Origin of the sequence: Gimesia chilikensis (assembly GCF_007744075.1) — a bacterium.
GTDB lineage: Bacteria > Planctomycetota > Planctomycetia > Planctomycetales > Planctomycetaceae > Gimesia > Gimesia chilikensis_A.
On sequence record NZ_CP036266.1, the window covers coordinates 6,601,043 to 6,716,385 of the forward strand.

The window sequence follows — 115,343 nt, forward strand, 5'->3', positions numbered from 1 at the left end:
ACACGTCCGTTTCCCGATCGCGACCGCTACAACCCGCAGGGTCTGTTCATCGGTGCGAACGATGGTGCAAGCGGCGTCGCCTTTCTGATGGAACTCGGCAACCTGATGTCCGAGCTCAAAATCAGCCATGGCTACGGAGTCGATTTCGTTTTCTTTGACGGCGAAGAGCTGGTCTACCGACAGAACGATCCCTATTTTCTGGGTTCCAAGTATTTCGCAAACCAATATAAATCGGAACCGCGCGACTACGAATACGTATACGGCGTGCTGTTCGACATGATTGCCGATAAAAATCTCGCGATCTACATGGAAAAGAACAGTATCAAGTATGCTCCACAGCTGACGCGCAGCATCTGGCTGGCAGCACAAAAAGTGGGGGTCAGGCAGTTCATCCCCCAGGCAAAATTTGAGATCCGCGACGATCATTTACCCTTGAATGAAATCGCGGGGATTCCGACCTGCGACATCATCGACTTCGATTACCCGGCCTGGCATACCACACGGGATGTTCCCCGTGCCTGCTCGGGTGCGAGCCTGGAAAAAGTAGGCAAAGTCATGATTTACTGGCTACAAAATATTCCCGAAGTTAAAAACTAAACTTGAACCAGGGCGCGTGGCGAAAGCCACCTCCTGATCACAGCGTCTGGATATCAGAGGAATGCTGGATTCACTCCTGTTACATCGCGTGCAGTTTGCTTTTACCGCCTCGTTTCATTATCTGTTCCCCCAACTGACAATGGGCCTGGCACTGCTGATTTTTATTCTCAAGACACTGGGACTGCGCGGCCATGCCTGGGCCGATGTCGCAGCTCGCTTCTGGCTGAAAATATTCGGACTGACCTTTGTCATGGGGGTGGTCACCGGGATTCCACTTGAATTCCAGTTCGGGACGAACTGGTCTCAACTGGTGAAGTCCACCGGATCGATTCTGGGCCAGACCCTGGCGATGGAGGGAATCTTCGCCTTCTTCCTGGAATCGGCGTTTCTGTACCTGTTGATCTTTGGGGAGAAGAAACTCAGTAAGAAACTGCACTGGGGTGTCTCGTTTCTCTTACTGCTAGGCACATGGCTGAGTGGCTACTTCATTATCTGTACCAACGCGTTTCTGCAGCATCCGGTAGGTTATCGCATCGATGAGAACGGCATCTACCACCTCACCAGCATCTGGGCACTGCTCAGCAATCCCTGGGCTCTCAAACAGTATCTGCACACGATGACCGGCTCCGTGATCACGGGCAGCTTCACCATGTCTTCGATCGCCGCCTACCATCTGCTGAAACGAGAGCATGTGGATATTTCGAGGAAGTATTTGAAGGTCTCCGTAATCGTCGGATTTACAGCCAGTCTGATCGCCGTCATGCCGACCGGAGACTGGGAGGCGAAACAGGTGTTGAAGCATCAGCCCGTCAAGTTCGCAGCCATGGAAGGCCACTTTCATACCGAAGATGGTGCCGGCATGGTTTTGATCGGCCAACCCAACCTGGATGAACTTAAGATCGATAACCCGATCATTATCCCCAACGTGCTTTCCTTTTTGACCTATGCCAGTTGGAATGCAGAAGTGAAGGGATTGACCGCCTACGATCGCGATCTCTGGCCGGACAATATTGAACTGCTTTACTTCTCGTATCACATCATGGCCGGTTTAGGTACGATCTTCATCGCGCTGATGGGGCTGAGTAGCCTGATGCTGTTTAAAGGAAAATTGCACACCACGCGCTGGTTGCTCTGGCTGCTGATGCTTTCGCTGCCCTTTCCGTTCATCGCCAATACGGCAGGCTGGTTTACCGCTGAGATCGGTCGGCAGCCCTGGTTGATTTATGGATTGATGAAAACCGCAGACGGCGCCTCCCGGAATATTTCGGAAGGGAACGTGATGTTTACCCTGCTGGGCTTTCTGGGACTTTACCTGCTGTTGTCCGTATTGTATTTCTTCCTGGCCACCCGCCTGATTGCCCACGGACCGGACAGACTGCCACAAGTTGACGCTGAAATCGCTACTGGAGAGGGTACATAAGCGAGATGGAAACACTCTGGTTAATATTACTGGTCTTTATGATTGCGACCTATGTCGTGCTGGATGGCTTCGATCTGGGAATCGGCGTTCTGCATCTGATCCTGGCCAAAAATCGTTCGGAACAGAAACAGATTATGCAGTCCATCGCCCCGCTCTGGGATGGAAACGAAGTCTGGCTGATCGCCGCGGGTGGCACCATGATGATGGCCTTTCCGGGCTTCATGAGTGCGATGTTCAGCGGCTTCTATCTTCCCCTGACGATGGTCGTCTGGCTGTTGATCTTCCGGGCCATCAGTATTGAGCTGCCACACTTTCTCGAAGATTCCCTGTGGGTCCATTTCTGGAATATGATGCTGTTTGTCTCCAGCGGACTGCTGGTCATCATTCTGGGAGCGGCAATGGCGAATGTTTTTCGCGGCGTCCCCCTCAATGCAGAAGGTGACTTCTTCGAACCGTTGTGGACCAATTTCCGAATCGGCAAGCAGACAGGCATTCTGGACTGGTTCACGATTCTGGGAGGCATCACCTCTGCAGTGATTCTGCTGCATCATGGTGCACTCTGGTTGATTGCCAAAACAGACGGCGCTATTCAACAACGGGCGCAAACCAGTGCCAACTGGCTATGGGGAGGCTCCGTGCTGCTCACGCTGATCATGCTCACCGCCTGTTACCTGGTCCAGCCACACGCCCAGGCCAGCTTCTCTGATCATCCGTGGATCTGGACTCTGCCCGCTCTGGCATTCGTGGCACTGGGAGGCACGCTGTTACTCCGCAGACTGGATCGCCCGATGTTCGCGTTCCTGTGTTCGGTCAGCTTTATTTATCTGTTCATCTTTGGTGGCACAGCTGCACTCTACCCGAACCTGCTACCCGGTTTGAATCCGGAGCATCATCTGACGATTTATAACACGTCGCCGTCTCCCGAAAAGCTGGCCGTCACCCTCTGGTGGTGGATTCCCGGAATCATATTGGTCGGCGTTTATTTCACGATCCTCTTTCGTTCACTACCGAAAGTCATTTCCGCTGCAGCAACCGACGACCATTAAACTCACTCGGAAGGATCGCTGTCCGCATCAGCTACGATTCCCAGAAGCGCAGGGAAATGTTGCTGAAAAACAACATATCCCTGCATCCCAGTCAGCCCGTTTGCAATCCGGACAAAATGTCTGCTTCGCCGTTTTCTCCATGTTTCCTCCCTCAGCCGGTCTACACAATAAATTTTCGCTGGACGCGTTTCATCTGAAACCGAATTTGTTAGACTTGAAACTGAGCAGACGGGAAGATTGGAATGGCGACATTTCAACAGATCAAGGGGGTTCCCCCATCAACACTCAAGGATGTACCCATTGTGGCAGATACAATTCCCGGCATTATTGTCGGCACACTCCTGGTTTTATTCGGAGCAGGATTGATTCAGTTACATCGCACTTCCTGGTTTCATCGTCAGCATGACGATGAACTGAGCGATGATGACTACCAGTTCTTCTCCAAACAATATCGCAGGCGGATGCAAACCTCGGGACTGCTGATCCTGATTGGTTTCCTGATCGTCATCGGCGACGCTCCGTACATGCCCTGGAAGACCTACCCGGGGCTGTTCGCGGTCTACTGGGGCGGTATCCTGCTGATCGCATTCTGGGTAATTCTGAGCGCGATTGCTGACATGAGTGCGTCGCGCGTACGCTCGACGACGTTGATCTCGCGGATTCAGGACCAGCAGCGGATCCTGGAAAAGCAGCTGACAGAACTCAGACAGAAACAGCACCGCAAATCAGAGTCGTCTGAGAAAGAGAACAACGATCAGTCAGACGCGTGATCAGGAAGCGACACGGGCTTTCTTAATGAGGGCATCGGAAGGCAGCCGTTCATAGCCGAACATCTCGAACGCTTTCTGCCAGCGTTCGTAGATTTTCTTTTCCTGGGCAGCATCCATTTCGTATTTGTTTTTCTTGTAGGATTTCTGATCCTTCAAATACGGCTGCATGTTCTTTTCCAAGTCTTCAAACCCGGTCAGGTTCAGATGCTCGTAGACTTTTTTCAGTTCACTCACTGGATCGGCAGTGAGATCCTCAAAGCTGACTTCGTGTAATTGTCCTTCCGGAACAATCTGGCGATCCCGCTCGTAAACGTGCAGGTGATTGACGTAAATGTTCGACATATCTTCTTCGACTTTTTCCATGTCGAGCGGAGCAAAGCCATTATCGCCGAACATGGTCTTTCGCAGATGCAATGTCGAATTGTAAACCTTATACGGATTACGGTGAATATAGACGAACCGGGCATCGGGGAACATATCCAGCAGGAAGCGGATACGAAACGTGTGTGTCGGTGATTTCAACAACACACGCTTGTTACCACCAGAGCGATAGGTCAGTTTCTGCATGAAGTAGCGGAAGGTATCCCGCCAGACTTTGTCTTCTTTGGGAGTCAGCTGATCGAGTTCATAAAACCGGTCATAGACTTCAGGCTGATCACTAAAGGCGATCGCCAGGTAGGGGGACATCAGGTGCAGTAACAGGATCGATGTTTCATCTTCCTGTGGCAGGTCCCAGGTGACAGGCATATTGTCCATCGGCCGCTGTTTGGGAATCAGGTGCTTGACGACATGTTTCAGCACGCGTTCGGTCAGCAGAAAGTGTGAGGGAAACAGCATGGCTCCCATATTGGGATAGATAAACTGCTGATCCATCGACATCAGGTTATGCAGCAGCGTGGTGCCACTCCGCCAGTGACCGATGATGAAGACCGGTGATTCGAGTTTTGTCTGCTTGACTTTGCGACTGTAGATCAGACTTTCGAGTCCGCTCAAACAGGAATTGGAAAGACTCAGAACGCCTGAAGAAATCAAACGGTAAATACCGGACCAGCGAATAGTAGGACGTAACCGCATCAGTTTGACGAAGTTGACAAAATCGATGCCGGACCAGACGCAAAACGGGCCCTGGGTCGATCCATTTTTATTTACCGATTGTTTGGTCATCTGCAGAGAGTGTCCTACACTTAATCAACGCAATTCAACGCCTGCCTGTCGTGGTGTTGCCCGCCTTCAGTAAGCTGATGCATTCAACCTGGCTGAAGCGTTAAGAATATAATCGATTTTTCTGTATTTGTCTTGGGGAAGGCATGTGGATTAGTGGAGGTCGCCTGACTTTTTCTACCACTCTATCCAATATTGATCCAGTCGGGTATGGGGACCTGTCATGGATTATTTCGGCATCCGTTAAGCCAGACTTGGAAGAACTCTATTCTGTAAGTGGGGATTGGCCAAATACAGACATCAAGACTCGTCACAAAGTACGCGTCCATTCACATCTTAAACTAACTGTTTCGCCTCAGTTACACAATTGAACTTACGTAAAATAGTTGCGAAACAGGTGTTTCCCAAGTCGGATGACCTGATTGGGTAAACTGTTCTCAGTTGCGGGAATCCGTAGACTTAGTGGACACCAGCCTACTTTAAGAGCTGATTAATGCGGGGAAAATCCTCCTTAAGCGAGGAGTAGAGCCCCTGAAAAACGGGATAGGCTTTGTTGTAGATGCTTTTCGCCTTTGAGTTTACGCTCGTACTCTGCACCACCCGAATGGTGGATGAACAGGCTTCGACTACATCTTTATAGGCCCCGGTTCCCGCGGCTGCCAGCAGCGCCACCCCATAAGCTGGTCCTTCTTCCGCGTTGATGGTCACCACCTTCTGACCGTAGATATCCGCCTGCAGCTGTCTCCAGAAGGGGCTGCGGGCACCACCACCCGAGAGTCGAATTTCCCTGACCGGAATATTCAGTTCCTTGATAATTTCCAGCGAGTCCCGCATCGCGTAGGTGGCGCCTTCCATGACTGCCCGCCCCAGATGGGAGCGACCATGTCTTAAGCTCAGCCCAATCCAGGCAGCCCGCGCATCGGGATCGGCATGGGGGGTCCGCTCGCCGGTCAGGTAAGGCAGAAAGAACAGGCCTTCACTTCCGGGAGGTGCCTGCTCTGCCTGGGCGGAAATCAGTTCGTATGGATCGACCTTCTTCCGTTTTGCCTCCGCCACCTGCTGTTCGCACAACTGATTGCGATACCACTGCAGACTTCCCCCGGCTGAGAGAACTACGCCCATGACGTGCCACTTATCGCGAACCGCATGGCAGAACGTATGCACGCGTCCGTCAGGATCGATCTGCACTTCATCGCTGTGTGCAAAGACCACGCCGCTGGTTCCCATCGTCGCCGAGATCACACCTTTTTTGACGATGCCGTTCCCCACGGCTCCCGCAGCCTGGTCTCCTCCACCGCCGACGACTGCGACTCCCTTGGAGAGTCCCAGCAGGCCGGCTGCATCAGCGGTCAGATGACCGCTGACATCTTCGGACTCATAAACGTCAGGCAGCAGACTGTCATCCAGTTCGAGCTTACTCAACAAAGGACGACTCCAGTTCCGCTGTTTGACATCCAGCAGCAGAGTACCGGATGCGTCGCTGACTTCGGTCGCGAATTCGCCGGTCAGGCGGAAACGGATATAGTCTTTGGGCAGCAGTACCTGAACGGTCTTGTCGAAATGTTTCGGTTCATGATTCCGCAACCAGAGAATCTTGGGCGCAGTGAAACCGGTCAGGGCCGGATTGGCGACCAGCTTGATCAGCTTTTTACGACCGCCGGCCCGCTGTTCAATTTCCGCACACTCAGCTGCGGTGCGCTGATCATTCCACAGTAGAGCAGGGCGGATGACTTCATGTTCCTTATTCAGAAACACACTGCCGTGCATCTGCCCGCTCAACCCGATGCCTTTGACGTCTGCGGCTTTGATTTTGCCCGTCTTGAGGACCTTGCGTATGCTCTTGATTGTTGCCTGCCACCAGTCTTCCGGGTCCTGCTCTGACCAGCCGGGGTGCGGACTATAGAGCGGGTACTCTTCCGTCGCAGACGCCAGAATGGTTCCATCTTCCTGCATCGCCAGTGTTTTGGTACCACTGGTTCCCACATCCACACCCAGAAAAACAGCCATGCTTTGGTTCCTTCTCTCTCGGTCAGTTCATCTTATGCAGTGAAACGGAAAACTGCTGACAGGCTCAGCATACAGCTTTACTCAGGACAGACACAGCCGACGGGATGAATCTCTGCCAGCTCGCGAATCCAGATATTACGGAATTTGACCGGATTCTTGTGAAACTGCAACTCAATGGGCAGCTTGTCTTCATGGGCCGTATAGAAGGGGGGCTGGTGGTAGTAAGTTGCCCCCTGCAGTTCCGTGTGGTTCTGTACGATAACGCCATTCTGAATGACGGTCAGGTATGCAGGCTTGACCAGCTGGCCGTACTCATTGAAGCGGGGTGCGTTGAAAATGATGTCGTAAGACTGCCATTCACCCGGCTTGCGGCAGGCATTCACCAGCGGTGGATACTGCTTGTAGATGGCAGCAGCCTGACCGTCGAAGTAGGTTTTGTTGTCATACGAATCGAGAATCTGAACTTCATAATTTCCCATCAGAAACACACCACTGTTGCCACGCCCCTGGCCGTTGCCTTCGACTTTGGCCGGAGTCGCGAATTCAATGTGCAGCTGGCAGTCGCCAAATGACTGTTTGGTCTCGATGCTCTGTTTGTCAGCGACGACATACCCGTCTTTGATCTTCCACTTGTCGCCCCCCTTCCATTGATCCATATTCTTCCCATCGAAGAGGACGATCGCATCGGATGGAGGCTGATGCGGGGCCGTTTCTACGACCTTGGGTTCTTCCCAGATCAGACCATTTTTATATTCTTCGACCAGGTTGGCGTAGGTTTGATAGGCGGTTCCCAGAAACATTAAAACAACGAGTACACGAAAAACGCGTTTCAGTCCGGTCATACTTCACTCCTGTAATCTATCTTGAATTGAGTTAAAATCGGTAATTGGAATCTGAGCCCGATGAGGCCCGGAAAGCAGTTTTCACAGAAAACGCGATCAGTAATCGAGGCTGGCGCCCCCTTCGGCTTCGATGGCCTGTCCGGTAATAAAACTGGAATCCTCGGTTGCCAGGAATAAAGCCAGTTTACCCATTTCTTCGATGGTTCCCATCCGCTTGAAGACCTGCAGATCAGCAACTCGTTTCAGGGCGGTCTGGGGATCGGGTAGTGTCGCTGCCCAGTCGTGCATCAGTGGAGTGTCGATATTACTGGGAAGAATCGCATTCACGCGGATGCCTGCTTCACCCAGCTCAATCGCCAGTGATTTGGTAAAGCTGACCTGCGCGCCTTTGGTGGAGCAGTAAGCCGTTGAGTGATGCTGCCCCAGAACTGCGGTAATCGACGACATATTGACGATCGTCCCTTTGGTTTTCCGCAAGTGAGGTAACGCGTATTTGGCCCCCGCGAAGGTGCTGAGAAAGTTGACACGCATCAGCTGTTCCATCTCTTCGATGCTGGTTTCTTCCAGGGACATCGCGGGCGGATGCACGCCTGCATTATTGATGATGCAGTCAAGTCGTCCATATTGCTCGACGACCACTTCGATTGCGGAGCGAAGCTGTTCGTGCTCACCGACATCGCATTGCACGAACATCGCTTTTCCGGGGCCGGCTTCGTTCAGTTCGCGAGCCAGTGCCTGACCTGCCTGAATGCCTCGGGCCAGAATCGCCACGTGGCCACCCTCTGCACAAAAGACACGGGAACAGCCTTCGCCGATCCCCTTGCTGCCACCGGTGACAATCACGACGCGATCTCGAAATCTCATTTTTTCCCTCGCAGGATCTGTTTTGCAGGATCAAATCCGGATAGTCCAGCGACACTCCGGGTTTGACATTTACGGTAACAATTACCGCGAGGGAATTCCAATCCAACGCTGAAGCGAATTCGCGGGCCTGGATTAAATAAATGAGCTTTAGTTTTATTGCGCGTTAAAGAATTCAATTCATGCCGATTGTTCGGAGCCGAGCCGCAAAATCTCCGGGAGTTCAGCAAGATTCAGATTACCACCACTGAAGACGGCCACCACCTTTTTACCCGCGAACCGATCTGGATATTTTAAGACAGCTGCCAGTGCAGCTGCACCGGCTCCTTCGGCAAGGTTGTGGGTCTTTTGGAGAATGTGGTAAGCCGCCAGCCGCATCTCATCTTCGCCGACCAGTAGAAAATCATCGACCACCGACTGCATGATCTGCTGTGTCAGCTCGGCGCCAGCGCGAGTGGCGACTCCTTCCGCCCAGGTCTGTGCGGTCTCGGTTGTCTGCGGGCTGCCCGCTTTCCAGGAGAGCTGATTTGCCGGTGCGTTCTCTGCCTGTACCGCGATAACTTCCGTTTGGGGACGCAGGTGTTTCGCAACGATGCCCGTACCACAGACACCGCTGCCCATCCCTACCGGTACGATGACCACATCCGGATCGGGCAGGGTTTCAAAAATTTCGATGCCCTGGGTCCCTACGCCTGCAATCAGCTTGGGTTCATTAGCCGAGTGCACATAACGTCGCTTCCCATCGACCAGTTCGGTTTCCAGATAGTGCTTGGCTTCATTGAAGTCTTCACCCGCTTCAATGATTTCAGCCCCCAGCATCTGGATAGCGCGGACTTTATCCGGATTATTATGCCGCGGGACCACGATCGTACACTTGATACCAAATCTGCGAGCCGCGAATGCCAGGGACTGACCATGATTGCCGGTCGAACAGCCCATGATACCCGCTTCACGCTCTGCGTCAGACAGGGTACTCACCAGGTTAATACCGCCACGTACTTTGAACGCACCGACCGGCTGGTGGTTTTCGTGTTTCAGGAATAGTCGAGTGCCTGTTAACTGACTCAAGCCGGGCCATTCGTAAAGGGGAGTGGGTGCCAGCACCTCTCTTACACGGGGGAGGGCCTCCTGGATATCCTGAAACGTTGGAGCTTGCATCTTCGGAACCTGAGTTGAACGAGATTAACGGGAGTGAGCGATACCGCTATGACACCGCTGCTCTTTTGAAGTTCGTGAGATCGCCGGCGATTGTCAAGTTTTGCCCCACTGGTTTTCGGCAGCAAAGCCGAGAACCCTTGTTGCAGGTGCCCGGAGCGACTGATATGATTAGGTCAGGACAAGAGAAATTCCTCTCTCTGTCCACCATGTTCCTACCTGCCGGATGTTGTTTGTCCGGCTACCGTTAACTCGATTCGTTACGGACCGGTAACACCAAACCAGTTTTCCTCGCGTTTGATGTGCCAGGTAATCCGGGCCCACTGCCTCCCGGCACTTCTCTCGTGTTTTCGACTGAGGGCGAATTACCATGTTGCGAGTCTTGCGCTGTTTTCCAGGCATCACTCTGCTGGCGTTATTCACGCTCCCCGTACAGGCAAACGCCGGACCTCCCCAGGTCAATTTCAACCGCGATATCCGACCGATTCTTTCCCGGAACTGTTTCCACTGTCACGGCCCCGATGCGGAGCATCGCGAAGCCGACTTGCGGCTCGATCAGGAAACCGGTCTGAAATCTACTTCCGATTCGGCCATCATCCATCCCGGGCAGCCGGACCAGAGTGAGCTCTTCGCACGGATTTCCAGTCACGATGCAGACACCGTGATGCCTCCTGCCGACTCAGGCAAGAAACTGACAAGTGAAGAGATCGAGCTGTTCAAACAGTGGATCGCTGAAGGCGCACAATGGTCGCAACACTGGGCGTATGTCAAACCCCATGCCAACCCGGTCCCTCAAGTCAAAGACCAGCAGTGGCCCGTGAACTGGATTGACAATTTCGTCCTCTCACGCCTGGAAGAGCAGGGGCTGAAACCATCGCCGGAGGCAGACAAAATTACTCTACTCCGTCGCCTGAGTTTCGACCTGACCGGCCTGCCGCCCACGCGGGCAGAAGTCGATGCATTTGTGAAGGATGACAGTCCCGCTGCATATGAAAAGCAGGTTGATCGCCTGCTGGCATCGCCGCATTACGGAGAACGGATGGCGATGTACTGGCTGGACCTGGTCCGCTTTGCAGATACGGTGGGATACCACGGCGACCAGGATCATCACATTTCCCCTTACCGGGATTACGTGATCGATGCTTTCAATCGCAATCTGCCCTTTGATCAGTTTACTCGTGAGCAACTGGCAGGTGACCTGCTGCCTGATCCCAGCTTACAACAGAAGATCGCGACCGGATACAACCGCGTTCTGCAGACATCCCACGAAGGGGGTGTCCAGCGAAAAGAGTACCTGGCGATCTACGCTGCCGACCGCATTCGCAACTTCTCGGGAGTCTGGATGGGAGCCACGATGGGTTGCTGCCAGTGCCACGATCACAAATATGATCCGTATACCGCGAAAGACTTTTATTCGATGGTCGCTTTCTTCGCGGATATTGATGAAGACCAGCATCTGAAACGGGGAGCTGACCGTATTCCGACGATCCGTGAACCGGAAATCTTTCTGTACTCTGAAGAGGAAAAACAGAAAATTGCCACACTCGACGCCAAAATCAAATCCATCCAGGATAAATTGAAAGCCATTTCCAGTCCGGAGATCCAGAAACAGTCGCCGGAAGAAAAAGAGCAGAAGCTCAAACAGATGGTTGAGCTAAACAAGCGATTGGGGCCTCTCAAAAAAGAACGGGAGGCCATCGATCGCGGTGCGGTCAAAACCATGATTACCGTTTCCATTAAACCTCGCGAAATTCGAGTTCTCCCCCGAGGTAACTGGCTGGATGAAAGCGGCCCTGTGGTCCAGCCTGCGATCCCGGAATTTATGGGGCAGATCAAAACAGACCACGAGCGTCCCACGCGTCTGGACCTGACCAACTGGCTCTCAGCCGAAGACGGATATGGCCCTCTGATGGCCCGTGTGATGGCAAACCGGTTCTGGTATCTGTTCTTCGGTCGTGGGATCGCCCCGGTACTCGATGACTTTGGAGGCCAGGGAGGCCCCCCGCATTATCCTGAACTGCTCGATCAACTGGCGATCAAGTTTTTCGAAGATGAGTGGGACATCAAACAGATGGTGAAATTCATCGTCATGAGCCGCGCTTACCGTCAGTCGTCGCTGGAAACTCCTGAACAGCGGAAAGCAGATCCCTTCAACAGACGCCTCGACCGCCAGGCTCGCTTCCGCCTGCCCGCTGAGATGATCCGCGATAACGCACTGGCGATCAGCGGACTTTTGGTGACCGAGATTGGTGGCCCGAGCGTGAAACCGTATCAACCTGCAGGCTACTATCGACATTTGAATTTTCCGAAGCGAAAATATGTGTCGCATCAGGACGAACGACAATGGCGACGCGGCGTCTACATGCACTGGCAGCGTCAGTTCCTGCATCCGATGCTCAAAGCTTTCGATGCTCCCAGTCGCGAAGAATGCACGGCGCAGCGGCCCCGTTCTAATACCCCAATCGCAGCGATGACCCTGCTTAACGATCCCACATTTATCGAAGCAGCCCGCGTTTTCGCGGCACACGTGATCCAGCAGGGCGGTAAATCCGATCAAAGCCGTATCAACTTTGCCTTCACCCAGGCGACGTCACGCGATCCGGAAGCGTATGAGGTTGAAGTACTGCAGGACCTGCTGAATTCCAACCGGCGTGCGTTTGGTGATCGGACAAAAGAGGCCCAGGCTCTGACCAGTACCGGCCTTACTAAAACCGAAGCTAACCTGGAAGCGGTTGAACTCGCGGCCTGGACGGAGGTCACACGGGCGCTGCTCAACCTGAATGAAGTGGTGACGAGGAATTAAGAATATGTTCGACTTCAATCAATTACAGACACATTTGAATCGGCGTACCTTTCTGTCCCGTTCCGGCGTTGGTCTGGGATCGGCGGCACTGGGATCGCTACTCACCCGCGATGGTCTGGCTGCAGCGCAATCAAAAACGGTGACAACGGCCAGTGATGGCCTACCCGGTCTGCCGCACTTCGCTCCCAAAGCGAAACGGGTGATTTTTCTCTGCATGGCGGGAGGACCGACTCATCTGGAGACCTTCGATTACAAACCGAAGCTGGCGGAAATGGATGGGAAGCCTTTTCCGGAAAGTTATACCAAAGGTCAACCCATAGCCCAGTTGCAGGGTCGCGATCTCAAGTGCCAGGGACCACTGACCAAGTTTCGCAAGTACGGCGAGAACGGCCAGGAGATCAGCGACTTTCTCCCCTGGACCGCCAAAATCGCTGATGACATCTGCATCGTGCGTTCGATGGTCACCGAACAGATCAATCACGATCCCGCGCACACCTTCATGAACACAGGCACGGCGATCAGCGGTCGACCGTCAATGGGTTCCTGGGTCACTTATGGACTGGGAAGTGAAACCGAAGAACTTCCCGGCTTCGTAGTATTGACCAGTGTCGGCGGACGTAACCCACAGCCGATCGCTTCGCGTCAGTGGGGAACCGGGTTTCTTCCCAGTCGCTATCAGGGAGTTCAGTTCAATTCGACCGGCGATCCGGTGAACTATCTCAAAAACCCCGCGGGGATTACTGATCCCCAGCAGAAAGAACTCATCGACGCCGTCCGAAAACTGGATCGTTTCCGGAATCAAAGTGTTTCCAATCCGGAAATCGATACCCGTATCGCCGCTTACGAGATGGCGTTTCGGATGCAGACGTCCGTTCCGGAATTGATGGATCTGTCTGACGAATCAAAAGAGACGCTGGAAATGTACGGAGCTGAAGCGGGTTCGGGCACCTATGCCACAAACTGTCTGCTGGCCCGACGACTGGCGGAGCGGGGTTCCCGTTTCATTCATCTCTACCACCGTGGCTGGGACCACCATGGAGGTCTGGTACGCTACATGAATACCTGTTGCGGTCTGACCGATAAACCAACGTGGTCTCTGATCAACGATCTCAAATCACGTGGGATGCTGGATGAAACCCTCGTGATCTGGGGAGGGGAATTTGGCAGAACACCTATGTTCCAGGGCAAGGGAGGCGCCGGCCGGGACCATCATATTAAAGGTTTTTCCATGTGGATGGCTGGTGGAGGGATAAAAGGTGGAATTTCTTATGGTAATACAGACGAACTAGGCTATAATTCCGTTGAAAACATAGTACACGTGCGTGATCTGCATGCAACCATGCTGCATCTCTTAGGAATTGATCACAAGCGCTTCAGCGTTGAATTCCAGGGCCTGGACACCAAACTCACTGGTGTCGAAGAAGCACGCGTCATTAAAGAAGTACTGACGTAGCAAGGCACTACTATAGTCCCTGAGGCGCCCCGACGGTCTTCCATCGGGGCGTCTTTATTTTCACAGGGAACAGAGCGGACTCAAGAGAGTTTCAGACCTTGAGATCCTCAACGGACTGATCGAGGTCGGCCTGATATCGCTGCCGCACCGGATCCACGATTTCCGCGATAAAGGCGTCAACCTGCTCCGGAGCCCGGCCGATGTATTTTCGGGCATCCAGGGCACTGGCCAGATCGCAGCCGGCAAAAGCCGGATCTTTCTGCAGACGTTCGATCAGATCATTTTGACCGCCACGTACTTTCACTTCCGCTCCGGCAGCCTGACTATGCACACGGATCCGTTCGTGAAGATCCTGGCGATCACCGCCCGCTTCGACGCCTGCCATCAGGAACTCTTCAGTCGCCATGAAGGGAAGTTCCTCATTGAGGTGCTTCTCAATCACCTTGGGATAGACGACCATACCATCGACAATGTTGCGATACAGAATCAACACTGCATCAATGGCCAGAAAAGATTGCGGCAGCGACAATCGACGGTTGGCACTGTCATCCAGTGTCCGCTCCATCCACTGGGTGGCTGCGGTATCTTCGGCATTCGCAGTCAGGCTGATCGCGAAACGAGCCAGCGAACACATGCGTTCGGAACGCATGGGGTTGCGTTTGTAAGCCATGGCAGATGAACCAATCTGATTCTTCTCGAACGGTTCTTCCAGTTCTTTGCGGTTCTGCAGAATACGCACATCATTTCCTGCCTTGTGCGCCGATTGTCCGATACCACTGAGGGCACTGAGTACCTGGGCATCGACTTTTCGTGAATAGGTCTGCCCGGTGACTGCATAGCGATCTTTGAAGCCCATCTTTTCCGTGACGCGGCGATCGAGTTCGTCGACTTTCTCATGATCACCTTTGAAGAGTTGTAGAAACGTTGCCTGGGTACCCGTTGTCCCCTTCACACCCCGGAAGCGGAGCTTTTCGATTCGGTATTCAATCTCTTCCAGATCCAGAATCAGATCGTAGCACCACAGCGTAGCCCGTTTACCAACGGTGGTTGGCTGGGCAGGCTGGAGGTGGGTAAATCCAAGGCAGGGCAGGTCCCGGTATTCGGCAGCAAACTTTGCCAGTTGATCAATGACAGCGACGAGCCGCTTGCGAACCTGCTCCAGACTTTCGCGAATCATAACCAGTTCGCTGTTATCGGTAACGAAACAACTGGTAGCTCCCAAGTGAATGATTGCTTTGGCATCCGGACAGCGTTCGCCGTAGGTATGCACGTGCGCCATCACGTCGTGTCGCAGATCTTTTTCTGCTTTCGCTGCCAGTTCGAAATCGATGTCATCGATGGCGGACCTCAGAGATTCGACCTGCTCCCGGGTGACGGGCAGTCCCATTTCGTGTTGTGATTCCGCCAGGGCCACCCACAGTCGCCGCCAGGTGGAGTGCTTTTTCTGAGCCGACCAGATTTGACTCATTTCCTTCGAAGCGTAACGACTGATTAAAGGGTTTTCGTAGGTAAGGTGACTCAATTTCTTCTCTTTCTTCAGCAGTGTGAACCGGCCTGTACTGTGTCAGCCAGTCGTTCACTCAGTTTCTGTTAGCACCAGCAGCCTGATTCCAATTAAGCTGCTTCCACAGGAACAACTTTGACGTTCTCAGCAACATGGACTCCCATGGAGAGCGTCTGTCCGTTCCATTCCGAGACAACAATTCCTGCCTCGCTGTTTTTCTCTTTGACGACTCCCTGCGATCCGAGCTGTAACCCGGAGCGGGAGAGAAAACGTAAAAACTCAGTTTCCTGATCGGTGACCTGAACGATCTTGACGTGTGTACCAGGTTGACACGCCGCCAGGGTGGTCAGGTTCGGATAGGCCCGCCGCATCCGCCCGTCGATCGACGGAATAGGATCGCCGTGCGGATCGGCTTCCGGGAAGCCCAGATATTCGTCGATATGGTCCACGAGAAAGTCGCTGACCGCGTGCTCCATGTTTTCGGCTTCCGCATGGATCTGATCCCAGGTCAGCTTCAATGTCTGAAACAGGAACAGTTCGATCAGACGGTGCCGTCTGAGGACGCGAATCGCGGAATGCTTACCGGCCTCAGTCAGGCTGGCTCCTTCGTAGGGTCGATATTCCACCAACTTAGACTGCTTGAGAGTTTTGAGCATGCTGGTGACGGTTCCGGGGGCGACGTCCATATAACGGGCCAGTTCCCCGGTGCTGATCCATTCCGAACCGGACTGGAGACTGATCTGCAGGATCGCTTTCAGATAATTCTCGACTGTTAAACTAGTTGCGTTCACCAACAGACTGGTCCCATCAAATCAGCAAGACCCTGGAAAAGAGCGTGGATGAGCACAAAGACCGAAACCAGGAACCAGGGATCTGAATTTCGTTTTCCTCATGGGTTCATCCTAGCAATATCAGATTTGACTTGGAATCTATAGCGATCACGAAATTGGTGTCATTTTCAGATCACAGGCCGTGATTCCCAATTCTCATAATTGACTCAAGTGACTGATAAATCATCACTTACTTGAACTACTCCGAGACCTCTGATCTGGCAGTTTTCCCCGGAAAACGGGATTTTGACTGATGGCGCATGTTAGTTTATGCCGATTTTAATGATTGTACGGCTCTCTCTACGCATTTCATTGCCGTATCGTCTGACTCTCCCACTGACAGTAAGGATCGCCGGATGTACCGCTGGCACAAGGTTTGGTTCGCAGCTTTGACGCTCGCTCTGCTATCAGGAGCCTGCAACGTCACTCGTGCGCAGACCGTCTTTCGTAATCTGGAATTGACCGAGTCCCCCACGCAGCAGAAGGTCGTGATCGGACTGTTGGGCGAATTCAACCAGTGTGCTGCCTATGAAGTCAACAGTGCTGAACTGAACATGAATGCGGTCATCTCCGGTGCAGGGGGAATGACACCCCAGGCTTCAGGATTGATTCGCATCGTTCGTGGCGGTCGCATCAGCCAGGAAATCTTCTATTCACCAGAGATGGATCTACCCCTGATGCATGGTGATGTATTGATCGCCGTGAAATCATCTGCAAATCTGATCGAAGACAACACGGTCTCAAGATCGGCACAATCATCGGCATCACGAGGCCTGGTTCAGATTGCCATTCTGAATTTACGCGACTACCCGATTGTGTTTGGGGTACCTGCCGAAATCGCTGATCTGGCCAGCATTTTACGTTGTCTGCGACAGCCGGTCGAACAGTATGCAGCGATGTCAGAAGCCATCAAAATTATTCCCCCCGAACGTCGTCGGGCCCAGGCTCAATTCAAAACCAGAAAGCTGACCACCCGTTTCGAATCGGGTACGGTACTGGTTCTGGGTGCACCACAAGCGATGAATCTTTCGCTGGTCCCCCGCTCTTTACCGACGCCGCGACCTTTACAAAATTCTGCTGCCGCCGGGGCTCGTCTCCATCGGCAGACATCTGCACCGAGTTCGATCTCTGCCAACGATTCACGTTTCCGTAACGCGACTCCCCTGGATCAGGAAGCCTCCATAACTCCTCGTCAGGTCACTCATCCGGAAGAGGAAACTCCTGCTCAAGAGCAGCAGACTGAAGAACCCGAACAGAAACCGCTGCAGCTCAATGGTCCACTACTGCAACAGACTTCAGCGACTTTAGCTGCGATACCGAATCCGCTGGGGGCGACTTCAGAGAAAGAAGAGTCTCATTCCGAACATCATCATGCAGATGAGGCTGAGCAGAAGTCTGCTGGCTCTTCCGTTCCCAATCTGGACCTGGGCCGGGCTCCTGAAGCCCCGAAAGATGACGTACAAACTCTGCTCGACGATGAGCTTCCGAAATCGGAAATCGAATATGATGAAGACGAAGCTGGCTTCTGGCCGCCGGGAACCGGGTTCCTGCTGCTGGCCGGAGTCGCATTCGCTCTCTGGAAATACCTGCGAAAGAAACCGGTCTTCCCCCAGGAACAGGCAGAGCAGCCTGAGCTCGAATTAGAAGTTTCCGAAGAAGCACAGGTATCTGTGAAACAGGAAGTAATGGAACAGACATCATCGGAACCGGCTGCGATCATCACCAGCTGGGAAGAGCTGCCTCCCCTGCCCGAAAAATCATTGCTGGAGCAGATCCTGGAGAAGCAGATTCCCGTGATTGATGAAACACCTCAGATTCCGACACAGACATTCATCTACGGACGTCATCAAAGCAAAAAAGGACGCATCGATCAGGCCGAAGCTCTCAAAGGTCCGCATTTCCTGAAACAGAAGACTCCGGATACGAAAGTGGCAGCAGGCCACGACGCAGCTCCACCACCGGTGCCTGATCCAGTGCGCAAACCAGATGAGAAAAAACTGAAAGCACCGACGTTCCGCTTTGATCGTTCTCATCCCGGGAATACCAAAGGCAACGAAGTTCCTGCGGCACCACCCCGACCTCATACAGGTGCCCCTGGGAAGACTCCAGCAGGTTCGGAGAAGAAAGCAGAGCAGAGCAGTATTCTTGATCGGGTGCTTCAGGCCGTACAGGGAGTCATGCCCAAATGAGTAGTGCCTTACTGACAGGCTCGATCTGCCTGCGAACCTTACAAAACAATGAACAGTTTAAGCTGACGCGGCGTTCCATCGACACGGCTTATGCCGTCATGGATGATACCAACGAGAACCGCCAGTTGCTGCAACGTCTGTCCGTACCGTTCCTGTTCTCAGAAGGGACTCTGATCATCCCCGGGGAGCAGGCGGGAAAGATTTCTCGTTTTTCCAATCTTGAGCTGCTGCCTCTGATCGAACAGGGAGAACTGGTGCTGAACGATCCCGTTCATCGTCAATTACTCTCTACGCTGATTCAGTCAATACTGCCGCGGTCTCGGACAACCGGGGAGCACTGTGCCTTCATTACGCCGGGATCGACATCTACATCAGCGTTATCGAAACTGGTGTCTCAGTTAATCGCTCTGCAGGGTTATAAACCATTCGCAACGACAATCACCCTGGCTGCAGGGTTGTCTTCGCTGCCAGCCGCCTCACGATTCTCGGGATATGTCGTTTACCTGGGACACTCACACTCCGAGATTGGGCTGATCCATCAAAGCCGTGTCGTGGCGCGTCAGTCGACCCCGTATGGCAGTGAATGGATGGACGAACAACTGGCACATGCCTACAAGCTGCTGACCAAGAATCCGGATGGAGAAATGGTTCCTGATCTGGCAGGTGCTCGAGATAAACGTCTCGGCCCGGAAGTCAGTCTGAGCCCCTACCTCTCCAGCCCGTCTGCCATCTCCAGCTGGTACGACAGCCTGCTCGACAGTCTGCTGGATCAATTCGTTTCCCAGATGGCATCCATTCAGGCCTACACGTCCACACTGGCCACACTGCCCGTGATCTATCTGGGCGAACTGGCTACAGTTAACGGACTGGGAGAATTACTGGCTCAGCATTTAAACAGCCGTGAGATTCAGTTCGACGCGCAACAGGTCGTCTGTATTCCGGATGCCGCTGATGCAATCATCCGCGGTGCGCTGGTCATAGCCGCGATGGAAGAAGAATCTTCCGCCCAGGCTGCCTGATTGAGACGAGCATCAGGGGCGACTCTGTTTGACCAGACTCTCTGCGAGTTGGTCCATAAATTTCAGGTAGTCGACTTCGAGTGACCGTAGATTCGTTTTAAACGCCTTTTGAAAATCCCGCTCCCGTGCATCTGCGGTATAAGGTTTAAGCGGATCGCGCTGGGCGACCTGTTTCAGGTAGCGTGCATAGCGGGCCGGTTGTGTTTCCACCAGGAAAAAGGTGAGCGCCCAGGATTCAGCGTACGCATCCAGTGTCGAAGTTTTAAATAAATTATCTTCCCGGATGAAGGAACGCAGGGAATCCTGTTTGCGTCTGGTGCGGGAATAATTCATGAACCAGATCAGCCGATCGCGGTTGATGCGGGAAGTGGAGTCCGATTTGCCTCCCGTATGGGAACGGAGTTCATCGGACTCGAAAGTAGTCGCCAGGCCTTCTACAACCCAGCGGGGATTATCACCAATTCGCGAGTGAAGACCGGTATTAAAGGCAAGCTGATGCGTCGCTTCATGGATCATGGTATCCCGTAGTGCCTCGGTCAGATTCTTGCCACTGTTTGAGATCCGGGAATACGTGAGTTGTGTGCCGCTCTGCGTCTGTTCCAGTTCTCCGACTGTGGGAGCAGCGTTCTGATCGAACAGCGCCGTCCGGTTTGTATAAGGGTGATAGTAACCCAGTAAACCCTGACCCGCGCGGACACCATCTTTGCGACAGTATTCGAAGAACTGCTGCTGATCCGGAAAGATCACCGCCACCATCATGAATTCAGGAGTTTTCACCTGGTAGCCACGCAAGGCGAAGTAATGACTGAACGACTGATATAGCTCTTCAAACACGTTGGCATAGGCGCGTGCTTTTCCGCGTGGGGCACATACCAGGTAATGCCGGGTCGTCGTGACTTCAAACAGGGGACCGAATTCGTCCTGCAGCTGTTTTTTCATCTCGGAAAGAGAAAGCGTTTGAAACTCGGATGCCACCCTGCGGAACGAGGTCACTTTTTTCAAAGGAACTTCTGACAACATACCCGTCTGATCGACCATCCAGCTTACATCGTGGTCATGAATCAGAGATTTTCCGGTGAATACCTGGTCTTCGGTCTTAAGTTCGATCAGAGAAGGAGGTTTGGCGCAGACAGGCACTGCCAGCAGGCAGAAGAGACTGATGCCTCTGAGACAGAACAGGAATGATTGCAGGCAGGTTGACATTAGCGGGCCTTAAGTCAGACGACAGGCTGGCGGGGGAGTGACGAGTAACGTCCTGTTAAAAGTATAATACCTGTCTGGCGGACAGGCCGCGAAAAATCAACATCAGCGACTCTGAGTACAAAGTTGCTGTCAAACTGCAAGGAAGGTACCGGTTTTAACTGATACTCGTTCTGGCGAATCTCGATTTCCGGCATTTTCACCATCCGACCAACAGTTACAATGAAGAGTAGCTAATGCGTTTATGATTATTACGATCTCTTCGACTCTTGCCCTTATATAGAAAGCAGCCCCGTGTACCGTTCCTGCATGACCAACGGCCTGATGAGTGGTTTATGCCTGCTTGCTGTATTGAGCCTGACGTCTGTTACACTGTCTGCCCCACCTGAGTCTCCTGCCAGCGAACAACCAGCCACAAACAGAAAACAGGTAGAAGAACTGATTCGACAGCTGGATGATAATCAGCGAATGGTGCGACAGCGGGCCGAACTGGCGCTGGTTGAATTGGGGAAGCCGGTATTGAACCTGCTTCCGGCCCCAGAACTCGTCTCCAGTCCATCCGTTCGCGAGGCGCTGCAGCGGATTCGCCTGCAGATCGAGAAACAGGCGGCCCGGGAATCAATCAATGCCTCCCAGGTTAATCTGCAGGGGCATTATTCTTTACAACAGATCCTGCAGACGATCATGAAACAGACGGATAATCAGCTGGACTGGACACGGTTATCCGAATCACAGCTGAATCAGCAAATTGATGTTCGTTTTATCGCGACACCATTCTGGCAAGCCGTTGATGAAGTAACTCATAAGGTGCCGGTAACCTATCAGATTAATGGTCCTCGTGATCAAATCCACTTCGAACCGCGTGCCGCATCAGAATCCAAGACCGCCTCTGATCCCGCAGTCTGTTATGACGGGCCCTTCCGAATTACAGCGGATCGCCTGCAGACGCGTCCTCTGGCAGGAAGCGAGAACCAGGATCTGCTCCGCATTACATTTCGTATTCAGGTCGAGCCCCGTTTACGGCCGCTGTTTTTGAGTTATGCCGCTCGCAGGCTGCAAGCAGCGGGAACGACGGGAACCAGGCTGCCTCCTTATAATCCCGGCGCGAAATATGAGCTCCCGCTGGGAGAGGGGGGCAAAAATCTGAACTTTACGATGCAGTGGATTCTGGAGCGGGGACAACATCCACAGGCGGTTCGCGTGCATGGTAACCTGGAGATGGAACTGGCTGCAGAAACTCTGCCAATTACGTTTCGCGATCTCTCCACTTCTCAGGGAGCAGTCCGTCGACGGGGCAATGTATCGGTCGAACTCGTCGACGTCGAGCGAAAGCAGTTGCCCGACAGCCAGGATCTCAATGTACGAATCGCCCTGAGCTACGATTATGGCGGGCCTGCATTTGAGTCGCATCGCACCTGGATTTACCACAACCGGGCCTATCTGGAGGATGCGCAGGGGAAAAAATTCTGGCTCGAAGGTTCTTCACAGACGACTCTTGAGAGCACAGGAAAAATTGGCGTGCTCTATCGTTTCACAGGCCTGCCGACAACTGCGCGCCCTGATCAGTTTACTTACCTGGCCCCCACCCTGATCACTGCAGCACCGATTGAGCTCCGCTTTGAAAACCTGGAACTCCCGCCGCAAAAGTAGACAGTTCGCTGACATCAGCGGCAGACCTGGTGGTAGCGTCTTAGTTCTGCTCTGCGAGCACACGGGCTTCCTGTTGAACCCGTTCGACCATGCCCATCAACCCGTTTTTGCGCTGTGTGCTGAGATATTTATCCAACTGCAGACGGGAGAAATAATCCTTAACGTCGATCTTAAGCACTTCCTCCGGCGTCCGGTTCTGATAGATCGCCAGCAGAACCGCAATCAGACCTTTGACGATCAGGGCATCGCTGTCAGCATTGATGCGTAACACCTTACGGCCTTCGGATTCCTGCAGGTCCGTCGTCAACCAGACCATACTCTGACAGCCGTGCACGCGGTTGGCTTCCGTTTTCTCAGTCTCGGGCATCGGCGGCAGTTCAAAACCAAGATCGATCAGAAAGTCGCAACGCTCTTCCCAGTCTCCGAGAAAATCAAACTCCTCGAGCAACTCATCAATGGTGATTATTTTCTCATTCATTTCGGTATTCTGTACGGCTGAATTCTGTCTGTCAGACATCGGATTCAATACTTTCTCTCATTCTATACTATATTATCACAGGGTGAATATGTAGTTCAGAACGCTGTGGCTGAAGAACACGGATTGCGATCACGCGGGATCAGAGAATCTCCATGGCAGGCTTGATTGGATTTTCCAGCAGTTCGCGGGCAATTTCGATGGCAGTCGCTTCGGCCACTTTGAGCAATGGCTCAGTCGAAGCCAATTCTTCGGTCACGAGATGTGAAATCTGGCCGGCATCCGATTTTTCCCGAATTTCGGCGTTCATCGGAATCTCGCCCAGGAAGGGAATCTGTAATTCTTCCCCACGGGCTTTGGCGCCGCCCCGCCCGAAGATTTCGCCCGACATATTCTCGACAATTCCCAGAACGGGGATTTTAACCTGCCGGAACATCTGCACTGCTTTAACAGCATCCAGCAGAGCGACCTGCTGCGGAGTACAGACGACGACAGCACCTGCCAGTTCCAGCAACTGAGACAATGTTAAGGAAACATCACCGGTTCCAGGCGGCATATCAATAATCAGATAATCGAGTTCTCCCCATTCCGTGTCCTGGAGAAACTGGGTGATCGCCTTGTGCAGCATCGGGCCCCGCCAGATCACAGCCTGATCCGGTTCGACGAAAAAGGCCATCGACATGACTTTCAGTCCGTCCGCTTCCACCGGAATGATTCGCGTGAGTGTCTGACCGTCTCTTCCCTGAAACTCCTGCGCCATCGGTTTTTCATTGGTTCCTACCAGATGGGGAATACTGGGACCGTAGACGTCTGCATCCACCAGACCGACTTTTGCACCAAACTGCTTCAACCCATAAGCCAGGCTGGCAGCAACCGTGCTCTTGCCGACGCCCCCTTTGCCCGCTCCGACGGCGATGACATTCTTCACCTTCAGCCCCAGGCGACCGCCCGACTGTTTGCCCCTGATGTTCGTGGAATATTCTACATTCACAGACTGACATTCGGGGAAGGCTTTCTGAATAGTGGCGCTGATCGACTCAGTCAGTTCTGATTGTAGTGGATAGGAAGGCACGGGCAGTTCAATCCGAACCGTTACCTCTCCGCTGTCACCTGGCTGGACTGACTTTAACAGACCACTTTCCGCCAGGGGCTTACCAAAAACGGGATCTTTCAGATCGGTCAGACTTTTCTGCAGGTTTGCTTCAGTGAATTCGGTATTCGACATCAGTTGAGATTACTTTCCTATTACTTATTACTTCTTCCGGAAACGGGACGGCAGCATTCTTTACACATCAGGGTAGCCGATCACAGTCAGTTCGTTTCTTCCGGATGAGACATTGTCACGCGGGTCTTCGACAGGTAAGTCTGACGTTTTTGAGGATCCGGTTCCAGATACCAGCAACAGATTTTGGCGAGGCGATCCGGCTCCAGTTCTCCACTCTGTATATGAAATACACCCAGCTCACGTAAAGCCCACTCCAGATTTTCCAGAGGATCCGGTGAAAAGATCATCACCGGAAACCGGGAACGTGCCGTCTGGTGCCTCTGCAGGTACTGTAAACAGATAGTTTTCCCTGTACTGAAATCGAGAATGACCAGCACGGAGCCAGGATCTTCCTGCAACGTCTGTTGAAACAAGTCGTGCTCCGAAGAGAAAACGGTTATGTTCCAGTCAGACCGGCCTTCAAACTGCCAGCGCAGTTCCGAAACCAGGTGTGCCCGCTCTTCAAGAACAAACACGTTTTTCATGAGATCAATATCCCAGTCAACAATCTGCACAAAACACCACACATCAGATCCGATTGTCTCTCTTCTTCAATCGTATACAGGCTCGGGATGAATACAACTCACAGCAGGGGAACAGAATCAGGTCGCGGATAGTTTTTTCTGGTTCTGACCGCTGTGGAGTGTGAGTTGGAGCAAAAGAACCATATGTACACATGGCGTGAATATCAGCCAAACACCGTATGTGACACCCTTTGCGGAATCGAATGCCGTCATAATCGTTACAAGTATCCCTTCAGGACCCACTTTGGGGGGTGGCCCCACAATTTTGTGTTTATTCAATAACTCTCCGCGGAATCTGGCCGAAAAAATAGGCAGGTTTACCTTTTTAATTACGTGAGGCTATGGACTCCACGGTTAGTTAGCAAACCTCATCTAACCAAACCGAGAAGAGTACCTCACGACCGTCCACGAAGCGAATCCTTGGAGATTGCCTAAATGAAATTGTTAAGTTACGTTGCCGCTGTAGCGGTTGTTTGTTGTGCTGGTGTATCCGCTGAAGCTGCTGGCTTCCTGGGTAAAGGATGCTGTGCTCCTGCCCCTACTTGCTGTGCACCTGCTCCTAAGAAATGCTGTGCCCCCAAGCCAACTTGCTGTGCTCCTGCTCCCAAGACCTGCTGTGCTCCCGCACCGAAGGCCTGCTGTGCTCCTGCACCAAAGACTTGCTGTGCACCTGCTCCTAAGACCTGCTGTGCCCCAGCTCCAAAATCTTGCTGCAACACCTGCGAAAGCAGCTGCTGCGGACACAAGAAATTGTTCAACGGTGGCTTCCTGCGGGGTTGCAAAGATCGTTGCGGCAAAATGTTCAACCGTTGCAAAGATCGTTGCTGCAAAGTCAAAGTTCGTTGCTGCAAAGTTAAGAAGTCTTGCTGTGCTCCAGCTCCAACCTGCTGTGCACCAGCTCCTAAGCCGACTTGCTGTGCTCCGTCACCCAAGTCTTGCTGCAACTAATCAGATTTGAGAATAACTGAAATCCCCGCACTAAGGGATTGGTTAATCAGGTCCGAAGGGCAGCTTCAATAATCGTGAACGTCAAGTCCGAGGGAATCAGTTCCCTCGGACGGACTTCACCAGAAAGAACGTCCTTCACCAAACGAATCTGAACTGAACTGCGATAAAAAATTGAAAAAAATGGTGTCTCTCTTTCATAGGGAAACATCATTTTTTTTATGCGCGCTGCGTGAGAATCACACGCCAGCCAGCATCCTTCCAATTTGCGACAACAGCCATTAGACTCAGGTTTTGATGTATCTTTTAGTAAGTTTTCGTTTGTTATTCCCGATTCAGATTTATAGTGTGCACGTATGAAAGTCTCCGATTTACTCGAACGATATCAATGGGAAAAAATTCCAGACAGCCAGGGGCGGTTCACGCTGAATCAAAGTAAATCCCTGCTCTCAGTGGAAGAACTGATTGGGTCAGAGGATGTGGAAATCAAACAGCACCCCTCTGCTCATCCTCAGGAAATCATTCATATTGTCGAACTTGAGGATGGTGGCCTGATTTCCTATCAGCGCCAGGATGCAACATTCATCCACACTCTCAACTCGGAAAACATGTTTAAACGCAAACAGTGGGAACTGGGAATCATCTCCTTCAGCCCACGACAGATGCCCCCCGAAGCCTCAGACAGTCTCTGATCATCCTGTCCCATTTTCTGAATCACTGCCTGTTCAGGTTCGCTTTTTTTACTTCCACCTGACCGGTGAATAATTTTTTCATTTTTTTGTTAGTATTCCGGGCCGACTTGACTACGATAGATGTGGGCAACCTCACTGAATAGACCATTCTCATTTCGTTAGTCAAACCATTGTTATCACTTAACGATGAGGAGTTCGGTGTGCCTAAAGCAATCTGGAATGAGGCTGTCCTGGTCGAGTCCGATGACACCGTGATGGTGGATGGGGATGTCTACTTTCCCATTGAGTCGGTCAACTCCCGTTTTCTGAAGAAGAGCACTTCGACGTCTACCAGCCCCCAGAAAGGCAAAGCCTTCTTTTACGATGTTGTCGTGGAGGATAAGGTGAACCGGGATGCCGCCTGGTATTATCTCAACCCCGAAAAAGAATACGGGCAGCTCAAAAACCGGATTGCGTTCTGGAAAGGGGTCGAGCTGACAAACGAATCCGACATCTCATCTTCTACTGACCGTACCAACTGATCAGTTTCTTGATGTCGCCGGTGCGTGATAACGTTTTCACCCGACTGCGAAAATGAGGCATTCCGAAAACCGGTGAATAACCATGGTGGTGATCGGCAATTGTCATCGCCTCATTGATATCTTCCGCCACAAGTTCTGTTCTCCCCTCTCCTGCGGCAATCCAGCGTGCGATCCAGAGGATTGAGGGGAACATCAGCGCCAGATGGTAGAAACCTTCCACAAACGGAATGTCGTAATAGGCTGCTCCCAGAAAATGCAGCCCCTGAATTTTGACGCGAAAGTAGCGTGAGAATAACTTCTGACTCTCGGCAGGCAACGAACCAAACGGTTCTTCCAGAGCTGAGAAAGGGACACGCTGAAAACGTTCCTGCAGTTGAGGTATGGTGCCACTGCCCCGGGTAAACTTCAACGCGGACATCAGCAGCGATAACCGTCTGCCTAACCCCTTGGCTGTTTCCGCATGTGTATCTTTGCGGGCGTACTGTGCCGCCAGCAGGCGAAACTGTATTCCCCCCAACCTGCTGGGAGGCGTACGGGGGATCTCCAGATCAGCCGGCAGTTCCTGATCCACGGCCTGGGAAATCAGTTCGAGAAATTCCGTGAAGCGTTCTCCCTGCACAACTTCAAACCGCGCGTGTTCAATCAACTCGACCCACCCCAGTGCACGCAAGAGACTGGTTTGCACAGGGACTTCCGGATCAGCGAAGAAACGACTGAGCGCGGTAACTGCTTTCAGTGTATCCGGCCAGCCCACAGCTTCCCGTGCCGTCAGCTTCGGTGCGGGAGGAGCTTTATGCCGCTTGGGCAGTACCTGGTTGACAATCTTTCGAATTGCGGGTTCCTGCCGATCAATGCGTTCTCCCAGGTTCGCAACGACCGAAGGACAGCTGAAACGCAGACTGACGGCGATGTCATTGCCTGCAGGATGGAAGGCATACGGATAAACCTGGCAGGCCAGCGGCTTGGCGGGCTCGCCAAATTTGGCATGAATCCGGCACAGACCCCGTTCATCCAGAAAGATACAGGAGCCATCTTCCTGATGCGCCAGGCGGTAGCGTTGGCTGGTCGGTGAGATCCCCAGTTTTACGATCACCGGTTTGCCCCCCGGGATCGAATCATCCTCATCCCAGCGTTGTTTGTCGATCCGTTCTTTTTCTTCCAGCGTGATTTCAATCTGATGCTGCTTACAACATCCCCCACAATTATGGCAGTTCCAGTTCTGGATCGTGGGCAGCTTTAATGAGGGAGCAGGCATGAAGAATCTTTAAGACGGACCTTGTGAGACAGTTTAATGGAACCGTTAATTGTAAAGATTACAAAAGGGAAACGCAAAGTCAGTCTCTGGTCCATTTTTCTTGCCAACTTTTACAGACGGACCTTGAGAATCGCTGATTCGGTATAGACACATAATCAAGATTCCCTAAAATCCCGCTCGCTTGCTGAACAATCAGATCATTTCTGTTCGGTCTTTCCGCAGAGACCGGCCACATCAATCCCCGCTGTATGTGAAACAGAATACCCGAAATCTGAATTTCGGCAGGTACCCCGTCCATAAGTTTTTCCCTTCCTGCAGATCACCAGTCTCATCCGGGAAATCATTTGGAACATTAAGGACCCAATCATGTCGAGACGATTTTTAATCAATGCCAGCTGGTGCGCACTGTTATGCTGCGCTGCGACCGGCTGTTATCCTCACCATCAGTATCCGTATGGTGGAACTTATCCCGGTCCCTACGGTGCGCCCGGTCCTTATCAGATGCCTCCCGGTACCGTTATGCCGGAATCCACGATTCCCCCCGGGAATTATCCCATGCAACCGGATCTGGGACAGCCTGTACCGCCACCACAGGGCGCTCTGCCTTCCAATGGTTCCCAGGCCTGGAACGATTCATTCCCCAACAATACAAACACTAACTACGATGGCGTCGATACACAGTGGAAACAGCCACTCAACAGTCCTTCCGGTTCGGATATGAACGCGCCCTTCGATGCCAATTCTACCGCATCGGGACGCAACACGAATCCCAGCGGCGGTTTCAACAGCGGTTCGTCCAGCAGCCAGCCTGTGCCGAGCTACCAGGATCCCAACCAGATTCGTCCGAACAATAATCCGCCAATCGATAATACGTTTCCTCAAAACAGCAGTCAGCCCCCGCAGAATGATCCGTTCCCTGCGGACACCAACGATCAGTTCCAGAGCAACAAAAACCCTCAACCACAGGGTGGCAACATCCAGACGGACGATCAGTTTGGTCCCAATAACAATGATCAGTTTCCCGGAAATACGCCGCAAAAGTTTCCTGAAGCCAATGATCAGTTCCAGGAGAACAGCGATAGCGGCTTCAGCGTGCCTTCCCCGGTACAGCAGCAGAGCTTTGAAAGCAGTGGCGATACCTTCGAAGCGAATCCCAAAAAATTCAGTGCTAACCAGGGTGCTCCCGCTGACACCTTTGAAGAAAACGCATTCGACAGCAGCCAGGAATTCCAGCCTCCTGTCCAGAGCTTTCCGGAAAATGACAACACATTCCCTGAAAACCAGAATAATCCATTCCCCGGGAATCAGGATAATCCTTTCCCCGGCAACGATGACACCTTCGGCCCTAACAACACTTCGATCATGAAATCAGCACCTGGTCAGGTCAGCCATGCAAACCATCAGATGCCTGCTTCCGGTCCGCAGCTGGTCCGCTCAGAGCAGTTCATGGCTCCCACCAAATTCCAGCCGGCTTCCTTCGAGTTTCCGGCTTCCGGTGGTGCAGCGACTTCAGCAGGTAAGGCTCCTTCGCCATTCAGCTACGATCGTCAGGGCTATCGCTGGTTGCGAGGCGTGGTGGAATTCGATGAACAGGAAAAGAGCTGGAACATCACCTACAATGCGACCCCCGATCAAACAGATAAATTTGGCGGAAACATCGTTCTGCTGGACCAGGGAAAACTCAACCGGTTCAAAAATGGTGATGTCGTCCTGATTGATGGTCGCATTGACGGCTCTCAGCAGGATCGCATGGGCAAGCCCTGCTATCAAGTCATCAAGGCACAACGGCTCGTCCCCAAAAAATGAGCCTGCATGTGTTCATGACAAAGATACTGGTGCGATCAGACTGGTATCTCTCAGGCGTCGAAAATAATCTCTGAAAGCAGAACTTCCGACTGATCTGGCTTCAAAACAATACCAGATCCGCGCTCAGCCCTGAACACAGCCTGCTACCCATGTGTCTGACTGGTACTCCCCTGTTTATCGGGGGGAACAGAACTGTCGACCTGAAGAGCATCCCGTCTGCGCCCTGCTTTGGCGCGACAGCCTTTTCATTACGGGGTTTCCTGTTAGAATTCCTGTAGAGACGTCGATTTTCTATAAACTTCTACCAGACTTAGACAACCATGGTCGCCAATCTATCAGCCATCCGAAATGACTTTCCGATCCTGCAGCGTTCCCTTCCCAACGGGAAACCGCTGGTTTACCTGGACAGCGGTGCCTCCGCCCAGCGTCCTCAGGTCGTCATTGATAAAATTACGGAAGTCTACGAACAATATTACTCGAATGTCCACCGCGGCGTGCATCAGCTGGGCGACCGCGTGACGACCGAAATGGAATCGGCCCGCACCTGCATTCAAAAGTTCATTGGTGCTGAACATCCCGAAGAAATCATCTTCACCTCCGGCACTACGATGTCCATCAATCTCGTTGCTTATTCCTGGGGCAGACATTTCCTCAAGGAAGGCGATGAGATCATCCTGAATGAAATGGAACATCACGCGAACTTCGTCCCCTGGCAGGCGATCGCCAAAGAGCAGGGGGCCGTGCTGAAATTCATCAAACTGACTCCCGAGGGACGGCTGGATCTCGAACACTATCAAAGTCTGTTGACAAACAGAACCCGGCTGGTCGCGGTCACCGGGATGTCGAATGTTCTGGGAACGATTAATCCCATCACGGAGATGGCCCGGCTTGCACATGCAGCGGGCGCACTCATCTTTGTTGATGGCGCCCAGAGCGTGCCTCATCTGCCTGTCAATGTTGATGAAAGCGAGATCGACTTCCTCGCATTCTCAGGTCACAAGATTTTTGGCCCTTCGGGCATCGGTGTGCTCTATGGTCGCAAGGCACTGCTGGAAAACCTGCCGCCGTTCCTGTATGGCGGTAATATGATTTCCGAAGTTCATCTGAATGAATCAAAGTGGGCCCGTCTACCGGCCCGCTTCGAAGCAGGCACGCCTGCGATCGCCCAGGCAATCGCGCTGGGGACCGCCATCGAGTATGTCAATCAGCTCGGTTTTGATGTGATCGCAGAACAGGAGCATCAGCTCAGCCAGTACGCCATGGAACAACTGCAGTCCGTGCCCGGTCTGGAAATCTATGGCCCACAGGAACTGGAACAACGCGGCGCGATTTTCAGTTTCAACATCGCAGGTGCACATCCTGAAGATTTAGCAACGCTGCTGGACCGCAAGGGGATTGCGGTGCGTCATGGGCACCACTGCACCATGCCGTTACATCAGTTACTGCAAATCCCCGCCAGTGTGCGTGCGAGCCTGACCTTCTATAACACAACCGAAGACATCGACGCTTTGATTGAGGCCATCGATTTTGCCCGTCAGCGTCTGCGACTGACTTGAAATAACTCGACGAGTCGTTTCTCTGAGCGCATAAAAAAACAGCCGACGAGTTCACGTCGGCTGCAGTGTTTCCTGATGTCATTCCCGAACTAGATCGGTTTGACATTCTCCGCCCGTGGTCCTTTGTCGCCCATTCCCTCGGTGTAGGAGACGCGCTGTCCTTCGTAGAGCTCTTCGAACGACACACCTTCCAGATTGGAAAGGTGGAAGAACAGGTCTTTACCTGATCCAGTGTCGATAAATCCAAAACCCTTTGACGTCACCTTCTTGATTGTACCTTCAGCCATCGTATATCAGCTTCCTTCAAAAATAAAACTGCGGCACCTGCCGAAACAACTGGTCAGATTCCTCTGCCGCAAGACTCGATTCTACCTCGACTGAATCAGAAAACAAGCAGACTGAACAGGATTATCCCATAATCCTGCATAAATAAAAAACCGGTTAAGACCGCCCCCGCCCCCCGTCTGAGAAACCGGTTTTCCAGCCAGCTGCCCGTATTTTGATTAAATTCAGGCTGTTTTCTGACATCACTACTTGACAGCTGTTCCTTGGTGGAACACCATAAATAGAATAACCATAACAGGATGCCACTTCTCATCTCCATTCAGAAAGCGAGTACTCATGATGGTTCCTCGCCCTGTTTCCGTTGTTTTCCGCGTCATGCTTCTGTCGCTGTCTCTGCTGCTGATGGGACAACCGGCGACTGCCCAAAAACGCGCGACCCGATATAACGCCAAGCCTTCCAATACTGTGGAAGCTGCTGCTCTGGAATTTGCTCTCTCGGCAGATGAAGTCAATTCCCTGGTCGGGAAAAAGGCAAACGTGCTGACATCCAACGGCAAGGAAGAAGTGGACGTTGAAATTACCCGTTTCTTTACCGGACGGGATGAGAGCCACATCAAGTCGATGGAGGTTAAAACCGAAAACGCCACACGCGGCAAGCGTCTGTTCGCCACGCGTCTGGTGGAAATGAAAGTCGACGACAAGACTTATCAGTTCCAGTATTTGCCTTCGCTCAAAGCGGCTGCCATTGAAGATATGAGTCGCAAGAATGCAGCCATCTCAGAAAAACTGCGTGCCTCAAACGAAGAGTTCTGGGACGAGATTCCCGAAAAGGAACAACTGAAGTACGTCGACGAATACAAAGAGTTCCTGAAGAAAGTCGGTACGCATTTCTCTGGCTTCAACATGCAGCTGTATGAAACAAAGTATTTTCTGTTTTATACCGACATGCCGGCAAAGCAGGTTGCCCCCTATCTGGTACAACTCGACAAGATGAATGAACTGCTGGGTCAGTCATTCGGTTTCAAACCGGGGCATAACATCTGGCGCGGTAAAGCGGTGGTCGTCGCTTTTCTGGCTAAACAGGCCTTTCTCGAATTCGAAGAAGAATTCTACAACCGCACCGAAACCGGCAACGCCATCGGTCTCTGCCATTCCCATGGTGACGGCAAGGTCATCGTCTCTTGTTATCGGGGTAACGACCCCAACTTCTTTGGAGCGGTTCTCGTGCATGAAACCGCACATGGATATATCCACCGTTACAAATCAACGGTCCCGATTCCCACCTGGATCAACGAAGGGATCGCCGACTGGATCGCGATGATGGTCGTCCCCAGTTCCAAAGAGGTCCGCTTTCGCCAGACCGAAGCAGCAGCCCGCCTGAGACAGTCACATACCTTCGGGGGACAGTTCTTCAATAACGATCGACTCGACGGCTGGCAGTACGGTTCCGCCAGTGCCATCATCCAGTTGATGCTCAAAGCCAATCCGGAACAGTTCAAACTTTTCTTCAACGGCATCAAGGAAGGCCTCACCTGGCAGGACAGTCTGCAGCGGGCCTACGGTTTAACCGTTGAACAACTCTGTCAGGCTTACGGTCAGACAATCGGTATTCCCCGGCTGACGCCTTAAAGGAGAGTAGAGAGTCGGATCTATTCTCTACCGACCAGCTGCTGTCTGATCAATGATTGCAGGCTCGTGTTATCAGCGTCTGATAGACTCGCTATCTTCCTTGAGTTAGAATCATACTCAGCATCCACCAACGCACCACGCCTGCATTACCTGCCCTGAAAGGACCGTATGACATGAAAGCTGTTTCCGCCCTGGCTCTGGTCTTTAGTCTGCTGCCCACCCTGGCCTGTGGACAAACCGATTCAAAAAAGTCTGAATACTTCAATCAGAATGTGGCTGACTCGAATCCGCTCCGTAACGAACAGGCACGGGAACTGGATGCCTATATTCAGAAGATGGCTGCCGACCAGAGTCGATTCAAGAAACTGTTTCAGCCTGACTATTCATCGGCGGACGCGTTCGCCAAGTCGGCTCAGGCTTACCGCAGTGCATTCTGTCAGAGTATCGGGTATCCACCACCGGGTAAGCGCCCCGATCTAAAAGCTTCCTACCAACAGATCGGCGAGGACAGTATCGGTATCTACTACCGGGCCATGTTACCGATTTTGCCGGGTGTGCATTCCGAGGGGATCTTCATTCTCCCTAAATCCCTGAAAGAGAAAGCCCCGCTGATTATCTCCATGCACGGCGGTGGTGGATCGCCTGAAGTTGCGTTATTTAATGGTGGTGCAAACTATAATGACATGGTCCGTGGTGCGGTGAAACGAGGCTATATTGTCTATGCCCCACAGCATCTGTTCCGTGCCGACGAATTTCCCAAGGATATCCGCCGCCAGATTGACGACCGCATGCGGCTCATCGGCACCAGTATCACCGCAGTCGAGATTGCCAAGATCACCTATGCCATTGATGAACTCATTAAACGTCCCGAGGTTGACGCCAGCCGGATTGGCATGGTTGGTTTGTCCTACGGCGGCTATTACGCTCTGGTGACTCCTGCCGTCGATCCACGAATTAAGGTGGCGGTCTCCAGCTGTTACTTTGGAGTTCAGGAGGGCCGTTATGAGGAAGAAGAACTTTCGGTCCCTCCCGACTTTCGCTTTATGGACCGCATGACACTCTTCAATGATGCCGACCTGGTCGCGCTGATCTGTCCCCGTGCATTACAGATTCAGGCAGGTGCAACCGATCGGCCCTCGCATCGCGAGAAAGGTAAGCAACTGGCGCCCCGGGCCAAAGCTTATTATGAGCAGCTCAACCTGCAGGATCGTTTCGAGCATGTCATTTTCGAAGGGGGACATGAATTTAACGACGCCTCGGCCTGGGCGTTTGTGGAAAAACATCTGTAAGGAGGCATGGCTTTAAGTGATGCCAATCTCCAGTAGATCGGCCTGCAGGTCCTTCAAATTGATTTGCGGATTGAGAGTCTGTGCCAATTCGGTACTGAACTCTCCCCGAAAGATTTTCTCGATCACCCCGAGGTCGAAGTCACGTTCATAGTAATTGCGGGCCCACTCGAGATAATCCCCGGCCTTCCATTGCGAGACCGTTTCCAGATCGATCAGAAATTGCACAGGTAAGCCATACCTGACGCAGTCTGAATTCTGAATGAACCAGATACATGTTGCCTGATCCATGCTGAAGGCAGGTTCGCGAATAAAACCCTGATATGCTTCAGGAGTTTCACGCAGGACAACTTCCAGATCCGGCATACATCCATCATCGGGGCTCAGACATTTGTATCCCGCCAGATCTCCTTTGATCCACAGAAACCATTGACCACCAGAGCCATCGCGAAGCGAGCCGACCTCTTCTTCATCCGACCAGTGAGAATCAAATGAGAAATAACGAAACGCCCACTCCGGCTCGATGATCGCATCAAGGAGTGCCAGTGTTTTAAGTTGAGTGCGTAACTGTTCGATCATAGGGAAGGCACAGCCTCTCGGAAGAAAGCAAGTATTCGGAAGACGAAAAAAACAGCCGTTATCGAATCAGATCGCATATCAGTTTAGCAAAGAGTCTGGCCTGTTTTCATCTGATCTAACTGTCATATCAGTCAGATTCTGAGTAAGATACGAAACCATCATTCATTATCGACCCTAAAGGCAAAACAGGATGGCCGCAAAAAAGAAACCGAAGAATCAACACGAGCGCACCCGTGTGGATCATGCCACGGAAAAAGCAGAAGACTATGTGGAGGCCATCGCGGAAGTCATTGAAGAGCAGGGTGTCTGCCGGGTCAAAGATCTGGCCGAACACTTTGCCGTCAGTCACGTCACTGTGAACCGTACCGTGAGCCGCCTGCAGCGGGATGGCTATGTCACGACGGAACCTTACAGCCCCGTCGAACTGACGAGTAAGGGGACGAAGCTCGCGAAAGACTCGCGACATCGCCACGAAATCGTCTTCAGCTTCCTGGTCGCACTCGGCGTCAGTGAAGAGACAGCAGCCACCGACACCGAAGGGATCGAGCACCACGTCAGCCCGGAGACCCTGGCACTGATGGAAAAATACATCGCCGGTACTCAGGGTTGAGCTTCCCGTTTTAAGTTATTTCTCTGAGCCCTCGGGTTCGGGTAATGCCTCGCTGTTGATAACACACTGGTAAAACTTCTGGCGTTTCAACAAGCGATCGAGCGCGGGAACATTCATCTCCCCGGTGGTCTCGAAGGTAATCTCTTTTTTCGCTTCATCAACCTGAAATGTTTTGAGATCAATCCAGGTAAATCCATCCAGGGCAGACCGGGCACTGCGGACGATATTCGTTTTACCTGCATACAGTCCGTATTGAATCGTCACTTTCAGGTGTTTCCCTTTCGCCAGCTGGCCGGCAGGTTGCAACATGGAAGAACCCTGACCCTTGTCTGCAGCTGAACCCGCAACAACACCGATGCCTTTCGGATGAGCCTGATTTTTCCCTTGCGGAGGCAGGGAATTGAGGTAACTCAATTGCAGATTCAATCTAGTTAGACTATGGATTACGTTATTCTTCTCCCATCTGTCATCTAATCCGATTCGCATTCTGACACTGAGAGTTCCCTTGTCAAAATCCATCTGGAGCGAGCCGGGGATGTATCGGGGTAAATCAGCCAGTTCCGTTTCTACTTTGGCACGTACCCGTTCTGGTCTGAATTGAGCTGCTTTCTCATTGTGATTGATAAAATTGAAGAACATGGTCTTCTCGGATGATTCCGGATCGTACTGCACTTCATGTACGGCGACGAATTCATCGGCAACTTTATAATCAAACAGCGTGATCGCATTAATCATTTTTGCGAGATCGGGTGGCGGAATCTGGTCGAGTTGGATCGCAATCAGCATCTCTTGCGGATTGCCTTCAGCAGAATCAGCGATATATCCCGGAATATCACCGGCAAAATATCGGTTCAAATCATCGTAATCCTGAGCCAGCTTCGCCTTCACCTGATCTGGATGAAGGTCACTGAAATAAACGGTTCCCACGCCATCCGCCTCGATAACCCGCAGTACGACGAGTCGCATCGGCCTTCCCGGCGTGCGGAATGGCGGCTCAGGGGGACCGGTTTTGATGGGTTGATCCGAAAGGATGAGATCATTAAAAAAATTCTGATTTAATCGCCGCGCCAGATTTGCTTCCGGTTCATGATCAAACTGAAAGGTAACCGTTTCATTAACCAGATCTACCCTCAGAGAGCCCGGTACATAACCGAAAATGTCATCTGCCAAGGCAATATACAGTCCGCTGATGATCTTGTCTCTGAACATGTCATAATTATCTCTCCGGAGATATTGTAAACTGTCAGGTTTTTTATACTTCTTGATCTTATAGGTCAGCTGTGTTGGCTGAATCTTTTCAGGCGTTCTCAATTGGCGAACGTTATTGATCATCAGATTCAGTTTGACTGGAATCGAGGGAATTCTGTTGATCTCCATATATAATGCAACAGACGGACATCTCGTCATACGCATGGTCATGACATGATACTCAAGATCAAGTTTCACACTATCAGCAATGTAGTCGGAATACTTCTGAGACAGTTGATGATTCAGCAACTGAGATAAGACACTTTCCCCTGCTACCGGATTGGCAGCGATCTGTTTCGAGATCGATTCGTCGATTTCCTCAATCACATATTTAACTTCATAATCCACTCCTTCCTCATCTGCCTCTTCCTCGGGAAGCTCGAGTGCCACCACTTTGGCAGTCTCCGCGACTTGCACTTTGATCGACGCATTTTTATTGATGCTGTCGGCGATCTGCCTGGCGGCTCGCGGGTCTGCCTGCAGACTGAGTAGATTCCGGGAGAGATCAACCTGAGTCGATCTCGGGATAAAGGTCAGCACATCTGACTTTTTCAGTTGAGTGTCGACGACCTGGGCAGTGCTTCTTGAAAGCATATCCAGCATACGCGCCTTATTCTGACGTGAGTTCTTGATCGAGTTGGTGATCGTAGAGTCGAGCTTGATAATTTCAAAAACCAAAAGATGCGTCGCAGCCGCCTGCGCGGGAGTGAGAGAAGGATCGACAGTCACGGACTGATCCGCCTCTGGGATGGCAGAAGTCGAAGTAGTTGAGCTGGCAACGGTCATTTGCGGTTTCGCATTCTCTGTCGTTCCCAGTTCATCTGACTTGGCCTCAGTCGGTTCGGGCGTTACCGTCTCCGACACTTCCTCTTTATCTGAGGACTGGTTGGCAGCTCCGGTCGTTGCCAGTTTCGCAGCGAGATTTTCTGAGGAGCCACCGGAGCCTCCCGAGTTGAGGGCAATCAACCCGATGCCTCCCCCGACAATCACCACGATGGCTGCCAGGCCGATCCACTTCAGAGAGTCTCCTGAAGACGGATTCCGTTTCGCGGATCGTCCTCGAGGGCGGTTTGCTTTTTCACGGGGTGGCCGGCTGGCTTCCAGATCATCCTCTTCATCCCAGAGGTCGTCCCAGGCATCCTGTTTCGCAGCCGCCTGCTGCGGCTTCTTTGACTTTGAGGAAGATGACGGGGCGGATATGACAAAAGGAACCTGGCACTTCGGGCAGGCAACTTTTTTCCCCAGGGCTGCTTTGGATTTGGCTTTAAACGTAGCCCCACAATTAGGGCATTCAATCACAGTAGTCTCAGACATCAATAAAACGACCTTTAAGAGTATCAGAATGAGCTCTCGTAAGGCTAAACTCCAGTTCAGAGACAATCAATACTGTTTAGCAGTAAACAAATAAGAATTAACAGGGATTCACAGAAATAAATCTCTGTAACAAAAAATCGGGTTTTACCCGAACTTCACAAGTCAGTCCGAGCCTCAAAAACTTCAAATGGAACCTGGTATTCCCTACTGAAACAGGACCTCCACTCTGTTAGGATAAGAGTGTGTACACATTCGCTGGTTTTTAACTCTGATACCCCTGGGAGTACATTCATGATCCACAGCCTCGGTCGATCTCTGCTGTTTGCCTTCGCTTGCAGCGCGCTGTTTTTCAATTCTCTATCAGCCGTCTCAGCTGAAGAGAGCAGACCCAACGTTCTGTTCCTGATCTGCGACGACCTCAACTGCGATCTGGGCTGCTACGGTCATCCGCAGGTCCAGTCTCCGAATATCGATCAGCTGGCAAAACGGGGTGTGCGCTTTCAGAATGCCTACTGCCAGTTTCCGCTGTGTGGTCCCAGTCGGGCCTCCTTCATGACCGGCATGTATCCCGATCAGACTCTCGTCCATCGCAACGCGATCTACATCCGCGAACACGTTCCCAATGTGAAAACCATTCCGCAGATGTTTCGCGACAATGGCTACTTCGCCACTCGGGTGGGGAAGATCTATCATTACAACGTTCCCAAACATATCGGGACCGGCGGACACGACGACCCATATTCCTGGAATCAGACCTTTAATCCCCGTGGACGCGATGTGGATGATGAGGATCTGATTTTCACTCTGACCCCCGGTAGTTTTGGAGGCACACTCAGCTGGCTCGCCGCGGAGGGAACTGACGCAGAACAGACAGACGGCATTGCCGCGGATATCGCCATCGAACAGCTGCAGAAGTTTGCCAAAAGCAAGCAGCCGTTCTTCATGGCGGTCGGCCTCTACCGTCCACACACACCTTATGTCGCTCCCAAGGACTACTTCGAAAAGTATCCCACTAAGCAGATCAAGGTCCCACAGGTTCCCGAAGGCTATCTCGACACGATTCCCAAGCCGGCCCGGCAGTCAGTGAGACGGAAGAAAGTTCAGATCGACCTGCCTGATGATCTGGCCCGACAGGCGATTCAGGCGTACTACGCCTCCATCACCTTTGCTGACGCACAACTCGGTAAAATTCTGGAAGCACTGAAAGCGAGCGGGCTGGAAGAGAACACGATTGTCGTTTTCACTTCCGATCATGGTTATCACATGGGTGAGCACGGACACTGGCAGAAAACAACCCTGTTTGAAAATGCGACGCATGTGCCGCTGATCATCGCCGGTCCGGGTGTACTTGCCCAGGGTCAGACAGCAGAAGCACCTGCTGAGATGGTCGACTTCTACCCCACACTGGCAGAACTGACGGGTTTGAAAGCCCCCGCCTCTGCAGCGGGAGTGAGTCAGGTTCCCACCCTGAAAGACGCCTCCGTGGCATCGCGCGATTCGGCATTCACTCAATACGCCAACGGTTACAGTCTGCGGACTCCTCGTTATCGTTATACCGAATGGGGAGAAAAGGGAAAGCAGGGTGTCGAGCTTTATGATCATCAGTCAGATGCTGCAGAAATGAAGAATCTGGCCAGCGATCCAGCGACGGCAGAAGTGCGTGCGAAGCTGGCAAAGCAGCTGCACGCACGCATTGAACAGGCCAACGTGCATCCCAAAGGGGTCACTCAGATCAAGTTCGAAAACCGACGTCGCGTCCCCAAATAATTTCAGAACCGCTCTTGTAATTCCTGCGGGGGTTGTTTTGAATGGAAGAAAGCAATTTGTGAACCTTCCTTCAAAAATCCCCCCAAAGGAATGAGCGATGAATATTTCCCGACGTGCCTTTTCGAAATCACTGCTCCTCGCTGGCCTCGGTTGTGCAGCCGGTCAATGGCCGACCAGCCGTGCTCAGGCGGCAGCTCCCAGTATCGAAGCGGGCACCGGGTTTATTGACGTCCACACGCACATCGGCACCTACACAGACCCGAAGAAGAATCTGTCACCTGAAGCCTTAATCAGTTGGATGGATGAATTCGAAGTCGAGAAAGCCGTCGTGCTGCCGTTGACTTCACCTGAATCAACGAAGTATCTGCAAACAACTGAATCGGTGCTGGCGGCTGCTAAAGATCATCCCGATCGTCTGATTCCTTTCTGCTCGGTCGACCCTCGTACGACACACGCCGGCTCGGTCAAAGCACTCACCGGTATGATCCAGGGCTGGGTCGATCAGGGAGCCAAAGGCTTCGGGGAACACAAAGTCGGTCTGAATTTTGATGATCCTCTGATGATGCGCGTTTATGAAGCCTGCCAGGAAGTCGGCATTCCGCTGCTGTTCCATATCGATAACATTCGCGGCAAAGATGTTCCCGGTCTCAAGCGACTTGAGAACGCACTGAAGACATTTCCCGAACTGAACTTCATCGGCCATGGTCCCGGCTGGTGGGCATCGATTTCCGGCGGGCTCGATCAGAAATCACTGGGGGGCTACCCGAAATCGAAAGTTGAACCTGGTGGTGCGATTGATGATCTGATGAGCCGTTACCCTAACATCTACGGAGATCTCTCCGCGGGTTCGGGAGCCAACTCAATTTCCCGTGATATGGAATTCGGAACGGAATTCCTGATTCGTCGTCAGGACCGGATCATGTTCGGCACCGATTACCTCGCTCCCGGACAGCATGTTCCTCAGTTCGAACTGTTCGAAAAACTGGTTCTGCCCGATGAAGTCCGCAGCAAGATCTGCCGCGAAAATGCAATCAAGCTGTTGAAACTTTCCTGAAATCAGGCCCTCAGCCACCTCGTTTTATACGGAATCTAGTGATTACAGCAAGAAACACATATACACAAAAACACATAACGGGCGAATCTGGAGATTAATGCGGAATTTCGCGCTGTTCTTTCCGATCATATTTGTGTATGCTGATCATTAAAGAACCTTCATATTCCTGCCAGCGCTACTCACCACACAGGGTATGAGATAAAGACTGTTTTTTTATTTACCACACCAGTTTTTATCTAATCCTAATTAATAATCGAATCCTCGATTTTGAGATGGGAGAATTCGGATGTCCCAGTCAGACTTCAACCCAGAAAATACACACGGAAGACACCATCAGAGCGGCAGCAGTTTTGCCAGTTTCGCTCCCGGTTCAGACCTGATTCGCAGTGGCAGCCGTCGCTGGTTCCTGCAGACAGGCATGGCTGGTCTCGCTGGTTTGTCACTTCCGGAGCTGTTACGTCAGAAGGCACAGGCTGCTCCCCAGGCACAAATCAGCCAAAAGTACCAGGCCAAGTCGGTGATTATGATCTGGCTGTCTGGTGGTCCCAGTCAGCTTGATACCTGGGATTTGAAACCGCAGGCCCCGAAAGAAATTCGTGGTCCCTTCAATCCGATTCAGACTTCCGTCAGCGGTATTGAAATTTGCGAGCACCTGCCCAAGCAGGCAGCGATGATGGACAAGTTCGCCATCATTCGCTCGATGGATGCCACGGCCAGCAATCACACCCCCACCACCTTCCAGGCAGCGAATCCCAAATCACGTCGAACCAACGACAACCGTGACGGGGGCGGCTATCCTTCCATGGGTTCGGTAGCTGCAAAATTCCGTGGTCCCAACGTTGCGGGGATGCCTGGTTTCGTCGCACTGGCCGACAGCATGGCAGCCGACATCTATGGTGCAGGGCACCTGGGACATCGCTATGAACCACTGGACGGCGTCAAAGCAGCCGGTAAGTTCGGCATGCCGGATGGCGTCACATCTTCCCGTCTCACCGACCGTGATGCACTCCGCCGTCAGTTTGACCAGATGCGAAAACATGCTGACATGTCGTCCGACCTGGCCCTCCAGGACCGCTACGTACAGGAAGCATACGACATGGTCCTGTCGGGAAATGTTGCCCGCGCATTTGACCTCAACAAAGAACCTCAGAAGATCCGCGACAAATACGGCGACAGCTCTTTTGGTCGTAAATCACTGCTGGCCCGTCGTCTGGTTGAAGCAGGTGTCACCTTTATCACCATGAGTGATGCCTGGGGACATTGGGACCATCACGGTGACGAAGTCAAGTGGGGCGGGATCACCAAAGGTCTGAAACCGATGCTCCCCTCGTTCGATCATGGCGTGACGACGCTCATCAGCGATCTGGAAGAACGCGGTCTGCTCGATTCAACCCTGGTCCTTGTCCTGGGTGAATTTGGTCGGGGACCGGTCATCACCAAAACCGATGGACGTGGTCACTGGACTCCCGTCATGTCGATGCTGGCTGCTGGTGCAGGTGTGCCCGGCGGTCAGGTGATTGGTGCTACCGATCGTCGTGGTGGTGAAATCGCCGAACGACGTCTGGGCCCAGGCGACCTGGGTGCCACCGTGTTCAGCAAGCTGGGCATCGATCCTTACGGACACTGGATCAAACCGGGGGGACGACCCACGCCTCTGGTCGAAGGTCCTTCCGCCCCGATCGCCGAACTCAGTTAAACCGCGATTCACTTTTGAGAAGCAGCCGCAGTCGGATAACGGGCCTGCATGTTCTGCAGCATCTGTTGAAGTTGCGTTCCGAGCTGCGCTGCCTTTTCCGGCTGGCTGGCACTTAAATCATGCTGCTCACCCGGATCGCTGCTTAGATCGTACAGCTCGCGTTTTCCCGTTTCATAAAACTGCAGCAGCTTCCAGTCTCCACTGCGAATCGCAGAGACAGGTCGGGTTTTGCTCACCGCGAAATCATTGACGCCGATCGTCTCTTTGGCTGTTTCATACCCTTTTTCCGGATGATAATACGGAAAATGCCAGGTCAGCGGTCGCGTCTGCCATGCGGCTGCTTTCCCCTCCAGCAGCGGGACCAGACTTTGACCATCGAGCGTCAGCGAGTCACAGTTTCCTCCTGCGACTTCACAAAAAGTAGGAAACAGATCGGTCCCGCTGACCGGTACTTCGCACACGCTATCCGCTTTCACGTGCCCGGGCCAGCGGACCAATAGGGGCACACGGATCCCCGCTTCATACAGGTTCCACTTACTTCCCCGCAGGGGGCCATTGGCGGCATATTCGGGATGTCCGCCGTTATCAGACGTAAACACAACCAGGGTGGACTCGCGCAGGCCCTGTTGATCCAGCGCGTCCAGCACCTGTCCCACATAGGTATCGAGGGTTTCAATAAACGCACCATAGTGCGTGCGAAGTTTTTGATCTCCCGGACCAACGGCAGCGCGGCCCCGATACTTTTCTATCAGCCAGTCAGTGGGGGCTTTGACCGGAGTATGCACATGGAAATAAGAGAGATACAGAAAGAACGGCTGACTGCGTTTCTGTTGCAGGAAGCGGATGGCATTCTCTGTGACTGCATCAGGGGGAAACTCGTCCTTTTTAAAGTCTCCCGGTTTCCAGGCGAACTTTTTGGCATAAGGATGACTGCCGAAGGTTTCGACGGCTTTTTGAAATCCCTGCTGGCGGGGACCGTGTGTCGGACTCCAGCCCAGATAACGTTGATAATGCTCATTCACATGCCACTTCCCGAAGAAGCCGGTTTCGTAATCGGCCTGCTGCAACATCTCGCCGAGTGTGACTTCTTTCAAAGGCAGGTCCTGCGTGTAAGCGGGAGGCTGCATCAGGCGGGTGGGAGGTTCTACTCCGGCCGGCTTCGTCACGAATTCAAAATGCAGCCTCGCAGGTGTCTTTCCGGTCAGAATTGAGGCCCGCGAAGCAGAGCAGATTGGCGCCGGAGAATACGCATTCGTGAACTTCATTCCCTGTTTCGCCAACTGGTCAAGGTGGGGCGTATCAGCGAGCTGTCCCCCATAACAGTGCAGATCACGCCAGCCCAGATCGTCGGCCAGAATAAAGACGATGTTCGTCGGGGTCTCTGCTGCCGAAAGGGGAAGCGAACAACAACAGAGCATCAGGAAGATAAGCGCGCGACGCATCAATGAACCTCAGACTTGAAGAGCAAAGCTTATTTGATTTCAAACCCGAGTGTAACGAATTCCCCTACCGTCTTCGAGCCTGTCTGCTGCTGAGAGAGATCGACGGCAAAAGGCTGCTGCAGGCTGTTGCCCGCGAGATCTTCCAGCACAGAACCGATCACCAGCTGATAGTGCCCCGGCTCCCAGGGTTTTTCCGGGGTCCACTTCCAGACCGATTCGTGATCCGCCAGTTCGATCTTGCCGGGCACCGTTTTTCCACTGGTCGTCTGAATGCGAAGCTGACTGTGCAGCAGGGCGTAATCCAGCGATTCCCCCAGTTGACAAATCAACGGCGCTCGTGTTCCGGAGGCCGGAACATTCAGTTGCCATGACTCCGGTTTCGGCTGACGTTCATCCATGGCGACCGCTGAGAATGTTTTTTTGACTTCCTGTCCCAGTGCATGCCCCGTCAGTGCTGACCACTTCGGGTTGATCCGTAATTCATACTCCTGACCGGCATTGAGGATCGCCCCCAGTTCGACATTCAGATTCACGCCCGTCTTCTGGCGACCGGGATGAAACCAGAGTGTCAGTTGCTTCCCATCGGGAGACCAGAGCTCAGTGTGTCGAAACGGTCGGGGGACCAGTTGCTGCTGCGTTTTGTTATACAGAGAAAAATAATCAAAGATGTCGCCCTGCTGCATCGGTTCCGAAAACTGAATATAAAACTTCAAATGATTGGCGGGGAGCTGTTTACCCGAAGGATAGATCGACAGCACCTGCGGCGGTTTTGCATCGGGCAGGGGAATGGCATACGTTTTCTGCAGACGCTGTTCTCCCTCTTTCCCAGCCAGTTGTAACGCACGCGCGTCAAAGGTTGCCTGATAGCGACTGCCTCTCACGAGCGGAAATGCAGGCTGAAAGATGAGCCTTTGATCTTGCAGTTCATAGCGTCCCAGCATGGGTGGCAGCTCTTGAGAAGATTTGCTTTCCCGCTTCAGTGACAGAACCTGCTGGTACTGTTCCTCGGAGGCATCCCGGAGCGTTGTCCAGAGTCGGGAATCTGCTGCCGTCACGACCACACGACACTGCCGCGGGTCCTGTTTGTCTGCTTCAAAGCTGAGATGAAACAGACGGTCATCGGGTGAACCGGTTGCCTGCGCAGGGGCGACCAGACTGAAAGCAGTCACCAAAAACAGCGTGACTGAGATTAGTTTTCCAGCTGGGACTGATAACGACATCACTACACCATTCCGAGCAGTTTTAATTAGATTCACCGAAACTAAAACAGGCTCTTTCCCGTTTACCCAAAACCGGAAAGAGCCCGAAAATCAACAACCGGAGCGGTTATGGCAGCTCAGCAATTTCCAGATCAAGGTGTCCGTCGTTGTCACGCAGCACAACGATTTCCTTTTTCTGCAGCTTATCGATGTGCACGGCACCAGAGAGCTGATCGACAATTTCAATGCCATTGGGCCCCTGTTTCTGTTTCACATCGCGGCGAGCCGCTTCCTCATTGATGTCCTCGGCTTCGAGGTAATCCATGTTGACGCGAACACCCCACCACTTACTGGGTCCGTACATGCTCTTCTGCCAGTGGAAGCGGAACGTGTTCGTCAGCAGCCATTCCTTGCCGTTACTTTCGTAAGTCAGCATGTCCAGCGGACGGTTACCCGACCCGAGTTCGACGACACTGGTTCCTTTGACCTTGCTGCCGGACTGCAGTTCATCCAGGGGGAACTTGGCAATCGGCGTGCAGGCGAACGCACCGACAATATAGTTCTTACCTTTATTCGAATAAGGTACGAATGACTGGATCGGGGCCTTGGTTTCCCAGCGACGATGAGCCACATGATAGGTTTCGGCACTGAAGATCTCAGCCGAGGTGTCATGCGTCAGCGGCAGCGGGATCGAGTAAATCTTGTTGGCGAATTCTTCGTTCGACTGTGCTGCTGCCAGCAGACGATCACTGGCCAGTGCGACGCCGGTGATGTTGCGAATTTTGGATTTTTCACCGCCGGGGAGTGAGACCTGGATATAGTCGACATTCGACAGATCGAAGTTTTTGACTTTCCCCTGCGCGTCAATCACCAGAATCGCTGGTTGATTGTCGGTCGTGCGTTTGACGGAGAGATAGACTTTACCACTCTGTGAATTGACGGCCATGTCGGCAATGTCGATCTGAGCGGGTTCGACACCCAGGCTGGCCGCTACCGCGACATCAATCTGGGGTACTTTCTGCTCCAGCTTCTGCAGAGGTCCCGCATCGTGAGTATCAATAACTGTAATTGTCGCTTTCGCAGGGTCCGCCACCACCAGCAATCCGCCGGGTCCGAATGTAATTTTTCCCACCGATTTCAAACCGGGGTTTCCGGTCTGCACATCCTTGAGATACTTACTCGCCGCATCTTTGCTCACGCCGGCCTGAAGCGCCGGTCCACTTGAGAGCAGCAACATCAGTGCAACCACACTGAGGCCCGCTTTCATGATTTGCGATCTGATCATCAAACTGATTCCTGAAAAAAGTCACTCGAAATAGTGGGGCTCCTCATCTCTTCCAACGAAATTCAATCGTAATTTCTGAGAATTGAGAGTCAACAACTTTGTAACAGGAAACAGAGTTTATAGCGATTCTTCACATCGGACCGCTCAGGCAGCCCAGTCAAGCAGAACCAGCCGAAACAGGAATCGTCGGGGTTCGTGCTTGACAGAACCGACACATAAACTGTTATAATTATGTTCCTTCCTGAGTTCTGGACGCGCGCAGAACGGGAGTGACTACCAGCTTGAGTCATACGGACAATCAGACCCGATTGTCATCCTCGATCAACGCCTGCCTCTAATCGCGAGAAACCTTCAGCAATGGTCGTTTCCCGTCGTACCATCACCGGCCTGCTGTGCAACTGTCTGATTGTCTGCCTGTACTTCACCACCGTCAGCCATGCTGCAGACTCTCCCGCTGTACAGAAATCTGTTGTTTACGAAGACACCGTCCTGCCGATCTTTCAGAAACACTGCGTCAAATGCCATAGTCAGAAAAACCGCAAAGCGGAATTCGATCTGAGCTCAACCGCCGGCCTGCTTAAGGGGGGCGAATCAGGAGCAGGGCTCGTCGCAGGTCAGCCGGAAGAGAGTCTGCTCTATGATTATCTGCACGAAGAGCTGATGCCCCCTGAAGGGGAGACACCGCTTTCGAAAGCCGAAATCGAAACCGTACGCCTGTGGATCAGCGGCGGACTCAAGTTCAAAGCAGTGCCCCAGTCTGTCGCGGAAACCCGAATTTCGCAGCACGATGTAATTCCGATCCTCTATCGCCGATGTGTGATGTGCCACGGCCCGGAGTATCAGGAAGGGGGACTCGACCTGCGAACCAAGGCAGCCATGCTGACCGGCGGTAACGCAGGTCCTACGGTCATTACAGGTCAGCCCGACGAGAGCCCGTTGGTTAAATATATTGTAGAGAAGACCTGCCCTCCTAAAGCGGAGATCAGCCGCGCCGGAATCGAACCGATGCCCGCCGCGGAACTGGAAACGGTGAAAACCTGGATCGCCGAAGGTCTAAATGAAGATAATAAGAGTGAACCGTTTCGCCTCGACCAGGACCCGCTGGTCACAACGGAGGATCGTCAGTTCTGGTCCTTCCAGCCTCCCCAGCAGGTCACTCCGCCCGCAGTCAAACATCAGCCCCTGGTGAAAAATCCGATCGATGCCTTCCTGCTTCGTAAACTGGAAGCAGCTGATCTCTCCTATGCCCCCGAAGCAGACAAGCGGACGTTGATCCGCCGCGCAACGTATGCCTTAACAGGACTGCCTCCCACACAAGCTGAAGTACAGGCATTTCTCGCGGATGAAAGTCCGGACGCCTATGAAAAACTGGTTGATCGTCTGCTCGCGTCTCCCCGTTATGGTGAGAAGTGGGGTCAGTTCTGGCTCGACCTGGCGGGCTACGCGGATTCCGAGGGAAAACGGAGTGCCGACCTGATCCGCAAATACGCGTATCGCTACCGGGATTATGTGATCCAGTCTTTTGGTGAAGACAAACCTTACGATGTCTTTCTCACCGAACAGCTGGCCGGCGATGAACTGGTCGATCATCAGCACACTGCTGAAGTCACTCCTGAACTGATTGAAAAGCTGGTGGCGACCGGCTTTCTAAGAATGGCGCCCGATGGGACTTCAGCCAACCCGGTGAATCGAGTGACTGACCGTCTGGAAGTCATTTCGGATGAACTCGACGTGCTGTACCGCAGTGTGCTGGGCCTGACGATGAACTGTGCCCGCTGTCACAGTCATAAGTACGATCCGATTCCGCAGCGCGACTATTACCGTTCCATGGCGATCTTTAAGGGAGCCTACGACGAGTACGACTGGATGACGCCGCAGCCTTTCAGCAACCAGTGGAAGCGGGCCCGCAGTCGTCTGTTGACCCTGGTTCCCAAGGAAGAACAGGCCGCCATCGATCAGCACAATGCACCGATCGAAGCCAAAATTGCAGACGTCGAATCGAAACTCAAAGACAAGAAACTGGACAAGTCGGAAAAGAAGAAACTCGACAAAGAGCTTAAGGACTTGAAATCCTCTCTCAAAACCCCGGAAATGATTCGGGCCCTCTGGGACCGGGGGCGTCCTTCGCCGACCTATATCTACCGCCGTGGCGACGAGATGCAACCGACCCGTCCTGTGGAACCGGGGCCGCCGTCCGCGATTGCTGAGGGCATCTCGCCTTATCGCATTGATCCTTCCCTGCAGACCGATGAGAAAACCGGACGCAGACTGGCGTTTGCCCGCTGGTTGACGCAGCCCGACCATCCCTTAACGTCACGGGTGATTGTGAATCGCATCTGGCACAAACATTTTGGTACCGGACTGGTGAAGAGTATCGACAACTTTGGCGCCCTGGGCACGCCTCCCAGCCATCCCGAACTGCTGGACTGGCTGGCGGTCGAATTCGTGCAACAGGGCTGGCAGTTCAAAAAACTGCATCGGCTGATCATGACCTCGCGTGCCTACCGGCAGTCATCTTCAGTCACGCCGGAACTGGAGAAACAGGATCCGGAAAACGAACTGCTTTCCCGTATGCCACTCAGACGACTTGAAGCAGAGGAACTACGCGACGCCCTGATCTTCACTGCCGGTGAACTCGACGAGACGAAATATGGTCAGCCGGTCGCCGTGGAAGTCCGGAAAGATGGTCTGGTAACCGCGAAGCGGAGTAAAGATGGCTGGCGACGCAGCGTTTATGTCCGTCACCGCCGAAAAGAAATGCCGACCTTCCTGGAAGTGTTTGACCTGCCCCAGATGAACCCGAACTGCACCGAACGTAAGATTTCCAACGTCGTTTCCCAGCCCCTGCTGCTGGTCAACAATAAAATGGTACACGAACTGGCGGTCTACTTTGCGGATCGAGTACGGAAGCAGGCGGGAGACGATCCCGCTCAACAGATTAAGCTGGCTTACCAGTTGGCCTACCAGCGTCCCCCTGCTGAGACAGAACTTGCGCTGGCCCTCGACTCGCTGAAGTTACTGAATCCCCCTGCTGATAAAGATTCCGAACAGGACTCCCGTCCTGCTGATGGATTTACTGAATACTGCCACGTGTTGCTCAACTCCGCCGAATTTCTTTACATCGACTGAGAAGACATGACCGTTCCTCCGCTACAAAATGAACTGCTGACTGAACTTTCCCGTCGTCGCTTTTTTGATCGCATGACAGACGGTCTGTGTGGCGTTGCACTGTCTTCCCTGCTGGGGCAGCGGGCCTTCGGAGCAGAAACGCATCGCGCCAAGAATCTTCCAGAGAACCTGCAACCACGACGTCCGCATTTCACTCCCCGCGCCACATCAGTCATTCATCTCTGCATGCAGGGCGGCCCCAGCCAGGTTGACTTGTTCGATCCCAAGCCCGCCTTGAAGAAGTATCACGGACAGACCGCTCCCCGCGAACTGACCGGCAACGCAGTATTCGAAACCGACCGCACCGGGAAACTGATGCAGAGCCCGTTTGAATTCAAGCGGCACGGCAAGTCGGGGGCCTGGGTTTCCAATGCGCTGCCGCACATTGCGCAGGAAGTGGACGAGATGACGATTGTCCGCTCGATGTACAACGTGCATCCCAACCACGAACCGGCCATTTACAAAATGCAATCCGGCCAGACGTTTCCCGGGCATCCGGTGCTCGGTTCCTGGGTCACCTACGGGTTGGGGAATGAAAATCAGAATCTGCCCGCTTACGTGGTGCTCGCTGATCCCACCAATCGACTGCCTGTCAACAACGTGGATAACTGGATGTCGGGTTATCTCTCGCCCCTCTACCAGGGAACGCGAATGAAATCGACGGGCTCTCCGCTGTTAAACCTGGCTCCCGATTACGCTCACGCCGAGCAGGTCAGTCGTAACAAGCAACAGCTGCTAAAACAACTCGACCGCATGCATCAGAAACAACGCCCCGGTCAGCAGGAACTGGAAGCCCGCATACAGAATTACGAGATGGCTGCCAACATGCAGCTCGAAGCGACCGAGACACTCGACCTGGCACAGGAGACGCAGGAAACCCTGGCCATGTATGGCATCGATCAGCAGGAGACTGAAAGTTTCGGCAGACGCTGCCTGCTGGCCCGACGTCTGGTCGAGAAAGGAGTTCGCTTCGTTCAGCTTTATACCCGCACGCAACTCTGGGATAACCATTCCAAAATTGCGAACTCCTTGCAGAGTGCCTGTGGCCAGACCGACCTCCCGGTCGCGGGACTGCTCAAAGACCTGCGTCAGCGGGGACTGCTCGATTCAACGCTGGTCCTCTGGGGTGGTGAGTTCGGACGTCTGCCGACGGCCCAGATCACCAACAACGCCCAGATGAAACTCGCCGGCCGCGATCACGGTCCCTACGGTTTCACAGCCTGGATGGCGGGTGGGGGAGTCAAACGGGGGCTGGTTTACGGCAGCACTGATGAAGTCGGCTACGCTTCCGTGGAGAACCGCGTCAGCATCCAGGACTGGCACGCGACCATTCTGCATCTGCTGGGCATGGATCATGAAAGACTCGTCTACCAGCGTAACGGCCTGGGCGAACGGCTGACGCATCAGTTCGAAACGAATGTGGTCCACGATATCATCGCCTGACCGCATCGCTGTTTTCATCTGCTCTTCTTGAGATCTTCACTGGGGCCCGCTAGCATGAGTCCTGATCTTTTTTCTGGAGTCTCAACTGATGAAATTTGTCTACGCGTTGCTGTTCGCTCTCAATCTGCTGACGGTACTTCCTGCTGAGGAACCTTCCTTTTTAAAGAACGGGGTCACCGCCCACCGCGGCAATTCCGTTGCCTGGCCGGAAAATACCATCCCCGCCTTTGAAAGTGGAATCTTAGCGGGTGCGGACTGGCTGGAACTCGATATCTTTCTCACGAAGGACGGCAAGCTGGTCGTCACGCATGACAAGACCACGAAGCGGGTGGGTGATCAGAACCGGGAAGTAGCCGATTCCACATATGCAGAACTGAAAACGATTGACGTCGCTACCGACTTCCGTCGCAGAAAGCAGCTGACCAAAACAGAATGCCCACCCCAGCGGATGCCGTTGCTCGAAGAAGTACTGTTACTCGTTAAGCAACAGAACAAAACACGTGTTTCGCTGCAGCCCAAGGCCGACTGTGTCAAAGAGGCGGTTGCACTGGTCAAGCGTCTGAAGATGGAGCCCTGGGTCGGTTTCAATGACGGGAACCTGAATTTTATGACCCAGGTCAAACAGCTGGCTCCTGAGATCCCTGTCTTCTGGGATCGTGGCGCGGATACCGATATCGCAGCCGACATCAAGATTGCCAGGCAGCGCGGCTTTGAAGCCCTGGTTCTGCATCACAGCGGGATCACTCCAGAAAAAGTCCAGCAGATTAAAGCCGCCGGCCTCGAACCGGGCGCCTGGACTGTCAACGATCCCGATTTGATGCAGCAACTGCTCAAGCAGGGCGTCGAACGCATTTATACCGACGATCCCAGCCTGCTGCTGGAATTGAAAAATCGGTAACTCCTGCCTCTGAAACAAATTCACCTCGCACTCTCTTCTCATTATGTGATCTTTTCACAGTTTCTCCTTGCACTCCCGCCTGAACTGTGAAACAATCACAGTTCAGTTTGATTTTTTGATGTTCCGTCATGGGAGAGTGTTAAATGGAGCAGCCCAATCAGAATGAGCTGGAGGTTCTGCGCCTGTTGTGGAACAAAGCGCCGCAAAAGCCGGGTGAAATCCAGGAGTCCTTCGGCTGGGAAATCGATAACGGCACCTTGCGCAGCGTGCTGGTGAGCATGGTCGAGCGAGGGATGCTCACGCGTCAGCGCGAAGGCCGGGCGTATCTGTATGCCCCCAAGCTCAAGCGGGAAACGCACCTGCGACAGATGGTACGTCGGCTGGCGGAAGTCTTTACCGGTGGCTCGACCGGACAGCTGTTGATGGAGCTGGCTGAAAAGGAGCGTCTGAATCCCGAAGAACTCAAACAGCTCAAGAAAATTGCCCGCGGCGAAAAGTAAGCGACAATCTGCTACACTGAAACAGACCACAGATTCCCACTCTGAAAGGATCTGCGATGGATATATCTGAGCTACTGCTAAACACACTGCTCCGCCTGACTCTGCTGCTGGCAGTCGGGTGGCTGATTCTGTACTCGCTTTCCGCAGTCAATCCGCGCTGGCCGGTATTCTGGACCCGCTTTCTGTCTGTCGCCTGCCTGCTGTTTCCGCTGGTCTGTTATTTCATACCACCTCTGGGGCTGGCGATCTTACCCCCCGTGGAAACAGAGAGAACAGAAGCCGTTGTCGAGAGTGCCCCCGATATGAAGCCTCCCGCTCTCACTGCCCAGACCGAATCCGTTTCGAAAACCCTGACAAAAGAAACACAAACGACTCTCCTCGTACCGCAAGAATCACCTGCGACGGAGCACAGCAATCCGCTGCCCCTGAAACAGGAACCCGAGATCGCGATATCCTCGAGCACGACGCCCTCCGGCAATGTGGAACCAAAAGAAGTGATTTCTAAAACTCCCCCGATCCCATCTACTACCGCAGTTCACCAGCAACCAGCATCAGACAAGTCTTCCCTGTCAAAAAGCACCTGGCTCGCCCTTGTCTGGCTAGCAGGCATGATGGTTCTCTTAATCAGACTCAGCTGGCAGGTACGCCGGGCAACCGTTCTGCGCAAACATTCTGAGCTGGTCCCCGATCACATACAACAACAGTGTCAGTCCCTGGCAGACCGCCTCAGTATAATAGGCACACCTCGGGTGCGGTACTCGACTGAGATCGAAAGCCCCTGTACTGCGGGCGTCTTTCGGCCGGTAATCTATCTCCCCCGCATATGGTTTGAAGCACTGTCGGCAGAGGAACAGTCGGCCATCCTGATGCATGAACTCGCGCATGTGGCCGGACGCGATGTGTTCTGGAATCTGGTCACCCATCTGACCCAGGCGGTTTACTGGTTTCATCCACTGGCCTGGAGATTGCCGCACCGGCATCGTCTGGCCTGTGAGCATTTATCAGACGCGCAGGCCGCTGATGCCATCAGCAGTCTCAGTGAATATCGGCGTCTGCTGGCACACTGGGCTCTGCGGAGACAGGGAGCGGAATCCCGTCTGGCTGCGCTGGCGATGGCGGACCGTTCACAAATGCTGCGGCGGCTCAAGTGGCTCGAACGCCCGGCTGACGTCGATCGACTTCCGCTTGCCTGGCGGTATGGTTTTGGAATGCTCGCGTTCCTTTCTGCGGTCGTCGTGGCGACGGTTCACTTCAGTCCGCAGGTGCTTGCGCAAAAACCGGATGCCCCTCAGAAAGCAAAGCAGGCAGAAACGAAAGAGAAAACAGATAAACCCCAGGCAGAGAAAAAGAAACCGGCTGCCCGGAAGGTTCGAAAACCGGGGAAACCCGACATTAATCTGAAGCAGACATCGCCGAAAATCGTGAAAGTTGTCGACGAACAAGATCGGCCCATTGCCGGTGCCAAAGTTCGTGTTGGCTGGTGGGAAGATAATGAAGGGGACATGCTGGGGAAAATCACGATCAATCCTCCCGTCACGAATCAGAAGGGCGAGGTCACAATTCAGGTTCCCGAGGGAGCCGCCCGGGCACAGATCTCTGCCGAGGCTGAAGGCTATGCCAAAGCGGGCACGCAATATTCTCTCAACGGCAACCCAAAGTTGGTTCTGCAGCCGGGACGCATCATTCGCGTGAAAGCGGTCGATACTCAAGGCCAACTGCTGCCCGAGGCCTATCCCGTACTGGAAAACAATCGTGTGATCGGACGCGAGTTCAAACAGGACGCTCGGCGGCTCGGTTACTTTACTTCTCCGGTTGTCAAACTGGACCGCCGCTGGATGCGGGTTGTGGCCAGCAACGAAGACCGGCCGGTGCTCTTCAGTCACCTGATCGATGTCACTAATCCGGAACGCGTGGAAGAGGACGGTACGATTGTGGCGATTCTCGAACCAGGTATCCGGCTGGAGGGTCGCCTGGACGACTCAGTTCCCCGGCCGATTAAATACGGTTGTGTGGAGCTCTACATTAATGAAGGGCAGGACCATAAGATCGGTGGCGGCTGGACCTGGCAGCAGACTGCGCCCGTCAAAGAAGATGGGACGTTTGAATTCGATTCTCTGCCGACCGGGGGGCACGTACAGCTCTTCGCCCTGGTTGATGGTTATCAGTCGACGCGACCAACGCCCGAGGAATTGAAAAATTACCTGAAGCTGCATGACGCCGGGAAAGCTTCCGTCCTCGACAATGCCTTCGAACGACACGATGCCTTCTGGCCGCACCTGTTTCCGCTCACGCCGGGACTGTATAAGACCGAGGTGGAACTTCCCTGCACGCCAACTACGTCCCTGAATGTCAAAGTGGTCGACCCCATCGGCCAGCCAATCGAAGGCGCCGAAGTCAAATTCAATCCCAACGGGCTGTTTTTTGGAGGGAAGCTGTTTATTCCTGCCACGGAAGTCTGGTCGATGGCAAACCAAATCATCGCTCCTGATAAGGAGGCACGCAAGCAGCGCTTAGAGTGGGCACAAGAGACCTTTCTGCGCGTCAAAACCGATGCGGAGGGAATCGCCCGGGTCCGGAATCTACCCGCCGACGATCGGGAATCGTACAAGGTTACTGCGGACGGTTATCAGATGCCCGTCTATCCAACCTCTTCCCTCGACGATCCTGCGCGCTATGCGCTGATTGATCTCGCAGGTGGTCAGACGCTGCGACGAACGATTACCATGGAGAAGTATGTTCCCAGTTCGCCTCGAAAAATAATGGTTGTCAATCGTCAGGCGGAGCCGGTATCCGACATCAAAATTACCGTCAGTGAGATTGCATTTGAAAATGCCCCCGACGACTGGCAACTCTGGGCTTCACAGCGGTTTGGACCGCTGGCGACAGGGGAATCGGACAAGGACGGCAACGTCCAGTTACGTGTTCCCCTGGAAGTGAACGGAGAAGCGGTTTCCCGTTTGCGGATTACGATACAGGGACGCATCGAACAGAAAGGGCAGGACGCGTATGTGCAACGCAAACGCCTGATTATTCCCCGCGAAGCCGACGGGCGGGTGGTGGTGCTGACCAACTCAGATGAAAAACCAAAAGAAAAATATGCGTTCTATGATGTCGCGGTCGACTACCTGCAGTCTTCAGAACTGTTGAGCAACTCCCCGCAAGTATTGATTCAAAAGTTGCAGAAACAAGCGTCTCTGATCGTGTTGAAGCAGTTACTCTCTTTGAACGACTTCGAAGCTGCCACACCGCTAAAATTTACGAGCAAGTGGAACCTGGTAGGAACTGACAGTACCAGAAGATCGGAACGGGTCGCCATTACGACGCTTCCCACTGACCAGGGTGAGCGTGTGGTTGTACTCTGTGAAGTCCGTCCCCGTGGTGCCAGTTGGGACGTGAAACCGAAACAGCGATTTCCTCCCAAGGCAGCGTTTATTTTTAATCCGGAAGGTACGCTGATCCGAATGCTGGGTGGCTGGGCATCTTCCAGCGGCAGTTACAATAACCTGATGCTCTCTAACCTGGGTGGGGCCGACGATTATTTTATCTCGACCTCTGCGTTTGAACCGCACGGTCCCTTTGAATATATCCAGCGCTGGTACCAGCTCGGTAAGGAAGACAAACCGGCACTCACCTTTTATGGCTATGCGAATGCGACCGCCTGGAATGCCAAACCGGGCCCCTCAAAACCACTGGCCGAATTTGGTTATCTCGATTTGAAATTTAATGGCAGAGATATGGAACATCTTGTCTGCGGCGTGTTGCCCAATGGGACTCTGGCTCCCCGGATGCTGATCTGGGATGGTGTTCGCGATCAGTTCATCGCGCCAGTTCAGGAAAGTGTGGACGATAAACCTCTCTACAAGGTTGATCTCCAGAACTCGCATCAGTTCAAACCGCTTGAGGTGAAACCCGGCGAACTGGTTGTGGCCGGTGGTCGTCGCGACTTAAAAAACTGGCATGCCTGGAACTGCGTTATTCCGAAAGGTCAGACTGCCAGAGTGAGGTTGTTCTCTGTGGATGAATCCGGGGAGAAGCCGGTCGAGACAGAGTATTTCACCCGGGAACTTCCTGCCGGTCAGCATCATCTGCAACTGCAGTTAGCTGACGATGAGAAAGAGCAGAGCGAGTCAGCAGCAAATCTGTGGATTGATGATTCGGCGAAAGAGTCATTGACGGTTCCCCGTGTCCCTGTCGCCGACGTACCATCGGTCGCAGGTGTCCCCATCTCCCGCACAGGGAAAACAGAACTGGATCTGTTCAACCGCGCAACCACTCAGAAACAGCAACGCCTGATCTGGCGGATGGAACTGCAGGGAAAGTCCGCGGATTGATACACAGGACCAATATTAATTCCCGAACAATATAGTTGACACGTAAAGTATAACGGCATAGCATTCCCTTCGACGGGTCGAAGCGGCTGATCCTGCAGATGGCTCTCAGAGACAGACAGCCGCAGAATGGACTTTTTGCGAGGGGAATATCATGAGCGATTACGAGGTTTTGTTTCAGCCACTTACTGTAGGCGCGTTGACTCTACCCAACCGGATTCTCATGGCACCGCTCACACGGGCCCGGGCCACAGACCGTGTTCCCAACCCGTTAATGGTTGAGTACTACACGCAACGGGCCTCTGCCGGTCTGATTATTTCTGAAGCGACCGCCATCAGTGCCCAGGGTTACGGCTGGCACGGTGCCCCTGCGATGTACACCGACGAACAGGAAGCAGGCTGGCGTGAAGTCACCAGTGCCGTGCATGCCGCCGATGGTCGGATCTTCCTGCAACTCTGGCACATGGGACGGCAGTCGCATCCCGATTATCACAACGGTCAGTTGCCAGTCGCCCCCAGCCCGATCGCAGTTCAGGGGGATGCCCACACACCAACGGGGAAGCAGCCCTATGTTGTGCCGCGCGAGCTGAGCTTATCGGAAATCGACGCCATCTATGAAGACTATGCTACCGCCACCAAACGGGCACGTTCTGCAGGCTTTGATGGTGTGGAGATTCATGGCGCAAACGGCTACCTGATCGATCAGTTCCTGCGTGATTCTTCGAACCAGCGGACCGACGACTTTGGGGGCTCCATCGAGAATCGCATGCGTTTTCTGCAAGGGGTGATTGAAGCGGTGGTCGAGGCCTGGTCGGCAGACCGGACCGGGTTACGGCTCAGTCCAACGATGAACGATAAAGGGATGGGGGACAGCGATCCGATCGCGTTGTACTCACAGGTGGCTGAGGCACTGAATCAATATGAGCTGGCCTACGTCCATACTGCCGAAGCGATTCAGCCGGGGCGGCTCTATAATCCGAATGTACCGCGTGTGACTCCCGTTATCCGCGAAGCTTACCAGGGAGTGTTGATCACCAACGGCGGATATGACAGAGTTTCTGCGACTGAGGCCATCGCAAAAGGGGATGCGGATGCCATCGCTTTTGGCCAGAAGTTTATCGCCAATCCCGATCTGCCGGAGCGATTGCGGACCGACGCCAGCCTGAATGATCCCGATCCAAGCACCTACTACTCGACGGGTCCAGAGGGCTATGTCGACTATCCTTCACTGGCGGAAAGCAGCGCTTCCTGAAACGGGAATCTCAACAGACACTCAGGTTTTTACAAAATCCGGGACGCTGCGGTTGGGCAGATTCCATTCGATGCGTCCCAGCAACAGATCGCCTTTGGCCTTGTTCCGCGGCATCCATTCACCGACGGTCACACACGATTCGTCCGGGCTGATGTTGGTGACATCGAAGTTCCCCATCAGCGCAACATTGTTGGGATCGTCCACGCCATCCCCGACGAGCGGTAGGGCGACCCGTTCGGTGTCGCGGATCAGGCAGAGCTTTTCCGGATCGACCTGAGCCACCCAGAGGGGAGATCGCCAGCGGATGATGTTTTTGTTTGTCTCATCTTTACGAGTGTAGACCAGGAACAGTCCGTCGGAATGAGTGAGCCAGTGCTGCTGCGTGGTGGACATTCCAATTGGCGTGCCGTCGTCAAACGCCCAGGCGGTCTTTCGCTGATAATTCAAACCATCCGGGCTGACCGCGACGTAGCCGTGTCCATCTTCGGCACGAATTGTCATGAAGTATTGGTTATCAAAGCGGGCGATAGACGGTTCGAGCAGGCCCCGGCCGACTTTGTTCTCCAGGGGCGGGCCGACTTCGCGAATCTTGAGTGTCGTGCCGTCAAAGGCACAACGTACACCGGCCACCATGCGGGGCTGTTTGCCCGCGCCGAAGGTGAAGGACATCAGGATATCGCCGTCTGGCATCACGAGTCGCTGTCCACAATTATTGGTATAGATCTCGGCACCGCGGGGATCATCCCACTGCAGGATCTTGCGTTCCGACCACTGGCCGTCTTTGTCTCGCGTGACGTAGACGGGGTAGCGGGCCAGCTGATCGCCGCGGGCAAAGCGGGGACCGCGATAGAAGACGACGTGCCCCAACGCGAGAACAGTTCCGGTCTGCGGATGATATTGCGGCGTCACATCACAGACGCCCGCTTTAAGACCGGGATGCTCCTTGACCGGATCCCGACCGAGTGCGGCAATGGGTGCCGGCTCTTTCCAGGTCTTGCCCCGATCCGTCGATTCAGTCCAGTGCACCTGTCCGAAGTAATCCGAGCCGCCTATCTCCTGCAGGTTCAACAGAAACGTCGCGTTCCCCTCAGCCCCGGGAACCATACACCCCCGCGGATGAAACCAGGTGACGCCAGCACCATCGCGATTGCGAAAGAGCGTTTCTTTCGAAATGGAGCCGATCAGCGGCTTCGATTCCGCAGCCTGCAACGAAGCCGTCCCCGCAGCAGAGGCCGCGGCCAGAGAACAGAGTGAGGTGTGGAGGAAATCACGACGGTTGAGAGGCGGGGTCATGGGTGGGACTTTCTGATGACAGTGAATCTGATTAGTGCTGTAACCCTTATCATGGTGCAGAAAACAGGCTTATGCAATAAAGATTTGATTTCGATGTCTTTGAAGTGCTTCCTGGTCCGGACGGAAACGCGATGGGAAATAAATGTGTTGGCCCTCATACGGTTTAAAGAAGCGGTTCATGGCTTCTCCTGTGCAGGCATCACGAATCTGCTGCGAATAAACCAGACGATAGTCCTCATCCAATGTCATCAGACCGCGATCGAAGGCTTTATCGTGGAGAGAATTCAGACAAAGACCATTGTGGGGGTCGGCTCGTTTCGCAGGATCTTCACTCCAGGGAATGATGTGGCTTGCTATCAAAAGGTCCTTGATCTCGATTTGCGTCACACAGCATCGGTAGTCGTAAGATGCCAGGACCGTTGAACGGAAGAAACGTTGCGCACGCCGCACTTTGGTCACACGCGTCGATTCGGTTTCTCCCTCGAATTGGACCACTTCCTCGGCAGGCTCTTCCGGAATAAGATTCAACTCTTGTTCCAGGCGCTGACTCTCATTTGCCAGGCCTTCCCAGTCAGAGTGGAATTCCTGCCAGATTGCGCGGTCCGCGTTAGACGCTCCTGAGAGTCCTTTGACACCCCGCTCCTGATGATATGGATCAAGAGATGCCAGGTTGCTCAGTTTCATGGCAACACTGGAGGCTGATCGACCAATAGACTGAGCCAACTTAATTACATCTTGATTACGATTATGATACTTCCCGAATGGTAAGCGGCAATACAGGCCCATTGCCAGAATCAGTTCTTCACGAGTCCAGTTTCGTGTCATGTCAGATTTAATCCGGGAGGTGTTGCTTTGGTCTGTTGACTGTATAGTTGAACTCTTAATCCATAACAGGACAAGTCTATTTCCTGGCCAATTCACCTCCACCCAAAAAAATCACAAATCTCTCGCGGTTCAGTTGGTTCCGGGGGGCGGGTCTGGTATCTTCGGGTGTGGAAAACCTGAACGGTTTCAATCTGACATTTCGTGTTTCGCTCGCATGAAATGAGCTCTTGCCGGGGTTGTTGTCTGTGTGTGGCATCGTCGGTTTTTTGGCCAGGCGCGACGCTGATCGCGAACGTCTGGGACAACTCGTCACTCCCATGCTGGAATGCATGGCGACCCGCGGACCTGACTCCGCAGGCCTGGCTCTGTTTCACCGTCCACTCCCTGCCTCCCGGCGGTTTGCGCTCTCCACCCGTGATCGCGGATTTGACTGGCAGGCGCTGGCTGAATCCTGTCAACAAGAACTGGGTCTGCCTGCGCCGGTCGCCGCTCTCGATAATCATGCGTCGCTCGTCAGCGAACTCCAGCCGGACATTTTTAAACCCTGGCTGACCTCGACGTTTCCCGAGGTGCATCTGCTCTCAACGGGACACGCGATTGAAATCTTCAAAGACGAAGGGCATCCCGAAGAGATTGCCCGGCGGTTCCACTTTACCGAAATGGTGGGCACGCACGTTGTGGGACATACGCGAATGGCGACCGAATCGGCGGTCTCGCCGGCTCATGCACATCCCTTTACGGCCGGTGAGGATTTCTGCCTGGTGCATAACGGTTCGCTGTCGAACCCCTACAGTGTGCGGCGGAAGCTGGAGAGCCTGGGAATCGCCTTTGAAACGGATAACGATACAGAAGCGGGCTGTCGTTTTCTGGAATGGCGGATGCGGGAGGGGGACACGCTGGAGACCGCCATCGAAGTGGCCCAGGCGGAACTGGACGGTTTTTACACCTTCCTGATGGCAACCGCTGACAAGCTGGTGCTCGTGCGGGATGCCTTTGCCTGCAAGCCCGCGGTCGTCGCGGAGACGGACGATTATGTCGCCGTCAGTTCGGAATTTCGTTCCCTGGCACACCTGCCCGATATCAAACATGCTCACGTGTATGAGCCGGCTCCAGAACAGATTTATTCATGGTCAGTCTGAAACAGCTTGATTTAACCGATTTGAGTGTCCGCCAGGTCAACGAGTACCTGCACGGGGGACTGCTGGAAGAACGCCCCGCGCGGGTGGAGATCCTGAACCCCGACGGTCTGCACAGCATTGCCGCCGGCCTGGATACGGAAGTGGATATCGATATCCTGGGGCACGCGGGCTATTTCATCGCGGGAATGAATCAGCGGGCCCGGGTGACGATTCACGGAAACGTCGGCTGGAGTGTGGCGGAGAACATCATGTCGGGCGTGGTTCGCGTGAAAGGACATGCGTCTGAATGTGCGGGGGCTTCGGGACACGGCGGACTTTTAGTGATTGAAGGAGACGCCTCTTCCCGGTGTGGCATTTCGCTGAAAGGGACCGAGATTGTTGTCGGGGGGAGTGTCGGTCACTTCTCTGCTTTCATGGCACAGGCGGGGACGCTGGTGGTCTGTGGCGATGCCGGCCCGAACCTGGGTGATTCGCTGTATGAAGCAACGATCTACGTCCGCGGATCCATTCACAGTTTTGGTGCTGACGCCCGCGAAGAAGAGATGCAGGCAGACGATTTTGAAAAGGTCGCGGAACTACTGTCACGGGCGGAGATGAATTATGACGCCCGCGAATTCAAACGGGTCAGCTCGGCCCGCAGTCTGTATCACTGGAATGCGGACGCCCATCAGGAATATTAAACCACGTACTGCAACGAAATCAGCAGCGGAGAGCAAGTGTGAGTTCGGACAAGTCGATTCAACGCGAAGAGAGTGCCAGTTTCAACGAGCATTCCCTCTTTTACATCCGGCAGGCCGCTGAGTACGGGCTGTATGAGATCCGCGGCATGGGTGCGAAACGGCGTGTGCCCAGCTTCGACGATCTGATTTTCCTCTCCGCGTCCGCGTCGCGGTATCCGCTGGAAGGTTACCGTGAAAAATGCGAATCGAAAACGGTGCTGGGCACGCGATATGCGAAGCAGCCGATCGAGCTGGAGATTCCGATCACCATTGCGGGGATGAGCTTTGGCTCGCTCTCTGCGAATGTGAAGGAAGCGTTGGGTCAGGCGGCGACGCAGATGGGAACTTCCACGACGACGGGCGACGGCGGAATGACGCCGGAAGAGCGGGAATCGTCTAAGACTTTAGTCTATCAGTGTCTGCCTTCGCGTTACGGATTCAATCCTAACGATCTGCGTAAAGCGGATGCGATCGAGATGGTGCTCGGCCAGGGCGCGAAACCCGGGGGCGGTGGGATGCTGCTGGGGCAGAAGGTTTCTCCCCGTGTGGCACAGATGCGGACGCTGCCCGAAGGGATTGATCAGCGGTCGGCCTGTCGGCATCCGGACTGGACGGGGCCCGATGATCTGAAAATCAAAATCGAAGAACTGCGGGAGATCACCGACTGGAAGATTCCGGTGTACGTCAAGATGGGCGCGACGCGCGTGCGGGAGGACGTGAAGCTGGCGGTCAAAGCGGGCGCGGATGTCGTGGTGATTGACGGGATGCAGGGTGGGACTGCAGCGACGCAGCAGGTCTTCATCGAACATACGGGGATTCCGACCCTGGCCGCGTTGCCCCTGGCGGTCGAAGCGCTCAGCGATATGAACGTGCTGGGTGAAGTGCAGCTGATTATTTCGGGGGGGATCCGCACGGGAGCCGACGTCGCCAAGGCCCTCGCACTGGGTGCGGATGCGGTTTCGATTGGTCAGGGCGTGCTCGTCGCGCTGGGTTGTAACCATCATGCGTATCAGCGGGCGGACGGAGAAGAGGTCGACGTCACCGCGGACTATGCAAAACTGGGAACGGCACCCGGCTATTGTCATCACTGTCATACGGGACAGTGTCCGGTGGGCATTACCACGCAGGATCCCGAACTGGAACCCCGGTTGATTCCGGAGGTCGGAGCGAAGCGTCTCAAGAATTATCTGCAGGTTCTGAACATGGAGCTGACGACCCTGGCACGGGCCTGCGGCAAGTCGAACGTACATCATCTGGAGAAAGAAGATCTGGCCGCGCTGACTGTTGAGGCAGCGGCGATGGCCAAAGTCCCCCTGGCCGGAACCAGCTGGATTCCGGGCACTGGTTCCGTTTAAGCGCACAAAACGCGGGCCGCAGGCGCAGCAACTGACAATGAGGAACCACGATGAGTGACCGTGAAGCAATCCGGAGCCGTATGAATACCGCCGGGATCGAATTTCTGCTCGCTCAGTTCGTCGACATACACGGTTCGGCTAAAGTGAAAATGGTCCCCTATTCCGGTTTCGATGACATGATCGACTCGGGTGCCGGCTTCGCAGGTGCTGCGGTCTGGGGCGTGGGACAGGGGCCGAGTTCGCATGACATGCTGGCCCGGATTGATCTCGCCACCTACACGCCGCTCCCCTGGAAAGAGAACACGGCCCGCTTCGCTGCGGACCTGTTCGTGGATGGGGAGTCGTATCCTTTTTGCCCGCGGACCAACCTGAAACGGGTCCTCGCGGAAGCTAAACAGAAAGGGTATGTGTTCAATGTGGGGATGGAGCCGGAACACTTCCTGGTGACGAAGAACGCAGACGGAAGCTTGTCGCCCTGGAACCCGGACGGTGTGGATTCGCTGGCCAAACCCTGTTACGACTTCCGCTCGATGGCACCGGCGATGGATTATCTGCAGGAGTTGACCACGGCGTTGAATGAGCTGGGCTGGGGCGTGTATCAGACCGACCATGAAGATGGCAACGGTCAGTACGAGATTAACTTCGATTATCAGGACGCGCTGACCACTGCGGACCGGATCACCTTTTTCAAAATGGCGACGTCACAGATCGCCAAGAAATATGGTGCCATCGCTACGCACATGCCCAAACCGTTTGCCGACCGGACGGGCAGCGGACTGCACGTTCACTTTCACCTCGCGGATGCGGAAACAGGGGCCTGCCTGTTTGATGACGCTGCCGACAAACGGGGACTGGGTTGTTCGGAACTGGCGTATCACTTTATTGGCGGTGTGCTCAAGCATGCGCCGGCCCTGGGTGCCGTCACGAGTCCGACTGTGAACTGCTATAAACGACTGCAGCTTGGTTCCGGTCTCTATTCCAGCCGGAGCGGATACACGTGGACGCCGGCGTTTGTGTCGTATGGGGATAACAATCGCACGCAGATGATTCGGACCGCGGGGCCCGGGCATTTTGAAGACCGGACGGTCTCGGCGGGATGCAACCCATATCTCGCGTTAGCCGCTTACCTCGCAGCAGGCCTGGACGGGATTGAAAACCAGATCGATCCCGGCGAACCAAACCTGGGCAATCTCTATGAAAAGACGCCTGCGGAAATTCTGGAGCAGGGAATCAGGATTCTGCCTCAGTCTTTGTGGGAGGCGATTCAGGAACTCAGACAGGACACGGTCATTCAAGGAGCCCTGGGTGTGATTGCCGATGAGTTTATCGAACTGAAAACGCAAGAGTGGGAAACCTACGATCGGCAGGTAACGCAGTGGGAGATCGATGAGTACCTGACGTTTTTCTGATCGCGATACTGTCTGTAAAAGGTGATTTGCAGAAAATCGATATGAATGCGAGTTCTGGTTCTTCTCTGAAAACAGGATGTGTTATAGTGCAACGAGCAGAGAGATCGTCATCGGACTGACGATTTCCCGTTGTCACCTGTTAGAACGGAAGCGACCTGAGCTGATCATGACTCAAGCAACAGAACACGAACCTGCCGGCGAGGACCACGCCGGTCACTCACATGGCCTGACACATGCGGATTCCCTGCGGGGTGTGAGCAGTTCGCGGCTGATCTGGGCGATCGTTCTGAATCAGTTGCTGACGGTCGGGCAGGTGGTCGCGGGAATTTATTCGGGCAGTGTGGCGCTGCTGTCTGATGCTGCTCACAATTTCAATGATGCCAACGCGCTGTTGATTGCCTACATAGCACGACGGATTTCCCTAAAACAAGCCAACGAACGGTTCACCTTTGGTTATCGCCGGGCCGAGATGATTGGTGCTTTGATCAACCTGACGCTGCTGGCGATCGTCGGCCTGTACCTGGTTTATGAAGGGATCTCCCGTTTTTTCGAACCGGAACATGTGATGGGTTCGGTGATGGCCTATACCGCGATTCTGGCCCTGGTGGTCGACGTCGGATCGGCACTGCTGTTGTGGTCGATGAGCAAGGGTTCTTTAAATGTCCGGGCCGCATTTTTCCATAACATTGTCGACGCGTTAGGCAGTATCGCGGTCCTGGTGGGTGCAGCGGCGATTATCTGGTTTGGGTGGAACTGGGTCGATCCGCTGATTACCGTGCTGATCTCGGGTTATATTCTCTGGGAGGTCTATAAGATGCTCCCGCAGGCGATGCGGATGCTGATGGAAGGAACCCCCGCTGACTTCGATATTCCAGCCCTTGTCGAACGCGTCGAAGCGCTTGCCGACATCGAAGAGATCCACCATCTGCACCTGTGGGAACTGGATGAAGAGCACACAGCGCTGGAGGCACACGTGGTCATCCGGAAACAGAATGCAGAGCAGATGGAGATCATCAAGCAGCAGATCAAGGAATTACTGGTACACGAATTTCAGATTGAACACTCGACACTGGAATTCGAATTCGCTGACGCAGCAGAAAACCAGTGCCACGATACGCGGGTGATTCCCGAGCATTGATGGCACTGGTATTTTGTGCTTTTCTCTTTAGGTGCTACTGAGTATCGTTCAACTGGTCAGCGAAGCACTTTTGGAAGCCAGCTGTTCGAGTAGATCTTTCCAGGAATCGACGAACGACTCGGCGCCATCTTTCTGCAGTTTTGCGGCGAGGGCATCGCAGTCGACGCCTTCGCGGGTGAACTCACCTAACAGGGAGCCGCTTTCGCCGCCGTCGTCTGCCAGCAGTTCTCCGGTCTCGCCGTGATCGGCAAACGCGTGCAGTGTTTCTTCGGGCATCGTATTCACGGTGAAAGGGGAGGCCAGTGATGTGATGTAAAGAACGTCAGAAGCGTTGGGATCTTTCGCCCCGGTACTGGCCCAGAGCAGACGCTGCATCTGCGCACCACAGTTGAAGATCCGCTGCCAGCGGGGTGAATTCATCAGCTCTTTATAGGCTTTGTAACACTGCTGACCAATGGCGATACCCAGGCGGTCATGCAGGTTTTCGGGAACCTGATCAACGACAGCGCGGTCCCAGCGACTGATAAACAGGGAAGCGACCGACCCCACGACCGGATTCAGACCCGCTTCGATGCGGCGTTCAATCCCACGCAGGTAGGCTTCTGCAGCAGCTACGTAGTGTTCGGGAGAAAAGAGCAGCGTGACATTCACGGGAATGCCGGCGAAGATCGATTCTTCAATGGCGGGCAGACCTTCTGTCGTCCCCGGAATTTTGATAAGGACATTCGACCGTCCTGCGCGTTCATGCAGGTCTATCGCCGAAGCGATCGTGCCCGCGGTATCGTAAGCCAGGGTCGGTGAGACTTCGAGTGAGACCCAGCCGTCGACACCCGCGGTGCGTTCCCAGACCGGTAGAAATAAATCGGCGGCTTCCTGGATATCCTGCAGCGCCAGTTCGAAGAAGAGCTGTTCGCCTTCTCGTCCCTGGTTGCGCAGTTCGAGGATGGAATCATCGTAGAGTTTGCTGCTCTTGATGGCTTTCTGGAAGATCGTCGGATTGGAAGTCAGACCTGTGAGTGAAAGCTCTTCGATGTACTGTTGGAGCGTGCCCTCTTTCAGCATGTCCCGGGTGATATTATCAATCCAGAGACTTTGCCCCAGATCATGAAGTTGTTGAGTGGCTGGCATTCGATGACCTCCTGTTATGGTTTAGATTTTTTCTCTATGAGTTTCCGTTTAGCGTTCTTCCATTGTCGTCAATTTCTGCAGCGATTGAAAGGCTGACTCCGATAACAGGTCCGTTGTGCATCGCCAGCGCCAGTTTCCCTCGCACGATCCGGGCGTATTCATCCGGGCTTCCTCGCCCAGGTTCAGCAGATCCTGCAGGGGAGCGATCGACAACATCGCCACGGAGGACCAGGCCTGTTCCAGAAAGAGCGGTGCGATTTCTGCCTCGGATACTTCCGCACGTTGCAGCAGCTGATAAATCGGCAGTCGTTCTTCTGCAGACAGACCGCGGAACCAGCCACGCGTGGTGTTATTGTCGTGCGTACCCGTGTAGACAACAGAATTCTCATTGAAATTCTGAGGCAGGTAAGGATTCGCGGGATCTCCGTCGAAGGCGAACTGCAGAACCCGGGTTCCCGGCAGTTGGAAGCGGTCGCGGAGTTCGTTGACATCGTCGGTGATGACTCCCAGATCCTCAGCGATAAAGGGGAGTGAGCCCAGTTCCCTCTGTACGACATTAAAGAAGTCACTGCCCGGTCCGGTCACCCATTCTCCAGTAAGCGCACTTGGTGCGCCAGCGGGGACGTGCCAGGCGGCAGCGAAGCCCCGGAAATGATCAAGGCGGATGAGGTCCACGTGCTGCAGGAGTGCGCGGATGCGATTGATGTTCCACTGATAGCCGGTCTCACGGAGTGCCTCCCAGTCAAAGACAGGATTACCCCAGAGTTGTCCCTCGGCACTGAAGTAATCGGGAGGGACACCGGCGACGTACTTCGGCCGGAACTGTTCATCCAGCAGGAACAGTTCCGGGTTCGCCCAGGCGTCACAGGAATCGGGGGAGACAAAAAAAGGAAGATCGCCAATAAGCTGAATTCCCTGCTCGTGCGCATACTCTTTGAGTCGCTCCGCCTGACGGTACACCAGATACTGGGCCAGGCGGATCTGTTCGATTTCCGGGGTCAGTTGTCGACGCGCTTCAGCCAGGGCAGCCTCTTCCCGGTGGACCAGTTCTGCAGGCCAGGTGAGATAACTGGCTCCCTGATAGCGATCTGAGAGTGCCTGAAACAGAGTGTAATCTTCCAGCCAGTGCTGTTCCTGTTCCAGAAACCGTGCGAAGTCCTGGCGCAGTTCCTCACTGGCCCAGGAATGAAATTTCGCAGAGACCGTCTGCAGCAATCGCTGTTTGAATGCTCTGACTGCTGGATAGTCGACGTGGTCGGCTGCGAAATCGGGAAGCTGTAGTTCATTATCATGAACGAGTCCCACCGCGAGGAGATCTTCGGGGCTGATCAACAGCCAGTTGCCGGCGAAAGAGGAGACGGGCTGGTAGGGAGAATCTCCGTAGCCGATCGCCGAGAGGGGCAACATCTGCCACCAGGACTGCCCTGCCCGGGCGAGCAGGTCGATCCAGTCACGGGCTGCGGCTCCCAGATCGCCGATGCCATACGGACCGGGTAAGGATGTCGCATGCAGCAGCAGGCCGGCACCGCGTTTCTGCAGTACGGGGGAAGCATGGTCTGTAATCTCATCATCGGCGGTCATATCTATTTTCGATTCCTTTCCTCAGATCACCTTAAACTGACGCAGTATTCTATCCCACCCCGAAGAAGATTCTCTAATTAAAATTTGAGAAGTGACCGGTTGCGTGGTTCTTCCCAGGAGGACATCAAATCGGGAACGTCTGCTGATCGACTGGGAAAATGAGAAGAAACGCTTTATATTGAAGCCAGGCTGGAAGCACTCGTCCACGCGTGGCTTTCAGTACCAGAATTTAATTTATTTTTCGCGCTCACCCACAGGATTTACGTATGTTTCAACCAGTTCGTCTACTCTCCCTGTTACTGGCAGCCCTTTTCCTTCTACAAAGTCCGCTCCGTGCAGCGCAAACTGAGCAACAGAAACCGCTAAAGGCTGATGTCATCGTTTACGGGGCAACACCGGGGGGATTCTGTGCAGCGATTGCAGCGGCACGCGAAGGAGCTGAGGTGATTCTGCTGGAGCCGACCGATCATATCGGGGGCTTGAATACCGGCGGCCTGAGCTTCAGTGATTCCAACCAGACGGTCCGCAGTACAGTCATGGGGCTGTTCGATGAATGGCATACGCGGATTGAAAAAGACTATGCCGACCGGGGAATCACGCTGCCGTACAGGGTGAGTGTGAAAGACCAGTCGAAATGGACCTACGAACCACACGTGGCGATGCGAGTGACGCGACAGATGCTGGATGAGGCAGGCGTCAAAGTACTGCGGGAACAGCGTCTGCAGTCGGTTCAGAAAGCAGGGACGCAAATCAAAGAGCTGGTCACCAACAGGGGACGCTTCGCAGCGCAGGTCTTCGTGGACGGCACATACGAAGGGGATCTGATGGCAGCGGCGGGCGTCAGCTGGACTATCGGTCGCGAAGGGAAAGCGGAATATGGTGAATCCCTGGCGGGCAAACGCTACCCAAAAGGGAAAATGAAAATCAACGGTTTCGATGACCAGGGTCAGCTGTTGCCTTTGATCACCACGACGGATGCGGGGCCTGAAGATGAAGGTGATTCCAATGTCATGGTTTACAGTTTCCGGCTCTGCCTGACGGATGATCCCGACAACCGGGTGCCTTTTCCACAACCAAAGAATTATGATCCCGACCGGTTCGAGGTGGTGCGACGCTATGTGAAATCGGGGGGCCGTGTGGGCTGGGATATGTATCCGCTGCCCGGTGGAAAACTGGACGGCAACAATTCGATTGGGGGCCAGTTCTCTCTCGGTCTGGTGGGAGCGTGTAACGGCTGGAGTGAAGCGGACGCAGCAGGTCGGGCCGCGATCTGGGAAGAACATAAGCAGTACACGCTGGAGTTTTATCATTTTCTGACAACGGATCCGGTGGTCCCGGAAAAGATTCGTCAGCAGTATGCGCAACTGGGGCTCTGTAAAGATGAGTTTCCCGAGTACGGACATTTCTCTCCCACCCTGTATGTACGCGAAGGACGTCGGATGCGGGGCATGTTTGTGCTGAGCCAGAAAGACATTCTGGAACAGCCCGAAAAAGAGGATCCGATTGTGATCTCGTCCTTCCCGATTGACTCGCATGACTGTCAGCGGGTGGCCCTGAAAGGGGGCGGCGTGATCAATGAGGGGACGATTTTTCCGGTCAGACGCGCGTACCCGAAGCAGGGCTATGCGTATCACGTCCCCTATCGTTCGATCCTGCCCCAACCGGATGAATGCACCAACCTGCTGGTGCCGGTGGCTCTCTCCTGTACTCACGTCGGTATCTCTTCGATTCGCGTAGAGCCCACGTGGATGATTCTCGGTCAGAGTGCCGGCATCGCGGCGGCCATGACTGCCCGTAAGAACACGACCGTGCAGAAACTCCCCTACCCGGAACTGCGGAAGAGACTGCTGAAGCGGGGACAGGTACTGGAACTACCCGAAGTCCCCCCCGAACCGAAGACCGTGAGCGGTATCGATCCGAAGATGCTGCCAGGCGTGGTGCTGGATGATGGAGCCGCGGAACTCAAGGGGAGCTGGAGCCGTTCCACGAATTTTAAACCTTATATCGGCAAGGGCTACGTACACGATGGTAAGTCAGGGAACGGAAGTGCGTCGGCAACCTTCCGCTTCAAAGTACCCCACACGGGTCGTTATCAGTTGCTGATGGCTTACTCGGCGCATCCGACCCGTGCGAAACAGGTTCCCGTGACCGTATCCAGCGGCACAGACCAATCGACGCTGACCGTCGATCAGACCAGGCCGTTACCGGCGGGGAAACGGTTTCGCGAGATTGGAACAGTCCGGTTGCAGGGCGCTACCGAAACCACGATCACCGTCAGCAACGATCAGACTGACGGCTTCGTGATTCTGGATGCGATCCAGCTGCTGCCGATCGCGGAAAAGTAAGCTCGGACTTACTTGCGTTTGAACCGCAGGAAGTAGTTTTCCTCAAAGGCGGGAATTTTGACTTCTTCCACGAATTCGAACCCAGCGTCTTCGACTTCTTTACGGAAGGTCTCTTTGCCTGCGCGAACATGGCCCAGCGTCCATTCGCGGGACTTGCCGGGGATGCGTTCGAAGTCGATCAGAATCAACTGACCACCGGGAACGATTGCCTTGTGCAGGGATGCCATCGACCGGGACGGGTATTCGAAATGATGGTAGACATCGCAGATGAAGGCGGCGTCAATTGAACCGGGGGGCAGGCGGACGTCGTCCTGTCCACAGAGGACGGGAGTGACATTCTTCAGATCCAGGATATCTGAGATTTTCCCGACCCGTTCGACGAATTTGGGGACAATATCCAGAGCAAATACCCAGCCTTTTTCTCCAACTGCCAGGGAGAACGGTTCGACGAACAGCCCCGTCCCGGTCCCGACATCGGCAATGCGATCGCCGGGTTTGAGTTTCAGCTGTTTCACAATCTGGTCGCGGGCGCGAAAGACTTCCCGGCTTTCGACTTCAAAGCGTTTAATCCATTGATCGACATCCAGATCGGGATCGAGGAATGACTTATTGATGCCCGGCTTCACACTTTGAGGTGGCGCGGTGGCAGTCTCCTGGGCCATGACAGGAGAGAAATGCAGGCAGACGGTGGCGAGCAGAGTAAAACATAAAACACGCATAGCAGGTTCCTGAATAAAGGGGACGCGAAACAATTTATTCGATTTGGCCAGTAGCTTTATTTTACATGTAAGGTATCTGCGAGGGAACCGTCAAACGGCAGATAGTGGCTGTGGCACTTCCTTGAGAACGGGCTCATCCTCCATGGGAACACTGAGCGGGCTGATGCGGAAGTTTTCGACGATGATGGCGTAGAGAGCCGGGATGACAAACAGGGTCAACAGGGTCGCCATCAGCAGTCCCACAATCATCAGCCAGGCCATACCCACCCACAAGGGTCCGCCAGCCAGGGCGAGGGGAAGCAGGCCGCCAACAGTGGTGGCCGTCGTCAGGAAGATGGGGAGCAGACGCTGCTTGCCGGCTTCGGCCAGACAGTCGCGGAACTCATCCCGGGTGAGCCCGACAATGGGACCACGTCCGTTGCTGGCCTTCGAGCGGGCAGCGATCTGGTAGTCGGCGAACTCCATGAAGATGATGGCTGTATTCAAAACGATGCCGAACAGAGACAGGATACCCAGCTGAGGCATGAAGCCCAGGGGATTACTGGTGAGATACAGACCCAGCAAGGCCCCGATCAGTGCCAGGGGGAGCGTGAAGATAATCATGATCGACTTCGAGATGCTGTTAAACTGAATGACCAGCAGGAGCAGGATGGTTATGAAGGACATGCCGAAGGCTTTGAGCATCATGCCGGAAGCCTGCATCGATTCTTCGAGTGCACCGCCGATTTCGATACGGAATCCGTTGGGCAGATTCGCTTCGATCTGTCTGAATTCATCGGAGGACATGATCCGACTCACGATATCGTTCCCGGAGGCGCCGGGTTCGACGCGGGCAGAGACTTCGATGGTCCGGTTCATATCGCGGCGTTCGATGACCGCGGGTTCCCAGCCATACTCGAAAGCCGCGACCGATTTGATGGGAACCTTACCGTTGCGACCTTCGATGTAGGCGGATTCGATGGTCGACACTGATTTGCGTCCCTCGGGAATCAGGCGGAAATAGACGGGAACCGAATAGTCTCCTTCGCGGAACATGGTCAGCTGTTTTCCCGAATAGTAGGTATTCAGGGTCGAGGCGATCTGGGCATTACTGACTCCTGCCAGACTGGCGCGATCGGCATCCACGTTGACCTGCAACTGGTAGCCGTCGGCGCCCCAGGAATCGTGCGTGTTCCAGGTCTCGGGCTGATCACGGATCAGCTTCTCCACCTGGCCGGCGACCTCGCGGAGTTTGTGCAGATCTGCGAAGCCATTTCCGGTAATCCGCAAGGCCACAGGGGCCGCCGGCGGTCCGAGCATCATCTCCATGGGGACAACGCGGATGCCTGGCAGCGGCTCGATGCCCAGATTTGCATCGCCGGTGAGTGCGACCTGACGTACCTGCTGGGCAAAGTCGTGCGTGAGTTTTGGATCGGAAGTTCGAATCAGGATCTCGGCGTAGTTGGCTTTTCGGGATTCGGGATTCCAGGACAGATACCAGCGGGAGCCGCCGCCTCCGACGAGGGTGCGCATGGCCCGCAGACGTTCGATCTGGTTGCCGGCCTCGTCGGTGGTGGGGCTCAGCTTGCGAAGCAGTTCTTCAACCTGCCTGGCGGCCTGGTTGGTCTGTTCGATGCTCACGTTTTCCGGGAGCCAGACGCCGACGACAAACTGATCACGTTCTCCCTGGGGAAAGAACTCAGTACTGACCGGCAGTTTGAGTGCCAGGAAAAAGAGACCGATGGAAACGCCCAGCGTGAGGAATTTGTGTTTAATGGCCTGTGAAACCAGAGCCCCGTAAATCCGACTGATGAAATGTTGGTTCTCCGATTTCCAGGAGAAGTCGTCGGCAGGCCGTTTGCGGCGAAAGAGGCCTTTGAACCAGTAGAAGCAGCGGACCAGGGGCGCACTGGGTTGATCTTTGGATTTGGGCGGGCGAATAAACATGGCCGCCAGAATCACACAGAAGGTCATCGCCAGAACCCAGCTGACCGCCAGCATTACGGAGAGGGTGACCGGCAGACTGTAGATAAACTCGCGGTTGCCTCCCTCAAAGAAGATGACCATCGGCACGAAGGAGGCGATAGTGGTAAGGGTTCCATTCAGCATGGGAGCCGCCAACATGCGGGCTCCGCTGACGCTGGCTTCAATCGGTCCCATGCCTTCGATCTGATTGGTGCGCGACTGATCACAGATCTGCACCGCGTTATCCACAAGCAGACCGAGTGAGATAATCATCGAGGCCAGCGACATCTGCTCGAGCTGAACTCCGAAGAGCGTGATGACGCCGACGGCAATCAGGGTGACAAAGGGGATGTTAGCAGCCATGACGGTGGCGGTGCGAAAGCCCACAACCAGGTAGACGACCACGACCACTATGATCACCGCTTCAATGACATTGATGACCACTTCGTGTATGCGGTTATTCACACTTTCAGACTGGTCGGAGATGGGCACGAGTCCGAGATCTGGGGGGAGTTCATAGGTCAGATTCTGCATTTCCTCCAGGCGGGCTTTGGAGGCATTACAGATATCGATGATATTCGACCCCGATTTCATGGTGACCGCGACAATCACTGCCGACTGCGAAGTCTCCGGATCGCTGTAGCGACAGATCAGTGAGGGCGGATCCTGGTAAGCACGTCTGACATTCAGCCCCAGGTCATTCAGATACACCTGGTTGGAACCTTTGTCCGAACTGGAGAGATCAGCGACGAGGGTGTTGATTTCATTCACGACGTCGAGTTTACCCCCCGGCTTGACATAGAAACGTCCATCGCCGGTATCGAGCAGGCCTCCTGCTTCAATAATGTTGCGGTCTGCAATCAGCTCTTTGAGATCGCCTGTGGTCAACTGCAGCTGCGACCAGGTGCCGGCATCGGTCTCGATGTAGATCGCTTCTTCCCGAACGCCGAACCGCTGGACTTTGGCGACGCCGTCGAGCAGGCGGAGGGCATCGCGAACGCGTTCTGAATAGAGATCCAGGTCCCGATCGGTGTAAATGCGGTGCGGGTCGATCTCTGTCTGGCCCGGCAACGGTTTCTGATAGATGGCAAAGAGGATTACGCTCGTGTCGCCGAAGTCGTCGGTGACGATGGGGGTGATATTCTCCTCGGGCATCTCCACGTTCCGAACGCGGGCGCGTACCTGATCCCAGACCTGATCGACGTGCGCAGGGGAGACGTTGTCATACAGATCAACAAAAATGGTCGACAAGCCGTTGATGGAAGTCGAACGCAGAACGTCTACCTCTTCGATGCCATCCAGGACCTCTTCGAGCGGATCGGTAATCAGCTCTTCGACCTTTACCGCCGAGACGCCCGGCCAGGGGGTCGTGACGACGCAGGTCATGATGGTAAATTCAGGATCTTCGCGGCGGGGCATGGTCTGAAAGGAGACTATGCCCCAGAAGACCAGCAGACCGACGATGGTAAAAACAATAGTTCGGTAACGGATGGCAAATTCGGGAAGAATGTTCATTGGACGGCCTCCGGTTTCCCGACGACTGTCACCGGTTCGCCATCACTGAGGAAGGGCATACCTTCCAGAATGACTCGGGCATGGGGAGGCAGCTTCACTCCGGGGGCCGGTCTGATCTGACGTAACATCATTTCCCGCGAGGAAGGGAAGCTGCTTTCCGAAAGGACGATTTCGACTTCACGGGCCATGGTCTGTTCAGTGGCGTCGTCAACTATGAAAATTGACGTTTTACCGGCCTGCTGGCGGATGGCTTTCATGGGCACATAGAGTCCGGGTGTTGTCGCTCCCTGATCCAGGCCGACGCGGACAACATCGCCGGGCCTGAGCAGCCAGCTTGATTCGTCGAGGAGGATATGGCGTCCGTTCCAGTTGTCCGGCTGCCCCTGGCTGACCTTGAGTTCCCCGGCCACCAGATCACGTTGCGGATCAAAGTTCTGCCCTGGCTGAATTTCCACCGGGACGAAGTACCAGTTTCCCAGGAAAGGAACCCGAATGGTGCCGGGCGTGATGCGGACTTTTTCGACGTTTAAGATGCGATTGGCTGACGAGGTGATTTCACCTGCCCGGCGGTTCGTAATCTTCCAGAGAAATGCGCCGTTTGCGTCTCGGCGGATCGCTTTTTCTTCAGTCATGAGCGTGTTACCGCCGCTGACAATCGGAGCGAAATTCAAGGGCCAGATATCTTTCGTACGGGCAATATTCTCAGTCGGATAACCGCGGGGAATTTTGAGTTGCGATTTCCGATTGCGCACAAGCAGGGTAACGGTGAAGGTTCTAGTCTCCGCATCCGCATTAGGGTCGGTCATATAAACATAGCCTTCGAGTCCGGTCTGCTGTCCCTGGCTGTTTTCGGCGATAACCCGCACGATATCACCTCGATGAAAACGCCGCGACATGGCAGCGGAGAGTTCCAGCTCGACTTTGATGGGATCCATGATCTGAATGGTTAAAGCGGGATCACCGGCATCGAGGTAGCTGCCCGGAACCGCGTGGACCTGGGCGACCTGTCCGCGAAAAGAGGAATAGAGGACGGTATCGCGTAAATTGCGTTCGGCTTCTGCGAGTTGAAAGCGGGCTTTTTCGATCTCTGCATCCTGGGAGCTGAGTTCCGCCTGTTTGGTTTTCAATTCTGCTTCGAGATTTTTGACCGTGGCGTTCGTGGTCTGCAGTTCGGCCATTGCCCGGTCGTAATCGGAACGGGTGGCGACTTTTTTGCTGACCAGGGTTACCGTGCGCTGCGACTCTGCCCGGGCCAGTTGCTGTTCTGCCTGGGCTGAAGCGAGGCGGGCGGGGAGGCCTTCGGCGATTTCCACCTGCATGGCTTTATTTCTTTGCAGGGCGACATCGACGGCAGCCCGGGCGGAATCGACGGCAATGCGGTACCGTTCGTCGTGCAGTCGAGCCAGGACGGTGCCCGGCACCAGCACTTTGCCGCTCCCCTGGTCGAGTACGCGGCCTTCGATTTCGGTTTCGGGCTCAAGCACACTTTCGACGCGTCCCGAAATTTCGAAGCCGATTTTCTCTGTTTTCCAGGCGCCCACCGATCCAGTGACGAGTGAATGGGAAACCGGGGTCATCTCGTGGAGCATAAAAATTGAGACCGGCCGGGGAGCTTTGGGTTTTGATTCAATTTGACTGGATGAATCACAGGCTGTTGATAAGATGGCTACTGCTATCAGCAGAACCGCGCAGGGAACGTTCATAATTTCCGTGGTCTCTATGGGAATTGGGTAGAAGCGCAAGTAAACTACACCGGGTAGTGTAGTTTTTTATCAAAGTATGTAAACCGCAAAGTATACTTTTTTTATGACGTCAAAATCGGCAAACAAGGGAAGACTGACAGATCGGAAACGGGCCGCAATCATGGAGGCCGCCGTTTCGGAGCTGAAGCAGAACGGTTTCGACAACACCAGTATGGACCGGATTGCGGAAGTCGCATCTGTATCCAAGAGAACGGTTTACAATCATTTTCCCAGCAAGGAGGATCTGTTCGCTGCGATTGTGGATGAGCTGATGTCACGATGTCAGTTGATCGAAGTCTCCGACTATACTCCCGGTGAACCCATTGCCACTCAGCTGAGCGATATCGGTCAGACGGCCGTCGATTTGATGGCTTCCCCCGAATTTCAGGATCTGGCCCGGGTTACGCTTTCCCGTTTTTTGCAGTCGCCGGACCTGGCTCGTGAGATGATGATTGATTCGACCCAGTTTGAGGCCGGGTTGATCGTCTGGCTGGAAACAGCGCATCAGGAGGGTAACCTGCAGATTCCTGATGCCCAACTGGCGGCGAAGCAGTTCCTGGGACTGATTCAATCCTTCGCTTTCTGGCCCCCATTGATCGGCAAGGAAGCGCCACTGACGGAAGTTCAGAAGAAACAGCTGGTGGAATCGACGGTCAGCATGTTTCTGGCTCAATACTCCTGCCGAAAACGGTCCTGAAGCGATGGTCTCAGGGTTCACAGCTCCCCGACGAACTCTCTGCTACGGGGCTAAAACCAAGTGTCCAGGACAAACATTCTGGACAGTCACATCCTGAATAGCTTCCTGCAGTTAGGAAGAACGGGCCTTCCGATTTTCTGCTGAAAAATCTGAATTCTGCAATTGCCTCATATCGACATCTCGCATAAACTTCATGTGAATAGTTTTCGTATAAACTATTAGCCAGGCTTACCGATTAGCGTCGTAAGTGTGTACCACCCGGAAAACAGGGCGCTTCGAATGCCAGCAACGCTTTTCCGAAAACTGCCTTCCTTCAGAGTCAATCAACCATCGGCGAATTCAATGAAGTATTTAATGAGTTTATCTCTGGTCCTATGGGGCGGACTGTGTGTCAGCCTTTCGGGATGTAACGAAGCCCAGACGGCCCCCCCCCAGAAAGTGGCCCCCACTGTGACGACCGCCAAGCCAGTCGTCAAGCAGATTGTCGAGTGGGACGCTTACACCGGTCGACTGGAAGCAATCGACTTTGTCGAAGTGCGGGCGCGAGTCAGTGGATATCTCAAATCCACTCACTTTGATGAAGGGCAGATGGTCAATAAAGGCGATCTGCTGTTCGTGATAGATCCCCGCCCTTTCGAAGCGGAGCTGAGTCTTGCTAAGGCGACCCTCAGCCAGTCGAATTCGCAACTGGTGCAGGCCCGCGCACAACTGGAAGAAGCGAATGCCCAGAAGGAGCAGACACAGGCGCAACTGGAACTGGCATTTGCCCAGGTCAAGCGGACGCGCTCGCTCAAATCAAAAAACGTGACAACGCAGGATGAACTCGATCAGCTGGAAGCGGCTTTTCTGCAGGCCAAAGCAAATGTGGAAGCAAGCCAGGCAGGCATCAGCTCAGCGAAGGCGGCCATTGAAACCGCGCGGGCGGTCATCGAAGCTTCGAAAGCACAAGTCGAAACAGCCGAACTGAATCTGGATTACACGCGGATCTATGCTCCCGTCACAGGACGAACCAGTAAGAAGCATGTCACGGAAGGGAACCTCGTCAGCGGAGGTACTTCCACTTCGACGATGCTGACGACAATCACTTCGGTCGCACCGATTTACTGTAACTTCGATGCCAACGAGCAGGAAGTTTTGAAATACACTCGCCTGGCTCAGAACGGCAAACGTGCCAGTTCCCGTGTGGCTAAAAACCCGGTATTCCTCGGTCTGGTGGATGAGAAAGGGTTTCCTCACCAGGGACACATGGACTTCGTAGACAACCGGTTTGATGTGGATACCGCCAGCATGCGGGCACGTTCTATTTTCCCGAATCAAAACGGGACGCTGCTGCCGGGGATGTTTGCCCGGATCCGGATTCCGGGAAGTGCCGCTTATAAAGCGATCCTGATTCCCGACTCTGCAGTGGGCACCGATCAGTCATCGCAGTTCGTGTATGTGGTTGTGGATGGCAAAGTCGAGCAACGCGTGATTCAACCGGGGCCGATCGTGGATGGATTACGCGTGGTCCGCGAGGGGCTGAAAGGGGATGAGCAACTCATCATCGCCGGTCTGCTGCTGGTACGTCCGGATATGGAGGTCCAGGTGAAACCCGGGAAAATTGAAGTCGTCGAAGATGGTCTGCCCAACGATTACAGTCCCTTGCCGCCTGAGCAATGGATCTCCCCCGAACCCGATCCCCTGCCGACGAAGCCGGCACCGAAGGTCAGTTCATTGTTTGGAAAGCCTAGGAACAATCCATGAAGTTCCCCCATTTCTTTATTGAACGCCCCATTTTTGCGTCGGTGCTCTCCTTCATTGTTGTTCTGGTAGGAGGTCTGGCGTACTTCTCATTGCCGGTCTCCCAGTACCCCGATGTGGCACCGCCGACGATTGTGGTTCGCGCCAGTTATCCAGGTGCGACGCCCCAGGTGATCGCGGATACGGTAGCGACGCCGATCGAACAGGAAATGAACGGCGTGGACAACATGCTGTATATGGAATCGTCCTCGAGTAGTGACGGTACTATGCAGTTGACCGTCACGTTTCAGTTGGGAACCAACCTCGACGACGCGCAGGTGCTCGTACAGAACCGGGTCGCGGTTGCGGAAGCACGTCTGCCCGAAGCGGTGCGTCAGATTGGTGTGACCACGCGGAAACAGATTCCCGACATGCTGATGGTGGTGCACTTGAACTCACCCGACAACAGCCGGGACCAGCTTTATATCAGTAACTTTGCCTTCCTGCGCATTCGCGACGCGTTGATGCGTCTGGATGGTGTGGGGGATATTCGAGTCGCCGGTGGTAACGAATACTCGATGCGCATCTGGCTCGACATTGAGAAGATGACGCACGTGGGTCTGACCGTGGGCGACATCGTTTCAGAGATCCGTCAACAGAACGCACAGGTGGCGGCTGGTGTGATTGGTCAGCCTCCCATTGATGCCTCTGGTGATTTTCAGTTGAACGTCACCACCCAGGGTCGTCTGCGCGAAGAGAGCGAGTTCGGCGATATCATCGTGAAACGGGGCGATGATGGTCGCGTGACGCGTCTGAATGATGTGGCCCGGATTGAACTGGGAGCCCAGGATTACTCGCGTATCAGTTATCTGGACGGAAAGCCTGCAGTGGCGATTCTGATTTATCAGCGGCCCGGTACGAATGCGGTGGATGCTGCAGCCGAAGTGAAGCAGACCATGGCCAATCTGAACAAGGACTTCCCTGAAGGGGTAGGCTACGAGATTGCTTACAACCCGACCGACTACGTCGAAGAGTCGATCGCCGAGGTGTTTGAAACTCTCTATATCACGACTGCGCTGGTGGTGCTGACGGTGTTCCTGTTCCTGCACGGCTGGCGACCGACGATCATTCCCGTGATCGCAATTCCGATTTCGCTGATCGGAACATTTGCCGCGATGCAGGTGCTGGGCGTTTCGTTGAATACGCTCTCACTGTTCGGGTTGGTGCTCGCGATCGGGATTGTGGTGGACGATGCCATCGTAGTGGTGGAGAACGTGGAACGTCTGATCGGCGATGGTTATTCGCCGCGCGAAGCCACACATAAGGCGATGGACGAGGTCGGCTCTGCGCTGATCGCGACAACTCTGGTGCTGATTGCCGTGTTCGTGCCGACCATGTTCGTACCGAGCATGAGTGGTCGCTTCTACCGGCAGTTCGCGATGACGATTGCCATCTCGACTGCGTTTTCAACATTCGTATCACTGACCTTGAGCCCGGCTCTGTGTGCGTTACTGCTCAAACCGAAGAACGCCGAGCGGAACAAGATGGGGAAATTGGTCGACTTCTTCTTCGGCTGGTTTTTCCGTGGGTTCAATCGCTTCTTTGACTTTACCGGAAACGTTTACGCGGGCTTTATTTCCCGCATCATTCGTGTGTCGGCGCTGTCGCTGATACTTTATGGCGGCCTGTTGGTGGCGACCTGGTACAGTTTTGGTATGGTCCCGTCAGGATTTATTCCCGCCCAGGACCAGGGATATCTGATTGTCAGTATCCGGCTGCCCGATGGTGCTTCTCTGTCGCGAACCGATGTGGTTACCAGACAGGTTGCGCAAATCGGAAGTGAGATTGATGGTGTGGCACATTCCGTCGGGATTGCCGGTCTGTCGGGATCGACGTTTACGATCAGCCCCAACGCCGCGGTGACGTTCCTCCCGCTGGAAGATGCCAAGGAGCGGGCCAAGCGGGGACGAAACCTGGATGCGATTATCGGGGACCTGCGGCGTGAAGTCTCTTCAATCAATGAAGCGCAGATCTTCATCATTCCTCCGCCTCCGGTCCGTGGGATCGGTCGTGGTGGCGGATATAAGATGTACGTGCAGGACCAGAGTGGCGCCGGCGTGGCTGCCCTCAATCAGGTTACCGAGCGGATGGTGGCGGAAGCCAATCAACAGCCCGGGCTGGTACAGGTCTATTCAAACTTCCGAACGAGCGTGCCGCAGATTTATGCGGAGGTGGACCGGACCAAGGCACAGATGCTGGATATTCCGATTAACAACATTTTCGATGCACTGGAAGTCTACCTGGGCTCGGTATACGTGAACGACTTTAACTTCCTGGGTCGTACGTATCGCGTGACGGCACAGGCGGAACCTGAGTTCCGTGACGAACCGAGCGACATTCTCCGCCTGCGCACCCGCAGTGCCCGGGGCACGAGCATTCCTCTGGGTTCGGTAGTGCAGTTGAAGCGAACAGCGGGACCGGACCGCCTGGTGCGTTACAACCTGTTCCCTGCTGCTGACCTGAATGGTGATACCGTACCCGGTTTCAGTACGGGCCAGTCGCTGACAACGATGGAACAGCTGGCGGAACAGAGTCTGCCGCCCGGATTCGGTTATGCGTGGACTGAACTCGCATTCCAGGAACGGCAGGCAGGAAATACGATTATGTTCCTGTTCCCGCTGGCGGTGCTGTTTGTATTCCTCACGCTGTCAGCTCAGTATGAAAGCTGGCTGTTGCCACTGGCCATCATTCTGATTGTGCCTTTGTGTCTGCTGTTCGGCATCATGGGTATCTGGTTCCGTGGCATGGACAATAACATTCTGACGCAGATCGGATTCATCGTACTCGTGGGTCTGGCCTGTAAGAATGCGATTCTGATCGTGGAATTTGCCAAGGCGGAAGAAGACGCGGGTAAGGACCGGTTTGAAGCCGCTGTTGCGGCCTGTCGTTTAAGACTGCGGCCGATTCTGATGACGGCGTTCTCCTTCATTCTGGGTGTGATTCCGTTGCTCATCGCCACTGGTGCCGGTTTTGAAATGCGACGGGTATTGGGGACCGCGGTCTTCAGTGGTATGCTGGGAGTTACCCTGTTTGGTCTGTTCCTGACCCCGGTCTTCTACGTGGTGCTGCGACGTTTCGCTCGCCAGCCTGCAGTGGCCGGCGGGGATGCTGCCGTTTTGAACCAGGAGACCAATGCGATGTTACCATCCGACGAACATGTTTCCCGCAGCCAGTCTAACGCGAACAGTTCCGACTCGGCTTCCCCTGGTCCGGCTGATAGAGAAACCACTCCTGCCGAGAACTTCGAACAGATGTATGCGGAAGAGAGGCCTCCCTGGGATATTGGTGAACCACAGCCGGAGTTTGTAAAGGTGTCGGACCGGATCCGGGGCAGCGTGCTGGACGTCGGCTGTGGGACGGGAGAGAATGCGCTGTTCTTCGCGGCTCAGGATTGCGAAGTGACCGGCATCGATCTGCTGGCCGCCCCGATTGCGGAAGCCAATCGTAAGGCAACCGAACGGGGTCTGCGGGCAACGTTCCTGCAACAGAACGCATTGCAGCTTTCAGAGTTGAATCAGCTGTTTGAGAATGTACTCGACTGTGGATTTTTCCACATTCTCTCGAATGAAGACCGTGTACGTTACCTGAGTGAACTGGCCCAGGTAACGGAACCGGGGGCGACGCTTTATCTGCAGTGCTTCAGCGATAAGGAACCTGCGGGCGAAGGACCGCGACGCGTGAGCAGCGAAGAACTGCGTGCCACCTTCCAGGAGGGCTGGCAGGTGCAGTCGATCGTAGACTGTCGTTTCGTCACGCGGGAAGACGCGGACACCCACTTCTCGGAAGGGGGACCGCACGCATTGTTTGCTGTGATTCAGCGGGTTTAAGTGGCCGATCAAGCCACTTGAATCACGCTTTTACTAATGCCAGATTCTGAAAGAAAAATAAATACGGCGGCATCGTCGTGAAACACACCAGCAGATTTAGGAACCTTTATTTCACCTAAAAACAGCATTGGCTTACCGTCATGAAATTGCCATTCCGCATCCTGAATCCAGTTCGGTCCATTTTCAGGAACTGAACGATACCAGTTCGGTAGGTTATCCTGAACGAATAACAGGAATTCAGACTGAGTACCGTCAAACTCTTTGATCAGAGCCTCAAAGAAATGCTCACTTTCGATGGGAGTGTCAACCTGCGCTCCATAATCGGAAACCAGCACCAGTAGTTCTTCATATATATCGTCGAGTTCCATTTGCAGTTTCTCCATACAAGATTATTAATTGCCCCTTTATCAAGCTCTGAGCTGGTACCCAGGGATTGTTCTGCAATACTGGGGACGATCAATAACAAAAGACAAAAAACACACTCGTTAAGAACTACAGCTCATCGACTGGAAATCCGGTCGATGAGCTTTTTCAATATGTCTCCGGATGGCGAGATGATTTTTGAAGGTTCTCCACCGGCTGGCCTGTGAAAGACAAGGGTGATCTGGTTCTGTGCCAAGATGTCTGGCCAGCTGTGCCGGGGCAGGGAGGACCATTGAAATTCCGCAGGTTGATGTTTTTCACTGAGGATGAAATCGATGCCTTGAGTGAACTTCGATTCGGCAAAGCGCAAAAAATCAGCAGCGGGAATTGAGACATCGAATTCCAGCCGATGAATGGCACTTTTTAAGTCGATCGCGTCTGTCTGAAAAAGTGCCTGGGAGAGGATGGAATCCAATTTTCCTGCGATTTCGAGACCAGGGTTACTGATCCAGACGTATCCCTGTTCCGGCACAATATCTGGCCAGGCTGTGTGATCGAAGGGTGGTAACACCGTTTCGAAAACGCCGTCAACTTCTTCGATGTGATAAAATCGATGCATCACGGGCTCTTCGATACTTTCTCTACTACTGGATGAACAGCCTGGTCAACTACTGGCAAAAAAGAATTCAGATCTGATGTGGGGTTGAAGCAGTAATCGTCCAATGATGGCTGCGATAGACATACTCGTCATCCGTGTATGAGACCAGGCAGCCACACTCGATATCAAATATCTCCGGAATCTTGACTGCATAGAGCTGACTGGGGCGTTGCAAGTCGGGCAAACTGTTCTCGTAAAGGAATCCGTGGAAATAGTCTTCATCAAAAAACAGAGTGACTTCACTTGCAAACAGGTCAGGCAAAGTCAACAGGACTGCCACCCGGTAGAATTGGCTATTCTCAGGTGGTTGTTGCCTGGCCAGTTTCTCGGCTGCCCGCAGTAACTGTGAAATCACGTCTGCCTGTAGACGATGTCGCGACCGCGGCCCTTCGACCAGTGCAGCGGGGAGTGGGACTTTGAAGTTAACATACTTCTCCCCCGGTCGAAGATCATTTTCAAAATGAATCAGATCTGCCCACTTCGTCAGGCTTCGTAAATGACGCCGCACCCCTCTCAGTTTCCTGTTGGGGCGATTCAGAGTAATCCGTCTCACGAACGCTGCACCTTCATTAGTCGCCGAGTTTTACTTAGCTCTGTTCCCCGAGTTGTTTCTTGAAAAAGTCGATCGTTCGTTTCCAGGCGAGTTCTGCGGACTTCTCGTCGTAGCGGGGAGTGGTATCGTTATGGAAGCCGTGATTCGCGCCTTCGTAGACATAGGCCTCGAACGGTTTGTCGTTCTTTTTCAGAGCCGCTTCCAGTTCGGGAGCGCCTGCCATGATGCGGCGATCCAGTGATGCATTGTGAATCTGCAGGGGTGTCTTGAGTTTGGGAACCTCGGCAGCATCGGGCTGACGACCATAGTAGGGGACGCCGGCATCGATGACGTCGGGGAGTTCGAGCGCCACCTGATAGACCATGCCCCCACCGAAGCAGAAGCCCACCACGCCTACTTTGCCGGTGGACTTGTCATGTTTGTCGAGCAGTTTCGCAGCTGCGACGAAATCCTCTTTCATTTTTTCAGGTTCCCGTTTCCGCTGCATGGTACGGCCTTCGTCATCGTTACCGGGATAACCACCCAGGGGCGTTAAAGCGTCGGGAGCCAGTGCCAGAAACCCCTGTGCAGCGAGGCGGCGGGCCACATCTTCGATGTAGGGATTCAGGCCCCGGTTTTCATGAATCACGAGAACCGCGGGAAATTTATCTCCCTTTGCGGGCCAGGCCAGCAGGCCCTTCATTTTGCCAGCTCCGTCGGGGGAGTCGTAGGTGATGCGTTCGGTTTTAATGCGTGGGTCATCAGGTTTAACCTGTTCGGCCCAGCTGTAGTTGGGAGAGAGACTGGCCAGCAGGCCCTCGACTGTCAAGCCACCAACAGCGAAGGCACCGAGTTGTTTAATATAATCCCGCCGATTGAGTCGGCCGTGGGCATAGTCGTCGTAGAGGTCCAGAACTTTCTGATCGAATTCAGATGCGGATTTGCGTTCCATGGGAGAATTCACTTTCAATTAAAATAAGCCGGAAGTCATCGATATCCACAACCGGCGGGAACTCAGAGTAAACACCGTCTTTTATGATAAGTTTTCTGCCGCAGAACTGAAAATAGAATTTCAGAAAATTCATTTCCGGTCCCCGAATGACGGGGCATGAAGATTCAGTAAAATCTCTGGAATGTTGTAGGATGTTGAAAATGATTTGTTTAGAATCTGAAGACCTTTCAATTCCAGCTGGCATCCGGATCTCATCAGGGACCTGTACCAGCAATTCCAGTGCCGGTAGATATTTTCAGGTCCAAATCATGAATAAAACATTGTGCCTTTTCCGCTCAGCATGCCTCTCTTTGTCAGTAACGGTACTGATTCTATTCGTCACAATTCAGGCCCACTCACAGGAATATACACCACCACCGGCTGAACTTGTGACTCCGGACGAACTGAACTCTTCGATTGGTACCCTGGAATTTCAAAATGGTGTCCCGACAGAGAACACCGCTGGCAGAACTTCCAGCATGCTGGATCTTGTCAGGGGTGTTAATGTTTATAATAACAGCTACCGGGGGGCATCGGCGTATGCGCTCGGTAAGGGATTCCAGAGTATCGGAGCTGAAGATAATACGATCGTTATTTTTTCAAAGCTGATGGATGCTCATTCTCTGTTTCTGACGGCAAACGCTGATACCGTCTACTACATGGGCGTTATCAATCTGTCTCAAGGCCCCATGGTAATCGAACAGCCTCCCCTCGGACTGGGAACCATCAACGATATGTGGTTCAGCTGGATTATTGATATCGGGCGTCCCGGCCCGGACCGCGGTGCAGGAGGCAGGTATCTGCTTGTGCCTCCCGGCTACCAGGGTCCGTTACCTGAGGGAGGTTATTTCATCGCGCATTCCAAAACAAACCGCGTTCTGTATGCAGCGCGTTCCTTTCTGGTCGATAATGATCCGAAACCGGCGGTAGACAATATCAAGCAGAACCTGAAAATTTATCCTTACACCCCCGGCGGCTTTGGGACGAGTATTGCCTCAGCGCTGGAGGGGAAGGTCCGCCTCGCGCAAAATCCTCCTGTTCCCCCAACCCGGTTTATTGAAGCCAGCGGTAAAAGCTTCAATACGGTGCCTCCAAGCGATTACAGATTTTTCGAACTGATTAACGAAAACGTTCAGCAGGAGCCGGCTACCAGTTATGATGTAGAACTCGCAGGACAGCTGGCAGCGATCGGGATTGTCAAAGGGAAACCGTTTGAGCCGGATGCACGTATGAAGAAAATCCTGACCGATGCCGCTAACATCGGCAATGCCAGTGGAAGGATGCTGAACTGGCGTTTTGCACAACGCCATCCCGAGTGGGCCTACTATAAAGGATCCCAGTGGATGAACATGCTGTTTGAGGGTGGGGCTTTCTTCGAGACTCCGCCACCCGCATACAAAGAGGGCATTTTCAAACCATATCCTCCCACCGGCGCACGCACACTCGACTCACGAACTGCATTCTACTTCGCGTATACGCTTGACTCCCCCGGGATGATCATGCGGATTCCTGGTGTTGGTTCGCAGTACCTGATCGCCTTTTCTGATGACAGTGGTGAGCCCTTCGATGGTTCAGCCACTTATCGAGTCACTTTACCCAAAGGAATCCCCGCGCGGGCATTCTGGTCGTTGACAGTCTACGATAACCAGACCCGTTCGATGTTACAAACTCCTCAAAAATACCCGCGTGCAGGGAGCCAGAGTTATCCTTCGCCGGCAGCGGAATCGGATGCAGCGGGAAGTACTACGGTCTATTTCAGTCCTCAGAAACCAGACGATGTCCCGCGTGGAAACTGGATTCAAACCACCCCCGGAAAAGGCTGGTTTACCATTCTGCGGCTCTATAGTCCGCTACCTTCATTCTTTGACAGGACCTGGCAGCCGAGTGAGATCCAGCCGGTTCCATAAAGCGGCTCGATATTCGAGGTCTGATGAATCGATTCCCGCCACAAGAAACCAGCCGAACCCGTATTTGACATGAGACATTTGCGGTGTACTCGGCTCGTATCATCAGCTACAATTTATGGTCCCGATGGACTTCGCTTTTCGAATTGAAATGTTCGGCAAAGTATGAGTCTGATTACATCTGCAGAATTTCATTTATTTCTCCAAGAGGATTTCACTGAATGTCAACTTCTCAAAAAATGTCGCGCCGCAATTTTATCCAGGGAGTCGCCTTCGCGGGTGCTGCCGGTATCCTGAGCCCTTCACTTAATCGGGCCATGGGATATGAGTCCCCCAACGAACGTCCGGTGTTTGCGACCATTGGTCTGCGAAACCAGGGTTGGGCGATTACCAACAAATCAACCAAGTTCGCCGACTTTGCGGCACTGGCCGATGTGGATGAAAACGTACTGGGTGCCAACGTTGAGAAGCTGGTCAAGAAGCAGGATAAAAAACCGGACGCTTATAAAGATTACCGCAAGGTGCTCGATCGTCAGGATATCGATGCTGTCATGATTGCGACTCCCGATCACTGGCACACCAAAATCGCCGTCGAAGCGATGCTGGCGGGCAAAGACGTTTACTGTGAAAAACCATTGACGCTGACCATCGACGAAGGCAAGCTGATCGAAAAGATGGTCAAGCAGACCGGTCGCGTGTTCCAGGTGGGAACCATGCAGCGATCTGAATCGGGACAGCGGTTCCTGCAGGCGATTGCCCTGATCCGCGATGGTCGGATTGGTAAGGTTCAGAAAGTGACCTGTGGCATCAATGGCATGGAAGGGTCTCCTAAAATTCCCGAAGCGGAAGTTCCGGAAGGCCTGGATTATGAATTCTGGCTGGGACCCGCTCCGAAGGTCGCTTATCGGGCTCTGCCTGAAATGCGTGAAGGTTATGGCGGGGGAGTGCCGCTCTACAGCAACTGCCACTATTCATTCCGTAACTGGCACGAGTATTCCGGCGGTAAGCTGACCGACTGGGGTGCTCATCACGTCGACATCGCCTGCTGGGCACTGGGTGCCACCGATACCGGCCCCAGCAAAATTTCCCCCGTCAGTTACGAACTGCCTGTGGAATACAAAGATGGTTTCCCGGTCGTCAACGATCAGTACAATGCCGCCACGAGCTTCCGTATCAAGGTCGACATGCCTGAAGACGTGGAAATGATTATCACCAGCGAAGGAGATAACGGCATTCTGTTCGAAGGGACCAAAGGCCGGTTCTTCGTCAACCGGGGCAAAATTGTGGGTGCCCCCGTTGAAGCACTGAAAGACAATCCGCTGCCAGACGGTGCGATTGAAGCTGTGTATGGCGGCAAAGTGAGTGAAAACCACACCGCTAACTTCATTGAGGGAATGAAATCCCGCAAGCAGCCGATCTCGGATGTCTGGTCGCATAACCGGATGCTGGAAATCTGCCATCTCTCGAATATCTCCATGCGTCTTGGTCGCGATCTCAACTGGGATCCGAAGAAACGCGAGATCGTCGGCGATGATCAGGCGAACTCATTCCTCTCCCGCGAAAACCGCAAGGGGTATGAGATCAACATGTAATCCCGTTGGATTCAGGGAACAGACTCGACCGGGTTGTGCGTCGCTGCGCGATCCGGTCGAGCGTCTTTCCGTGGATACTTTGTGGATTACGGTGATCTTTCTCCAGATGTTCTCAAGCCATGGGTGGTTCGATGATGCGCGTTCCTGTTGTGAGTGGAATTCTGGTACTGCTGCTGTTCTGTGCCTGGTCTGCAGAAACGGACGTTGAAGCAGCACCGCCGAATATTCTGATCCTGCTGGGCGATGACATCGATCGCGATTCACTGGGCCCGTGGGGTGGTCAGGCGCAGACGCCGCACCTCGATCAACTCGCGCGGGACGGCATGCGACTGGACAACGTGTACTGCAACGTCGCGATGTGTGCTCCCTTCCGTCAGGAACTCTACAGTGGTCGCACTGTCTGGCGGACGCGGGCGATGCCCAATCATTCCAAGTCAGTCAAAGGGACACGGAGTCTGCCGCACTATCTGAAACCGCTGGGTTATCGCGTGGGCCTGTTGGGAAAGCGTCACATCGGACCGAACGAGTGCTATCCCTTCGACAATGTCGGCAGTCTGTCCAAGCAGGAAAATGCGAACCCCCAAGCAGTCAAGCTGGCACGCGAGTACATGACGACCGCCCGCGAGGCGGGTCAGCCTTTCTGCCTGGTCGTTGCCTCGCATGATGCGCACGGACCTTATACAACTGGTGACCCCAGCCGATATGATCAGCAGGGATTATCACTCAACGCCGACACCATTGATACGCGGGCCTATCGCAGAGAACTGGTCCAACATTACGCGGAGATCACCAATCTGGATGATCTGCTGGGACAGCTGCGGACCGTACTGAAGGAAGAACAACTTGCGAACAACACGCTGGTCCTGTTCTGTTCCGAGCAGGGGAATGCGTTTCCTTTTTCCAAGTGGACCTGTTTCGATGATGGGCTGGCTACCGGCGTTGTGGTCTCGCTGCCTGGAGTCATCCCAGAGGGGAAACGCAACTCCCAACTGATGTGGCTGGCCGACATCGCCCCCACGCTGCTCACCGCTGCGGGAAGCCAGCCTGACGATCAGGATTTTGATGGACGCAGTCAGTGGGTCAACCTGACGGGGGGCAACCAGAGGGTGCATGAATACGCCTACGGTGCCTTCACCAACTGCAACATCATTGATAACCGGGAACGGATTTTTCCGATCCGTTCCATCCGCGACCAGCGCTATACGCTGATCTGGTCGCCGCGTGCAGACCAGGAGATCACATCCAATACCACACTGACCCAGGCACTTAAGTGGCTTGAAGCCGGTAACTCACAGGGACGTGCAGACACCGCGGGTTCGTGGGTCCGCAGAGCTCAAAAGACGAAACGTCAGACCCAGGACAGACTGGTGAAGCGACTGCATCATCGTCCGGAGTGGGCGTTGTATGACCGTCAGGCGGATCCGGAAGAGCTGGAGAATCTCATCGATAAGCCGGAAATGGCACCGGTGTTGAAGCGGCTGAAAGGGGAACTGCAAACCTGGCTGCAGCGTTGGGATGATGCGGACCCGGTTGCGACGGAGCGGAGCTTTCTCAAGCAGAAATGAGACGCGGACAGTAATCAAAAAAGGGGAGCAGGCCGTTTGGCCCACTCCCCCGTTCGCGTCAACGTTTCAGGCGTTGATCGTCAGATCTAGCGCTGACTCAGGCTGGCTGTGGGAGCCGCCTTCTTCAGAGCCGGATCCAGGTCGAACCGGTCGAGGTTCATAACTTTGGTCCAGGCGGAGACGAAGTCTTCCACGAACCGTTTTTTACCATCTTCGCTGGCATAGACTTCGGCGATCGCCCGTAACTGTGAGTTTGAGCCGAACACCAGGTCCACAGAGCTGGCTGTCCACTTGACCTGTCCGGTTTTGCGATCCCGACCTTCGAAGAAGTGATCACACATGGGTGACTTCTGCCATTTGGTATCCATGTCGAGCAGGTTCACGAAGAAGTCGTTGGACAGGGTTCCCGGTTGCTTAGTGAAAACTCCCAGCCCTGGAACGCCGACATTCGTATCCAGCACCCGCATACCACCGACGAGGGCCGTCATTTCCGGCGCTGTCAGCGTGAGCAGGTTTGCCCGGTCGACCAGCAATTCTTCAGCCGGCGTCGTCAATCCGTGCGAGTAGTAGTTTCGGAAGCCGTCTGCCTGTGGCTCGAGGGCAGCGAAGGATTCCACATCGGTCATCTCCGGGGTAGCATCGGTGCGACCGGGTGAGAAGGGAACCTTCACATCATGACCGGCGGCTTTGGCGGCTTTTTCCACAGCGGCAGATCCGCCGAGTACGATCAGGTCAGCCAGGGAAACCTGCTTGCCGGTTGTCTGAGCCTTGTTGAACTCCTGCTGGATGTTCGTCAGCGTCTGCAGAACTTTTTCCAGTTCTTCAGGCTGATTGACTTTCCAGTCTTTCTGCGGTGCCAGCCGGATACGTGCTCCGTTGGCACCACCACGATAGTCACTGCCTCGGAAGGTGGAAGCGGAACCCCAGGCGGTAGAGACCAGTTGTGGGACTGTCAGGTCGGAAGCCAGGATTTTCTGTTTGAGTTCTGCGATGTCCTGCTTGTCGACCAGCTTATGATCGACGGCGGGTACGGGATCCTGCCAGATCTGTGCCTTGGGAACTTCAGGACCGAGACAGCGGGAGACGGGCCCCATGTCACGGTGCGTCAGCTTATACCAGGCCTTCGCGAAGGCAGCGGCGAACTGATCCGGATTTTCGTGGAAGCGTTTGGAGATCTTGCCGTAAGCGGGATCCATCTTCAACGCCAGGTCAGTTGTGAACATCATGGGTGCATGTGACTTGGAAGGATCGTGGGCATCGGGAACCGTTCCTTTTGCCGATTCTTCTTTGGGAGTCCACTGCCACGCACCGGCGGGGCTTTTGACCAGTTTCCATTCGTAACCGAACAGATTATCGAAGTAGCCGTTGGACCACTGGGTGGGGGTTGAAGTCCAGGCACCTTCCAGGCCACTGGTGATGGTATCCCCGGCATTTCCTTTACCGTATTTATTCTTCCAGCCGAGTCCCTGCTCAGCGAGACCAGCGCCCTCTGGTTCGGGACCGACATTGCCTTTGGGGCTGGCGGCACCGTGGGCTTTACCGAAGGTATGTCCGCCAGCGATCAGGGCGACGGTTTCTTCATCGTTCATCGCCATGCGACCGAAGGTATCGCGAATGGCGTGGGCAGCTGCCAGTGGATCGGGCTTGCCGGCAGGTCCTTCCGGGTTGACGTAGATCAGACCCATCTGGGTTGCCGCGAGTGGGTTTTCGAGTTTGTCTTCATTCTCGTAGCGTTTACGTCCGAGCCATTCGCTCTCGGGTCCCCAGTAAACATCTTTCTGAGGTTCCCAGACATCTTCACGACCGCCGGCGAAGCCGAAGGTTTCGAAGCCCATGGACTCCAGAGCGACATTTCCGGTCAGAACCATGAGGTCGGCCCATGAGATTTTCTGACCGTACTTCTGCTTGATCGGCCAGAGCAGGCGACGGGCCTTGTCCAGGTTGGCGTTGTCGGGCCAGCTGTTGAGCGGTGCAAAGCGCTGGGTGCCATCTGATGCACCGCCACGTCCATCGGTAACCCGGTAGGTACCGGCACTGTGCCAGGCCATCCGGATGAAGAGGGGACCGTAGTGTCCGTAGTCAGCAGGCCACCAGTCCTGAGAGGTGGTCATCAGCTGTTTGATGTCTTTCTTGACGGCTTGCAGATCCAGTTTCTGAAACTCTTCGGCGTAGTTGAAATCTTTGCCGAGCGGATTACTTTTCTGAGAATTCTGATGCAGAATATCGAGGTTCAACTGGTTGGGCCACCAGTCGCCGATCGACATGTTGCCCGCTGCTGCGGCGGTATTTCGCTGGCCCTCGGCGTGGCCGATGACCGGGCATTTGGCGGCTGCCCCTTCTTTGTCACCTTTCAGTGCGGCCACATGGGAATGCTGTTTGTGAGCCTCTGATTGTGTCTGTTTCGCGTGGGGCGGGTGATTCTGTGCAAACGCAGAACTGGCGACGCATAACACCAGCACCGCGCCTTTCTGTATTGAGCGACCAAAGTAACTAGTCATCACATCTCCTGTCAGTATTTAGAGTGAAATGGAGTGTCCTCGACCGGGACTGTTCCTGCGACACTTTCATTCTAGACGGAGACTGCGATATGTCTAATACATTACCAGCATACATACCATGCACCTCATGCATGGAATTAAATTTTCACAAGTATTTTATATTTAAATACTTATAAACTTTACATCCATATCCTTTTCAGAAATCTGGACCAAAACATGACATCGACATCCAGTGTGAGTGCCCGGTGAGACCGCTTCTGATTCTAGAGTTAATGAGAAATGTCACCGCTGAAAACATAGGCATTATATGGAGTATGGGAGTCCGGCATCGTCTTTGTTGGCTGCCCCCTGACAAACCGGCACAAACGTTATAACTGATCAGATGAGATCAAGCGGAATAAGTTCGGCAGACGATATCAACATTGGTTATGTCCCCTGAACCGGGGCGCACACAAAGCTCTATCCTGATGGAAATTCAATCCCTCAGGAAATGGTTTGCTGATACTTTACGCTGGATCTGACAGACAGATGAAACTGCTTCGCCTTTTAATGATCGCACTGTTGCTGCAACCGTGCCCCGTCTGCTGGGGACATGGTCTGGCCGGCTGCGATGAAGCTGTTTCCACCGCAGGCGAAGTCTGTCTCGCTCCCGCTTCGAATTGCAGTTGTTGCGTACATACCTCGAAGTCGGCAGAGATCCGCAGTGAATCCTCGCATGATGATCACCATGACTGCCCCTGTATCTGTCACATGGCCGATCAGGTTTTTGCACCGAATGCACCAGTAGTGCCACTCATCAGTGTGACACCACTTCCCGGAATTGTGGTCAATCATGATCAGGACGGGGCGCGTTTCACCGTCCTGGATTCTTTCTCCAGGGACACATCACAGACGCCGCTGACGCTCCCCTTGCGTTTATAAATTCTCGTGGCCTGCTCTGCGCAGGCGATCGCTCTGGATGCTGAACCAGAGTTGTCTTTCCGTTGATATACCGAGGAGAACAGCGCTGCGCTCAATCCAGCAGAAGATCTTAGATCTTCACACGGATAACGCATTACGTCCATCGCTGGCTCCTCTCACCAATATAGATTTAATCATTCCCACTACTGACAAGGAAAATGATCGCTATGATGACTCCTTCGATTCTCAGACTGTTCAAAGTTAACGGTATCCGCCTGCTGGCCGCCGGAACTCTGCTGAGTTCTCTGACCACGGTATCGATGGCTGAAGAGGTACCCCGCGTCGCTGCCCTGAGTCGAGCCGAAAGCTCGCGGGCTACAGCTTCGCAACAGAACAAATACACGTTCATCATGTTCTACAAAGACCAGGATGAAACGACGAAAAGCATGTGGAATACGCTGTCGCAGAACCTGAACGGCAAGAAAGAGACGACCTCTTTTGTCGCCGTGAACACCAACGATCCTAAAGAGCAGAAAATCATTGAAGAGTACGGTGTCTCCCGGGCACCGATGCCGCTGACGCTGGCGGTTGCTCCCAATGGTGCCATCACCGGATCGTTCGTGAAACAGATCAACGATGATTACATTCAGCAGGCCTTCGTGTCTGCCACTAAGGCCCGCTGCATGCTGAACCTGCAGAGCCGCAAAATGGTTCTGCTCTGTGTCAATCCCGGTGGCAACACAGGCGTACCTGCGGGCGTAGAGGCATTCAAAGCGATTCCCTGTTACAAGGACGTGGTGGAAGTCGTGACCGTCGACCGTAGTGCACCGGGTGAAGGTGACTTCCTGAAAGAGCTGGAAGTGCCGGCTTCGCAGGAATCTTCAATCGTATTCATGGCGCCTCCAGGTGTGATGATTGGTCAATACAGCGGCAAGGTTACCAGCCAGCAGTTGATCGCCGAGCTTAAAAAAGCGGGCAAAAGCTGTGGCGTGGAAGGCTGTAAGCACTGTAAAGAATAGACCGTCTCACTCACTGAAGGAGGTTTCTCATGACAATGAGCACCATGATCTGGAAAGAACTGAAGGAGCGTCCCACGGCGTTGATTGCCAGTCTGCTGGCGATCATCCTGAGTGTGACAGCGCTGGTGGCGATCCGCAACGTCACGATCTTTTCTGAACAGGAAGTCGCCGGCAAACTCGACGAACTGGGGGCCAACGTGTTGATTCTCCCCCAGGGAGTCACTTTGCAGGACTACTACGCAGCGGACATGCACCAGGAAACGATTCCTGAAGAACACGTGGCCGAACTGGCACTGGCAGGACTTACCGGAGTAGAAGCGATTACGCCGAAACTGTGTGTCCCGACCAAGGTCGACGACCAGGATGTGATTCTGACGGGGATTCTGCCTCAATCAGAAATTCAGAAGATGAATGCCTGGTCGGGGGGCGGAATGCTCTTCAAAAAGCACGAAGGCTGTAAAGCGAAGATCAACGTTGCCGACGAAAACCAGGATTCCCCCGAGGCCCTGGCCGAGCGACGCTCGCTGCAGCATCTGAATAAATCGGAAGTCATTCTGGGATCGGACTTCGCTGCCGCCAACAACCTCAAAGCCGGTGATTCACTGGACCTGCTGGGAGAGTCGTTCAACGTCCTGACTGTACTCCCTGCGACCGGTACTGTGGATGACAGCCGGGTGTTTGCTCACCTGCATACCGTCCAGCGGCTGTCCTCTGCGGGTCCGGTTGTGAACATCATCGAAGTGATGGGCTGCTGCGAGGATGTGGCCAATGGACTGGTAGGCGATCTGTCAGAGCTGTTACCCGGTACCAAGGTGGTCACCATCGCCAACGTGGTCGAGACGCAGGTTTCGATCAACCGGATGATGACGAATCTGTCATACCTGTTCCTGGCAATTCTGATTGCCGTGGGTGGTGCGAGTATGGCCAGCGCGAGTTTCGCAAATGTCATCGAACGCCGCCGGGAAATCGGTACGCTGATGGCACTGGGAGCGACGCCGCGTTTCGTCACGCGGCTCTTCCTGGCGAAAGCAGCGTTGCTGGGTCTGGCCGGTGGGATCTGCGGGTATATCCTGGGCAGCGTGATTGCTGTCTTCCTGGGTCCTGCCTTTGCGGATGTTACCGTCGTTCCGGTCCCTGGTCTGGCACTGGTCGCTGCGACTGTCGCGGTACTGGTTACACTGGCAGCCAGTTACTTTCCGGCACGCCAGGCATCCCGCCTCGATCCCTGTCTCTGTTTCAAGGAGGTCTAACCGCATGTTGAAGTTAGAAAATGTCAAAAAAGTCTACCGCAAGAAACAGGACGAAGTCGTGGCCCTGGATTCCACCAGTGTCGAGATTCCGCGAGGAGATTTTGTTTCGATCATCGGCCCCAGTGGCAGTGGCAAAACGACGCTGCTGTCCATGCTGGGAGCGATGTCCGCCCCTTCCGAGGGACGGATTCTGCTGGACGGGGAATCGATCTACGATCTCCCTGTCGAACAACGGGCCGAAGTCCGTCAGAATAAGCTCGGGTTTGTGTTTCAGACATTCAACCTGATCCCCTATCTGACGGCGATAGAGAATGTGCAGGTCCCCATGATGCTGTCGCAGAAATATAAAACGGAGCGACAGCAGCGGGCCGAGGAACTGCTGGCCACCGTCGGCCTGCAGGATCGTCTGCAGCATAAACCAAGTGAGCTGAGTATCGGCCAGCAGCAGCGCGTGGCGCTGGCCCGGATGCTCGCGAACGACCCTTCGATCATCTTGGCCGATGAACCGACGGGAAACCTTGATCCCGATACCCGGGATCAGGTCCTGTCGTTTTTGCGGCAGTTCAACGAAGAAGGTCGGACGATCATCATGGTTACGCATGACCTCTCCGCTGCGGGATGCGCCCGCAGGACTCTGAAGCTTTCCGAGGGTCGAATTCAATCAGGCACTGAAGAGGATCTGAAGAAATCGGCTTGAAGTTAATCACGATCTGGTAGAAGTGATGCGGGCCCCCTTACAAGACGAGGGGGCCCGTTTTTTTACGTCTACTTCAAGGACGGTCTGTGCATTACTTCGAAGCTTTGAGACCGACCGGTTTGCCGTCGAGCTGCCATTTGGGATCGACTTCGCCCAACAGATGCTGCAGTGCGGTCGCGGTGACGTCCACCAGATAGGCCTGCTGCGAGATTTTACCAGGTGCCACGGAGGGGCCGTGGGCAATCAGAAAGACGCGGCGGATCTCCGGTACATTCAGGCCGTCGCTGTGACTGCGTTTCAAACCGCCATGATCGGTGCAGACGATTGTCAGCCAGTCCTCATGCTTGAAGTTCGGTCGTGACTGTACGGCCTGCATCAGGGAGTTAACGCGACTGTCGATATTCTCAATCGCGGTGATGTACTCGGGCACTTCAGGGCTGAAGCCGATCGCATGGCCGGTGGCGTCGGTCTGATGAAAGTAGACGAACATCGCGGTGGGATCTTCTTCCCGGAGTATGCGGACGGCGGTCTCGGCAATAGTTTTGTCCCGCTCTCCTTCCCGTGCGAGGGCATCGGTGTTGCGGGGATCGGGTGGTTGAACGTAAACGCGGACGCTGTTCTTTTCATGCAGTTCCAGGTTCAGGGCACCCGCTTTGCCGTTATAATTGCCGAAGAGGATATTGCGTCCTTTGTCGGTTGTGCGAAAGCGAGCTTCGATGGTGAAATCAGCATGTGGCAACTGTTTGAGGGATTCGGTTAATGGAATCTGCAGACCGTGGTCTTTCCCGCCATTATGGGGCAGATCGAGGACCTGTGCACCAGAGTCGGCAGCGTCTTCAAAGCGATATTCGGCAACCAGGCCCTGGCGATCGGGAGTCGCACCGCTGGCGGCCTGTGCGATCTGTGTATCGGTTAACGACCGGTTCCAGAGTCGGATGTCGTCGAGTTGACCGTGAAAGCAGGTCGGACCGGTGCGGGAATCCCGGCCGAGAAAATAGAAGTCGCCGCCGAGCGTATAATCGAGGTCGACGCCTGAGAGCGAACCGATTTCTTTGCCGTCCAGATAGAGTTTCAGAGTGTCTTTCTGACGGGTGGCGAGCAGGTGATGCCATTTGCCGTCGCGGGTGTCGATGTTGAGTTTATCACCAGAGACGCGGAGGTCTGCGATCTGCTGTTTACTGCGGGGAAGCGGGAAGACCTGAGCGACATCGGCCTCGGAGAGAATGTGTTCGTGAATGGGATCCCAGGAGACAAGCGAGACGGTTTTCGCATCGGGCCGCTGGCGTTTAAGGCGTTTGAAAAAGTGGGGGAAGAGTTCGTAGTTTTTCCCTTTGAAGCTGTTGTCGTGCACGCCGTGCTTGTCCGCCCAGACGCCGGTGAGGATGCTCGACCAGCCGGGACCGCTGATGGTATCGTTCTTCTGATAGCGCGTGCCCAGAATATTGGCATCGTCGGTGAAGGCGCCTTCTTTAATCAGTCTGTCGAAGGTGGGGGTCTTTGCTTTCAGCAGGGCGTCGGGGCGGGTGCCGTCCATACCGATAATGAGGACATGCCTGTTGGATTGATCGGCGGGTTCTTTCGCCTGAACTGTCTGCAGAAATAGAGATGCCAACAGGCAGCAGAGCAGACCGGCACAGAAATTTGAGCGGTTCATCACATTCACTTTCATCAGAAGACAGAGAAGGACTGACGGTCAGCGCACTGCTGTACCTCCAGAGCATTCCTCAGTATAGAGAGAGTGCCCGGCGGAATTCAATTAAGAGGAGATGAAGCTATGGTTAACCCGGCCCCTCAATGATATGGGAATTGATTCTTGCAGTAAGCAGATTCAGACATTATTGGTCTGTGGGTTTAAGCGTGACGCCGGCTCCGATTACGGCGACCCAGGGATTGGCTTTGGTCGGTTCCGTCGCGATCACCCAGATTTGTGCCTCTCCCTTTTTCAGAGCACATGTGGTAAAGACCGGGGATTTCTTCGGCAGGGTGCCGCTCCAGCCAGCGGCCATCAGTGCGTCGACTACGGCCTTGCCCACCGCGAATGCGGAACCCGATTTGACCTGCATCCGCAGAGCGTACGGTTTTTCCTGCTGCACTTTAAGACTGTCTTTCGTCAGAACTGCGACTTCCGGTTTTTCGCCTTTACGATACGTGGCTTTGCGCCCCTCTTCTTCGTAAGCGAGAACTTCATCTTCCGCCACTTCAACGGCGGTCTGATGTTTGATTCGTACGCGGGTACGGCCTTCAAAATCGTGAGTGGTGATTGTAATCATCTGCTGTCCCGGTTTACGGAAGATGGTGAACTTCTTCCATTTGATGGCAACCGGCGCATCGGTTGTGGCCTTCCAGTCCTCGGTCGCCAGGGCCTTGCGATAAAAGTCGGTCACGGCCTCAAGAGTGGCATTTGTATCGAAGGACAACTCGGAGGTCATATCGGTGTAACGAAAATCGATGGCATCCGGGAAGGCCGGCAGAGCGAGTGAGAGCAGCGAACTGGTATAAGTAATTGCGGTTTTGCCTCCCTGGCCTTGTGCACTCATGACATTAACCATCACCAGTACCGCATTCTGACGATAATAGGCCGTAGTACTGGCACTGCCGTAGGGGGTCCAGCCTGCTTTCAGCATCAGATCGTGGCACTGCTCGGCCGTCTCTTTCACGGGGGCTTCGGTTGTGTACATGATGGTCGCTGGAAACGCATAGACCTGCTTCGCTCCCTTGGGGACCGGCAGGGCAGTCAGCGGAATATTGCCATAGCGTGAGAAGTTTACGTTCACAGGACTGGTAGGAGCAGGCTGCATGACCGAGAGGTTGAGGTGGAAATCACCATGTGTGAACTCAGCGCCGGCGAACGGTCCTTCGCGACGGCTGCCTGCTACTTCTTTCCATCCCCGCCCGGTCAGTTCTTTGACGTTGAAGTCGAAGATTTCTTTGAGAGGCTTTTGGACTGTGTAGCTCAATGTTGCCATTCTGCGGGGGCCCTGCGTCGTGGCATCGGCGGGTAAGGGGAATGTGGCCAGGTCGAGAACGGCTTCTGCTTCAGCGGGGGTTGCCGCTTTGCCCGGGGTTTTCGCGGGTGCTGCTGTCAAGCAGCTGGCTCCAGCTATGAAGAGAGTTGAGAGCAAACCAGATACAACAACCAGAATGAGACGGGGGACGCGCATTTCACAGGTACTCCAACGGGTGATTCCTGACCTGAAATCCTTCGCGACTGCGTTTTCGGTTGTTGTCTCAGCGAGCTGTTCTCTGGAAAACGGAGGGAAAGAGACGCCTGTATTTTACCGATTCTCATCTGAAAAACGCCAGACTGAAATCATGAGGATATAAAAAGCCGACCATCCCAGGCGGTTGAGTTTAAGGAAAGCCGTATTTAGTTGATCATGGGTTTGAACTAGTTGAAACTCGTAATAAGCGTGCTAAACCGTTTTAGACCTTCAGATCATGATCACAAATAGTAACTCTCATCCAAACTCAGCTTTTGACAGAGATCTACGAATTCCTGTTGATGATCCAGATCAATATCGATATTTTCATCAGCGATACGACTGGAAATAAACTCCATGCAGACTTTCATTTCCCCCACACGAAGCAGATCTCTCAATGTATCTTGTCTCCATTGAGTTTTAAATTCGATATAATCGATTAATGCTGCGATTCTCACCTGAAGACGCTCAATGTCAACCGGTCCGATAAAACTCAATTTGGATCCCCTTTATTTTGAAACTTCAATATCCTGTTAGTAGCATTATCGATTCAAATAATTAAAAGAGCTGGACACATCCGGCACTTAACAGGTTCACTCAAACGTCAGCGTGACCTTATCAATCATTGGTTTTGACTTGTTGGCGGTCGTGTCTTTCAGTTTCAGCTCAAAGCCGAATCCATAACCGGCGGGTAAACTGGTCAGATCGAGTTGAGCCGGTGTTTTTTTGACGTGTTTGGAGAGGCCGGGCGTGTAGTCGTAGGTTTCTTTGACTTCCTGCCAGTCGGTCCAGGTATCGAGTTTACCGTCGTTGTCGGTATCAACGCCGACACGAGCCTCGACCTGTTCCACCCAGGGGCCGGGGCTGGTAAAATCGGTTTTCTGCTGGGTGAAGAGATAGAAGCGACCTTCGGCAAAGCCGATATCGGGGTCGGGGTGTCCTTCGCCGATCTTGTCGCACCAGGCGAAAGGTCCGTCAATACTGGGACTCGTGAACCAGGCGACGCTCATGTGTCCGCCGCCAGCGGGATCGTAATCGCCGAAGAGGTAGTATTGTGAACCGACGCAGATGGGGGCCCAGTCACCATAGGCTTCCTGTTCGGGCTCGTGAACGTGGTATTTGCCGATGTTGGTGTTCCAGTCGGGATGCTGCAGCCAGTGCGGGTGTTTGTATTCGGCGATTTTGCCGGTGTCCTTCGTGCGATTGTCGACAGGCGGGGCGAGGAACTTCCAGTCTGTGACGCCATCTTCGCTGACCGCGTGGGCAGCCAACGGGGAGTCCCAGGAGCGTTTGCTGGCGTTGATGGGGCTCCAGTCTTCGAGGATCACGTGGAAGCGTCCCTGCTTATCGCGAATGAAGCCGGCGTCGGAACCGTGCGAGGGATCCTTGACGGCCAGGCCCATGTCTTTACCGGGTTTCCCGTCGGTGAGATCTTCGTCAATGTAGACGTGCGGGTCCTGGTCGTTGGGGTAGTCGTAATAGATGTAGACTTTGCCGTCTTTATACTCGGCGCTGGTCACCCAGCGGGAGAAGGCTTCGGTGACGGGACCGTGGTGTACCCAATTGACCATGTCGCGGCTCTGCCAGGCGTGATAGCCGCCAAGCCCCTTGTTGAGTCCCCCCGGTGCATCAAACTGATGTTTCCAGGGAGTGGTCTGCAGCTTGACGTCGAACCCGTCGAGTTGAGCGGGTTCGGGTTGGAAGCCCTGCTTTTTCTTCACGCCGCCGTAACGTCCGAAGACCCAGTAATTATCAGGACCGATGGGCAGAAAGACGGGGGCATCCTGCAGATTGACGGGGCCGAGGTTCGCCACGGGGTCCCAGTTCTGCCAGAGGGGAGACTGCTGGACAACCAGCGATTTCGCTTTGTGTTGCTTGTCAAAGCGTTTGACTTCACTGACAAAGGTGGCTTTGCTGTCTGTGGGAACCGCGGTGCCGTCTTTGAATTCCAGGTGCGTCTGATAGTTGGCTGCATCCGTCCATTGCTGTTGTGTGTCGATCACCCAGTCTTCAGCGACGGCAATTGTCGTAAGTGAAAGAGAGAGCAGGGAACTGAGTATGAAGCAGGCTGGATGTTGTGGCATGGTTCTGGTTTCCGATGAAGTTGCGCGATTTGTTATTCAGCGAATCGTCGACATAAAACGATCGACACGATGCAGACCAGGGAGACTTTTTACAGTAGCTTCCCAGTGAAGCGATTGCAACCTGGTATTTATGTGATTCCCTGAGCTCGCTCGGTCAACGATGTAGTTTCAGAACGCATCACAGGAACGCAACAGGCCATCCTCCCTGAATGTGAGAATGGCCTGTTTCTGCTGTTACGAAATCAACCTCATCTCAATGCGGCGATTCATACTGAATTTCAAAATATTAGAATTCTCCGATTACTTCGCCTCCCTTTCGAGAAAGCAGAGCCGCGAACGTCACGACGTTGATGTTTTCAGAAACGAATCGGACAGATCCGTCTACCAGTAAGAATTGCGCACCGCCGGTGTGGAAACTGTGAAATTCCTGTCCAAAATCGCAACCGAGCTTTCCAGGCGGATTGGCTGTACCACCGAATGTGATGCAGGATTGCCATTGCGTATCACCCACAGACGCATAGCGACCGTTAACCGGCGCACTCTGGTCGAAAACATTCTTGTGGCCTATCCAGATGGCATGCAGGGCATTGGGTGCTTCGCCAACCAGAATCGTGTTCGTTGTGCCATCGGTGACATCTCTCATACGGACGCTGGGTGCTCCCAGTAACGGAAACATGCCCCGGTATGCATCCGCGCCCGTACCTCCATAGTTATTTTGACAGTTAGTTGCTGGGAAGCAGCGCAGCCCCCGTTCCCCCCAGTTTCCGCCGTAGTCAGTGCGGGCGAACCTTTCGGGCGCTGAAGTCTGGTCGCCGTTAGGCTTAAGAAGCTCAGGCGAAGGCACAGATGGGCAGAGGTAAACCGACAGAACTGTCTGGCCGACGGGGACGTTGTCGGGATGCACGTACCATTCATTCTGATTGATCTGATGAAACAGGTTGGCCTGATCCAGGCCGGGAAGAATGGCCGCCCCCCAACTGAGCGTCAATGCAGTATCTTTCAGCGCCGGATTACTGGCATTGGCTGCCGACATAAAGCCACCGTAGCCTCCCTTGGGAAAGACCTGGTGCGTATCGTGGTAGTTATGCAGTGCGATTCCGATCTGTTTCAGATTATTTTTGCACTGCAGACGGCGTGCCGCTTCACGAGCCTGCTGTACCGCAGGCAGCAGGAGAGCAATCAAAATCGCGATAATGGCGATAACGACCAGCAGTTCGATCAACGTAAAGCCGGTCGTCTGCGCAGGGGGAGCGTGGCGCCAGAGATGGCGCGACTTAAAACGGAACATGGAATATACCTTTCGGCGCAAGGCTTCAGGTCTTCGAGGCTCTCATGGAGACCGACACCGGATCTCAGGAACATGACGCCTGCTGATGAATAAGACTGAAGCAGTGCCAGCGTATTCCTGCCGGGCCGTATTCTGACTAACGAGTCAAACAATCTAACCAGCGCCTTCCCATGAAACGGATTCACAGTGGCATCAATGCTGGTGATCTCCTCGCATACAGCGGCGGTCCCGTGCCGGATTCTCACCGGCTTCCTGTTCGATTCTGAGATCGAACGCCCGACAGAACATCGCAGGCGACAACTGTAGTTACTACCAGTGGGAAACACAATGTTGCAGATCTTGTTTCCATGAAGGACTTAATGCGTTCAATCAAAGACAACGACATTGAACAACTTCGCTTACAGCTCTAATTTATGTAAGCACACTCGCGATCTATACCAGGATGCTTTGTTGTTGAGCTGGTGTCTGCGTAGAGTTAGAATCGAAGGTTGAGTGATCATTAATCAACTTTGCCTTCTCGAGAGGTTTATCATGTATCGCAGCCTGCTGTGTCTGACCATGTTACTGTTACTGATTCAGCCCGCGATGGCGGAAGAGCGCCGTCAGCCGAACATCCTGTTCATCCTGGTGGATGACCTGGGCAAGGAGTGGATCAGCAGTTACGGAGGTGAGGGAGTCTGGACGCCGGCCATCGATCAGCTGGCGACGACCGGGATGAAGTTCAACAACGCGTGGTGTATGCCGCAGTGCACGCCGACGCGAGTGACGCTGCTCACAGGTCAGTATCCATTTCGGCATGGCTGGACCAATCACTGGGATGTGCCCCGCTGGGGCGCGGGTGCGCATTTTGATCCGAGTTTGAATACGACGTTCGCCAATGTGCTCCGCGACGCCGGTTACAAAACGTGTGCAGTGGGGAAGTGGCAGATCGACGATTTTCGTGTGGAACCGAAGGCGATGGAGGAAGCGGGCTTTGATGACTGGTGCATGTGGACGGGGTATGAAGCAGATAACCCGCCGAGTGCCGAGCGGTACTGGAATCCCTATATCAATATCAAGGGGAAAGGGAGCAAGACCTTTGAAGGTGAATTCGGCCCCGATATTTTCTGTAATTACCTCGCGGACTTCATTCAGAAACACAAAGACGAGCCGATGCTGCTCTATTATCCGATGGTGCTGACACACAGTCCGCTGACGACGACGCCCGACAATAAACAGGATTTCGAAAACGACAACGACCTGGATCAAAGTGAGCGAAAGCAAAAGATGTTCGCCGGTATGGTGCGTTACACCAACAAGCTGGTCGGACGGTTGCTCATTGCGCTGGACGCTGCCGGGGTGCGTGAGAATACGATTATCGTCTTTACCACCGATAACGGTACCGGCGGCCAGAGCAACAAACGCCATGGTCGTATGGTGCGGGGTGGTAAGACGAAGATGACCGAACAGAACGGGACTGCGATGCCGTTCATCGTCAACTGCCTGGGTACAGTACCCGCGGGTGTGGAGACGGACGCCCTGATCGACTTCACCGATATTCTGCCCACGTTTGCCGAACTGGCGGGAGCCAAGTTGCCGGCGGATCGCGTGGTGGATGGGAAATCGTTCGCGCCGTTGATTCTGGGTAAGACGCAGACAGGGCCGCGCAACTGGATTCTCTCGATGGGTGGCGGACCGGCGGCGCTGCGTGACGGACGCGTTCAGCCCGCGCTGGATTACGACGACCGTGTGATTCGCGACAAAGATTATAAGCTGTGGATCAATGCGAAGGGGAAACCGGTCAAGCTGTATCAGATCAGCGGCGACGCGTGGGAAGAGAAGAACCTGATCGACTCTGATGATCCAGAAGACCAGGCTGCTTTGAAACGGCTGACCGAGATCGCAGACCAGTTCCCGGAAAAAGATGCTGCTCCGCGGTACGAAAAGAATCCACCACAGAAGTGGGATCAGAAACCGGGAATTCCGGGCGGGGGGTAAAAGGAAAAAGGGGAAGGCGGAAACAAAGAGGTAAATGGTTCAGACAGTCTATTTTATTCAGAGTGCAGAATGATAAATTATGATAAAGAAACACTGACGTTTCTCTGTGAAGATCAATTCAGTTTTCCGATTGTGTTTGAGAAACTGAAAGCTCTCTTTATAGATTTTCCAAAAACAATTTTTGGAGTTGTATATGCATCATGCGTTATATGCTTTATTTCCCTCAGATATTTCCCTAATAACATCATAGCGTTTATAGTCGTTGCTTTGCTGCTTTTCGGTGTCATCTCACTCCCCAGCAGTTTTAGCGAAATTCGGACTATCGTAGAAATATTTCTTATTGCCATTGCCGGCATTGCTGCACTCTTATTTGTAGCGATCATTCTCTTGATCTTTATCCCCCCGGAAGTCTCTTTTGAAAAGGAGAGAATTAAAATTGGGGGAAAATCCATCAAATCAAAAGAAATTATCCGGATTCAGATTACTGAGACCCCAAAGTCATATCACATCATTCTTCATTACAGGGATTCAGACGCCAAATCTGATTCTCAAGACACTTTATACCTTGTAATTAATGAATCCACCAAAGAAAAGTTGAGTAAAATGAGTGCCTGGTGTGAGCAAAGATCGACCCAGGTTGAGATAGCTTCAAACAGAATGGATTCCCTTAATACTGATTAAAAGAGATTAAAACTACATGACGAGTACGGAATTCTGGTTAACGCCGCTGATCCTGTTGCCGGGGGTGGCGTTGCTGATTGGTTCGACTTCGGCCCGCTTTGGTCAGATCCATACCGAGTTTCACCATCTGCTGGATCACCCCGATGCGGGGGCGCAGATTCTGTCACGCAATCTGCAGCAGCGGGCGCGGCTGTTCCGCGATGCGCTGGCGAGCCTGTATGTCAGCGTGGGACTGTTTTCGCTGGGAAGTCTGCTGGGGGGTGTTGTGAATCTCTGGCGGCCGCAATCGCTCTGGTTTGTGGGCGGGCTGATCATCGTCGGCATCGGCTGCGTGGTGTTCGCCTCGGTGCAGCTCGTGCGTGAATCGCTGTTGAGTCTGAATGTGATCGACGAACATCTAGAGCGAATCGAGCGTGATTGTAAGCGGTGAATGGTGCTAAGTTAGAACGGCGACGCCTGAACCAGGAATCATCCAGAAAGATATCGAATGAAAAAGAGTGAGGCTCAATCACTAAATAACTTTAGTGAAATGCACGCAATCAAAGAGGCAATTGCAACTAAATATCCTCCCACGAGATCTCTGACTGAGACGAGACGCATTCGCTGGGGATTTTCCGGAGCCTTCGTTGAATTATATCAAGAATGGCTCGCAGACGAGGCGTTTGTTCCAATTGGGTTGTTTAAAACAACTCCAGTCAGGCCCCGGGTAAATAACATTCCTGATTTTTATTGCTCTGCTTATTATCATCCCCAGGAACAAATTGAGGCCCTGATCTACAAAGGGGGAGGTCCAGCAGGAATTGAATTCGTACGTTATAACGCGGATTCAACCATAACCATTACAACAATGGATATGCAGATGTTGACACCGGCTACTACGCCTGATTTTTATCACCGCATCGGACCTGAACCAGACCCTGAGTCACTACAAGAGGTGGAAGACTATCTTACCGTTTTTCGAGAAATGCTGGAGGCGATTCGTACGGAACCCCTGCCTGAATGTGGATGTCTCGAACTCAACTCAGAGGAGTTTCTGCAACGTTTTGAGAACCGTTATGCACGTCTGATGGAAGAAGTCGATCAGAAAATTGACTCCCTTCTTGAATCATCGAAACCAGTTGGAAAACGATTTTGTTTATTCATTTTTGTTCTTAAAGAACCTATGGAAAAAGTTTTAAAGCACAATATTCACGAATTTAAAGGCTTTGAATTTCATAATATATCTGCAGAGCAGCTTATTCAAAAAATCGGTATTTCATTCGATATCATGTGTTACAAGCACCTGGAATTTGCGAAAGCGATTACCCCCGTATCATACATGCAGCAGGGTGTGGATGCCGCATTGGAATATTTTTTCGGGAACTGGTGGCAAGAGGGAACAGGTTATGAAGGGCTGAGTGAGTCTGAGAAAAACAGGGAATTACACTGGATTGAACCCTTCGTACATGGAATGCTGTTCATATTGCTTTTGCAGAGGTGGGATGATCTTTCGAAGCTCTGTTCCTGGTTACATGCGGATATTGAAATTGAGGATACGACAGACTTTGAAAAAGAAGTTCTCCTGTTCTTCAAGCTGGTAGCATCGAGCCTGCTTCCGGAACCATTGGCCGGGCTGGATGAAATCAGATCAAGCATCGAGCGTTGCAGACTGAAGCGGCCAAAGCTGTTATTGAAAATCTGGGACGCCATTGAAGCGATGGATCAAAGTGCGTATGAACAATCGATGGATGAGTCTCTGACTCTCTATTTAGAGTCGGTTGAATCTTACATCAAAAAAGGGCTGTTCCAATTCTGTGTCGCAGAATTTCAGTCGGTCTTATGCCTGATCGCTTTGAAGAAAGGTCTCGCATTTCCAAAGTTACCCGAAAAATCAGCGGCTGCTCTGGTGACCAGAGAAACGCTCGGTCTTTCATAGAAGGAATCTTATGAGTTACAGCCTTGTGGTTTATCTTGTGGACCAGGATCAAATCAGCCCCCTCATTAATTCAAAAGACTCTGACTTATTCCAGCGCCTGAAGGAACATGTTCTGGATGACCTTGATGAGGATGAATGGGAGGACGAAGATTTTAACCTCAAAGCAGGTTTAGAGCATCTGGTGTTCGGTGTGCCCATCAGTGAAGATGATCTGCATATGGCAGGTTATGGTCTGGAAAAGCTCTGTCATTTTGCTGGTGGCGAAATGCTGGACACCGACCGGTTCGACTCAATTCATTATGGCTTTCTGGAGAACGTAAAGTGCGTTTTACCGCTCGTTGACCGTGGTGCTCCCTTTGCAATAACCGCCTGGGATGATTTCCCCTATGTGGGCTATCTCACCCGCGATGAATGCAGGAAACTCAGCGCCGAGACAGAAGAGCTGGATCATCCTGACCAGCAAATACTGCTGGCTCAAAATGACTTTTTTAAATGGGTCGATGCAGCGGCAGATAAAAATAAAGACCTGATTGGATTTTATTATTGATCGATCATAACGGTGTCAGCAAATGTATGGCGTGAGACCTGCCGTGTTTTGATTGAACCACGAAAGGCACGAAACGGTCAGCGACAGAAAGCGGACTTCAACGTCATTGCGTTACTTCTCCGCCGGAAACTGTTTCATTAATTCTGTGGCGGCTTGCTGTGTGGCTTTCCAGTCGCCGGTTTCCTGGGGGATGGCTTTGACGATGACGGTGAAGTCGAGCTTGTCTCCCTGTTTGAAAGCCTGGCCGTCGTTGTGGCGGAGGTAGTACTTGTGGTAGCGGTCGAGGTCCCAGATCATGCTGGCACTTTTGTTGCCGGTGATGACACGGGGGGTGTAACAGAGCACGCTGAGCTGTTCGGCCGGATTGAACTGGGCGACCCAGGATGTGTCCTGACTGACGGCCATTTTCTTTGAGTGCGAGAGCGGGCCGGTTTCGATGGTGCCGTCGGGGAGGCGGGCCATCCATTTCGTGGAGCTTGGCGGGAAGCAGTGCATGAAGTAATAGAGCAGGTCGAGCTCGCAGTCTGCGAGGGCTTCCAGCTGTGTGCGTTCGAAGACTTCGGAATTGGTGACCGTGGTTTCGGCGCGGACTTTGAATTTCCAGATCGTGGATTCCTTGATGAACTCAATTCGCTGGCCTTTGATTGTCTCGCCGGTCTTCGTGATGGGAACTTCTTTGCCGTCGACAATGAGCTGTAATTTGTGAACGACCTCGCGGCCTCCTTCTTTGTGGCCGGTGCCCCACCACTGTTGTCCCTTGGGACGCATGACAGTGCCGTACTGTCCGTTGTTGAGACCGAACTCGTGCCCTTTATAAAACATCTTATCGATGGTCCAGCCACTGGCGGCGTCCATGGGGATAGTGTAGTTGTCTGTCTCGAGCGTGAGGAAGCCGGTTTCGGGAACGCCGGGATCGTAAAGACGGTCCGGGCCCTGATCGGCGGCCGGTAACGGGCTGACAGAGAGGAACAGAAGGGAGAGACAGCAGGCGAGCAACGGTCGGGCGAGCATCATTTCAAACTCTTTTCAACAGGCGGTTGACAGGTGTTTCGCCCGTGAATGCACCGGCGAAAATTCAGATTCATGCGTGATAACTTAACGTTGTTTATGATATATTGAAAGTGATTCATAAAGGTACGATTTTAATCCAGCGCTGCATAAATTTGAATGAAACGAGGTAGATATGTGGAATCCGCCCCTCTCGCGACGTGGTTTTCTATATGCAACAGGCGCGGCCTGCTGCAGTGCGTTTTTGCCTGTGAGTGCAGCCGCTGATCCGGCGCAACAGGCGAAGAAATATAAGAAGCTGGACTGCCATCTGCATATCAACCATAAGGGACGCACGATTGAAGATACGATCAAGCATATGGATAACACCGGAACGGAGAAGGCGTTCATCCTGCCTTTAGAGACGGGAGAAGGGGGCGTGACGCTAAGGACCGAAACCGTGCTGCATGCGTTTCACCAGTACCCGGAGCGTCTGATTCCTTTCTGCCAGACCGATATTCGTCAGCCGGATGTGATCGAGCGGATTCGTGCTTACCACCTGCTCGGCTGCCGGGGGATCGGCGAACAGAAGGAGCATCTGCCTTTAAATGACAAACGGGTGGAAGCAGTCATCGCGGAGTGCGACGAACTCAACTGGCCGATCACTATTCATTTCCAGGATGACAAAAAAGGATTCAACCAGGGGATCGAACAATACCTGGAACCGTATCTGAAGAAATACCAGCGGGTGCGGATCATCGGGCATGCTCAGTCCTTCTGGTCACATATCAGTGCCGATGTTCCATCGCCGGATAAGACACTCTATCCACGGGGACCAGTCAAGCCGGGTGGTCTGCTGGATCATCTGCTGAGCAATTATCCGAACCTGTATGCGGACATGTCCGCCGGCAGCGGGTTTAATGCGCTGGCGCGGGATGAAGAATTCACCGCCGGTTTCCTGGAACGGCATCCGAAACAGATGCTGTTCGGCAGCGACTGTCCCTGTAGCGATGGTCGCGGTGGCGAGTTCAATGGTGTCTGTTACAGCACGCGTCTGCAGGAGTTCCTCGTGCGGATGGTGAAAGATGAAGCCACGCTGCAGGATATCTTCTACAACAACGCCGAACGCGCCTTGAACGGGAATGCGTGAGTGGGAAGGGAAAGCTGATGCGAAGTTTATGCCTGTCATTGCTGACGGGGGTGATGCTGTTACAGACTGCGATGGTGGATGAGAAAGCGGCGGACGCACTCTCATCGTTTCAGGTCAAGCCGGGATTTCGTGTTGAACTGGTGGCAGCGGAGCCCTTGCTGCGGGATCCGGTGGCGCTGGCTTTTGATGAAAACGGTCGGATGTTCGTGGTGGAGTATCCGGAATACAACCAGCAGTTCGCGAAAGACAAACAGCCGGTAACGGGCAGCGTGCGGATGCTGGAAGATACCGACGGGGACGGGCAGTATGACAAGAGCACGGTGTACGTCTCGGACCTGGCGGCGCCGTCTGCGGTCGCCTGTTACAACGGGGGGCTGTTCGTGGCAGCCGCTCCCGACCTGCTGTTCTGTAAGGATACGGACGGGGACGGAACAGCCAATACGCGGGAGGTAGTCTTCACCGGCTTTCGTCGCCTGGAAAACAGAACCGATCCGTCATTGAATACGCTGCTCTGGGGACTCGACAACCGGTTTCATGCCTGCACCAGTTATTCCGGTTCGGAAGTCCGAGCGGTGAAACATCCGGAGGAGCCGGCCCGCTCGATCAGAAATCGCGGGTTTCTGTTTGATCCGCGCACGCTGCGGTTCGATCTCTCCAGCGGCGGCGGACAGCATGGTCTGGCGATCGACGACTGGGGGCAGGAGTTTCTGTGCAACAACAGTTCGCCCGTGAAGATGCTGATGTACGATGATCGCTACCTGGCGCGGAATCCCTATCTCAAGGCGCCGGCTCCCGCGGTAGAAATCACCGAAGGGGGGAAGCATACGCAGCTGTTTCGCATCAGCCCGGAGGAAAACTGGCGGCAGGAGCGGACCCGCCTGCGAAACGAAGGCAAATTCCGGGGAAGCAATGAAGGGGGCAAATCGTCCGGCTTCTTTACCTCTGCGACGGGCGTGACGATTTACCGGGGCGATGCCTGGCCGGCCGAATATCGGGGAAGCGTGTTTGTGGGTGAGCCCGCGAATAACCTCGTATTTCGGGGACAACTGGAGCCAGACGGCGTGGGTCTGGTGGCCCGACGGGCGGATGCAGGTCGTGAATTTCTGGCCTCCACAGATACCCGGTTTCGACCGGTGCAGTTCGCTAACGGGCCAGATGGTAATCTGTATGTGATCGACATGAACCGCGACCTGATTGAAGGAGCAATGTTCCTGCCGCCCGAGTTACTCAAAAAAGTGAATGTCAACGGCGGTGATCAGCGGGGACGGATCTATCGGATCGTGCGGGAAGACTTTGAACATTCGTCGTTACCGCAATTGGGTAAGGCGACGACGACGGAACTGGTGCGACTGCTGGCCCATCGGAACGGCTGGCACCACGATACCGCGGCCCGGCTGATCTACGAACGACAGGATCAGGCGGCGGTTCCCCTGTTGAAACAACTGGCTGCTGAGTCCGATTATCCTGTGGCCCGGATGACGGCCCTGTATGCACTGGAGGGACTTGAGGCACTCGACGAAGCGAGTCTGCTGCGGGCCCTGAAAGATGATGTACCTGAAGTGCAGGTGCATGCGCTTCGGCTGGCTGAGCAGCGGGTACGGGAATCAAAAGCCGTGCGCGATCAACTGCTGGCGATGGGTGAAGCCCCTGCCCTCAAGGTTCGCTATCAGCTCGCGTTTTCGCTGGGAGAACTGAAATCAACGACGGAGCGGAACGCAGTGTTAGCGTCGCTGGCGATGCGGGATGGTCAGAACCAGTGGATGGAACTGGCGATCTTGAGCTCCTTAGCAGAGGGGGCGGGGACCGTGTTTCAGCGGCTGGCCCGCGAGGAGGCGTATCGTCAATCCAAGATGGGCACACGAATGCTGACCGCACTGGCGCGACAGACGGGGGCTGCGGGTCGTCCGCAGGAAACAGAGGTTGTGCTTAACAGTCTGATGAAATGGAGCGCTGCTGAAGAGCAACAGGCAGCGGTGCTGCTGACGTTAATGGAAGCACAGCCGGAAAAGATGCGACGGACGTTTCTGAATCGGCACCAGGCTTCACTGAAACCGATTATGGGACGAGTGCTGGATGAGGCCCGGGCAGCGGCACTCGACACGCGAATGCCAGTCAAACAGCGACTGACGGCGATTGAGCGGCTGGGGTTCGCTCCCTACGCGGAAGTACGGGATGTGTTCAGCGAGTTACTCGAACCTCAGCAGGTGAACCCGGTGCAGGTCGCTGCGATTGTTCAACTGGGACAGTTTCCGGATCAGGAGATCGCTGCGTTGCTCATCAGTGGCTGGCCGAAGATGACACCGGAGTTGAGAACCAAAGCCGCAGAGACGCTGCTGTCGCGTGCTGCCTGGAGCGAGGCACTGATCGATGCGATTGAAGCCGGAAGCATCGGTCGCGGGGACCTGAGCCCGGCACGGGTGGATCTGTTGAAACAGCATCCGGACAAACGGCTGGCCGATCGGGTCAAGCAACTGTATGCAGATCGTTCGCTGGCACGACGGGACGAGGTGGTTCAACAATACCAGTCCGCTCTGAAAACGGACGGTGATGTCGCCTCGGGTAAGGCGGTGTTTAAAAAGGTGTGTTCGGCCTGTCATCGTCTGGAAGGTGTGGGGACTGCGGTGGGCGCGGATCTGAAGGCGATTCGCGATCGTGGAAAGGCGGGAGTGCTGTTGCATATTCTGGATCCGAACCGCGAAGTGAAGCCGCAGTACATGAGTTATACGCTGGTGCTGGAGAGCGGTCAGGTGCTGTCGGGAATGATTGCCGACGAAAGCGTGAACAGCATCACGGTCCGCAAACCGGACGGTACGAGTACGACGGTGCTGCGGATCAATATCGAAGAGATCCGCAGTTCAGGACTCTCCTTCATGCCCGAAGGTCTGGAGAAACAGATCGACCAGCGTGCGATGGCTGACCTGCTGGCGTACCTGATGAGCCTGCAGGCTGATGCTGCGGACGCGGGGAATTGAATTCGCAGTGCTTCCGTACTCCCATCAGGGGGGCCACTATTTCGGATAGGTGGAAGGGAGCTGTGCGGGGGGTGTGGCGATCAGGTCATCCAGAGCGGGAATTTTCTGTGCAGCCCAGCTTTCTTTGCCGAGCTGCATCACGGCTTGCACCTGTTCTGCGGGAATCCTTGTCTGATCGCCGACTTCCAGAGGGTCATAATGAAACAGGTAAAGACGCGATGCGAATTCTGCGATCGGCAATGAAGATTCGCCGTAGACTTCACCGGCTCCATTGGTCGAGACGACGACACCATTCCCCAGATCCTGACCGCTGTCGTTGTTGGGATTGAAAAAGTAGACACGGGTGACGCCGGTCTGATCGATGGCGACCCGTAAGAGCGTAATCGCATGCCAGCCGACAAAGCGGGCCAGTGAATCGGTCATCGCGAGTCCGACGGGTTGCGGATGAATGACCGGATTGCCGCCATTGTAGACGGGGTGATAACAGGCGTAGAACAGGCGAACAAAGGTTTCATACTCGTGCAGTTTTCCGTGCGCGACATCGACGGCGATAGCAAAGCCGCCCCCCACCTGCCAGCCATGAAACTCTGGATTGACGTGCAGATGCGGATCCTCGCCTGCCTTGTGTGCCAGTCGACACATCTCTGCATAGACGCGATCGAGGTGGGGCACCAGGACCATTGATACGGGATCGAGATCGCTGCCGACGACGCCGGCGCCGCCAGCGGGGAGGAACGCCGATGAGATGCGTTGCCCGCGAAAGGTCATGAGCACGCCGTCATCGCGTCCGGCCCAGGCGAGGAGTTGCAGCAGGTAATCCGGATCGGAATAGGCCCACCAGGAGAGGGCCCGCGCTGACTGACAGGTCGGGTTGTCTCCCTGGCCTACCC

The 115,343-nt window shown here is 53.9% G+C and carries 85 protein-coding genes, 1 pseudogene and 1 riboswitch (2 of these 87 running past the window's edge); of the genes and pseudogenes, 49 read left to right on the forward strand and 37 right to left on the reverse strand.

The window, feature by feature from the left end; all coding sequences use genetic code 11:
* The 4 genes from HG66A1_RS24940 to HG66A1_RS24955 all read left to right on the forward strand — a co-directional run.
* Positions 1-597 carry the 3' portion of a M28 family peptidase gene (locus tag HG66A1_RS24940; RefSeq protein ID WP_232106671.1) on the forward strand. It extends 363 nt beyond the left edge of the window, so only the last 597 of its 960 coding nucleotides appear in the window; the start codon falls outside the window, past its left edge; the stop codon is at positions 595-597.
* Positions 598-658: 61 nt separating this feature from the next.
* A complete protein-coding gene (locus HG66A1_RS24945; protein WP_145190591.1) occupies positions 659-2,017 on the forward strand; it encodes a cytochrome ubiquinol oxidase subunit I in 1,359 nt (452 codons plus the stop codon).
* Between the two features lie 5 nt (positions 2,018-2,022).
* The gene (gene cydB / locus HG66A1_RS24950) at positions 2,023-3,063 is read left to right on the forward strand and encodes a cytochrome d ubiquinol oxidase subunit II (protein ID WP_145190594.1); all 1,041 of its coding nucleotides are present in this window, start codon (positions 2,023-2,025) and stop codon (positions 3,061-3,063) included.
* 242 nt (positions 3,064-3,305) lie between these two features.
* Positions 3,306-3,833 carry a hypothetical protein gene (locus HG66A1_RS24955; RefSeq protein WP_145190597.1) on the forward strand — a complete coding sequence of 176 codons (528 nt, stop codon included), beginning with the start codon at positions 3,306-3,308 and terminating at the stop codon, positions 3,831-3,833.
* On the opposite strand, the gene HG66A1_RS24960 is transcribed toward HG66A1_RS24955, so the two are convergent.
* The 5 genes from HG66A1_RS24960 to HG66A1_RS24980 form a co-directional block, all read right to left on the reverse strand.
* The gene (locus HG66A1_RS24960) at positions 3,834-4,997 is read right to left on the reverse strand and encodes a sulfotransferase family protein (protein WP_145190600.1); all 1,164 of its coding nucleotides are present in this window, start codon (positions 4,995-4,997) and stop codon (positions 3,834-3,836) included.
* A 471-nt stretch (positions 4,998-5,468) separates the two neighbouring features.
* Positions 5,469-7,001 carry a xylulokinase gene (gene xylB / locus HG66A1_RS24965; protein ID WP_145190603.1) on the reverse strand — a complete coding sequence of 511 codons (1,533 nt, stop codon included), beginning with the start codon at positions 6,999-7,001 and terminating at the stop codon, positions 5,469-5,471.
* Positions 7,002-7,078: 77 nt separating this feature from the next.
* Positions 7,079-7,843, reverse strand: a complete 765-nt coding sequence (locus HG66A1_RS24970; RefSeq protein ID WP_145190606.1) for a DUF1080 domain-containing protein — start codon at positions 7,841-7,843, stop codon at positions 7,079-7,081.
* Between the two features lie 96 nt (positions 7,844-7,939).
* A complete protein-coding gene (locus tag HG66A1_RS24975; protein WP_145190609.1) occupies positions 7,940-8,707 on the reverse strand; it encodes a glucose 1-dehydrogenase in 768 nt (255 codons plus the stop codon).
* Between the two features lie 177 nt (positions 8,708-8,884).
* Positions 8,885-9,862, reverse strand: coding sequence for a threonine/serine dehydratase (locus HG66A1_RS24980; RefSeq protein ID WP_145190612.1), 978 nt, complete (start codon positions 9,860-9,862; stop codon positions 8,885-8,887).
* A gap of 367 nt (positions 9,863-10,229) precedes the next feature.
* On the opposite strand from HG66A1_RS24980, the gene HG66A1_RS24985 reads away from it, so the two are divergent.
* Both HG66A1_RS24985 and HG66A1_RS24990 read left to right on the forward strand, forming a co-directional pair.
* The gene (locus tag HG66A1_RS24985; protein ID WP_145190615.1) at positions 10,230-12,662 is read left to right on the forward strand and encodes a PSD1 and planctomycete cytochrome C domain-containing protein; all 2,433 of its coding nucleotides are present in this window, start codon (positions 10,230-10,232) and stop codon (positions 12,660-12,662) included.
* Between the two features lie 4 nt (positions 12,663-12,666).
* Positions 12,667-14,115, forward strand: coding sequence for a DUF1501 domain-containing protein (locus tag HG66A1_RS24990; RefSeq protein WP_145190618.1), 1,449 nt, complete (start codon positions 12,667-12,669; stop codon positions 14,113-14,115).
* A 91-nt stretch (positions 14,116-14,206) separates the two neighbouring features.
* Here HG66A1_RS24990 and purB read toward each other — a convergent pair whose 3' ends face one another.
* Both purB and HG66A1_RS25000 read right to left on the reverse strand, forming a co-directional pair.
* On the reverse strand, positions 14,207-15,637 hold the full coding sequence (gene purB / locus HG66A1_RS24995; RefSeq protein ID WP_145190621.1) for an adenylosuccinate lyase: 1,431 nt from the start codon (positions 15,635-15,637) through the stop codon (positions 14,207-14,209).
* Positions 15,638-15,729: 92 nt separating this feature from the next.
* Entirely contained in the window at positions 15,730-16,410 is a 681-nt protein-coding gene (locus tag HG66A1_RS25000; protein ID WP_145046486.1) for a metal-dependent transcriptional regulator, read from the reverse strand.
* Between the two features lie 395 nt (positions 16,411-16,805).
* Here HG66A1_RS25000 and HG66A1_RS25005 point away from each other — a divergent pair, with 395 nt between their 5' ends.
* Complete coding sequence (locus HG66A1_RS25005; RefSeq protein ID WP_145190624.1) at positions 16,806-18,638, forward strand: hypothetical protein; 1,833 nt, start codon at positions 16,806-16,808, stop codon at positions 18,636-18,638.
* Positions 18,635-19,657, forward strand: a complete 1,023-nt coding sequence (locus HG66A1_RS25010) for a hypothetical protein (protein ID WP_145190627.1) — start codon at positions 18,635-18,637, stop codon at positions 19,655-19,657. The genes HG66A1_RS25005 and HG66A1_RS25010 overlap by 4 nt, the downstream gene beginning before the upstream one ends.
* Before the next feature lie 12 nt (positions 19,658-19,669).
* Here the strand turns inward: HG66A1_RS25010 and HG66A1_RS25015 are convergent, their stop codons facing one another.
* A complete protein-coding gene (locus HG66A1_RS25015; RefSeq protein WP_145190630.1) occupies positions 19,670-20,860 on the reverse strand; it encodes a DUF1570 domain-containing protein in 1,191 nt (396 codons plus the stop codon).
* Positions 20,861-21,151: 291 nt separating this feature from the next.
* On the opposite strand from HG66A1_RS25015, the gene HG66A1_RS25020 reads away from it, so the two are divergent.
* Positions 21,152-22,507: a hypothetical protein gene (locus HG66A1_RS25020; RefSeq protein ID WP_145190633.1), complete on the forward strand. Its 1,356-nt coding sequence runs from the start codon at positions 21,152-21,154 to the stop codon at positions 22,505-22,507.
* 40 nt (positions 22,508-22,547) lie between these two features.
* Here HG66A1_RS25020 and HG66A1_RS25025 read toward each other — a convergent pair whose 3' ends face one another.
* From HG66A1_RS25025 to HG66A1_RS25035, 3 genes are all read right to left on the reverse strand, one after another.
* Positions 22,548-22,985, reverse strand: a complete 438-nt coding sequence (locus tag HG66A1_RS25025; RefSeq protein ID WP_232102043.1) for a SufE family protein — start codon at positions 22,983-22,985, stop codon at positions 22,548-22,550.
* 139 nt (positions 22,986-23,124) lie between these two features.
* The gene (locus HG66A1_RS25030; protein ID WP_145190638.1) at positions 23,125-24,207 is read right to left on the reverse strand and encodes an Mrp/NBP35 family ATP-binding protein; all 1,083 of its coding nucleotides are present in this window, start codon (positions 24,205-24,207) and stop codon (positions 23,125-23,127) included.
* A gap of 86 nt (positions 24,208-24,293) precedes the next feature.
* A complete protein-coding gene (locus tag HG66A1_RS25035) occupies positions 24,294-24,731 on the reverse strand; it encodes a hypothetical protein (protein ID WP_145190641.1) in 438 nt (145 codons plus the stop codon).
* A gap of 1,340 nt (positions 24,732-26,071) precedes the next feature.
* Between HG66A1_RS25035 and HG66A1_RS25045 the strand changes: the two genes are divergently transcribed.
* Together HG66A1_RS25045 and HG66A1_RS25050 are read left to right on the forward strand one after the other, a co-directional pair.
* The gene (locus HG66A1_RS25045; RefSeq protein ID WP_145190643.1) at positions 26,072-26,407 is read left to right on the forward strand and encodes a hypothetical protein; all 336 of its coding nucleotides are present in this window, start codon (positions 26,072-26,074) and stop codon (positions 26,405-26,407) included.
* Positions 26,408-26,607: 200 nt separating this feature from the next.
* Positions 26,608-26,928 carry a DUF427 domain-containing protein gene (locus HG66A1_RS25050; protein WP_145043513.1) on the forward strand — a complete coding sequence of 107 codons (321 nt, stop codon included), beginning with the start codon at positions 26,608-26,610 and terminating at the stop codon, positions 26,926-26,928.
* Here HG66A1_RS25050 and HG66A1_RS25055 read toward each other — a convergent pair.
* Positions 26,909-28,183 carry a YkgJ family cysteine cluster protein gene (locus HG66A1_RS25055; RefSeq protein ID WP_145190646.1) on the reverse strand — a complete coding sequence of 425 codons (1,275 nt, stop codon included), beginning with the start codon at positions 28,181-28,183 and terminating at the stop codon, positions 26,909-26,911. The two genes, HG66A1_RS25050 and HG66A1_RS25055, sit on opposite strands and share 20 nt — an antisense overlap.
* A 366-nt stretch (positions 28,184-28,549) precedes the next feature.
* Between HG66A1_RS25055 and HG66A1_RS25060 the strand changes: the two genes are divergently transcribed.
* On the forward strand, positions 28,550-29,989 hold the full coding sequence (locus tag HG66A1_RS25060) for a hypothetical protein (RefSeq protein ID WP_145190649.1): 1,440 nt from the start codon (positions 28,550-28,552) through the stop codon (positions 29,987-29,989).
* Between the two features lie 320 nt (positions 29,990-30,309).
* Positions 30,310-31,545 carry an aminotransferase class V-fold PLP-dependent enzyme gene (locus HG66A1_RS25065; protein WP_145190652.1) on the forward strand — a complete coding sequence of 412 codons (1,236 nt, stop codon included), beginning with the start codon at positions 30,310-30,312 and terminating at the stop codon, positions 31,543-31,545.
* Positions 31,546-31,634: 89 nt separating this feature from the next.
* On the opposite strand, the gene HG66A1_RS25070 is transcribed toward HG66A1_RS25065, so the two are convergent.
* Positions 31,635-31,832, reverse strand: a complete 198-nt coding sequence (locus HG66A1_RS25070; protein ID WP_145043521.1) for a cold-shock protein — start codon at positions 31,830-31,832, stop codon at positions 31,635-31,637.
* A gap of 334 nt (positions 31,833-32,166) precedes the next feature.
* On the opposite strand from HG66A1_RS25070, the gene HG66A1_RS25075 reads away from it, so the two are divergent.
* Both HG66A1_RS25075 and HG66A1_RS25080 read left to right on the forward strand, forming a co-directional pair.
* Positions 32,167-33,459, forward strand: coding sequence for a hypothetical protein (locus HG66A1_RS25075; RefSeq protein ID WP_145190655.1), 1,293 nt, complete (start codon positions 32,167-32,169; stop codon positions 33,457-33,459).
* 173 nt (positions 33,460-33,632) lie between these two features.
* On the forward strand, positions 33,633-34,748 hold the full coding sequence (locus HG66A1_RS25080) for an alpha/beta hydrolase family protein (RefSeq protein ID WP_145190657.1): 1,116 nt from the start codon (positions 33,633-33,635) through the stop codon (positions 34,746-34,748).
* Positions 34,749-34,760: 12 nt separating this feature from the next.
* Here the strand turns inward: HG66A1_RS25080 and HG66A1_RS25085 are convergent, their stop codons facing one another.
* A complete protein-coding gene (locus HG66A1_RS25085) occupies positions 34,761-35,324 on the reverse strand; it encodes a hypothetical protein (RefSeq protein ID WP_145190659.1) in 564 nt (187 codons plus the stop codon).
* A 190-nt stretch (positions 35,325-35,514) separates the two neighbouring features.
* Here HG66A1_RS25085 and mntR point away from each other — a divergent pair, with 190 nt between their 5' ends.
* On the forward strand, positions 35,515-35,934 hold the full coding sequence (gene mntR, locus HG66A1_RS25090; RefSeq protein WP_145043531.1) for a manganese-binding transcriptional regulator MntR: 420 nt from the start codon (positions 35,515-35,517) through the stop codon (positions 35,932-35,934).
* A gap of 15 nt (positions 35,935-35,949) precedes the next feature.
* Here the strand turns inward: mntR and HG66A1_RS25095 are convergent, their stop codons facing one another.
* The gene (locus HG66A1_RS25095; protein ID WP_145190662.1) at positions 35,950-38,496 is read right to left on the reverse strand and encodes a hypothetical protein; all 2,547 of its coding nucleotides are present in this window, start codon (positions 38,494-38,496) and stop codon (positions 35,950-35,952) included.
* Positions 38,497-38,787: 291 nt separating this feature from the next.
* Between HG66A1_RS25095 and HG66A1_RS25100 the strand changes: the two genes are divergently transcribed.
* From HG66A1_RS25100 to HG66A1_RS25110, 3 genes are all read left to right on the forward strand, one after another.
* Positions 38,788-40,263, forward strand: a complete 1,476-nt coding sequence (locus HG66A1_RS25100; protein ID WP_145190665.1) for a sulfatase — start codon at positions 38,788-38,790, stop codon at positions 40,261-40,263.
* A gap of 97 nt (positions 40,264-40,360) precedes the next feature.
* The gene (locus HG66A1_RS25105; RefSeq protein ID WP_145190668.1) at positions 40,361-41,317 is read left to right on the forward strand and encodes an amidohydrolase family protein; all 957 of its coding nucleotides are present in this window, start codon (positions 40,361-40,363) and stop codon (positions 41,315-41,317) included.
* A gap of 286 nt (positions 41,318-41,603) precedes the next feature.
* On the forward strand, positions 41,604-43,013 hold the full coding sequence (locus tag HG66A1_RS25110) for a DUF1501 domain-containing protein (protein WP_145190671.1): 1,410 nt from the start codon (positions 41,604-41,606) through the stop codon (positions 43,011-43,013).
* Between the two features lie 8 nt (positions 43,014-43,021).
* Here the strand turns inward: HG66A1_RS25110 and HG66A1_RS25115 are convergent, their stop codons facing one another.
* The 3 genes from HG66A1_RS25115 to HG66A1_RS25125 all read right to left on the reverse strand — a co-directional run bounded on the left by HG66A1_RS25115 (position 43,022) and on the right by HG66A1_RS25125 (position 46,939).
* Positions 43,022-44,455: a sulfatase gene (locus HG66A1_RS25115; RefSeq protein ID WP_145190674.1), complete on the reverse strand. Its 1,434-nt coding sequence runs from the start codon at positions 44,453-44,455 to the stop codon at positions 43,022-43,024.
* Between the two features lie 29 nt (positions 44,456-44,484).
* The gene (locus HG66A1_RS25120; RefSeq protein ID WP_145190677.1) at positions 44,485-45,675 is read right to left on the reverse strand and encodes a hypothetical protein; all 1,191 of its coding nucleotides are present in this window, start codon (positions 45,673-45,675) and stop codon (positions 44,485-44,487) included.
* A 106-nt stretch (positions 45,676-45,781) separates the two neighbouring features.
* The gene (locus HG66A1_RS25125; protein WP_145190680.1) at positions 45,782-46,939 is read right to left on the reverse strand and encodes a hypothetical protein; all 1,158 of its coding nucleotides are present in this window, start codon (positions 46,937-46,939) and stop codon (positions 45,782-45,784) included.
* 357 nt (positions 46,940-47,296) lie between these two features.
* Here HG66A1_RS25125 and HG66A1_RS25130 point away from each other — a divergent pair, with 357 nt between their 5' ends.
* The 6 genes from HG66A1_RS25130 to HG66A1_RS25155 all read left to right on the forward strand — a co-directional run bounded on the left by HG66A1_RS25130 (position 47,297) and on the right by HG66A1_RS25155 (position 58,528).
* On the forward strand, positions 47,297-50,068 hold the full coding sequence (locus HG66A1_RS25130; RefSeq protein WP_145190683.1) for a PSD1 and planctomycete cytochrome C domain-containing protein: 2,772 nt from the start codon (positions 47,297-47,299) through the stop codon (positions 50,066-50,068).
* 6 nt (positions 50,069-50,074) lie between these two features.
* On the forward strand, positions 50,075-51,550 hold the full coding sequence (locus HG66A1_RS25135; RefSeq protein WP_145190686.1) for a DUF1501 domain-containing protein: 1,476 nt from the start codon (positions 50,075-50,077) through the stop codon (positions 51,548-51,550).
* A gap of 88 nt (positions 51,551-51,638) precedes the next feature.
* Positions 51,639-52,448, forward strand: coding sequence for a glycerophosphodiester phosphodiesterase (locus HG66A1_RS25140; RefSeq protein WP_145190689.1), 810 nt, complete (start codon positions 51,639-51,641; stop codon positions 52,446-52,448).
* Positions 52,449-52,591: 143 nt separating this feature from the next.
* On the forward strand, positions 52,592-52,948 hold the full coding sequence (locus HG66A1_RS25145) for a BlaI/MecI/CopY family transcriptional regulator (protein ID WP_145190692.1): 357 nt from the start codon (positions 52,592-52,594) through the stop codon (positions 52,946-52,948).
* 56 nt (positions 52,949-53,004) lie between these two features.
* Positions 53,005-57,279 (forward strand): M56 family metallopeptidase, encoded by a 4,275-nt coding sequence (locus HG66A1_RS25150; protein WP_145190695.1) that lies wholly within the window; start codon positions 53,005-53,007, stop codon positions 57,277-57,279.
* Positions 57,280-57,430: 151 nt separating this feature from the next.
* On the forward strand, positions 57,431-58,528 hold the full coding sequence (locus HG66A1_RS25155) for an alkene reductase (protein ID WP_145190698.1): 1,098 nt from the start codon (positions 57,431-57,433) through the stop codon (positions 58,526-58,528).
* Positions 58,529-58,549: 21 nt separating this feature from the next.
* Here the strand turns inward: HG66A1_RS25155 and HG66A1_RS25160 are convergent, their stop codons facing one another.
* Both HG66A1_RS25160 and HG66A1_RS25165 read right to left on the reverse strand, forming a co-directional pair.
* Positions 58,550-59,821: a sialidase family protein gene (locus HG66A1_RS25160; RefSeq protein WP_145190701.1), complete on the reverse strand. Its 1,272-nt coding sequence runs from the start codon at positions 59,819-59,821 to the stop codon at positions 58,550-58,552.
* A 69-nt stretch (positions 59,822-59,890) separates the two neighbouring features.
* Positions 59,891-60,646 carry an HNH endonuclease gene (locus HG66A1_RS25165; protein WP_197996780.1) on the reverse strand — a complete coding sequence of 252 codons (756 nt, stop codon included), beginning with the start codon at positions 60,644-60,646 and terminating at the stop codon, positions 59,891-59,893.
* 245 nt (positions 60,647-60,891) lie between these two features.
* Between HG66A1_RS25165 and HG66A1_RS25170 the strand changes: the two genes are divergently transcribed.
* The 5 genes from HG66A1_RS25170 (at position 60,892) to HG66A1_RS25190 (ending at position 66,406) form a co-directional block, all read left to right on the forward strand.
* Entirely contained in the window at positions 60,892-61,785 is an 894-nt protein-coding gene (locus tag HG66A1_RS25170; protein ID WP_145193903.1) for a class II glutamine amidotransferase, read from the forward strand.
* Positions 61,773-62,465 carry a protein glxC gene (locus HG66A1_RS25175; RefSeq protein WP_145190704.1) on the forward strand — a complete coding sequence of 231 codons (693 nt, stop codon included), beginning with the start codon at positions 61,773-61,775 and terminating at the stop codon, positions 62,463-62,465. Before HG66A1_RS25170 ends, HG66A1_RS25175 begins: the two co-directional genes overlap by 13 nt.
* A gap of 38 nt (positions 62,466-62,503) precedes the next feature.
* Positions 62,504-63,859 (forward strand): FMN-binding glutamate synthase family protein, encoded by a 1,356-nt coding sequence (locus tag HG66A1_RS25180; protein ID WP_145190706.1) that lies wholly within the window; start codon positions 62,504-62,506, stop codon positions 63,857-63,859.
* Positions 63,860-63,909: 50 nt separating this feature from the next.
* A complete protein-coding gene (glnT, locus tag HG66A1_RS25185; RefSeq protein WP_145190709.1) occupies positions 63,910-65,268 on the forward strand; it encodes a type III glutamate--ammonia ligase in 1,359 nt (452 codons plus the stop codon).
* Positions 65,269-65,434: 166 nt separating this feature from the next.
* On the forward strand, positions 65,435-66,406 hold the full coding sequence (locus HG66A1_RS25190) for a cation diffusion facilitator family transporter (protein ID WP_145190713.1): 972 nt from the start codon (positions 65,435-65,437) through the stop codon (positions 66,404-66,406).
* A 48-nt stretch (positions 66,407-66,454) separates the two neighbouring features.
* On the opposite strand, the gene tal is transcribed toward HG66A1_RS25190, so the two are convergent.
* Together tal and malQ are read right to left on the reverse strand one after the other, a co-directional pair.
* Positions 66,455-67,534, reverse strand: a complete 1,080-nt coding sequence (tal, locus tag HG66A1_RS25195; RefSeq protein ID WP_145190715.1) for a transaldolase — start codon at positions 67,532-67,534, stop codon at positions 66,455-66,457.
* Between the two features lie 48 nt (positions 67,535-67,582).
* Positions 67,583-69,115 (reverse strand): 4-alpha-glucanotransferase, encoded by a 1,533-nt coding sequence (malQ, locus tag HG66A1_RS25200; RefSeq protein ID WP_145190718.1) that lies wholly within the window; start codon positions 69,113-69,115, stop codon positions 67,583-67,585.
* A 266-nt stretch (positions 69,116-69,381) separates the two neighbouring features.
* Here malQ and HG66A1_RS25205 point away from each other — a divergent pair, with 266 nt between their 5' ends.
* A complete protein-coding gene (locus HG66A1_RS25205) occupies positions 69,382-71,460 on the forward strand; it encodes an FAD-dependent oxidoreductase (protein ID WP_145190721.1) in 2,079 nt (692 codons plus the stop codon).
* Between the two features lie 8 nt (positions 71,461-71,468).
* Here the strand turns inward: HG66A1_RS25205 and HG66A1_RS25210 are convergent, their stop codons facing one another.
* The 3 genes from HG66A1_RS25210 to HG66A1_RS25220 form a co-directional block, all read right to left on the reverse strand.
* Positions 71,469-72,179 (reverse strand): class I SAM-dependent methyltransferase, encoded by a 711-nt coding sequence (locus HG66A1_RS25210; RefSeq protein WP_145190724.1) that lies wholly within the window; start codon positions 72,177-72,179, stop codon positions 71,469-71,471.
* A 90-nt stretch (positions 72,180-72,269) separates the two neighbouring features.
* On the reverse strand, positions 72,270-75,638 hold the full coding sequence (locus HG66A1_RS25215) for an efflux RND transporter permease subunit (protein WP_145190727.1): 3,369 nt from the start codon (positions 75,636-75,638) through the stop codon (positions 72,270-72,272).
* Entirely contained in the window at positions 75,635-77,227 is a 1,593-nt protein-coding gene (locus HG66A1_RS25220; protein ID WP_197993647.1) for an efflux RND transporter periplasmic adaptor subunit, read from the reverse strand. Before HG66A1_RS25220 ends, HG66A1_RS25215 begins: the two co-directional genes overlap by 4 nt.
* Before the next feature lie 217 nt (positions 77,228-77,444).
* Here HG66A1_RS25220 and HG66A1_RS25225 point away from each other — a divergent pair, with 217 nt between their 5' ends.
* The 4 genes and pseudogenes from HG66A1_RS25225 (at position 77,445) to HG66A1_RS32860 (ending at position 83,683) form a co-directional block, all read left to right on the forward strand.
* Positions 77,445-78,077: a TetR/AcrR family transcriptional regulator gene (locus tag HG66A1_RS25225; RefSeq protein ID WP_145190733.1), complete on the forward strand. Its 633-nt coding sequence runs from the start codon at positions 77,445-77,447 to the stop codon at positions 78,075-78,077.
* Between the two features lie 354 nt (positions 78,078-78,431).
* Positions 78,432-79,820: an efflux RND transporter periplasmic adaptor subunit gene (locus HG66A1_RS25230; RefSeq protein WP_232106673.1), complete on the forward strand. Its 1,389-nt coding sequence runs from the start codon at positions 78,432-78,434 to the stop codon at positions 79,818-79,820.
* Positions 79,817-82,942 (forward strand): annotated as a pseudogene (locus HG66A1_RS25235) (efflux RND transporter permease subunit); the annotation flags it as partial. The gene HG66A1_RS25230 and the pseudogene HG66A1_RS25235, both read left to right, overlap by 4 nt.
* A 51-nt stretch (positions 82,943-82,993) precedes the next feature.
* Positions 82,994-83,683: a class I SAM-dependent methyltransferase gene (locus HG66A1_RS32860; RefSeq protein WP_261344747.1), complete on the forward strand. Its 690-nt coding sequence runs from the start codon at positions 82,994-82,996 to the stop codon at positions 83,681-83,683.
* A gap of 8 nt (positions 83,684-83,691) precedes the next feature.
* Here the strand turns inward: HG66A1_RS32860 and HG66A1_RS25240 are convergent, their stop codons facing one another.
* From HG66A1_RS25240 to HG66A1_RS25255, 4 genes are all read right to left on the reverse strand, one after another.
* Positions 83,692-84,051: a hypothetical protein gene (locus HG66A1_RS25240; protein WP_145190741.1), complete on the reverse strand. Its 360-nt coding sequence runs from the start codon at positions 84,049-84,051 to the stop codon at positions 83,692-83,694.
* Positions 84,052-84,182: 131 nt separating this feature from the next.
* Positions 84,183-84,665, reverse strand: coding sequence for a hypothetical protein (locus HG66A1_RS25245; protein WP_145190744.1), 483 nt, complete (start codon positions 84,663-84,665; stop codon positions 84,183-84,185).
* Positions 84,666-84,732: 67 nt separating this feature from the next.
* Positions 84,733-85,212, reverse strand: coding sequence for a DUF3916 domain-containing protein (locus HG66A1_RS25250; RefSeq protein ID WP_197996783.1), 480 nt, complete (start codon positions 85,210-85,212; stop codon positions 84,733-84,735).
* A gap of 79 nt (positions 85,213-85,291) precedes the next feature.
* Positions 85,292-86,188 carry a dienelactone hydrolase family protein gene (locus HG66A1_RS25255; RefSeq protein WP_145190750.1) on the reverse strand — a complete coding sequence of 299 codons (897 nt, stop codon included), beginning with the start codon at positions 86,186-86,188 and terminating at the stop codon, positions 85,292-85,294.
* Positions 86,189-86,496: 308 nt separating this feature from the next.
* Here HG66A1_RS25255 and HG66A1_RS25260 point away from each other — a divergent pair, with 308 nt between their 5' ends.
* The 3 genes from HG66A1_RS25260 to HG66A1_RS25270 all read left to right on the forward strand — a co-directional run bounded on the left by HG66A1_RS25260 (position 86,497) and on the right by HG66A1_RS25270 (position 91,288).
* On the forward strand, positions 86,497-88,134 hold the full coding sequence (locus HG66A1_RS25260) for a DUF1254 domain-containing protein (protein ID WP_145190753.1): 1,638 nt from the start codon (positions 86,497-86,499) through the stop codon (positions 88,132-88,134).
* A 218-nt stretch (positions 88,135-88,352) separates the two neighbouring features.
* A complete protein-coding gene (locus HG66A1_RS25265; RefSeq protein WP_145190756.1) occupies positions 88,353-89,723 on the forward strand; it encodes a Gfo/Idh/MocA family protein in 1,371 nt (456 codons plus the stop codon).
* 131 nt (positions 89,724-89,854) lie between these two features.
* Positions 89,855-91,288: a sulfatase gene (locus HG66A1_RS25270; protein ID WP_197996785.1), complete on the forward strand. Its 1,434-nt coding sequence runs from the start codon at positions 89,855-89,857 to the stop codon at positions 91,286-91,288.
* A gap of 86 nt (positions 91,289-91,374) precedes the next feature.
* Here the strand turns inward: HG66A1_RS25270 and katG are convergent, their stop codons facing one another.
* Positions 91,375-93,786: a catalase/peroxidase HPI gene (gene katG / locus HG66A1_RS25275; protein ID WP_145190762.1), complete on the reverse strand. Its 2,412-nt coding sequence runs from the start codon at positions 93,784-93,786 to the stop codon at positions 91,375-91,377.
* Positions 93,787-94,314: 528 nt separating this feature from the next.
* Here katG and HG66A1_RS25280 point away from each other — a divergent pair.
* The 4 genes from HG66A1_RS25280 (at position 94,315) to HG66A1_RS25295 (ending at position 97,652) form a co-directional block, all read left to right on the forward strand.
* A complete protein-coding gene (locus HG66A1_RS25280; protein ID WP_145190765.1) occupies positions 94,315-94,707 on the forward strand; it encodes a hypothetical protein in 393 nt (130 codons plus the stop codon).
* Between the two features lie 206 nt (positions 94,708-94,913).
* A complete protein-coding gene (locus tag HG66A1_RS25285; protein WP_145190768.1) occupies positions 94,914-95,705 on the forward strand; it encodes a hypothetical protein in 792 nt (263 codons plus the stop codon).
* Between the two features lie 29 nt (positions 95,706-95,734).
* Positions 95,735-96,955 carry an ABC transporter permease gene (locus tag HG66A1_RS25290; RefSeq protein WP_145190771.1) on the forward strand — a complete coding sequence of 407 codons (1,221 nt, stop codon included), beginning with the start codon at positions 95,735-95,737 and terminating at the stop codon, positions 96,953-96,955.
* Between the two features lie 4 nt (positions 96,956-96,959).
* Positions 96,960-97,652 (forward strand): ABC transporter ATP-binding protein, encoded by a 693-nt coding sequence (locus tag HG66A1_RS25295; RefSeq protein WP_145190774.1) that lies wholly within the window; start codon positions 96,960-96,962, stop codon positions 97,650-97,652.
* 91 nt (positions 97,653-97,743) lie between these two features.
* On the opposite strand, the gene HG66A1_RS25300 is transcribed toward HG66A1_RS25295, so the two are convergent.
* From HG66A1_RS25300 to HG66A1_RS25320, 5 genes are all read right to left on the reverse strand, one after another.
* On the reverse strand, positions 97,744-99,306 hold the full coding sequence (locus HG66A1_RS25300; RefSeq protein WP_197996786.1) for a LamG-like jellyroll fold domain-containing protein: 1,563 nt from the start codon (positions 99,304-99,306) through the stop codon (positions 97,744-97,746).
* 181 nt (positions 99,307-99,487) lie between these two features.
* A complete protein-coding gene (locus HG66A1_RS25305) occupies positions 99,488-100,738 on the reverse strand; it encodes a hypothetical protein (RefSeq protein WP_145190780.1) in 1,251 nt (416 codons plus the stop codon).
* A gap of 356 nt (positions 100,739-101,094) precedes the next feature.
* Positions 101,095-101,349 carry a hypothetical protein gene (locus tag HG66A1_RS25310; RefSeq protein ID WP_145190782.1) on the reverse strand — a complete coding sequence of 85 codons (255 nt, stop codon included), beginning with the start codon at positions 101,347-101,349 and terminating at the stop codon, positions 101,095-101,097.
* A gap of 96 nt (positions 101,350-101,445) precedes the next feature.
* Positions 101,446-102,936, reverse strand: coding sequence for a hypothetical protein (locus HG66A1_RS25315; RefSeq protein WP_145190785.1), 1,491 nt, complete (start codon positions 102,934-102,936; stop codon positions 101,446-101,448).
* Between the two features lie 286 nt (positions 102,937-103,222).
* Positions 103,223-104,224, reverse strand: a complete 1,002-nt coding sequence (locus HG66A1_RS25320; RefSeq protein ID WP_145043607.1) for a DUF1559 domain-containing protein — start codon at positions 104,222-104,224, stop codon at positions 103,223-103,225.
* A 104-nt stretch (positions 104,225-104,328) separates the two neighbouring features.
* Positions 104,329-104,520, reverse strand: a riboswitch (cobalamin riboswitch).
* 235 nt (positions 104,521-104,755) lie between these two features.
* On the opposite strand from HG66A1_RS25320, the gene HG66A1_RS25325 reads away from it, so the two are divergent.
* From HG66A1_RS25325 to HG66A1_RS25345, 5 genes are all read left to right on the forward strand, one after another.
* Entirely contained in the window at positions 104,756-106,201 is a 1,446-nt protein-coding gene (locus tag HG66A1_RS25325; RefSeq protein ID WP_145190788.1) for a sulfatase-like hydrolase/transferase, read from the forward strand.
* A gap of 69 nt (positions 106,202-106,270) precedes the next feature.
* A complete protein-coding gene (locus HG66A1_RS25330) occupies positions 106,271-106,882 on the forward strand; it encodes a hypothetical protein (RefSeq protein ID WP_145190791.1) in 612 nt (203 codons plus the stop codon).
* 16 nt (positions 106,883-106,898) lie between these two features.
* Positions 106,899-107,312, forward strand: a complete 414-nt coding sequence (locus HG66A1_RS25335; RefSeq protein ID WP_145190794.1) for a DUF2721 domain-containing protein — start codon at positions 106,899-106,901, stop codon at positions 107,310-107,312.
* 57 nt (positions 107,313-107,369) lie between these two features.
* Complete coding sequence (locus HG66A1_RS25340) at positions 107,370-108,797, forward strand: hypothetical protein (RefSeq protein WP_145190796.1); 1,428 nt, start codon at positions 107,370-107,372, stop codon at positions 108,795-108,797.
* A gap of 10 nt (positions 108,798-108,807) precedes the next feature.
* Positions 108,808-109,344 (forward strand): hypothetical protein, encoded by a 537-nt coding sequence (locus HG66A1_RS25345; protein ID WP_145190800.1) that lies wholly within the window; start codon positions 108,808-108,810, stop codon positions 109,342-109,344.
* 111 nt (positions 109,345-109,455) lie between these two features.
* On the opposite strand, the gene HG66A1_RS25350 is transcribed toward HG66A1_RS25345, so the two are convergent.
* Entirely contained in the window at positions 109,456-110,358 is a 903-nt protein-coding gene (locus HG66A1_RS25350) for a hypothetical protein (protein ID WP_145190803.1), read from the reverse strand.
* A gap of 169 nt (positions 110,359-110,527) precedes the next feature.
* Here HG66A1_RS25350 and HG66A1_RS25355 point away from each other — a divergent pair, with 169 nt between their 5' ends.
* A complete protein-coding gene (locus HG66A1_RS25355; RefSeq protein ID WP_145193904.1) occupies positions 110,528-111,481 on the forward strand; it encodes an amidohydrolase family protein in 954 nt (317 codons plus the stop codon).
* A gap of 17 nt (positions 111,482-111,498) precedes the next feature.
* Positions 111,499-114,453, forward strand: a complete 2,955-nt coding sequence (locus HG66A1_RS25360) for a PVC-type heme-binding CxxCH protein (RefSeq protein ID WP_145190806.1) — start codon at positions 111,499-111,501, stop codon at positions 114,451-114,453.
* Positions 114,454-114,489: 36 nt separating this feature from the next.
* Here HG66A1_RS25360 and HG66A1_RS25365 read toward each other — a convergent pair whose 3' ends face one another.
* Positions 114,490-115,343: the 3' portion of a hypothetical protein gene (locus HG66A1_RS25365; protein WP_145190808.1), read on the reverse strand. It continues 1,177 nt past the right edge of the window; only the last 854 of its 2,031 coding nucleotides appear in the window; its start codon lies off the right edge, out of view; its stop codon occupies positions 114,490-114,492.

Coding starts and splice junctions, on each gene's coding strand:
- HG66A1_RS24945 (WP_145190591.1), top strand. CDS start 659: ATGCTGGATTCACTCCTGTTACATCGCGTGCAGTTTGCTTTTACCGCC.
- cydB (WP_145190594.1), top strand. CDS start 2,023: ATGGAAACACTCTGGTTAATATTACTGGTCTTTATGATTGCGACCTAT.
- HG66A1_RS24955 (WP_145190597.1), top strand. CDS start 3,306: ATGGCGACATTTCAACAGATCAAGGGGGTTCCCCCATCAACACTCAAG.
- HG66A1_RS24960 (WP_145190600.1), bottom strand. CDS start 4,997: ATGACCAAACAATCGGTAAATAAAAATGGATCGACCCAGGGCCCGTTT.
- xylB (WP_145190603.1), bottom strand. CDS start 7,001: ATGGCTGTTTTTCTGGGTGTGGATGTGGGAACCAGTGGTACCAAAACA.
- HG66A1_RS24970 (WP_145190606.1), bottom strand. CDS start 7,843: ATGACCGGACTGAAACGCGTTTTTCGTGTACTCGTTGTTTTAATGTTT.
- HG66A1_RS24975 (WP_145190609.1), bottom strand. CDS start 8,707: ATGAGATTTCGAGATCGCGTCGTGATTGTCACCGGTGGCAGCAAGGGG.
- HG66A1_RS24980 (WP_145190612.1), bottom strand. CDS start 9,862: ATGCAAGCTCCAACGTTTCAGGATATCCAGGAGGCCCTCCCCCGTGTA.
- HG66A1_RS24985 (WP_145190615.1), top strand. CDS start 10,230: ATGTTGCGAGTCTTGCGCTGTTTTCCAGGCATCACTCTGCTGGCGTTA.
- HG66A1_RS24990 (WP_145190618.1), top strand. CDS start 12,667: ATGTTCGACTTCAATCAATTACAGACACATTTGAATCGGCGTACCTTT.
- HG66A1_RS25005 (WP_145190624.1), top strand. CDS start 16,806: ATGTACCGCTGGCACAAGGTTTGGTTCGCAGCTTTGACGCTCGCTCTG.
- HG66A1_RS25010 (WP_145190627.1), top strand. CDS start 18,635: ATGAGTAGTGCCTTACTGACAGGCTCGATCTGCCTGCGAACCTTACAA.
- HG66A1_RS25015 (WP_145190630.1), bottom strand. CDS start 20,860: ATGTCAACCTGCCTGCAATCATTCCTGTTCTGTCTCAGAGGCATCAGT.
- HG66A1_RS25025 (WP_232102043.1), bottom strand. CDS start 22,985: ATGAATGAGAAAATAATCACCATTGATGAGTTGCTCGAGGAGTTTGAT.
- HG66A1_RS25030 (WP_145190638.1), bottom strand. CDS start 24,207: ATGTCGAATACCGAATTCACTGAAGCAAACCTGCAGAAAAGTCTGACC.
- HG66A1_RS25035 (WP_145190641.1), bottom strand. CDS start 24,731: ATGAAAAACGTGTTTGTTCTTGAAGAGCGGGCACACCTGGTTTCGGAA.
- HG66A1_RS25045 (WP_145190643.1), top strand. CDS start 26,072: ATGAAAGTCTCCGATTTACTCGAACGATATCAATGGGAAAAAATTCCA.
- HG66A1_RS25055 (WP_145190646.1), bottom strand. CDS start 28,183: ATGCCTGCTCCCTCATTAAAGCTGCCCACGATCCAGAACTGGAACTGC.
- HG66A1_RS25060 (WP_145190649.1), top strand. CDS start 28,550: ATGTCGAGACGATTTTTAATCAATGCCAGCTGGTGCGCACTGTTATGC.
- HG66A1_RS25065 (WP_145190652.1), top strand. CDS start 30,310: ATGGTCGCCAATCTATCAGCCATCCGAAATGACTTTCCGATCCTGCAG.
- HG66A1_RS25070 (WP_145043521.1), bottom strand. CDS start 31,832: ATGGCTGAAGGTACAATCAAGAAGGTGACGTCAAAGGGTTTTGGATTT.
- HG66A1_RS25075 (WP_145190655.1), top strand. CDS start 32,167: ATGATGGTTCCTCGCCCTGTTTCCGTTGTTTTCCGCGTCATGCTTCTG.
- HG66A1_RS25080 (WP_145190657.1), top strand. CDS start 33,633: ATGAAAGCTGTTTCCGCCCTGGCTCTGGTCTTTAGTCTGCTGCCCACC.
- HG66A1_RS25085 (WP_145190659.1), bottom strand. CDS start 35,324: ATGATCGAACAGTTACGCACTCAACTTAAAACACTGGCACTCCTTGAT.
- mntR (WP_145043531.1), top strand. CDS start 35,515: ATGGCCGCAAAAAAGAAACCGAAGAATCAACACGAGCGCACCCGTGTG.
- HG66A1_RS25095 (WP_145190662.1), bottom strand. CDS start 38,496: ATGTCTGAGACTACTGTGATTGAATGCCCTAATTGTGGGGCTACGTTT.
- HG66A1_RS25100 (WP_145190665.1), top strand. CDS start 38,788: ATGATCCACAGCCTCGGTCGATCTCTGCTGTTTGCCTTCGCTTGCAGC.
- HG66A1_RS25105 (WP_145190668.1), top strand. CDS start 40,361: ATGAATATTTCCCGACGTGCCTTTTCGAAATCACTGCTCCTCGCTGGC.
- HG66A1_RS25110 (WP_145190671.1), top strand. CDS start 41,604: ATGTCCCAGTCAGACTTCAACCCAGAAAATACACACGGAAGACACCAT.
- HG66A1_RS25115 (WP_145190674.1), bottom strand. CDS start 44,455: ATGCGTCGCGCGCTTATCTTCCTGATGCTCTGTTGTTGTTCGCTTCCC.
- HG66A1_RS25120 (WP_145190677.1), bottom strand. CDS start 45,675: ATGTCGTTATCAGTCCCAGCTGGAAAACTAATCTCAGTCACGCTGTTT.
- HG66A1_RS25125 (WP_145190680.1), bottom strand. CDS start 46,939: ATGATCAGATCGCAAATCATGAAAGCGGGCCTCAGTGTGGTTGCACTG.
- HG66A1_RS25130 (WP_145190683.1), top strand. CDS start 47,297: ATGGTCGTTTCCCGTCGTACCATCACCGGCCTGCTGTGCAACTGTCTG.
- HG66A1_RS25135 (WP_145190686.1), top strand. CDS start 50,075: ATGACCGTTCCTCCGCTACAAAATGAACTGCTGACTGAACTTTCCCGT.
- HG66A1_RS25140 (WP_145190689.1), top strand. CDS start 51,639: ATGAAATTTGTCTACGCGTTGCTGTTCGCTCTCAATCTGCTGACGGTA.
- HG66A1_RS25145 (WP_145190692.1), top strand. CDS start 52,592: ATGGAGCAGCCCAATCAGAATGAGCTGGAGGTTCTGCGCCTGTTGTGG.
- HG66A1_RS25150 (WP_145190695.1), top strand. CDS start 53,005: ATGGATATATCTGAGCTACTGCTAAACACACTGCTCCGCCTGACTCTG.
- HG66A1_RS25155 (WP_145190698.1), top strand. CDS start 57,431: ATGAGCGATTACGAGGTTTTGTTTCAGCCACTTACTGTAGGCGCGTTG.
- HG66A1_RS25160 (WP_145190701.1), bottom strand. CDS start 59,821: ATGACCCCGCCTCTCAACCGTCGTGATTTCCTCCACACCTCACTCTGT.
- HG66A1_RS25165 (WP_197996780.1), bottom strand. CDS start 60,646: ATGACACGAAACTGGACTCGTGAAGAACTGATTCTGGCAATGGGCCTG.
- HG66A1_RS25175 (WP_145190704.1), top strand. CDS start 61,773: ATGGTCAGTCTGAAACAGCTTGATTTAACCGATTTGAGTGTCCGCCAG.
- glnT (WP_145190709.1), top strand. CDS start 63,910: ATGAGTGACCGTGAAGCAATCCGGAGCCGTATGAATACCGCCGGGATC.
- HG66A1_RS25190 (WP_145190713.1), top strand. CDS start 65,435: ATGACTCAAGCAACAGAACACGAACCTGCCGGCGAGGACCACGCCGGT.
- tal (WP_145190715.1), bottom strand. CDS start 67,534: ATGCCAGCCACTCAACAACTTCATGATCTGGGGCAAAGTCTCTGGATT.
- malQ (WP_145190718.1), bottom strand. CDS start 69,115: ATGACCGCCGATGATGAGATTACAGACCATGCTTCCCCCGTACTGCAG.
- HG66A1_RS25205 (WP_145190721.1), top strand. CDS start 69,382: ATGTTTCAACCAGTTCGTCTACTCTCCCTGTTACTGGCAGCCCTTTTC.
- HG66A1_RS25210 (WP_145190724.1), bottom strand. CDS start 72,179: ATGCGTGTTTTATGTTTTACTCTGCTCGCCACCGTCTGCCTGCATTTC.
- HG66A1_RS25215 (WP_145190727.1), bottom strand. CDS start 75,638: ATGAACATTCTTCCCGAATTTGCCATCCGTTACCGAACTATTGTTTTT.
- HG66A1_RS25220 (WP_197993647.1), bottom strand. CDS start 77,227: ATGCTCCACGAGATGACCCCGGTTTCCCATTCACTCGTCACTGGATCG.
- HG66A1_RS25225 (WP_145190733.1), top strand. CDS start 77,445: ATGACGTCAAAATCGGCAAACAAGGGAAGACTGACAGATCGGAAACGG.
- HG66A1_RS25230 (WP_232106673.1), top strand. CDS start 78,432: ATGAGTTTATCTCTGGTCCTATGGGGCGGACTGTGTGTCAGCCTTTCG.
- HG66A1_RS32860 (WP_261344747.1), top strand. CDS start 82,994: ATGTTACCATCCGACGAACATGTTTCCCGCAGCCAGTCTAACGCGAAC.
- HG66A1_RS25240 (WP_145190741.1), bottom strand. CDS start 84,051: ATGGAACTCGACGATATATATGAAGAACTACTGGTGCTGGTTTCCGAT.
- HG66A1_RS25245 (WP_145190744.1), bottom strand. CDS start 84,665: ATGCATCGATTTTATCACATCGAAGAAGTTGACGGCGTTTTCGAAACG.
- HG66A1_RS25255 (WP_145190750.1), bottom strand. CDS start 86,188: ATGGAACGCAAATCCGCATCTGAATTCGATCAGAAAGTTCTGGACCTC.
- HG66A1_RS25260 (WP_145190753.1), top strand. CDS start 86,497: ATGAATAAAACATTGTGCCTTTTCCGCTCAGCATGCCTCTCTTTGTCA.
- HG66A1_RS25265 (WP_145190756.1), top strand. CDS start 88,353: ATGTCAACTTCTCAAAAAATGTCGCGCCGCAATTTTATCCAGGGAGTC.
- HG66A1_RS25270 (WP_197996785.1), top strand. CDS start 89,855: ATGATGCGCGTTCCTGTTGTGAGTGGAATTCTGGTACTGCTGCTGTTC.
- katG (WP_145190762.1), bottom strand. CDS start 93,786: ATGACTAGTTACTTTGGTCGCTCAATACAGAAAGGCGCGGTGCTGGTG.
- HG66A1_RS25280 (WP_145190765.1), top strand. CDS start 94,315: ATGAAACTGCTTCGCCTTTTAATGATCGCACTGTTGCTGCAACCGTGC.
- HG66A1_RS25285 (WP_145190768.1), top strand. CDS start 94,914: ATGATGACTCCTTCGATTCTCAGACTGTTCAAAGTTAACGGTATCCGC.
- HG66A1_RS25290 (WP_145190771.1), top strand. CDS start 95,735: ATGACAATGAGCACCATGATCTGGAAAGAACTGAAGGAGCGTCCCACG.
- HG66A1_RS25295 (WP_145190774.1), top strand. CDS start 96,960: ATGTTGAAGTTAGAAAATGTCAAAAAAGTCTACCGCAAGAAACAGGAC.
- HG66A1_RS25300 (WP_197996786.1), bottom strand. CDS start 99,306: ATGAACCGCTCAAATTTCTGTGCCGGTCTGCTCTGCTGCCTGTTGGCA.
- HG66A1_RS25315 (WP_145190785.1), bottom strand. CDS start 102,936: ATGCCACAACATCCAGCCTGCTTCATACTCAGTTCCCTGCTCTCTCTT.
- HG66A1_RS25320 (WP_145043607.1), bottom strand. CDS start 104,224: ATGTTCCGTTTTAAGTCGCGCCATCTCTGGCGCCACGCTCCCCCTGCG.
- HG66A1_RS25325 (WP_145190788.1), top strand. CDS start 104,756: ATGTATCGCAGCCTGCTGTGTCTGACCATGTTACTGTTACTGATTCAG.
- HG66A1_RS25330 (WP_145190791.1), top strand. CDS start 106,271: ATGATAAATTATGATAAAGAAACACTGACGTTTCTCTGTGAAGATCAA.
- HG66A1_RS25335 (WP_145190794.1), top strand. CDS start 106,899: ATGACGAGTACGGAATTCTGGTTAACGCCGCTGATCCTGTTGCCGGGG.
- HG66A1_RS25340 (WP_145190796.1), top strand. CDS start 107,370: ATGAAAAAGAGTGAGGCTCAATCACTAAATAACTTTAGTGAAATGCAC.
- HG66A1_RS25345 (WP_145190800.1), top strand. CDS start 108,808: ATGAGTTACAGCCTTGTGGTTTATCTTGTGGACCAGGATCAAATCAGC.
- HG66A1_RS25350 (WP_145190803.1), bottom strand. CDS start 110,358: ATGATGCTCGCCCGACCGTTGCTCGCCTGCTGTCTCTCCCTTCTGTTC.
- HG66A1_RS25355 (WP_145193904.1), top strand. CDS start 110,528: ATGTGGAATCCGCCCCTCTCGCGACGTGGTTTTCTATATGCAACAGGC.
- HG66A1_RS25360 (WP_145190806.1), top strand. CDS start 111,499: ATGCGAAGTTTATGCCTGTCATTGCTGACGGGGGTGATGCTGTTACAG.